Source organism: Lysinibacillus sp. ZYM-1 (genome assembly GCF_001308875.1).
Classification (GTDB): domain Bacteria; phylum Bacillota; class Bacilli; order Bacillales_A; family Planococcaceae; genus Lysinibacillus.
This window is the reverse complement of record NZ_KQ465111.1, coordinates 115,344-203,333: the sequence shown is the minus strand read 5'-3', so window position 1 is coordinate 203,333 and position 87,990 is coordinate 115,344. Positions and strand designations below refer to the sequence as shown.

The following is an 87,990-nucleotide window of genomic DNA, read 5'->3' as shown; positions in this document are numbered from 1 at the left end:
GCTTTCAAAAACGACTCAACCATCTGACACCGATAGAATATCGACATCAGATGGCTGCTTAGTCTTTTTTAAACTGTCTACTTGACAGGGGTAAGTCCATACTCGGTTTCAATCGTTATTAATACATTTTTAAATATTGATCGCGTTCCCATTGATGTACAGTTGTACGGTACATATCGAACTCGATTTCTTTTGCTTCTTTAAAGTTAGCGTAGATATGCTCACCTAAAGCTTCTTGAGCTACTTTATCTTTAGCTAGTAATGTTAAAGCGTCATCCAATGCGGCTGGTAGGTTTGCAATACCATTTGCTTTGCGCTCTTCTTCAGTCATTACATAGATGTTACGGTTAATCGCAGCAGGTGGTGTTAAGCTTTGGCGAATACCTTCAAGACCTGCTTCTAGAATAACAGCCATCGCTAAATATGGGTTTGCAGAAGGGTCCACAGAACGTACTTCTACACGAGTTGAAAGTCCGCGTGCTGATGGGATACGAATCAATGGTGAACGGTTTTGTGCTGACCATGCTACATAACATGGTGCTTCATAACCAGGTACTAAACGTTTATAAGAGTTAACTGTTGGGTTTGTAACAGCAGTGAAACCTTGAACGTGTCCAAGGACACCTGCCATAAATTGCATAGCTGTATCTGAAAGACCTAATTCTGTAGATTCATCATAGAATGCATTTTCTTTGCCTTTAAATAATGACACGTTAAAGTGCATACCAGAACCTGCTTCACCAAATAGCGGCTTTGGCATAAATGTAGCGTGTAAACCATGTTTACGTGCAATTGTTTTGACAACTAATTTAAATGTTTGGATGTTGTCACAAGCAGTAACAGCGTCTGCATATTTAAAGTCGATTTCGTGTTGTCCTGGAGCAACCTCATGGTGAGAAGCTTCGATTTCAAAGCCCATTTCTTCTAGCTCTAATACGATATCACGACGGCAGTTTTCACCTAGATCTGTTGGAGCTAAGTCGAAGTAACCACCATGGTCATTTACTTCTAATGTTGGTTCGCCTTTTGCATCTAATTTGAATAAGAAGAATTCAGGCTCTGGCCCCAAATTGAAGCTTGAGAAGCCCATATCTTCCATTTTTTTAAGAATACGTTTTAGGTTGTTACGTGGGTCACCAGCAAACGGTTCGCCTTTCGCAGTGTATACATCACAGATAAGACGTGCTACTTTCCCTTTTTCAGAAGTCCAAGGGAATACTACGAAAGTATCAAGATCAGGATATAAATACATATCTGATTCTTCGATTCGAACGAAGCCTTCAATAGATGAGCCATCAAACATCATTTTATTTTCTAATGCTTTGTCTAATTGACTTACAGGAATCTCAACGTTTTTGATTGTGCCAAGAATATCTGTAAATTGTAAACGAATAAAGCTTACGTTTTTTTCTTCGATGAGACGTTTAATGTCCTCTTTTGTGTATTTACCCACAGTTTTCCACACTCCTATAATTTGTCTAGCTTTTATGTTTACCCTACCCTATTTTTAATAGAATCGAGATAAATCCCCTCGTCGGATGGATGATTTTTGCATGCGCTGTGCTTGACGCATTTCTTCTCGCATAATTTGGCGTAATTCAGAATCACTTAAATCTTGTTCTTCAGTTGTAGCAACAGGATCTTTCCTTTTAGCAAATATTTTTTTAATCTTCGCCATATTCATACCCTGTTCTAAGTAGTCTTTAACTTCAAGCAATGTGTCGACGTCATTTAGAGAAAACATTCGACGGTTGCCTTCTGTTCGGTGCGGCTCAATTAAATGGTGTTCTTCATAATAACGAATTTGTCGTGCCGAAAGCTCAGTTAATTGCATAACAATACTCATTGATAATAACGGCATAGTTCGTCTAATTTCACGACTCATTTAAGTCCTCCTCCAATACCCGCTTATCATATAACGAAATTTTTTCACTGTCAACCGGCCATGTAAGGTTTCCTAACATGGTTGCTATTATTTTTTTCAATCCGAGAAAAAATTGTAAAAAACTATTCAAATTTAAGGTTTGTCTCTTTCCATATTTCTATTTTTGAATCGCTTGAACAGCACTACAAATTGCAAATTTTACATGTTCATATGTTAGCCCGCCTTGTATAAACGCTGTAAATGGCGGACGTATCGGTCCATCTGCTGTAAGCTCTATGCTGGAGCCTTGAATAAATGTTCCTGCTGCCATAATGACATCATCTTCATAGCCCGGCATATATGCTGGTTCAGGTGCGTAATGAGCATTTATTGGCGAGTTAGCTTGTATTTCACGACAAAAGGCAATCATTTGCTTGGCTGTTTGGAAAGAAACCGATTGTATTAAATCTGTGCGATGGGCATGGTAACTTGGAGATGTATTCATCCCAATTTCCTCCAGCATAGCTGCCGTAAAAATCGCACCTTTTAATGCTTGTGATACGACGTGTGGCGCTAGGAAAAATCCTTGATAAAAATCACCTAATGTATTTAATGTCGCCCCTGCTTCTGCCCCAATTCCTGGTGATGTCATACGGTACGCACATTTCTCGACTAAATCTGCTCGACCTGCAATATAGCCTCCGATTTTTGCTAATCCTCCGCCTGGATTTTTAATGAGCGAACCCGCCATTAAATCAGCACCAATCTCTGTTGGTTCTTGCGCTTCTACGAATTCACCATAGCAATTATCAACAAAAATAACGGCTTGTGGAGCTAATTCCCGAACCTTCTCACACATATCAGTGATTTCTTCAATTGAAAAGGAAGGGCGTGTTGCGTAGCCTTTTGAACGTTGGATGGCAACCATTTTCGTTTGAGCTGTTATGGCTGCTTTCACACCTGCCCAATCGATTGTTTGATTATCTAGTAAATCAACATGTGAATAACCGATTTGATAATCTTTCAAAGAACCTGTATCTTTGTCACCACCATCGACAATGGATTGCAACGTATCATATGGCTGACCAGAAATATAGAGCAACTCATCACCAGGACGCAGCACACCGAATAGACTAAGCGTGATAGCATGTGTCCCTGAAATAATTTGTGGTCGAACAATAGCAGCTTCTGCTCCAAATACCTCAGCATAGACGCGCTCTAGATTGTCGCGCCCCTCATCGTCATAACCATAGCCATTTGATGGATGTAAATGATAATCACTAACTTGATGTTTGCGAAATGCTGCTAGCACTTTTTGCTGGTTATAAAACGCCATTTCTTCGACCTTTGCATGAAAAGGTCGAACTTTCTCTTCTATTGTTGACGCTAATGATAGCGTCGATGCCGATAAACTAGATGTAAACGTCATTTTTTTCTTCTCCATTTCACAATTGTCATGCATTTCATTCAGTAAGTTATATTCAATATTTAAATGGACCTAGATCATTTTAGAATTCCCTAATCAACTACTGGTATATCAACGCTTATGACAGATGTTTTTCTTTTTTTCATTAACATCTTATCAATTTGTATATGCCCCTGTAAAACTTGCCTATTGTTTCTAAGCAAAATTTACGCTAAGCTAATGTGCGGACTTATTTCAAGAAGAGTATTTAATGACGAATTTTGGCTATTAAATTCATAGATTCTGTTACTAAAAAGATCTTTTAACTTTATGAATGAGGTTCATTTATTTATAAAAGGGGTGAAAGGGATGGCTTGGGAGGTTTTTAGTATTATAGGAACAATTGCCTTTGCTATTTCTGGGGCAATTATTGCAATGGAAGAGGAATACGATTTATTCGGTGTTTATATACTCGGTATAGTCACTGCTTTTGGTGGAGGGGCTATTCGAAATTTACTCATTGGTTTACCTGTCACAACATTATGGGGGCAAGATATGATGTTTCAAATTGCGCTCGCTGCGATTACCATATTTTTCATTTTTCCTCATCACCTGATTCAACACTGGCATCGATGGGGCAATTTCACAGATGCCATTGGCTTATCAGCATTTGCTATTCAAGGTGCACTCTATGCTGTAAAGCTGGATATGCCTGTTAGTGCTGTGATTGTAGCTGCTGTGTTAACAGGTTCAGGTGGTGGCATTGTGCGTGATTTATTAGCTAGACGAAAACCACTAGTTCTCCGTGATGAAGTCTATGGTGTTTGGGCTGCTCTCGCAGGGCTTATTATTGGATTTGAAGTTTTTACAGGAGACATTTTCCTTTATATTTTATTCGCAGTGATTACAACGTTACGCATTCTTTCCTATATAATGAAATGGCGTTTGCCTTTGCGAAGGTTGAATCGGGATTTAAATAACAATTAATTTCTTATAGAGTATAGCAATGGTACGAAACTAATAAAGCCTTTTAAATACCAGCTAGCATTTAAATGAGATGTGACCTGAAGATCCTTCCTATCAAACAAAGGATACTAGTTCACATCTCAAAATAAACACCCACTGTCTTAGTATTCAGGGAAGGTAGTAGTCTTTCAAATAAAATATCTGAATAACGCTTCCTTCATTTTAAAAGCCAAAATAAGTTACCTTTAGAATTTTAATTCGCAGTATACGTTAATACAGCAACAAAAGAAATTAATTATTTAAAATGCTATCAACAGTACCAAATCAACTCATTAAACGTTAACTATACATACATAGTACGGGATAAGGATTTTTAAACACTACACTACAAAATGATTTATTCAGATAAACTTTAACTAACATATAGTTATAATTGTTCAGCTAATAGCTTCTGAAAAGATGTTGATTTTTTTATTTTCATCATATAAACAATTGCTACTAATGCAAAAAACAGCAAAGAAAAACCTGTAACTGTCAAAATATTTACTAATGATGTTTGCATTGGTAAAAAGAAATTAGCCGACTTGGACAGTTCGCCAAAAAGCAATTTACTTAAAAGAATAAAATATGGAATTGAAATTGCTATACCTATTAATAAAGGATACACATAACCAATAATTGAAACTTTATTAATTTCTGAATTTGTATACCCCATGGATTTAAGTAACAGGATATTTTTTTCTCCCGTCTTTATTGCTATATAGATTGAAATACTTAAAAGTATACCACCCAGTAACATACCTAGAAGCAGCATGGCACCAGATATAATTTTATAGTTTTCAAAATTTAATTTAATGGCTTCATATTGTTCTTTTTGAACGATAGTTTGACGAATTTCCCCTTTGTCCATAATAGGCATATCTTTACTATAAAACCCACTATAGAAATTTACCTTTTCTAAAAAGTTATCTTCGTAATATGTTTGAGATGTGTACAACTCGTTCCCTTGTAAATCTAAGTTAATTCCTGCAATAGTTACATCATTATTTTTTTGATTATCATAAACTGTTAGCTTATCGCCAACCTTAAGATTATGTTTATTAGCAAACCATTTATTGATGATTACACCATTTGACAGTTGATCAGTAATATTTTTATTTGTTTCGTAATCATAAAAATGTATATATTGATTTTTTTCATTACTATCAAGCGCAATCAAACTGATATCATCACTATTATTATTTTTTGAGTCAATCTTCAAATTTCTAACAAAATACCCTTGTGCATCTTTTACATTCGTAATATTAACTTTATCATTTAATATCGACTTATACTCATACTTATACTGCTTTTCAAAGGAATTAGCCATCTGATCTGGAAAGCCTGACATTCCCATACTCATTAAAATTTGTACACCTAAAGCAAAACCTGAAAAAATTACTAAACAAAAAACAAATAAGTTTCTAAAAATAAATTTGTTACGCAAATTACTTAAAAATTTCTTTCTTGCAAATAATTTTAATAATACTCTCTTGATTAGATTATTTTTAGCTTGACTAGTTTCCCTTATAAGGTTTATCGAGTTTTTTCGAAGGAAAAGGAAAATAATTAAAAATGAGAATGCTAAAACTCCTATAGTAAATATACTAACTACAGACACACTGAAAAACATATCCATACTTTTATTAGGATAAGGTGCCAATAAGTCATTATTCATTACCCCAAATATTGTATTGTTCATGAGGGATGATAATAAAATACCCAAAGAAACAGGTAATATTAGTAACAATGCTGTTGGAGAGAAACTAAAAATTAATTCATAATTTTTATATCCCATCCCCTTTAATACACCATAAGTTTTAAGGTTATCTTGAATCATTTTTATTAGAACCATCGCCAACATGATACCAACAATAGATAATAACAAAGTTACTGTAACACCAATAATCATTTTATTCATAGATATTTTTAAATCTAGTATGTTAATTTCCGTATTGTCATTCTTTTCTAATAAATATTCCACTTCTGCGCTAGGAATTTCTTGTGGTTTTTGACTTGTCCATACCCCAGCATAATAGATTTTTTCTTTCTCATTTAATGCATTGTATTGTTTGTCATTGAAAGACACTATAACGGATGTTGCCGGTTTATATATTTTTAAGCCTGTATCACTCATATTTGGATTAATTAAACCCGGGAAGCCTGCAATACCAGATACAATATACTCTTTCTCTTTAATTATAAAAGAGCTTCCAATATTTAGATCTTTCTTTTTAGCTGTATTGATATCAATAACTATTTCATTATCTTCAGCAGCCATTTCTCCTTTTACAAAAAAGAATTTGTTTATTTTTTCGTTATGTTTAACAACTCTAAAATTATTGCCGTTAACTTCGAAAAATTTAGACTGCTGTATTTCACTTATAAATCCGTAATTTTTTTGTAGTCCACTAATTTTATCTCCATAAATATCACGATAAGAAATTTGATGATCGAATAGGATTTGATTGAAATTTTTCTCTTCAATTTCTTCAAGGCTAATTTGGTGCTGCGAAGCAAAAATATTTATATCATTTTTACTAAGTTTAGGTAGAAATTGAAAGTCTTCTTGTTTCAATGCTTGGTTATTTTCATTAACCGTTTCTAAATTATTGTTAGTAATCAATAATGTAAAAGCCATAAAGCTTGTAATCAGAATCATGATATTAATAGAAAAAAATAGAAATTTATTGCTTTTGAACAAATATTTTAAACAATGTTTTATTAACATTTTTTGTCACCACACAATCTTTTCAAGACTAAGTGGATTTTCAACAACTTTAACAGAATCTATTTCGCCATCAACCACATAAACTACCTTATTGGATAAATTGGCTAATTCCGTATTGTGCGTAATCAAAATGACAGTAATATTGTTTTCTTTATTCATATTTAATAGTAAACTCATTATTATTTTTGCTGTAGAACTATCAAGCGCCCCTGTTGGTTCGTCGCAAAAAATAACTTTAGGATTTTTAATAATTGCACGTGCTATCGCAACACGTTGCTTCTGTCCTCCAGAAAGTTGGCTTGGATATTTATTCTTATGCTCCGCTAAACCTACTTTTTCTAAAATATCATCGATAGAACTTTTAGAAACACTTAAGTATTGTCCTACCTGTACGTTTTCATAGACCGTTAACGTAGGGAGTAAATGATATTCTTGAAAAATGAATGAAACATTATCTCGACGAAACTTAACCATTTGTTTTTCATTAAAAGTAGCTAGATCCTTATCAAAAAATTTCACTTTCCCTTGAAAGTCTGTATCTAGCCCCCCTAAAATATTTAAAAATGTGGACTTCCCTGAACCAGAAGGCCCTAGAATAGTTATAAACTCACCCGTCTCGATATTTAAATCAATTCCTTTTAACACTTGATTTATAATTTCACCATTTTTGTACGATTTACTTAAACCTTGTATTATGTACATAGTAACCGCCTTTCAAATCAAATAAAAATTTTGTATAAAGAGAAATTCACTCTTTAATTGTTGGTATTCCTTGTATTACAACAACCGCTCCTGCTGATAGTTGAGAATGCGTAATTGTAAGGAAAAATTCTACATTGTGATAAGCAGGAAAAATTAACTCTATAGGTTTTAAATACTTTACTTCTGGCTTGCCTAAAGGGTTTGATATTATTTCTATTTCCTGAAACCCTACATTTTTTGCAAAACCTGTTCCTATTGCTTTTACAAACGCCTCTTTAGCAGCTATTCTGCCGGCAACCCATTCAATTCTTCGTTTCATGTTCTTTATTTTTTCGAATTGTTCTCTTTCAAGATCAGTAAAAAATAGCTTCTCCAATCCCGAATTATTACGTTCTAACAATTGTGTTATTCTAGTTAAATCAATTAAATCAAACCCAAGTCCAATTATCATTTTCCACTTCCGATACTTTTCCTATCAATATTTTAATCTTTTTAATCCTAAACCAAGAAATACTACTGCAAACCCTACTAAAATAGCCATTTGTGAAGCTACTCCAAATAGATTAGAATTACCAACCATCAATTCTTGAAAACCACTTAACGCCCAAGATTGAGGCGTTACGTATGATATCTTTTTCAAAACATCACCAACAACATCTATTGGCCAATAAACCCCACCTAACATTGAAGTCGAAATGATTATTAAACTGCCAATAGCTTGTTGCTGCTTTACAGTTTTTACGAATCCACCTATCATTAACCCTAAACCAATAAACATTATAATCAACACAGAAGCAAATATAATAACTCCCCAAATATTTCCCCATGTAACGCCAAAAACAAAAGTGCTAATAGTCATTAATATGCCAAATTGGAACCAACCAATCATAAAAAATGCTAATAAATAGCCCATTAAAATAGTAATTTTAGAGGTTGGTGTGGTCATCAACCTACCCCAAGTTCCTTCAGCACGTTCTTCAAGTAAAACCGCTGACGAAGACATAAGAGTGAACATTAGAAACATAATTGCAAATCCTAATGAGTTACGATTAACTGCTTTTTGTTTTTCAACAATTAGCCCATCACCTATAATTTGTCTTTTAATAATCGTTTGATTGTTTGAACTGACATTTTCAATGACGCTCGATACGTTACTTACAGCATCATTTTGTTTGTCATTATAAACGATGTCATAGACAGCTTTTAACTGTTGATAAGATGAGGTAATTATTTTTTTTACGCTTTGTAATTCCATCGATTCCTGTTTCGAATTTAATATGATCTGCTCACTTTCATTACTTTGTATAATTCCTTCTTGAAAACCTCTAGGAATTATTAACACACCGATTGCTTCATTTTTATCATTTAGCTTTTTCGCTTCTGATTCATTTTTTTCAATCCAGGAAAAAGAATAATCATTTTTCAATAAGGTTTTGTAATCTTCTGATATCTGTGTTTTGTCTAAATCCACAACTACCATTTGTAAGGATGTTGTCTCCTTATTTCCAAAAGTCCCATTTAAAAATCCAAAAATTAAGGAAAAAACAAGGGGCATTACAAACATGAGAAATATAGAACCCCGTTTCCCTAAAATTAGTTTAAATTGTTGCTTTGCTATACTCCATATTTTACCCAAGGTTCCCCTCCTCCCCTTTAGAAAGTCTAATAAAACCTATACTAAATGTAAGAAGACCTATACAAAATAAAACTAATAATTCGACAGTTATACTACTAAAACCTCTACCTCCCATTAAATTCAAAAGCCCATTTTGTGCCCAATAATTAGGAGTGATATAAGCCGCATATTGTAACATTTCCGGAAAAGTGTGAATAGGTATCATACTGCCACCTAGTAATACCATAATTTGGACACCTACTCCGCGAATAATGTTAGCCATTGTTTCTGTCTGAATAAATATTGTTAAGAAAATAACAATCCCGCCAATGGCAAAAACATAAGCAAGCATTAATAAAAATAAAACTCCCAAATGATTTCCCCACGATATATTAAAAATAAGTGAAGTTCCTAATATTAAAATGAAAAATTGAAGTAAACAAGTAGCAGTTGTACTTAACCACTTTCCAATGATAAATGAAGGTAGGCTAGTATAAGTCATTCTTATTCTGCTATAGGTTCCTAATTTTTTTTCTTCAATTATTGAACTCAGACCCGACATACCTGTCAATAAAATAAACATGACACTTATTCCAGCAGCATAATATTGAAAAGAAGAAACAATTTTTCCATCATTCGCACTGCTATTTTCGATAAATAATGTTTCCGAAATATCCTCTGTTTCCATGTGATCTTCTTTTTGATACGGAACAGCATTCGTATTTCCAGTAGCTTTATATGCTTGTCCTAACAGTCTCGAACTTTGTATTATTTGATTGAATACTTGTTCAGTTATTTTGCCTTGAAGCTCTGCTTTTATATTATGCTGAATTACTATACTATCAGCCTTTTGCAAATCACCAGAAACTGTAACCATTACTGGTATTTCCCCACTTTTCACCTCTGTTTTAGCTTCTTCTTGATTCATTTCCTTTAAATGAATATATTGATTTGCATGCTGTTCTACTTGTTTTATTAAATTTTCGCTTTCATTATTAGGATGGTTAAGAACCACCGCAACAGTAAATTTTTCAATAATTTGCTTATCTTCAAAAACCCCAGCTAAGGCGTAACCTAGTATTAAAACCAATAATAATGGTGTGATAACTAAAATTAAGACAGCTTTCCAATCAAAAAAAGTTAATTTTATATCTTTTATAGCAAGCCATAATATCTTCATAAAGTTCCCTCCAATTAATCCCTAAGTGATTTTCCTGTTATTTGGAGGAAACTAGTTTCTAGACTTGGTGAAAGAATATCTATCGTTGCTATACTTTCCCCTGAATCTTTGATAACTTCTAGTATATTTAATAGTGTTTGATGAACATTAGCTGTATTAACTATTAGTTTATGATCCTCAACTTCTTGAATGTTTGGAATGTTATTCTTAATATAATTTATTGCGCTTTCATTATTGTTTTGAAGTGAAAATATAATTTTTGACTTGTCGCCAATTTGGAGAATAACATCTTCAATGGTTCCTTGAACGATTAACCTGCCATGATCAATTATGCCGATACGATCACATAAGTACTCAACTTCCTCCATATAATGAGAAGTATAAATAACTGACATTCCCTTACTATTCAATTGTTTGATCGTTTCTAAAATATGATTTCTAGATTGTGGATCAATACCAACTGTAGGTTCATCCATAATTAGTAACGCTGGTTCATGCAAAATAGCAGCCGCAATATTTATCCTTCTCTTCATACCGCCAGAAAAGGTACTTATTTTCTCATTTGCTCTATCATCTAAACCTACTAACTTTAAACACTCAGCTACTCTTTTTTTTAATTTTTCTCCATTTAAGTTGTACATACGCCCCCAAAATAACAAATTATCCTTTGCACTTAAAGCAGTGTAGAGCGCAATATCTTGTGGTACTACTCCCAACAATTTTTTAAATTTAAAATTATCTTTATAAATGTTTTGGCTGTCCATAGTAATTGAACCATTTGTAGGTTTTATTAATCCACAAATCATATTAATTAATGTAGTCTTTCCCGCTCCATTAGGTCCGATTAAGCCATAAACTTCTCCCTTTTTAATATTTAGAGAAAGTTCACTAACTACATTTTTATTAGTAAATGATTTAGTAAGATTCTTTATTTCCAGAATGTCAGGCACGCTATTTCACTCCTTCAAATTCATTCACTATTTTTTCTGATACTGTTTCTGCCTCTAAAAACCCTCCATAGACGCCAAAATTAGGACCCCATTGACCAGTAATAAATAATCCATTTACACCAATACTGGCTTTAAGTGCATTTGTGCGTAGGCTTTGAATAGGGGTGCGCTCCCAGCCAAATACAGATCCCTCATCATTTAAAGTATATTTTTTGAACGTATTTGGAGTGGCTAACTCTATATCTGTAATATATGAATTCATTCCAGGAGTAATGAATTCTGCAATTTCTAGCAACCTATTAATTTCCGTTCGATCATCGCTATAAAAACCTTCTCTAGTTAGAATTGTCATCAACATAATATGCCCATTATCAGGAGCCAAAGTAGAATCTACCTTCGTCGGAAAACATGTAAGTGTAATAGGTAGTGCTTTTCCCTGATGAAGTTGCGAACGATAACATAAATCATTGTCCCAATTTTCAGCATCCCAACTTGGGAAATAACTAATATCACTGACCTCCGGATTATAGTTTGAAGATAATGTGACATATAATCTTAAAGCTGAAGGACCAATGTCTAGTTGCTTTAACCGTTGTCCAAATCGACTATTTACATCATTTGGATTTAGCATATTATATGTTTGTTTAATAGAAATTGCAGAAACTACAGTTTTAGTTTTTATTGTGTCAAATTCATCATTTATATTCTTTACTTTCACGCCTACCACTTGTGAACCTTCTGTCATTATTTGTTCTACTTTTGTATTGTTTAATAGGCGTCCACCACGTTTTTCTATTTCTTCCATGAGTAGTTTTGACAATTTATAGGTGCCGCCTTTTACATAATAGGCACCTTCATTATAAGAGGCTAATAAACTTGCTAATGTAAAAGCAGAACCGTTTGCAGATATTCCACCATAACCTGGACCTAAAGCAGACAAGATCCCCAACACTTTTTTATTCGGAATTATCGAGAGTACATACTCTGCAAAGGTTTTTCCACTCCACATTCTAAAGAATGAAGCAATTCTATGTTGATCATTTTGCACCAATGCAGTACTAAACGATTTTAAATCATCCATTAATTTTTTGATGTTTACAGTGTATTTAGGAAAATTATCAATTAATACTTCTTGCAATTTGTTTAAAGAAAAAGGTATATTTATTCTTTCTTCTCCATATATCGCCTGTATCGGATCACTGTAAATAACTTCTATTTTTTCTCGCACATTTAATTTGTACAGTAATCGATCAATAACATCACCCGATTTAAATCCTCCGATATGATGCGCCCCAATGTCAAAATGGTAACCTTTACGTTCAAAACCACCTGCATACCCACCTACATTAGCACTCTGTTCTATAAGCCATACACATAATCCTTCACTAGCTAACTGTGCCCCCGTAGCCAAACCAGCAATTCCTGCTCCAATAATAACAATATCTGGTTCTTTCATATTCATGAGTTCAGCACTTTCATTGCTTTAATTTTATTTAAAAGACCTAAAACATATTTCAATTCCTTCATGAAATCGTCGCAGTTTTTTTTAGTAAATGTTAGTGCTGGAGCAAGCACTACAGCATTCGTACCTGCAGCGTGTACTAGAATCCCTCTTTTAGCTAATAAATTAGTAACTATCATCGAAATTGGCCATTGGTTTATTATTGGAGCCGCACTTAATTGATCGGATAAGCGGATTCCTAGCATAAGTCCTCTTCCTTGAATATCAATTATGCCTTCTTGATTCTTTAATTCATAAAAATTAGAAAGTAAAAATTCTCCAATTTCAGCCGCATTCTGTACTAGATTTTCTTCTTCAATAACTTGAATATTAGCAATTGCAGTAGCACATGCCACCGGGTGACCACTTGTAGTAAATCCATGCACAAACTCTTTACCAGAGTCAACTTCTCCTAAAAAACATTCAAATATTTCTGATTTAACTAGCACTGCCCCCAATGGAAAATACCCACTTGTAATGCCTTTAGCAAGTAACATCATGTCTGGCCATATACCTGAATGTTCAGCGGCAAACATTTTCCCTGTTCTTCCAAACCCAGTTGCAATTTCATCACTAATCCAAAGAATTTCATATTGATCACAAAGTTTACGAACTCCTTGCCAATATAAATCTGGAATTACTCCAATCCCTTCGGACGCTTGTATTGGTTCAGAAATAAAAGCAGCTATACTATCTGCTCCTTCATTCAATATCACTGTTTCTAAATCATCAATACAAGATAAAATCCATTCTTCCACGGTCATATGTACAGGTTTTTGAAACAAATCAGGAGATTTTGTTTGAATGCAACCTGGTATTAAGTCACCAAATGGTTTTTTATCATACTCTATCCCACAAACACTAATCGCTCCAAAAGTACTGCCATGATATGCATTTTGTAAGCTAATAAATTTACTCTTTGTCGATTTTCCTTTGTTATAAAAGTATTGTCTCGTCATTTTCATCGCGGTATCTGTCGATTCCGAACCACTATTTGTATAAAAAACATGGGGATATCTGTTACCGGTTAATTCTGATAGTTTTTTAGCTAATTCTATAGCTGGTCCATTTGTCGTTAAAAACAAAGATGAATGATCCAACTGTTTAAGTTGCTTATTTATGGCTTCTATTACTTTTGGATGTCCATGACCAATATTTACATTCCATAAGGAGGAGTTTGCGTCTAAATAAGTCTTACCATCTTGATCCGTAACCAAATTTCCTTCTGATTTTTCAATTAGGGTATACATTTGTTTCAAATATACATCCATTTGATTCCAACAATGCCATACTCGTGAAGCATCAATATGCGAATATTTCATTTAAATCCCCCTTTATCTGGCAGTATATCCACCATCCGCTACTAAGACTGAACCCGACATCGTATCGGCTGCAGAGGAAACTAGGAAAAGTGCTGATTTTGCTATTTCATCAGGTTCCAGTTCTCCATTAGGTAATCCTCTCATAAGATCAACCCACTCTCTGGAACTTCCAACTTGTTTTATGATGCCTTTAAACATATCTGACTTCATCATTCCTGGACATAAACAATTAGCTCGGATATTCTTTTTACCGTAATCTAATGCTATTGATTTAGTCAGTTGAATTACTGCGCCTTTGGAAGCGATGTACGCAGATAATCGAGGTGCACCCACAAGTCCAAAATGAGAAGAAACTGTTACTATCCTTCCATATTTTTGAGTTTCCATAATTGGTAGGACAGCCTTACAACTAAGATATACACCCAAAACATTTACATCAAAAACATGCTGCCAATCCGATTTTTCTGTTTCAGTGATTGTACCTGCACGTACGATTCCCGAACAACAGATCATATTTTCAATACTTCCGAATTGCGTAATCCCTAATGTAATAGCCTCTTGCAGATCTTTCTCATTAGTTACATCACCAACAAAAGCAATAACATTTGTACCTATTTCTTCTGCCAATTTAACAATATTTTCATTCTTATCGAATAACACTAAATTTGATCCTTGCTTAGCAAATAACTTGGCACATGCAGACCCTAATCCACCTGATGCTCCAGTAATAAAAGTTGTACTCTCCTTTAACAACATTTAATCCCGCCTTACATTTAACTAATATTTCTTCTTCCTTCTAACACAATAATCCCCCATCGACTACAATAGTTTGTCCCACAATATAACTAGCGTCATCTGATGCAAGGAAAGCAACAACATTCGCTACTTCCTCAGGTCTTCCAAATCGTTTTACTGGTATAGTCTCTGTATACTTTGTTCTTAAATTTTCTGGTACTTTATTCAGCATATCTGTTTCGATATAACCGGGTGCAACCGCATTTACTCGAATTTTTTTGGACGATATTTCTTTTGCTAATGAATGCGTTAAGCCAATAATACCTGCTTTTGCTGCAGAGTAATTTGTTTGACCAGCTACACCGATAATCCCGCCTACAGACGTAATATTAATGACAGATCCATTTTTTTGTCTAATCATCGATGGGATAACTTGCTTAGTTATGTAAAATAATCCATTTAAATTTGTGTCAATTACTTCATTCCAAGAATCTTCACTCATCATCATTAGGTAACTGTCTTTTGTAACACCAGCATTGTTAACTAGAATATCAATTTTACCGAAATCAGCCGTTACACAATTTACAAAAGACTTTATCTGCGATAAATCTTTTAAATCTAACTGATAGGCTTTTATATCATTTCCGTATTTTGCAATGTCAACAACCACTTGCTCCGCAGATTTTTTGTCGAAGTTATAAGTAAAAGCAATATCAGCACCTTCTTGAGCTAACTTTTCTACAATTGCTCTTCCAATCCCCCTCGATCCACCTGTAATGATTGCGACCTTTCCTTTTAATTTCATGTCCTACCTCATTTCAAAAGTTATTGTGATATTTTAGTTAAAACAATACTTGATAGATTACCACCAACATCAAAGCTGTTTATTAAAATATTTTTAATCGGCATTTTCTTAGTGTCAGTTACAACATTTAAGTGAATTTCACTATCTGGTTTAGTACAACCTACAGTCTTAGGAATGATTTGATAATACAAACTAAGTGCACCTATGATAAATCCTATAGAAGCGGATGCCCCTATCGTTTCTCCTATCAGTCCTTTTCCAGACGTAACAGGAATATTCTTTGCATATGTACCAAAAACATTATGAAAAGCTAAAGCTTCTGCTAAATCACCATAACGTGAGCCACTTGCAGAAAGAATAGCTACATCAATATTTTCTGGCTCTAATCCTGCATCTAATAACGCAGATTTCATAGAATTTTCAAAGGGTTTACTTTCTATTGGAGACAAAGCTCTTTCTGGACTTACTTCAGAAAAGGCACCACCATATCCTAATACTTCACATAAAATTGGAGCATGACGTTGTTCAGCATGTTCGAGTGCCTCTATTACAGCCACACCAGCACCTTCTCTTAGAGCAATACCATCACGCTCCGTATCGAACGGTCTACTAATTATCTCTTGATTGTTATCTACTGTAGTTATATAGTTAAGTTCTTTATATGAATTTGCTACGTCAGCGTGATATTCTTCTACTCCACCAGCTACAATTGCATTTGCTTTCCCTGTACAAATTAAGTCATATGCATAACCGATACTATTGCTTCCCATTAACATAGTACTTACTCCTTTAAGTCCAGTACTAATGCATGTTTGACCAATGCAAGCATTTGCTACAGTCCTTGTAAAAATAGTAGGGCTAGTATAATTTGAGCCACTAGTTATTAACTTTCTAGCAAATGCTTCATTACTTTGTAGAGATCCATACACTGTACTAAAAATAGTTCCAATTTTCTCAACATTCAATTGAGCTAAATCCATTTTGCTATTTTCTATAGCCATTAAAGTTGCTAGTAAAGTTAAATGAGAAAATCGATCCATTTTTTTTACTGTTCTTAAATCAGACAAAGAAGATAAATCAAGAGTTATATTTTTATCCTCACTACATTTTCCTTGTACTACATTATCCCAAAATTGCTCAATTCCTACACCAGCACGTGATAAAATGCCAGCTCCAGTAACTACTACACGTTCCATACATAACCTCCACATAAGTTATCTAAATAGGGTCAAAAAAATGTGTTGTTTCTATAGACAATATTTTCTTTTCTTTGTATTCATAGATGATTTTACTTTTTTTAAAATTTCCAAAAGAGCTTAAAATTTGTGCTCTTATTTTTACATCTGCTTTCGGTAATAAGTTCAAAGAATCAATTTCAACCTTATCAATCATTGCAAGATATGCCTTACCTTTTAAACCGTTAAGTCTCCATAAAATCTCTGCAGCTTGACCCATTGCTTCCAACACAATACTGATTAACGAAACTTTATTGTCGCTCGTCCAAATATCATCATAACTTGGAACAGCAATAAGTACGTTTAAATCCAACTTTTGAATGGACTCTAACATCAACATCGGTTCTCTTTGCATTAAGAGCGATTTTAAACTATTTCTATTTAAATACATAAGATATTACCGATTTTGCAACTAACTTTTCATCAACTTTAGCCTCACATTTGACTTGTGCATGTTGATTGTACTTTGCTGTTACAGTTGCCTCGATCATTAATTTATCTCCTGGATAAACAGGATGAACAAATTTAATTTTATCCATCCCAGATATATAACCTCTTAGCTGGCCGTCTGTTGAATTAGGTGACCAGAAAGCAAATCCTCCGATTTGAGCCATGGTCTCTAATATTAAAACTCCAGGAAAAATCGGTTCATCAGGGAAATGCCCTGAAACCCATGGTTCATTTAATGAAACATTTTTATAACCAACAACTCGTTGATTTTGTTCAATTTCTACAATTTTATCTACCATTAAAAATGGGTAGCGATGTGGCAATGCTTTTCTTATGTCCTGCACATTTAACATGTCATTACCTCCTTTATTGAAATGATAGCTTCTAAATTTTCTAGTGCTTTATATTCTAAATCGACCATTTTTTCTAAAAATATTTCGATTTCTGGATCATCAGCGAAAATACCGGTATTTGGATCTATAGCACCAAGTTCAAAAAGTTTAGCTAATTGCCGCCAACATCTGAATAACTCCATATAATTTTTATAACTATTAAGATACTGTTGGTTTCCAGTTAAAGTAGCGCACTCTTTAAGATAACGAGCATACATTCTTCTAAAGTTGCCTCCACCTGTTCCTACCTTTTCAAACAGCATGGATGCCATATAAGCATGCGTTTGCCTTTCTTTTTCAGGCAATAGTTTATTCCACATTCTTATTTCTCGCGCAAAAAGTTTGATACCTGGAAGCCCCATTTTAAAGGCAAACGGCCTTTTCATTCTAAATATATTTGTTCTGATTGCTTCATTAATAATTAGATTTATATCCCTTTGTCCTTTTGGCAATACGATAGCTTTTAATCCGTTATCTGGTTTAATTGGTGAGGTTTTAGAATTACGAGCATTTTCCAAATCCTTCAAACTAACTTCTATAACATCATTCCATAAATAGTCCAATAGGAAAGCTACACTTTTTTCTTCATCATAGCCAACTAAAATAGCATTATGTAAACCAAAATGAAATGATTGCTCTATTTGTAATTTATCTTTCATATAAGGTAAGTACATCATATCTAAATCTAAAATGACGGGAACACCTAAATCAATCCACTGCTTAGCCCATTGCCAACCTACTATTGGATCATCTGTTCGCTTTGTCTCAATATACCCACCTAGAATACCTACTGCATTTTCTTCGAGGCTATCATTCCGTCCAGTAAAAAAGTAATAATCGACTGACTGATATTTTTGATATGTAAATCCTAGACCACTGCCCAAACCAAAACATAGATCTTCACTAAACGCATAGCCATATCCTAAAAATATGGTACGCATTGCTGTTGAGGCACAATGTGAACCAATATGATGCACATCAATCCATTGAGATAAAACTTTCATTTCCCATCCTCCAAGTTTCTGCCAGACTTAATAAACACTCAGCAATTCGCCGTTCTTCGGCAGCGATTTTATTAATAGAAACTTTCAAATCGGTTGAATTTAAGATTGATTCTGGGAAATCTGCCCCTTTAGCTAACTGCTTATTCAGTTCTCTCCACATATTGCTTAACTTGTAGTAATCTTTAGATATTTCTTCTAATCTATCTTCACCAAGTAGGTGCGCAGCCTCACGAAGAAATCCTGCATATAACCGCCTATAAAATCCTCCACCACTCGCCTTTTCTGATATATAAAACATCATCCCCATTGTTATACTTACTTGTTCTCGCGGCATAAGCTCTAACCAATTGGGCATTTGTTTCGCTAAACGTTCAATTGCATTTATTCCATTATATTTTCTACTTGTGTATAAAAATGAATGCATATTTGCGTATATTGCATTTTTGGTTGCTTCCTTGATATTCGGAAATTTTGTTGGTAAATAATACACACCGTAACGATTTTGAGGATGATTTGTCACTGTCATAGGTGGATTACATGCATATTTCAAAACGTCAAGTGGAACTGTTTGAATACGCGATAAGTTATTTTCGACAATATAGGCTTGATTTTCTATTTCATCTATACCAATAAGCATCGTGACATGAGTACCCGCTGGTGTCTGTAATTGAGAAAACATGCGATCCCAAGTAGAAACAAAATCGTTTGATGCAGTATGTGGCGTCTCACTTGATCCTGGTAAACCAGGTTTATCTAAATATTTTAAATACAAGGATAAAACTACATCTAAGAAAACCGGTTTTCCCTCTTGTAATAACTCTTTTATATGCTCCCAAACCAGCTCACTATCTGTTGGTATACAAGATGCATAATGCATTCGAAGTGATGAAGCTAATTCTTCAAATTGGTTATGTGTAACACCAGATATCATTGCAAAATCAACTGTTTCCTTAGTCTCTTCAGGTAAGAGATACGCAAAAGACAAGCCATTACTTAATCCAAATAACATAGTTTCCGTAAACTTATACCCTTCATACTCCATCAAATCTCGAATGTTACCGGCCCTACACGTTACACTTAATCGATGAGGAAAATCGACTATTTTCATAATGTGTCTCCTCCTATTTGACAAATATTAATCATTTTCTTTTCCCAATTTTATGTGAGCTTCTAACTTTCTAGCTAAATCATATTCACGAATAACCAGTATGTTCAACAACTCTAGTAGTTCAGGATTACGAGTTGTTTTTTCAGGTTGTAATGCTCCGTTCATACATAAATTTGTTACTTGTCTCCACATGGTTGCAATTTCCCGATACTCTGTCGAACATTCAAGTAATACCGTATCTCCAAGAATTTTTGCTGCCTCAAAAAGAAAACGGCTATATAATTTCCGGTAAAACCCTCCGCCCCCAGTAGTTTCAGACAAGTAATGCATCATGAATAGCGAATTTTGCAACTTGTCATTTGACATTAACTCAGGCCAATGTGGAAAATCGTCTTTTAAATTCTTAATTGCTTTCCAACCACTGCTAGGATAACTAGAATACAAAAATGAATGAACCATGCGATAAATAGCTGTATTAATAGCAAAATTTAAAGAAGGCATTTTTTTAGGTGGATAAAAAATCATCATTTCATTATTTGGAGATTTAATGCATTCTATTTTAGGATTACGAGATTCAGTCAAAACTGATAGCGGAATTGTTTGAACTATAGATATATTATTTTCTAAAATATAAGCTTCGTTTTTGTCTTCATCATAACCGATCAGTTGAGTAATATGATTTCCTACAGGAGTCCGTAGTCTAGAAAATATTTGTTGTGATTGTTCAATAAATCTTTGCTGATTTTCGCTTTTTGGTGTTGATATTGATGAAGGTACTTGGGACGTTTTTAAATAAGGCAGGTATATAGGTAAACTAGTACTTAATAAAACAGGTTGTTTATCTTTTATAGCTTGTCGTGCTATTTCCCAAGCATCACTATCATTTCTTGGAAAATAATTAGAATAGTGTAATCTTAATAAAGAGCTAACTTCATGGTAATCGAAATGAATCGAACCATTTATTAAAACAAATTCCGTATTCATCGATGTTGAGCTTGGTCGAACATAAGCGAATGATAAAGCACTGGCTAACCCGAATATCATTGCTTCACTAAAGGGAAAACCATGATATTCGAGAACATCTCTTAAAGACCCAGATCGGCATGAAATACTTAAGCGGTGAGGATATTGGCTTAATATCATTTTTATATACACCTCATCTAACTTCAGTGGAGTTAATAAAAAATTCTGCTATTTTCTTTTCTGTAATATATATATCATTAAGTTTTTCAATTGCTTGTTTTGATATAGTAGAATAATCATCTTTACGACTGCTAATAATTTCTGTCCATATCTTCCAATTGTCTGCTAGTGTTTTAACATCTTGTAAAATATGTTCAATCGAAAAAAAGGAATTAACTTCTTGCAATGCATCGGCTAGTAAGGTTCTGCCCCAAGTAACTCCAAACTCTACATTTGTATTACTCATTAAATGCTGAAGGTAATGTTCCTGTACAGATTCATTTGATGCTGTACCTATAAAATACAAGTCGTTTATACATTTCTTAAAAGCTTGTTCTCCTCTTAGTAAAGTCATTCCTAATAAATTCGATTCATTTACTTTACGAAATGAAGATAATTGTAGAGATTGTTTTAATCCTAATTCTAAAGGTGGAAACACTGGTTTTGAGAATGAAGGACTATTTATCATTAACCAACGAATGCCACCTTCTGCTTCACAAATTGAAGCGAGAGAAGAATATGCAATACGCAAATATTCCCTTTTCATAGGATGTACAACAATGAGTTCGGATTCATCTTCAGATAGGCCTGCTACAAGCATTAATATCCTTGGATATATTTCCAAATTTGCACTATTCAACATGCAACCTGGAATTTCTATCATCGGAGGGGCGACTCTCAATAGCAGGTTTCTTTTTATATCTTGTTGTAAACGTCTGATATCAATAGTTCTGAAATCTTCCAAGTACAAACCCAATGGCAAACATAAATCTCTTAAAAAGTGAGGATTAACTGCGGATGCATAACTTTCATTTTTTCCTTCATCAATATGACTGCGATAAAAAAAGTCTATTCCTCCACCGAGTAATAAAAGTAATGCAGGACTAACACGAAGTCCATCCGCAGCTAATTTTGTTCTGACGGCACTGATTAATACATTATTTGACTCCTCGTGAAAAGTTAAGAGTTTTGGAAAATATATTTTTTCCTTTGTTTGAATCATCGTTTCAACTTCCCTTTTTACTGTAATCAAATTGATATTCTTGCTTTTCTAATGCTAATCTTAACTTTGAAATAAACCATTCTGGATAGGTTAAACATAATTTCCCGTCTTGCTCTACAAAAACATGGGAAGTCTTCGCATCCGCATGAATTTGATTAGTTGTATCATTATAAATTTTATAAAAGAAATTTAATTTAGCAGCTTTCTCTATACTAAATTTTATTTCTATTCTTAAATTATCCTCATAAAATATGGGGATTTTATAATTACATTCACTTTTTATCACAGGAAATTGATAGCCTAATTCATCGAAATTTTTCATACTTAAATCCAGTACGCTTTTTGCAAAATTAATTCTTGCTTCTTCTAAAATTTTATAATAGTTACTATGATGTACAATGCCATAAGCGTCAGTATCGCTAAATCGCGGAGTTGTTTTAAATACAAATATTTGTGTCACATTTCTCTCCCCATCCCATATACTTACTTCTTCACGGCATTTTTTTCAAATTTTAAAGTAATTTGATTTGCTACAATATAAGCTACAGAAAACCATGCAAATCCCCATTCATGAGTACTATAATATGAAGGTACTACCTCCATCTGCATTGGATTTTTAAAGACCTGCTTAACTGAAAATGCCCATCTTGTTCCTGATCCACCACTCAAATTAGACCACTGTTCATGCATCTCTGGCGTAAATATTTGTTGATTGATAATTTTGCCTTTAAGATTGGTAATTCTATCTTCTAATTTTCGTAAAACCCGATGAACTATTTCATTATATTTATCTTTATTTCCAAGGGCTGGTAATGGTATATCTATACGCAATTCATTCTCTACTTTTCCTGCTCTTGCATTTGGGTTCCAAAGAGTAAAAGCAATATCAGTTGGTATCGTCCCATTTTCCATTTTCTTATAATAAGAATGCACATCATAATCAGGGTATTCATACCAAATTTCAGTACTTGGTATACCTTGGATATTCTCTTCTACTTCAAGCAATATACTAAGAAAAGATAATTTAGAAACTGGAAACAACTGTTTTTTATAAATTTGTAAGTCTCCTCTTGTATCTAGTACGCATTTGGCATAGCACTCAGTATGATGATGAGACTGCACTTTATAACGGGTATCCTCATTTATAATAGTGATTGGTAAATTAGTATTATGGAGATGTACATTTTCTTCATTCAAAATCATTTCCATTTGATGCTTAACTTCATGAATTCCACCATTAATTACACATCCATCATAAACCTGTCCGTATAGGTAACCCGCCATAACAGTTAAAGCAACGTCACTACATGGAAGGGCAATGCAAAAAATACTAATAAGTTTTTGATTGCCCTTAAACAATTTTTCAATGAAATTTACATAAGAAAGGTTACTGTATTTTATTGTATAGGGGAATTTATTTGGATTTGAAATTATATTCCCTTCCAATAAGGCAAACCATTCCTTTCCAAGTCCCTCTATTACCTCAAAATAGACATTTATCGCTTCAATATCATCAGGAAATAATTTCACTAGAGAGTTATTTTGTTCAACGAGAGAGCGGGTTCTCTTCCATTCAAAATCAGGAAAAAAAGAATTATCTATATGGTAAATAGGCTTTGTTGGGATTGATATTCCTACTTCTCTTAAGATTAAACCAAGAATTCCTTGATCCGCGTCCTGATGATAAAGTGGAAAACAAGGCTGTTTATCATATTCGCGATATTGCCCTATTCGTTGAACCTTAAGCCCTCTTTTCATTAGTAACAATGAGGCAGTAATTGCAATCAAGTTATCACCTAATACAACAACATCAAAACATTTATTCTCCATATATTTTTCCTTTTAATACCTTTCTGAAATTATTTGAGGAATAGGATCATGACCAGCGTATACGCATACAGGTTTATTCCGATTTTCAATCATATTATGCAGTCGATTTATAGATGCAATCTCTAATTCTTTTTTAAAAGGATATTTTGAATGGCCACGGTGGATAAATTGATGTACTGAATAAGAGGCATCACACAGCAATAAAATATCTGAATCATCTGAATTTTCAATCCATACAGATTGGTGACCAGCAGAATGTCCAGGTGTCTCGATAAGATGGATTTCTCCATTACCTAGTAAATCTAAATTACCTTTAATTTTTTTGAAATTTTTAGCATAATCAATATCTTTTTTATTATATTCAAAGTGAAAATGAGCATTATGAGCTGATTCAAATTCTTTAAGCTGTACCATTTCAGTTGTTTTCCCCTCAAAAAGGACAGCTCCTCCACAATGATCAAAGTGTAAATGGGAATATATCACTTTATCTATATTAGAAACTTCTAGATTATGTTGTTTAATTTGGTGATCAATTAGGTTTTCTTTTGTTACTTCTATCTCTACTACCGAGGATAGCATTCCTAAATATCCTTTTGTATTTGTTATAATATCAGGATGAAACCCAGCATCTACTACAATATTTACCTCAGATGTTTGAATTAAAAAAGCTTGTACGGGCATCCAATTGGAATCCCCTTTAAAACGGATTCTTCCGCAATCTAGAATATTCACAGTAGTTGGTCGTTTCAAAATAGACCTCCAATTATAATTGAATTAACCTTTTAAACTTTTGACATTTGTTCAAAAAAGTATTGATTTTGAAAATCATAGAAATCTGTACGCTTGTCTTCCATTAGCATTAAATCTGCGCCCCTTAATGCTTCCATCATTACCTTGATAAATCCTCCTCCCATAGAACTCCAGTTACTACTAAGATACAAGCCTTGTAACAAACCTTTTGATTCTGGTCTCATCCTATCCTGTAAATAAGAAGGATTAAATGCAAAACCTAAGTAAGCTCCTCCGGTGTTAAGTGAATATCTCTCGAAAGTATGTGGGGATGCAATAGTGGTTACAATAATATGATTTTTCAAGCCTGGTAAAATATGTTCCACGGAATCAATTAGTTGTTCTGCAAGTCGCTTTTTTGTCTTACGATACTCTGTACCTCTTCTCCCGTTTTCAATTCCCCAATTATTCTCAAATTGGTATGAAATAGGTATTCCTAAAGAAACTTGAGAATATCCATTTGGCGATGATGTAGGATCAAGATTTGCAGAAGTACCTATCCAACAGTAAGTGTCACTTGGAAGTTTACCACCGGGAGTTAATAGATCTTTTTTCATCTCGAATAATCGATCATATTTTTGGTAATAACTCATATTTTGCCCATTCCAACCTAAATTCTGTATTGGACAATCTAAACCTAACCAAACTGAAAAGCAGGATGAACTAGATTGCCAAACTTTTTGTAATTTATGAAGAAATCGAGGTGAAATATGCTCTTGACCGATTAACTTCTCATATGTAGTATAGATATCTGCATTAGAGACTACAAATCTACTAAAGATTTGTTTTCCATCTACCTCTACTCCAACCACTCGTCCTTCCTCAACTAAAATACGGTTTACTCGAGAATTTAATAGTAAATTCCCTCCGGCTCTTTCGACAACTTTTAGCATAATATTCAGTATACTTTCAGCTCCCCCAACTGGTAGAACTGAATTCCCAATAAGCAAATTTAAAAATACAACTAATACGATTGCACTTTGTCCTGGCGTACCATCGCAAAGAGCATATAAAATACCGCGTAAATGTTCATCCTGAAAATACTTATGTAACAATTGCTCTATCGTTATAACTTGATATTGCATCAGTAATTTCATAGCTGCCGAATTAAATGCTGTAATGTTATTTCTGTTTTTTTCAAGATAGATTAATTCTTTAAACGCTAATTGAATATCGAAAAAAAAGGTATCTAACTGAGTAGATTCATGAGGAAAATGTTTTTTCAAATCTTCCTTCATTGCTTTCGACCCAGCATTAACTTTAATATTTCCGACCTGAACGTATTCCTCGAACTCAGTCCACTCAAGTTGATTACTCTCACCCATTAAACTTAGAAATTGTTCCGTTAAATAACGAGGAAAGGGACCGCCAATTTTATGAATGGATGAGTTAAAACGAAATCCCTTTCTTTCAAACGATTGGCAGTAACCGCCAATTCTTCCTCCGGCCTCACAAACTAAAACCTTATATCCTTTATTTGCCATAGCGCTCGCTGAGGAAAGACCACCTATACCTGAACCAATAACAATAACATCGTAATCAGTATTAACCAAGCTGCACCTCATTTCTAACATTCCATTAATCGATTGTTTTTAAAACGACACATGCTGTATTTCCTCCAAAGGCAAAAGAATTAGACATAGCAACTTTTATCGGCTCTTTTTTGCCCTTGGTTTTAATTAAACGGAATTCTTTAAAGTCTTCTTCTGTTTTTTCTAATGTTGCAGTAGGTGGAATGAACTCCCCTTCTAATGCTAAAATACATGCTGCTAATTCAATACTTCCCGCAGCACCGAGACAATGTCCAGTCATTGATTTGGTTGAAGATATAGCAATTTTATAAGCATGCTCATGGAATACTTGACTAATGGCATTTAGCTCCATCTTATCGTTTACAATTGTTGAAGTACCATGGGCATTGATATAATCTACATCCTCTGGCTTCAAACCCGCATCTAGTAATGCCATTTCCATAGCTCGTATAGCACCACCACCATTTGGATCAGGTGAAGTAACATGATAAGCATCATTACTTAACCCATAGCCCATTATTTCTGCATAAATATGAGCTCCCCGTTGTAAAGCATGCTCATAATTTTCTAAAATAATTATTGATGCACCTTCTCCAATTACTAAACCATCACGATTTTCATCAAACGGTTTACTTGCAGTAGGACTTAAAGACCTTAAAGAATGGAAGCCCGCGATGGAAAATTCAGTTAATGGATCCGAACCTCCAATTATCATTACATCTGCACGCCCTAATCTAATCTGATCAAATCCAATACCTGCCGCAGCCGTTCCTGCTGCACAAGCAGATGTAGTGGAACTTATATTTCCTTTAACTCCAGCATATTTAGCAATGTAATTAGAAAATAAATTTAAATCTGCTAACCATTCTGGCTGGGTTTTTCTTTCATCTATTTCTTCTTTCAAATATTCCATCATTCTAGAATTACCACCTAAAGAAGTAGCAAAACTCATCCCAGCACGTGGGCCTAAACTACTTAAATATGTAGAATCCATTCCACAATCATTTAATGCTTCGTTTAATGCAAGACAAGCCAATGATATCGTCCGGTCATAGTTGTGCTCTTTGGCCATTTCCGGAAAAGTAATTTTCACTTCACCCGCTAACTGAGTACGGAAATCAGACATGTCGATTCGTTCAACACTGCCAATTCCAGTTTTCCCACTTAACAATGCTTGATAAAACGTTTCTTTATCGTATCCGTTTGGGGCAACAATACCAAGTCCTGTTACTACAACTCGATTAGAGCTCTTAGCCATTCCGTTTTATTCCCCTTTTTTCTCACGAATAAAATCTGCAATACTAGAAACATTACGGAAAATAGCCATATCTTCATCAGTTACTTGTATGTCGAATACTTCATTTAACCCTACAACCAGTTCCAATGCATCAACAGAATCAAGTCCTAAACCTGTGCCTTCTGCATCAAAAGAAAGAAAAATTGGTGCATCATTATCAATGCTTTCTACTTCAACATCTAATAATCCTAATCGATCAACTATCATTTGCTTAACTTCATTCTCAATATTTTTAGTTAAATTATTCATAATTTAATTCTCCTATTATTTTAGTTTTTTAGTTTTCATTATCTTCCCGCTACAATACCACAGTAAAAATCTAAATTTTCCCAGATATCTCTTTGTGGCCAAATTTCAGTTTCAGAATATCCTGAATTAATTAATGCACTTTCAAATAATTCCGGCGTCATAATACCGAATTCAGGTCGGAATTTTTCATTTAGTACAACATCATGGTATTCTTCAAAAAAACTACCATGTAACTCAATATGGAAAGGAACATTTAGCGTATCTCTAAAATATCCAGCTGATAAAAACCATCCTTCATCTTTCAAAATACTACGCATCTCTTGGAACTGCATTGACCAATCTTTAATATAATGCAAACAATTAACGCCTAAAATATAATCTACTGACGCTTTCTCTATTCCCTGTTTGGCAGGGGAGCTATTAAGATCAAACAATTTATATTCAAAGATGTCATGGGAACCATATTTATTCTTTATTTCCCTTTCGCAATTTTCAAGAAATTCTTCTGAGAAATCGCTTATTATAAACTTTTCGACTAAATTCAATTGACCTTTGGAAAGTAATAATTCATATAATGCTCGTGTTCCATTTGCGGAACCAGCTCCTACTTCCATTATTCTTATTGGATCAGTTCGATTTTTTATCTTATTGTAAATAAACTGCGCAGCTATCTCAGAAGGAATATACATACCAGGATGGCTAAAATAAGATTGCCAAAGTGGTACAGAATGGTGAGCATATAACTTTTCATTTGTAGTTTGACCCATCAAAATTTCATTTGCATATTTAAGAGGTAATTGTAATAACTGTGTTGCTCCTGGCATCGTCCTTCCTACTACGCTTTTTTCAAGCTGTAGTAAATCAGGTGACGGCATAGTCTTGGTAATGGCGTATCTAACTTTTTGATCTTCACCCACTACCTTTTTCAAAATATCCTTTGAACATAACCAAGTACACATTAATTCTAGCGGCCTTTTTGAGGATGCCTCACTATAACCCTTTTTTTGAATGATTTCTTCTACTGTCAATGCCTCAAAACTCCGAAAAATAGCCTCTTCATAGAATATTTTGCAAATCACACTTATTGCATATTGATTTAAAAAATTTAATCCTACTTTTATATGTAGCTCTTTTTCTTTATTTTTAACCCATTCCTGAATATTTTCATTTCCCAATTTCTTTTCCTCCTCTCCTTATAATTTCTGTAAGTATAAATATAAAATAAGGTATCTTATTTTACAAAAAATACCATAAATTACATAAACTAATATATTATGTACTTTTTTATTTGTCAATAAATTATTTAGGTAATAATATAATTCAAAGAAATTATTAGATGTAATTATCGCTAAAACTTTAACTTCATTTTCAATGCTCAAAAATTCATTACTATTTTGTTTGGTTAAAATAGTTTTAATCATTCTTTATTCGCAGTTTAAATTTACCAAAATTTCCTTAAAAAAAAATCCGTATTTCACGCAATTTTTGTGTTTTTTTAAATAATTACATAAAATTGTAACTTTTTTTATGAAATATTTTTTATCCATAATATAGAATATTAAGTATACGAATGGTAATATAGGGTATATTTAATCAAGATAGGAGTGTTTTTAGTTGATTACGCTTACACCTAAAGAACAAGAAGTACTACAACGGATAGCAGAGGATAAAACAAATAATGATATTAGTGAAGAATTAGGCATTAGCAAAAGAACAGTGGAGCATCATATCTCGTCTATTATCAGAAAACTAAATGTTGATTCCCGTGTCGGTGCTGTTGTAATAGCCATTAAAATTGGCTTACTGCACATTTAATAGGATCATGTCGTTTTTTAATCACTAAACTGATATCAAGACAAATTAACTAATCTTTATAGGATAAAATTTTTGACTTTCTTTTATTTATTTCTCGAGAAAATACATAATTTCATATCTAGAAATAATACAAGTAAGTTAAGAAGTAAATTGTGCCTTAACATAATAGGTTTCAAGATAATTTGCAAGAACGGTATTTTTAAAGTTTTATATTTTTCTTTTCAAAATTAAATAATATTCTAATCCAATTCAATCACCAAAGAGTTTTCATATTGTATAAATCCCTTCATTCAAAATTTTAATAATTACCATTCACACAATTTGTTATAAATAAAAATACTCCCTAAAATAGAACAGAATTTTTAAATTATATTCTGTCTACTATAGGGAGTATAAGGGTTTATTAAATTGTAATTATTTTATTCCGTACTCTTTAATTCTTTACAAAAAAGGTCAGTAATTTAAAGACATCTATCCCTTTGTGCATAAATGTTTATTTAAATTCTAATTCTCCGTCATAAGCCAACATGCCGCCTTCAAGGTTCGTCACATCAAATCCTTGTGCCTCTAAATAAGAACAAGCATTAGCAGAACGGCCACCAGCCTTACAAACGATAATATATGGCTTCGTTCCATCTAACTCCTCTATACGTTCAGGGATTGTCCCAAGAGCGATATGCTGAGCACCTGGAATCATGCCATGTGCTACTTCATCCTCTTCACGTACATCAATAATATATAGGTCTTCATTTGCATCTAATAGTTCTAATAATTGTGTTGTTTCCATTGATTTCATAAAACTCGTCCTCCAAATATCAATTTCCTTTATTATTATAGCCTGAAGCAAAAAAAACAGCCAGTGTGGAGAACACTAACTGTTTAACAATCTTTTTTATGCTTCTGTTTCTAAAAACTCTATTTGTTTAGCTGGAACGAATGTAGAAATGGCGTGCTTGTAAATCAGGTGCTGCTTGTTCTCAGCATCCAATAATAAAACTGTAAAATTATCATAAGATTTCACAGTCCCTTTTAACTGAAATCCGTTTAATAGAAATACAGTTACAAAAACACTGTTTTTACGTAGTTGGTTCAAGAATGTATCTTGCAAGTTGATTGATTTCATCAAATGGCCTCCCTACTAACTTTCTACCTCTTCATTCCTATAGTAGCATGTTCTACCAATTTATCAATTAGTAATTTTTAGAAATATTTCTTTTTTTAGCAAAATATTCATACAAGATTATAGTTGTTCATCTGGCTCTATAAAATAAACATCCATTTTATTGCGGAAATAGGTAAGTTGCCTTTTTGCATAGCGGCGGGAATTTTGTTTTAAGCTGTCGATTGCTTCTTCTAGCGAGCATTTGCCATCGAAATAATCATATAATTCTTTATAGCCAATTGCTTGAATCGACTGCACACCACGAATTTCTTGCTGCCATAAGCCTCTTACCTCTTCCAAAAGCCCATTTGCCATCATAAGATCGACACGACGGTTAATGCGGTCATACAGTACTTCGCGTGACATATTTTGACCTAACCCTAAAATCACATGCTTATAAAGTGGCACTTCACCTCTATTTTGTGCTTCAGCTGCTTTAGATACACCACTCAATTCAAGCATCTCTAATGCACGAATGACACGGCGTGTATTATTTGGATGAATGGCTTCTGCTGTTTGAGGATCTAGTCGCTTTAACTTGTCGTGCATTGCCTCAGGGCCTAGCTTCGCTAATTCATCATAATAGGCTTTACGTGCTACCTCATCTACTTTTTCATCAGTAAATTGGAAATCAAACAAGACAGCTTGTACATATAAGCCTGAGCCACCGACTATAATGGGTAGCTTATGGCGTGATTGTATGTCAGCAATTTTCATTCGTACTAATTTTTGATAATCGGCCACTGAAAAGGATTCTATCGGCTCCAAAAAACTTAGTAAATGATGGGGAACACTCTCCATCTCTTCCTCCGTAATTTTCGCCGTACCTATATCTAGCCCTTTATATACTTGCATGGAGTCACCGTTAATGATTTCCCCATTATATTTTTTGGCAAGTTCAATACTTAACGCTGTTTTTCCAGAAGCAGTTGGTCCTACAATTGCTATGACCTCTGCCTGTTGTAATTTATTTTCTATCATATTTTTCTAACCACCGTAATAAAACTTGAAAGACCGCTTCTTGATTGTCTTCATTTAAAATTTCATGTCGCTTATCCTCAAACAAATAAACAGTCACATCCTCTACACCCGCAGTTGCTAATTGTTCAGCAACTGCATAGACTCCTAGTCCCTGTTCGCCGACTGGATCTTTACTACCACTTATCAAAAGAATTGGAAGATCCTTTCTTATTTTCGCAATCTCTTTTTTACGATTAAGTGTTGAAAAGCCCGTTGTTAAATCTACAAAAAATTGATTGGTTGGGATAAAGCCACAATATGGATCATCTATATACTTTTGAACCTCTTTTTGTACCGAACATAACCAGTCATAGGCAGTCTTTGGGTTTGGGAACTGTTTATTAAAGCTACCAAAACTCAATTGATTGAGGAGCTTGCTTTCGGTCTCTTTACCGAGACCTTTTGCTAATACCTTGGACACGACATTTCCAATAGCATGTAAAGCTGTTACATTTCCAGTACCACAGAGAACAACATTATCTACCTGCTCTCCATACAGTTGAATATAGCGTCTAGTAATGAATGAGCCCATACTATGACCAAAAATAATGAACGGTACATCGGCAAACGGTGCATGTAATTGTGTCATCACTTCATGAGCATCTTCTACAACACGTTCAAAGCCGTTCTTTTCAGCAAAAAAACCTAAAGTCCCATTATAAGCGGCTGTTTCACCGTGTCCACGATGATCGTGCATTGTCACTACATAGCCGGCTGTATGAAGCGTTTGAGCAAGTTTTAAATAACGAGCACTATGCTCTGCCATGCCGTGTAAAATATGGATATGACCAATACATGGCGTTTTAGGTTCTAATGTGCGAGTGAATACAAAATGTCCATCCGACATTTGAATATAACGTTCCATCGCTTACTCCCCTTCTTTCGCAAAATTAGTTGCATCGATGATGGCTTGATCTAATTCAGCCATATAAGCACTCCGTTGTACCTCCGTATAATTCAGGTGTTGTTGCATCACTTGAAGCACTTGTTGCTTATAAAGTTTGACTGCTTCAATATCAAAATACAACATGCCTGTTCGACGAATAAAGAAGTCACTTGGAGTATAGACCATCTCTGCTTCTAAGCCATATAATAACATCGCATGTAGGGCAAGTGGCATTGTACTACCATGCTCATGTAGATATTTCACACGATCAAATAACGCATCAACATTCGTTCCATATTTTTGCACAAGTTGCTTGGCTTCATCATAATTCAAGCCATATTGAACACCCTCTCGAGCTTTATAGGCTATATAATCAGGGAAATTGATGGCGTTAATACCTTTGGCACCTGACAGTGATAACTCTCGTGTTACGCTTGAGCTTGCATGCTTATAACGTCGCGTTTTTACAATTTTATCTACGATCGACTCTGCCATTTGTCGGTAGCCTGTTAGTTTGCCACCAGCTATCGTCATTAGACCACTAGGTGCCGTCCAAATTTCATCTTTCCTTGAAATTTCAGAAGGGTCCTTTCCTTTTTCATAAATCAAAGGACGAACGCCTGCCCAGGATGATTCAATCGTTTCTCTTGTAATACTGGCTGTTGGAAAGACTTTCTTTGTGGCCTCGATTAAATAATCCACATCTTGCTGTGTCGCAACTGGATGTACTGGATTGCCCTCAAAGACAGTATCTGTTGTTCCTACATATGTTTTGCCATCACGCGGAATAGCAAAGGCCATACGCCCATCAGCAATATCGAAATAGACAGCTTGCTTTAATGGAAAATCCTTTTGATTCAGGACAATATGAACACCCTTCGTCAACCGTAATTGCTTATTATCCGCAACTTTATCCCTTTGTCGTACATCATCCACCCATGGGCCTGAGGCATTGACAATTTGTGCAGCATGTACATCCAGAATACGTCCTGTTAAATGATCTTCTACTTTAATTCCAACAAGCTTTTTCTTGTCGTAGATAAACTCCTTCATCTCAGCATAATTAAGACAAAGTGCCCCATATTCGGTAGCCTTTTTTAATACTTCAATCGTAAGACGTGCATCATCCGTACGATATTCTACATAATAACCTCCACCGACAAGACCATCTTGATTGAGTAAAGGTTCTAACGCTAAGGTTTCCTGGGCATTTAGCATCGTTCTACGTTCCTGTTTTTTGACACCTGCCAAACGGTCATAAACTTTTAAAGCCAGAGAAGTTGTCATAGGACTAAGGGAACCCTTTTTATATAAAGGCAGTAGCATCTTTTCAGGTGTCGTCACATGAACAGCATTGTCATAGACGATTTCACGCTCACGTCCCACCTCCGCTACGACCCCTACATCAAATTGTTTTAAATAACGCAATCCACCGTGGATGAGTTTGGTAGATCGACTTGACGTTCCTGCAGAAAAATCTTGCATGTCGATACAAGCGACAGACAGTCCCCTTGATGCGGCATCAAGTGCAATACCAGCACCCGTAATTCCCCCACCAATAACTAAAACGTCAAAACTATAGTGCTCTAAATAATATAAAATTTTAGGACGATGTTCATATGAAAACATACCTTTCTCCCCCAATAGCTTATGATTTAAAAATTCTTGTTGCCTCCACAGCCTTTTGCCAGCCTGCATAAAGAGCTGTTGCTTGGTCTTCTTCCATTTTTGGTTTGTAGGTTTGACCATTTACCCACAGTGCAGATAAGGTCTCTTGATTTGGCCAAAAACTTGTGGCAAGTCCTGCTAAATAGGCTGCACCAAGTGCTGTTGATTCATTGAGTTTTGCAAGCTCTACATGTAACTGTAATACATCACTTTGGAACTGCATTAATAATTGATTTTTTACAGCGCCACCATCTACACGGAGTACCTCAATAGGTGCACTGGCCGCTTCCTCCATTGCATCGAGTACATCCTTCGTTTGATACGCTAAAGATTCTAGTGTTGCACGGATAAAATGTTCTTTAGATGTGCCGCGTGTTAAACCAAAAATGGCACCACGAGCATCTGTATCCCAATATGGTGTTCCCAGTCCAACGAATGCAGGAACAACATAGACGCCATCTGTATTGGCTACTTTTTCAGCATAGGTTTCTGAATCCTCAGCAGTCCGAATCATACGTAGCCCATCACGTAGCCATTGGATAGCTGAGCCTGCTACAAAAACGCTACCCTCTAATGCATAGGTCACTTTACCATCTATTCCCCAAGCAATTGTAGTCAATAAGCCATTTTCCGATTTCACTGCCTGTTGTCCTGTATTTAATAACATAAAACAGCCAGTACCATAAGTATTTTTAGCCATTCCTTTTGTAAAACAAGTTTGACCAAAAAGTGCTGCCTGTTGATCACCGGCAATACCTGCAATCGGAATTTTTTCACCAAAGAAAATACTTGGTGCCGTCTCAGTGTAAATTTCTGATGAATTTTTCACTTCAGGAAGCATTGACAACGGGATATCTAATAGCTCACAAAGTTCCGCATCCCATTGTAATTCATGGATATTGTAAAGCAATGTTCGAGCTGCATTTGAATAATCGGTAATATGGGCCTTCCCCTTTGATAATCGCCAAACAATCCAAGAATCAATCGTTCCAAATAATAAATCTCCATTGTCAGCCATTGCATGTGCGCCTTCTACATTGTCTAAAATCCATTTAATTTTTGTAGCTGAAAAATAAGCATCTAGACGTAATCCTGTTTTTTGTTGAAAAAGTGCCTCATGTCCTTGTTCTTTTAATGCATTCACAATCTCCTGCGTTTGGCGTGACTGCCAGACAATAGCGTTGTAAATAGGCTGACCTGTATGTTTATCCCACACAACGGTTGTTTCTCGCTGATTGGTAATCCCAATTGCATGTACCTCACTGGCTTCATGTCCGCTCTCTGTTAAGACTGTTGCAATTACTGCGAGGACAGAACCCCAAATTTCATTCGCATTATGTTCTACCCAACCAGCCTTCGGAAAAATTTGCTGAAACTCCTTTTGTGCCACATGAACAATTTCACCTTTTTTATTAAATAAAATGGCTCTTGAGCTTGTTGTTCCTTGATCAATCGCTAAAATAAATTCGCCCATTATTTTCCCCCTTTTCACTACATGACCCGTTTGAACATCTTTTCTACTTCATACGATGTAAAATGAATCAGCACTGGACGTCCATGTGGACATGTAAATGGATTATCTGCCTTGCGTAAATCTCGTAGTAAGATCTCCATTTGTTCTTTTGTTAAATAATGATTGGCCTTAATAGATTTTTTACAGCTCATCATAATCGCCGCGGCTTCACGTAATTTTTTAACATCTGCCTTTTTGGTCGTCAGTACCTGTTCAATTAAATCTTCTATGATTTCTTGTTCTTCACCTTTAGGAAACCAACTAGGGTGCTCACGTACAACAAAAGACGACTGTCCAAATTCCTCTAAAAACACGCCTACTGCTTCGAGTTCATGTTTGTGCTCTCGTAATAAAAGTGCCTCGTCCGCTGCATAGTGAAATGTTAGTGGAAGCAATAATGCCTGACGTTCATATGGATTGACTTGACCGACCTTTTCTCGGAAAAATTCATATTTAATGCGCTCTTGTGCAGCATGCTGATCAATTAAATAAAAACCATCCTCCATTTGGGCAACAATGTAAGTGCCATGAATTTGCCCTACTACTTCAAGCTCAGGGAATGGTTCCTTAACAGGTTCATCCACTAATTCCTCATATTGCTCAACGATGGTTACTTCTTTAACCTCTTCAGCCTCTAATTGCGGTGTTGACTGCCAGTTATCCTCCACAATAGTAGAGACAGGCTCTGGCTTTACAGTAGCTTCTCGGTTGTTTTCTTGAACGGTTTGCACATCATATAATTTCTCTACAATCGCATTCATTTTCTCCACATCTATCTTTGGTGCAGGCTTCCAAATATTTAATTGCTCAGTAGCTGGTTTGACAATTTTTTCTTTTTTCTCCATTTGTGGTACGCGAATAACACTTCGTATTCTCTCACGAATAGTTTCTTCTATTAATTTTAAAAGCTCTGGCTCTTTACTTAAACGAATTTGGTGTTTCGCAGGATGCACATTGACATCAGTCAAATATGGATCTCCCTCTATATAGAGGACTACAATGGGAAAGCGTTCGATTGGTAAATACGTATGGTAGGCATCAACAATGGTTTTTTGTACTAAATAATGCTTAACCCAGCGGCCGTTGACGAATAGAGACATATAATTTTTCGATGCACGTGTCACCTCTGGTAGGGACACATAACCAGAAATTCGATAATCGTGTGACTCTCCTTGAAAAGACACCATTTTCTTGGCATTATGTACTCCATAAATGGCAGCTAGCACTTGTTGCACATCACCTCGTCCATTTGTTTGGAGCAATTGTTGACCATTATGCAGCAATCTAAAAGCAATTTGTGGATTGCCAAGGGCAAGACGATTCATCAAATCTATTGTATGCCCAAGTTCAGTTTGAATGGTTTTCATATATTTTAAGCGAGCCGGCGTGTTAAAGAATAACTGTGATATCGTTAAATCTGTTCCTTTACGTAAAGGGCCTGGCTTATGCGTTATGATATGTCCACCCTCCAGCTCTAAATGTGTACCAGATTCACCATTTGACGAAATAAGGGTCATTTTAGAAACAGAAGCAATAGACGCCAATGCTTCACCACGGAAGCCCAGTGTACGTATGCGAAATAAATCATGTTCTTGATGAATTTTACTCGTTGCATGGCGAGAGAATGACATTAATGCATCCTCTTCATCCATACCGCTACCATTATCGATTACTTGTATGGAAGTGAGACCTGCTTCTAGTAAAAAAACATCAATGGACGTACTCCCAGCATCAATAGCATTTTCAACTAGCTCTTTGACAACTGAAGCTGGCCTTTCAACTACTTCTCCTGCTGCGATTTTATTGGAGAGCCATTCGTCCATAATTTGTATGTTTCCCACTAACGTATCACTCCTTTATTTTTTCACGTTTAATAACTCTTGCTGTAATTCATATAAAATATTCATTGCTTGCATCGGTGAGGTTCCTAAAATATTAACTTTCTCTAATTTTTTTAGCACCTCTATCTCTGCTGGGCAAATTGGCTCTTCCTCTGCAAATAAGGACATTTGCAATGGTTGTTCTGCTATTTTCTGTGTTTCAGCCACTACTTCGTTCCCTGCTTCAAAGTTTTCCAATAATACACGTGCTCTAGTTAGTATTTCTTCGGGGAGTTGCGCTAGCTGTGCCACATGAATACCGTACGATTTATCAGCAGCACCCTTTTTCACCTTATGCAAGAACACAACTGTGCCATTTTTTTCAGTGGCTGCTACATGTACATTTTGTAATCGTAGCAAATCCTTTTCAAGTGCAGTTAATTCATGATAATGCGTAGAAAACAACGTATTTGCGCCGATTTTGTCATGAATATATTCCATCATTGATTGGGCCAGACTCATACCATCATAAGTAGAAGTTCCTCGACCTATTTCATCAAATAACATTAAACTATTTTTTGTGGCATGCGTAATGGCATGTTGAGATTCCAGCATTTCCACCATAAATGTTGATTGTCCTGCTGCTAAATCATCAGCTGCTCCGATTCGAGTAAAAATTTGGTCGGTAATAGGCAGCTTAGCCTTTTCAGCAGGTACATAGCAGCCCATTTGTGCCATGACAACAATTAATGCTACCTGACGCATATAGGTACTTTTACCAGACATATTCGGTCCCGTAATCAGCATCATATTGTTCTGTTCTTCTAATACACAATCGTTTGGCACATACATTTGCTTATTTAACATTTTTTCCACAACAGGATGGCGACCCTCAATGATTTCAAGTGCTCGTCCGCTATGGAATTCTGGCTTTGTAAAACGATATTTTTCTGAGATACTAGCAAAACTTAGTAATACATCCAACTCACTTATGCTCGCTGCCAGTGCTTGTACACGTGGAATAAATACCTTTAATGCATCTCGAATCTCTACAAACAGGTTATATTCTAATGTTAAGCTTTCTTCTTCAGCATTTAAAATTAATGCTTCTTTTTCTTTTAGTTCCTGTGTAATGTAGCGCTCTGCATTGGCAAGCGTTTGTTTGCGTTCATAACGAGTTAAATCCGCTAAATGAATATTAGATTTAGTAATTTCAATATAATAACCAAAGATGCGATTATAGCCTATTTTTAAGTTTTTAATGCCCGTTTTCAAACGCTCTTCTTGCTCGAGCTGGGCAATCCAATCTTTACCATTACGAGCAGCATAGCGAAGTTCGTCTAATCGCTCATTATAGCCGTCTCGAATCACATCTCCTTCTTTAATCGTAATTGGTGGATTATCAGTAATGGCTTTTGCTAGAAGCACCTCGACATCTGTACATGTATCGAGCACTGCACCTAGTTGATGAAGTGTATCCTTATCCGCACCCATTAATTGCTGCTGAATAGCTGGCACTTGGCGTAACGAATCACGTAATTGTGCTAAATCGCGTCCACCCACATTACCAAAAGCAACACGACCAGCTAGTCGCTCTAAATCATATACTTGTTTTAAGGCCGCTTGTAACTCTGTTCTTACAAAATATTCTTCCAATAAATCAGTCACAATCGCTAGTCTATCCTCAATAGCTGAGCGTGTAGCAAGCGGCTGATGTATCCATTGTTTTAATTTACGTCCTCCCATTGCTGTCACGGTATCGTCTAGCAACCATAAAAGTGTCCCCTTTTGATCGCCACCACGAATCGATTGAATAAGCTCTAAATTTCGCTTAGAGCTAGAATCTATACGTAAATAATTTTTGATTTCATTAAACGTGAATGCCTGAATATGTGATAAGGAACGCATTTGTGTTTTATCAATATACGCTAATAATCGAAGACATGGAATTTGCAATGATTGAGGTACAGCTTCTAAATAGCTAGCTGCTTTATCCATCGTCATTTCATCGGCTTCCACAGAAAGTATAATGGCGGCATTAGCTGCATGTTCTGCTAGCAATAGCTGCAAACTATCCGCCACAATAAGCTCTCGAATACCATAGGCCTGCATTTGCAATAATAACGCTTTACCATCGCCTTCAATCGAAGATGCCACTGCTTCACCAGTTGATAAATCTAAATAAGCATAGACGAATGTTGTGTCATCCAATTGCTCTGCTGCTCCAATAAAATGGTTGGACTTACCATCAAGCGCCTTACCTTCCATAATTGTACCTGGTGTGATGAGTTGCACCACTTCACGTTTGACCACGCCTTTTGCTTGCTTTGGATCTTCCGTTTGTTCACAAATTGCCACTTTATAACCTTTTTGCACAAGTGTTTCAATATAATTTTTAGCCGAATGATGCGGCACACCGCACATTGGAATTCGCTCTTTTGCACCTGCATCTCGGCTCGTTAATGTAATCTCTAAAATTTGTGAGGCATTGATAGCATCCTCAAAAAACATTTCATAAAAGTCACCTAATCTAAAAAATAAAAAGGCATCCTTGTATTCTTCCTTTACCTGTAGATACTGTTGCATCATTGGTGTATATGTCGTCATATAATATTTACCTCGCTCTTGCCTATAGATAGTTTTATTATAACAAAAGATACATGCGAAACGCTTCATTCACCTTTTTTAAAGATGCTGGCGTTTCGCATGTATCAAAAAATGATGGTTTTTAAATTTATCTTGGTCGTTCATCAGGAAACGATGATGACTCTAACACATACCTACCTTCGCCATCAGAACTTGAGGATGAGCTTGAACTAGAACTAGATGAGGATGAAGATGAAGAACTCTCATCATTAAAGTTCCAATCTTCTTCATAATCTAGTGGATGGACACTAATACAAATTGTTGTTTCACCCATTACTTCCACAACCACTTCACGTTCTACTACAATTTCAAATTTCGTACCACATGGAGAGATTACTGCTTCAATACAATTTGGTTCTTGTATTACCCGTACACGAACATCATCACCAACACTAATATCACCATCTCGATAGTGAAGCTTCACTTTGTCTTTATAGTGAATCGTTTCCGAAAACACAGCTGTCTTCGAATGACTACTATAGGCATACCACACATTAACATCAAATTTCCCTGTTACTTCTACAAATTTCCCGACTCTTTTAGCAGAGCAAGTGTGGTTGATTACCCAGCATCCCAAAATACTTGTCGGTTTATTTGTTGGTGATAATGTTACACGTTCTTCCGTTCTCTTCTTCCCTTTGGCAACTACTGCTTTCGTCACGATTTGTCGTAAACGTTTCAGCGCAATTCCTCCTTCGACTCTTTTCACTCCATCATATGCAGGTAGCGCCTATTGGGTGAACATATATTTTTAGAGAATGAAATGATTCATCCATAACTCTTTTCGAAAGATAACAGCTATCGCGTAGGAATTCTTCTATAGAAATGAACATAAAAAAGCTCGAATGCTGTCATTCGAGCTTTAATTTCTATGATTTTTTAAGAGCAGCTACCTGGTTGAGAATTGTCTACATATGAACCCGTTTCACCACGTAGAACATCGCCACCTGTTGAACGGATAATTTCATTCGTTACATTATTAGCGATTGTATTTGATACTAATTGCAATAAATCATTTACATCGCCTTGTGATTCTTTAAATTGTTGAACAACTGGGATGTCATTAATTTCTTCTTCGATTTTAGCGATTTTATCTTCAATCATTTTCAACGCTTTTTCTTTCCCTAAGTGTTGGAAATTAACAGCTTGTTTTTGTAAGCTTTTTAGACTAGCAATTCGTTCACGTACTTGTTGATTTTCATTAATTTGAGCTTCTGCCTTTTTGAAAAATTCAACCTCTGGCGTATTCGCAATCATATGTGCAATTTCATGTGATTTTTTAATTAAATCTTCTTTTGTATATAAGACTTGTGTCATTTACGCTTCCACCTTTTCATTTTTTACGACTTCCAAAAATTCACCAGTAAGTGAATACGATGTAGTCTCTATGATTTTAACTTTTACTAATTGACCAATTACTTCTGCTGGTGCTTTAAAGTTGACCAGACGATTTTTCCGCGTATAGCCCGCCAGCACATCGTCGCGTCGTTTACTTGTACCTTCAACTAATACTTCGACAACCTCACCATTTAAACGTTCTAATGCTTTCCGTGAGTACTCACCCACCACTTCATTTAAACGTTGAAGACGCTCTTTTTTCACCTCTTCAGGTATATTGTCGACCATTTTCGCAGCTGGTGTTCCTTCACGAGGAGAATAAATATACGTAAACGCTGCCTCAAAACCGACTTCACGGTATAAGGACAATGTTTCCTCAAATTGCTCCTCTGTTTCATTCGGATAGCCCACAATAATGTCTGTTGTTAAGGTTACTTCTGGTATTGCAGCTTTAATTCGGTCTACTAATCCTAGGAAATGCTCACGTGTATATTTACGTGCCATAATTTTTAGGATGTCATTAGAGCCAGATTGTACTGGCAGATGAATATGTTCAACTAAATTGCCACGTTTTGCAAGTACTTCGATTAAATGATCATCGAAATCTCGAGGATGACTCGTTGTAAAACGAATACGTGGAATATCAATTTTTCTTAATTCATCCATTAAATCGCCAAGACGATATTCGATATCTTCAAAGTCTTTCCCGTACGCGTTGACATTTTGACCGAGCAACATAATCTCTTGATAGCCAGCTGCCGCAAGCTCACGAACCTCAGAAATGATTTCATCTGGACGTCGACTACGTTCTTTCCCACGTGTATACGGTACGATACAATACGTACAAAATTTATCGCAACCATACATAATATTAACCCACGCTTTAATGGAACCAAGGCGTTTCTTCGGCAGATGTTCTATAACATCGCCTTCTTTAGACCAAACCTCTACAACCATTTCTTTCGACATGTAAGCTTCTGTAAGAATGTTTGGTAGACGGTGAATATTGTGCGTTCCAAATACCATATCGACATGTGGGTAACTTCTTAAAATTTTATTGACAACAGATTCCTCTTGCGACATACAGCCACAAACCCCGATTAGCATCTCTGGGTTTTTTCGTTTATATTTCAACAGGAAACCAAGTTCTCCAAATACTTTATTTTCTGCATTTTCTCGAATGGCACATGTATTTAGCAAGACGACGTCAGCCTCTTCAATGACATCAGTTGGTGTGTAACCAAGCTGCATAAAAATTCCGGCCATTACCTCTGTGTCATGCTCATTCATTTGGCAGCCATACGTACGAATGTAGAAGGTACGATCTTTACCCATCCCCGCAAATTCTTCGGCAATGCTAAAGTCCTTATGGTACTTCACATCTTCTTTGCCACGTTTTTTAGCATCCTTTAAGGAAGGTGCCGTAAAGACCTTCTCAAAATATTTACTATAATCCTTTTCAGGCTTGTCTTCTTTTTTTGGTTGATTGACCTGTTGATTAGCTAAGCGTTGTTCCTCATTCATCGCAATCAGGTAACTCCTTTCAAACGAAATCCATGCACTTGAATTTCCATTTTACTATTATACTGAATAGTTGATACTTCCTACAAGGTTTGCGCTTCAAATGTCGTGGATTCGACTTAATTACAGGCAGATGAGAGGATTTATCCCTTAGTTTCCGTTATATTCGGAGCACTACTACCCGTCACGATCGATAAAATACTTCCTATGCTTTACATGTAAGTACCCATTGTATAATTTCAGCTTGATCCAACGCTTGATACTCATATCCTCTTTATAAAATAAAGCATTTGTATATCGGCCTTGTTTAACTAATCGTTTTGCTTCTATTTTTAATTTTTCATTCTCCATACATTTATATAAAGTTTTGGGAGGCAGTAGTGACCACAAATGTTTAGTTTGGACATACGTTCTTTCAAGTTGGATATGGAATAGATGATCATCCACCACATATTGCATTAAGTTATGACCACTCGCTGTCACATAGTAGCTTGAAGAGCCAGCTCGTAGATTCATCTCAAATAGCTTGTATTCCCCATCACGTGGATCATACTTCATATCAAAATTGGCAAAACCCGAGTAGCCAATATCCTCCAACAAATGCCGTATCATATCCATTAATCGTTCATCGTAGTCAGTCATGACCGCTAAAGAAATACCTTTATTTTGCGGAGAGGGGTCCTCAAAAAGCTTGGTACTTAAACACATCAATTTCACTGTTTTATCCCGCCCTACATAAACATCTAGTACGCGAATTAAAGAGTCATCACCAGGAATAAACTCTTGTAAAATTAAGGTATCTTGATAGCTCGAGCGATAAATGCAACGAACGATTTGTCGCATCTCTTTGTCATTTTGGACTAGAAAGATTTTTTTCTTCTCAGGAAAAGAGCAGCTAGTATACGCCACAGAATTAGAAGGTTTGATAATGATAGGGTAATGGAATGGTATTACGCAATTTGCGTGTTGTTCTTTTGTTATGGTCACTGTTTTGGGGTATTTTAACTTATACATGTCGCAAAGTTGATAAAACTTTTCCTTCGTTTGAACTTTCTTTAGTAAAATCTGATCGATATAGGGTAAAATAAAATACTTTTCTAGTACCTCTTTATTTTCAATGATCAGCTCTGCGTAAAAGCAGTCACAAACTAATAAAATCAATCGTTGATGCTGAAACTGCTTCGACAGCATAATCAGCGCTTGTACAAAACGGCTAGGATCATCTAAATGCTCTACATATTGAAAGTCAAGAATTCCACTATTTTGAGTGGCGATCCCCCTTGAACCACTGAAGATAAGTGATCGGAAATTTCCTGCTTTTCTAGCTGGCTCAATGACAAGGCTCTTGATATGATACGCCTCATAAAAAGAGCGAGCTACCCCGTAGGCATGCTGGCCCGATTGGATAACAATAGGCAAAAATGGTTGTTGATGTAGGTATGACAATTTGACTCGCCTCACATGTAAAAATGAATTTATTCATTTGTATGCGAACTAGATCCTACATATGTAGCACGAATAAAAGACACTAATATACAACTTTAGTGCCTTCTCTAGTGTCTATATTTCTATGAATGTTTTAATCCGTTGTTCAAACGAGACGATAGATTGAACCCCATGGCTCTTTAGCAAATCTATATTTGCAAATGTATACTTTCCTAAATCATCAGGGAAATGGGCATCTGAAGATACTGTAAAAATGACGCCATAGTCAAGTAAGGTTTGTAAAAAACGAGGGCCAGGGCACATTTCTTTTACAGGATAGCGATAATACAACCCGGCATTGATCTCAGTAGCAGTTTGAGTCGACGTTAAAGCTTGTGCGATACGCTCATACCAAACTTTAAGAAAAGCCTGATCCTCTACCTGATAATTAAATACTTTAAAGTTGTCAAGATGGGCAACAAAATCAAATATTTTGGACTGAATCATATTCTCAACAGTGATAAAAAATCGCTCATAATTTTGTTGTAATGCTTGCGGATTCATTTGCTCAAAAAGATGTTGTGTTTGAGGATTATCAAAGCCCCATCCATCCACAAAATGGACAGAACCGATAACATAATCCCATGGATAGTCCCCTAATAATGTAGCTAATTCCTTCTCTCCACTTATAAAATAATCTGCTTCTATACCTAGTTTCAAGGCAATTCCCTGTCGGCGCCATTTTTCCTTCGCTTGCTGGATGGTGGACACAAAAGCTTCGATATTTTCTGTCATGACACGATCCAGCCAATATCGCTGTAATTGACCAATCTCACCATCGTCCAATTTCATATAGCGCTCGAAATAGGCGCGCGTCTCCTTAAAACGATATAAATGATCAACAATGCCTACCTCACGTAAACCAAGCTGCTTTGCTTGGTGGAGATATAAATCCAACCATTCCTCACTATAACAGCCATTTTGAACCCGCTTTGATAACCTCTGTAATTGATTGGTCATCTGCTCCTTTGAACCTCTTGCTGTAGCATCCACATTTTGAAAAAATTCTAGTGCCTGTGATGTACGCTCTAGCCAGCGAGATGAATAGGGTCCCTCTTCTAAATGTACATGATAATCAATTGTCATCAGCTTTTCCCTCCATTGCATACCGTCCATTTTTCTTCATAAGCCTGCCACTCTAGTGGACAAGTACTTTCACAAAAAATTTCTGTACATTCTTCAAGATGACAGATTTGGAAAAATGATTTCCCATTAATTTTCGAGGCATCAGCTAATAAATAATTTACCTTACTATGCTTTTGCATTTTTTTTGAAATTAGAGATTCATCTAAATCATAATCGTAAACGACACCCTCACTCATACCACCACACGAGATAAACGCTTTATCAAAATTCATATTCTCTAACATTTCCAAAGTCATGGCGCCTGCAACAGAGGATTGTCTTGGATTCGCAGTACCACCTAGCAATATGACCTTTCCTGTCATGCGTCTTTCTTCTATCGCTAGATTGAACTGGACAGCTGCAGCAATCGAGTTCGTAACAACTGTTATATCGTCCACAGCTAGTAAAAAATCAGCAATATGGACCGTTGTCGTTCCCGTATCAACTGCAATCGTATCACCATCGCCAATGCGTTTTGCTGCCATACGTGCAATTTGACGCTTAGCCTCTTTTTGCATCTGTAGCTTGCGCAAAAAAGCCGGTTCATTACGAACGTTCGTATATTTAATAGCTCCACCATGAACTCTTGTTAATAAATGCTGTTGCTCTAATTCATCAAAGTCTCTGCGTATTGTTTCGGGGGCTACTTGAAGAGCATCAGCAATATTCGTAACAATAATTTTCCCTTCCAGATCTAATTGTTTTAAAATAAGTTCAAATCTTTCTAGTTTTGCATAAGTCATGATAGTGCAATCACATCTTCTTTTGCGACATAACACTTATAGGTTTTTCCCATTTCAATCGTATACCCCTGTTGATGCAGCTGCTCCATAGTAAATAAGGTTTCTCCCTCAAACGTTGTTCGAATAATATTGCCACTCATTAACGATTGTTTCGCTTTTCCCGTTAAACACATATCATTGTTTTTTTTATCGAAATGTAGAGCTTCAGGCCGAATCGCAAATTTACTGTACTGCTCCGATAAAGGCTCCCCGAGCATTTGCTCTAAATCCTGTCGCGTAAACACATTATAATGCCCGATAAAATTAGCAATAAATTCATTTTCAGGTCGTGTATAAATCTCGGTTGGTGTCCCACTTTGCGCAATACTGCCATTATTCATAACGAATATTCTGTCTGAAACGGCCATGGCCTCTTCCTGATCATGTGTTACTAAAATCATTGTCATACTTAGCTTTCGTTGAATGGCACGCAAATCTGTTTGAAGCTTCTTACGAATTTGAGCATCTAACGCACTAAGTGGCTCATCTAATAGCAACACTTTAGGACGGACAATTAAAGCACGCGCAAGCGCAACACGTTGCTGTTGACCACCTGATAATTCTTTCGGATAAGCGTGTGCTTTTTCACTTAAATGTACAAGCGCCAGCATTTCTTGAACGCGCTGTTCTAAGTCAACAGAATGCACCTTTTGCATACGCAAACCAAAGGCAACATTTTCTTGTACGGTCATATTTGGAAAGAGTGCATAGGATTGAAAGACCATACCAACTTGACGATCTTTCGGTTGCACGCCATACATATCTTTTCCTTCAATGGCAATCTTACCTGCCGATGCATCGGTTAAACCTGCGACAATGCGGAGAATGGTACTCTTTCCACAGCCACTCGGACCTAATAGAGTAATAAATTCACCCTTTTCAATTTCCATATTAATATTCGATAAAACGGTTGATTGTCCATATTTTTTATGAAGCCCTTCAATAACAAGATAACTCATAGATTTGTAGCACCTTTCGATCGTTTCGTTACTATTGCAATGACAAATGTTAATAGACCCATCAGCACGATATAAATGAAAACAACTGCACTAGCAATATGTCCACTTGTACTAAGCTTTTTCATTAAATAAATTTGAACTGTTTCAAAGCGAGAACCAACAACTAGATTTATTAAAACAAACTCCCCAAATAATACAGAAAAAGATAACAATGCACCTGCAAATAAGCCTGGATAAACAGTGGGAAGTAAAATTTTTGTGAATGCTTGCCTTTTAGAAGCACCAAGTAATTGAGCCGCATCCAGAAGCTGCCTTGCATCTATATTTCGTAAACTATTTCGTGTCCCTTGATAGATATAAGGAAGAATTCCAACAACATAGGCTCCTAAAACAACGAAAATCATCGGTATCCCTATTTGACTATAAACGCGGATAAGCCCTACTGCTAAAATGATTCCTGGGAAAGAATAGACCATGACAACTGCCATCTGTATCCATTTCTCGTATTTAGGAAAGTACAAGACAATAACGAAGATGGCTGGCACAATGACGAGGAGTGCGATACTAACAGCACCACCGGCTAAAAAAACTGAACGTCCAAATGCCTGAATAAATTCAGTATCTTGAAACAATGTGGAAAGCCATTTTAATGTAAGTCCTTCTGGCAATATGGTTTTATTCCATTTTGATGCAAAGGCATAGAGCATCGTTGCCAGTACGGGCAATATTAAATACCCCACTAACAGGAGGAAAAATAAATCGGCCAAGCCTCGCTTTTTCATTTAAGTTTCCTCCTTGTTTTTGAGATGCTCCACTCACTAATTAGCATTGCAGTTACCATTGTGACTGCTAAAATGACCGCAATCGCGCTTGCTAGCTCTGGCTGAGCAAAGATATCACCCTTAATTAATGAGCCAATACGGATTGCCACTAGGTTATAATTACTGCTCGTTAGTGCATAGGCAGAAGCATACGCACCCATAGCATTTGCGAACAATACACTAAATGTTCCGACAATCCCTGGTAGCATAACTGGTAGGCCAATCTTCATCCAAAACTGCCAGCTGGACGCCCCTAAAAGTGCTGCTGCTTCCTTCCACTGTTGTTGTATGCCATCATAAATGGGGTATAACAGCATAAGCGATAACGGAAGCTGAAAATATATATAAATTAGTAATAAACCACCCCAACTATAAAGAGAAAACGAAGACAATACATCGATATCCCATTTTTCAAATAACAGTGTAAATAAACCACTGTTGCCGAGTAACACGATAAAAGCAAAAGCTAACGGAATACCAGAGAAATTCGATGTTAAATTTGTTAGTATTAAAATTTTTTCCCTTACTGGCTCAGAAAACTTCATCATGGCATAAACCGAGAATAATGTGACAATTAACGCGATGATAGCTGAAATGACGGATAAAGTAATACTATTTTTAAAACCTTGTAAAATATAGTCGTTCGTAAAGACCGCCTTGTATTGTGTCAGCGTAAAGCCATCACTATTTTGAAAGCTAGTTATGAGCATATACAATAATGGAACAAGGAAAAATAATAATAGTAATACAAGAAAAGGAGAAAGCCAGACAATGGATTGCCGCTTCGATATCAACACAATCACTTCTTTCTATAATTACTTGCGGCTCAAGGGTATAATAGTCGCTCCGCCTAAAAGGAGCGACTACATTATTTAAACCTCTTTTGCTGCGTACACACCTTCTAGCAAAAGTGGCACCATATCATCTGCAGGCTCAATATTTAATAAATGACAGCATAGTGGTGCAATTTGTAATTGCGAAACAACACCTTCTTTAATGCCTGCCTTGACAGAATCCGCTATAACAAACAGTGGAACATGCCGATCCTCATCCGTTGTTCCTCCATGATTGCCATCACTCGTCATGCCATGATCAGCTGTAACAATTACCTCATAACCTTGTGCCATACATTTTGGAATGAATAGTGATAGTAATGCATCCATCGCTAAAACACGATTGCGATATTGTGCGGAATCCGCGGTGAATTTGTGGCCATCATCATCAACATTCATTGGATGAATATAAAGAAAATCTGGTTGCTTTTGATCCATTAACCATGCTGCATCTGCAAATACATGACTGTCTGGATAATGATCCTCGAAATAGAACAATCCATTTTCAATTGGTAAAGGTGTTTCAAGCTGAATTCTGTCAGTCATATAGTTAAATGGCGCTCTGTTATAAAGTTCACTCACCCAATAATAGGCTGAGGCTGCCGTAGACAAACCACGTTCCTTTGCGACATGAAAGACACTTTTTTGAGTCGATAAACGGACGGTCATATTGCTTGTTACGCCATGAACAATTGGTGGTGTCCCTGTTAAAATTGTTTCATACAAAGGTCTAGATAAAGATGGAACCTCCGAACAAATTTTATAGCGTGCTGCTACTTTCCGCTCTACTAAATGGTGTAAAAAACCCATATGAGTACAAGCAGTGTCAAAGCGTAGTGCATCAACGACAATAAGTACCACTTTGTTATTTTGCATGGATTAGTACCTGCTCCTGATATAATTGTGGAATTTGCTTCGTTGTTTCTTCCCATTTCTTTTGATCTTTTACTGGTTGTGCATTGTTATACATATTTGCTGGTAACAATAAATCCTTCACATCCTGTGGTAGGTCCACTTTGTCTCGAATTGGTCTTGCATAGCCTTTTGCTAGATTTTCTTGACCTGCATCCGATAAAATGTATTCTCGTGCTAGCATGGCCGCATGTGGGTTTTTCGCATACTTATTAATGATCGTTGCATAGCCTGAAGTAACAGATCCTTCTTTTGGTATCACTACATCGAAACGGTCCTCATCAATTTGATGACGATAGCCTAATGCATTAAAATCCCATAAGATAGCGACATCAATTTCTCCTTTTTCTAAGTTCGCGACAGAGGGATCTCCCTGTAATCTACCTTGCTTCGCTAACTCAGCAAAAAAATCAATACCTGGCTGAATATTCGACTCATCCCCACCAAATGCCATGGCAGCTGCTAAAATGGCAAATTGTGCTTGGTTAGCTGTTAATGCGTCCCCAATACTGACTGTATAATCGCCATTTTTCAAATCCTCCCACGATTTCGGGGCATCTTTCACGTTATTTTTATCTGTTAAGAATGAAATAGTTCCTGTATAGCCTACAATCCAATGTCCTTCATCATCTTTTGCCCAATCAGGTATCTCATCCCAATAAGAAGTTTTGTATGGTAATGTTAGGCCCTTGTCCTTGGCAATTGGTCCAAAAGCAATCCCTACATCACCGATATCTGCAGTAGCATCATCTTTCTCTGCTTCAAACTTCGCTAACTCCTCAGCACTCGACATATCTGTATCTTTGTGTTTAAGGCTATATTCGGTTCCTAGCTCCTCCCAAGTTTCCACCCAGTTCGCCCATGTATCTGGCATACCAACAGAATTAACAGTTCCCTCTTCCTTTGCTTTTGTTGTAATTTCTTCAAGCGTTAAATCTCCGTTTACCTCATTTGCACCTGATGAACTGTCAGAACAAGCTGCCAACATGGAAATGGCTAATGCACCAATTAAACCTTTTTTCCACAACTTTTGAATTGCCATGTGTTGGACCCTCCATTTGTTTTGGTTTATTTTTATTTGCTTACATCCGTAATGGTATAAAACAAACATTAAGCAAGTATGGAGGTCATTAAAATATTTAGTAAAAATTATTGAGAAATTATAAAAATTTATGAATGTAAATAATAATTGAAGTAGAATTGTAAAATTGAATGAAGAAAATAAGGAGAAATCTAGTTTTGTATGTGCACGTTTGTTTGATCAGACGTACACATACCTAAATTATTTGGAGAGACCTAAAAAATTTGCATATGTATGCGGTTCATTTTCCTTTAGAATTGTTAAAAATGTAAACGCAAGTTGAACAACAGACCACCATCTCATATTGTAAGACATCTCAAAACGAGCTGGCTCTAACGTAAAGACATCCTGAAATATAGTCATCGGCTCTATTTGCTCATCCTTTAATATAGACAGAAAGCCTAGAAATAACGTATGATCTTTGACTTCTATCAGTTTACCCTCTACTAGCGCGTCAATATTTTCAGGTTGTTGAAAATTACAGTGTGTCGCAACATAACGCTCTAAATCCTGAGCACGCTGCCTTTCTTCACGTTCCTTTTTCTTTGCAATAAAATCAATGACGTTATTCACGTGCATCGCCTCTTTTTTTCTTTTATTGTAGCATTTTTTAAAGGGCTAATGCCTCTACTAACCCCTCCTATTTTTCCTTGATATACTTACAAGACGTATAAACGGAAATCAAAAAAGACGTCTGATCATCCAGACGTCACAATAGTGATTGTCACTTTTCCTCCTCCAGTCAATGAATCATTATCTAGTGTCAATGTGCCACCATGTTTTTGAATGATGGATTGAGTAATATAGAGCCCCATACCATAATGATTCGCTGAATTTCTACTCGGATCACCTCGATAAAACTGTTTCGTTGCTTCCTTTAAATCTTGCGGTGAAAAACCTGTGCCACTATCCGTCACAGTAAAATGAACAACGTTATTCTCTCCTTGAACAGACAAAGTAACTTTACTGTTATTGGGTGTATGCTCTACAGCATTGACAATCAGGTTTATTAGTGCCCGATAAAAAAGCTCCTTCTCTACAACAATTGAATTTGGCAGTTCGTTTTTTTCTATCATTACTTCAAGGTTTTTTTCTAAAGAGAGAGCCCTCATTTGATGTTCAAGCTGCTGGATAAAAGAACACATATCTACAGTTGTTTTTTCACTAGCAGCGCTTTGCTCCATTTTGGATATATCCATTAGTTGTTTGATGAACTTTTCAATTTCAAGGGTATTTTTCAATATATAATCGTTATATTCTTTTTGTGTTTCATCCTGAACGGTGTCCAGTAAAAGGTCTGCATTCCCCCTTATAATGGTGAGAGGGGTTTTTATATCATGGGCAAGTGCAGAAATTTGTTCTCTACGTGATTTTTCTGCCGCCCATTGTTGTTTCAATGAGGAATTTAAGGCGTCCTTCATATGTTCAAAGGAAATTGCAATATCATCTATTTCTCGAATACCTGAAGGTTTTAAATAAAAATCTAAATTTTGATTTTGTATCTTCTCAATGGCGTCTTGTAAGCCCTTCATTTTTTGCTTGAGCCTTCTGCCAAAATGAATAGCCAGCACCGTAGCTTGTATGATAACCCCCAAAACAAATAATAGTAAGACAGATAATTGCGGATTAGGCATATACTTTCTCAAGATAGCAGAGCTATATTCTGGCACTAAACTATAGCGTAAAATACAAACTTCTTGGTCTCGCTCAATAAACGCATAAAATCGTGAATTAGCCTGTGTCTCTCCCTTTTGCTTCAAATGCCACGCATCATAAGCCTCTTTTTCTGTTAAATTACCTGATATGAATTCCCCCTTGTTAGAAATCATCGCATAGTCCACAAGCTCTGGGATCATTTCGGCGGTAACTGACTTGCTAGAAATAATCTGATTCTTAGCTAAAGCAATCTGCGTTTCTGCATAATTTGCTGGCAAAATAATATTTGCTGAAAAGGCAAACATAAATAGTCCAATAAGTATGGCTACTAATAAAATAATTCCCATGCACAAAAATAATAAATACCTAAGGAAAAATGTATGAAGGCGTGTTCCCTTCCCCGGTTTTATGGTTTCCATTTATAGCCGATCCCCCAAACCGTTTCAATAGCATCTATTTCACAAGCATGTAACTTCGAGCGAATATTTTTAATATGCTCTGTTATAGCTGTACTGTCACTTTTGCCATCAAATCCAAAAATTGTTTCGTATATTTGTTCTTTTGAAAAGACCTGCCCTCGATGTCGTGCTAAAAATTCAAATATCTCATACTCACTTTTTGTAAGCATGACTCGCTCATCACTCACAAAAAGCTCTTTCCCAGATAGATTAAAATGAACCTTATCGATATAAAGGATGCTCCGCTTCTCTCTTCGTTCACGTCGAATATGAGCGTTCACCCTTGCACGTAACTCCCCAATCCCAAAAGGTTTAATTAAATAATCATCTGCCCCTAATCCTAGACCATACATCACATCTTCCTCTAATGACTTAGCAGTGAGAAAGAGAATCGGGCAATCTACAGCATGACGAATTTGCCCACATAATGTGAATCCATCAATAACTGGCATCATAACATCCAACAATATTAAATCAAAGGAACCAAGATTCATCTTACATACTTCTGTAGATTCAGAAACAATGGTTACTAAATGGTCATCTTTACGCAGTGCATTTTTGACTAATATTAAAATATCCTCTTCATCATCAACGACTAATATGTTTGCCATAACTCACCCTCAACTATCTATTCCTACTATTCCGTTCTTCTACCTTCCCATTTCTCAAACCATAGACACGACAAAATAAAGGCAAATACGCTGCCTGCCAAACAACCAACGATTCCTATACGCATACTTGTTTCGAGTAGAGCTAGATTCGCTCCTGTCGACTTTATGATCCATAAAGAGACAAAGTGTCCGCTCCATCCATAAGGTAAATAGGGCCAAATATAATCCCCTAAACCTGTAAGCAATAGAGCAACCAAAAGAGCCTCCACTATACCTAACCCGATCGAAGCACCTTTTCCAAATTGTAAGCTCACATATAAATGTAAAATATATAAAAAAACATGACTTCCAAAGAGAATACACGCAGCCATACTATAAAATGAATAACTTAAATCTTCTTCATGTAATAGCTCGATAAATCCAATACTAAAGATGGCTATAGATAAGAAAATGGCCCCAAAGCTATACAGCAATAACAGTAATAGCTTACTAACATATGTCTTCGTTTTCCTATTTGTTGTTGCTAACATGATCTGAAATTGACCTGCGTTTGCCTCCTGTTCAGATGCCATTGCACACACTAATCCAATAATAATGGGTAAACCACATGCAACCCCCTGGAAATACGCCATTACTTTCCCTTTAAAATCCCATGGTGAATAAGAATAGTAGGCTAAAAAGAGAGCTGAAATAGCAATGGGTACAACTAAATGTGTGAGTAAAAAGGGTGTTCGTTTTGTTTTTAAACAGTCTACTCTCAATAATCGTAACATGTCCATCCGCTATTTGGCCTCCCTTTTTTGAAACCACTTGGCAGTAAGGAAACTAACTATTATAAACCAAGCTAATGCCATAATGATGCCCAGGAAAATAACATTCGTATTCAATAAAGGGCTTCCCTCTGGTACTGATAAACCATTCGGTAATATACCAATTGTGGAACATATTAAACGCGCTCCAATTGCAAACGGATAGATGTACCATAATTCCCCATCCGCAAACACAACAATCCCTACAATATTGGCAACTAAATTGAATAAAATGGCTAAATAGGTACCTAATTTGGCCGCTAGGAAAAGACATAAAGGAATTTGCCACAAAAACGTTATGAAAATGACTATAGTACTTACCAAACTGCTAGATAGCGATAAACTATGACCGAAAAGCCAGCCTCCTACCGTAATTCCAATAAAGAAAATGACAGAGATAAAAAGTAGCCACATACTGGATGAAAGTATCTTGCCCAGCCAGATTTTTTTTAGATCAAGGGGCAGTGCAAGTATACTTTGGTATTTCATTTTCTTATCTATTTCCACTACTAATGCGCAGCAAATCGTTAAAGCACCTGGGAGTAGCATCGTATACCACCAGTTATATGCACCTGTTTGAAAATACGAACCACCCATAAGTACGGCACTTAAAAGCCATGTTACTAAGGGAGTAAGCCAAAGTAATGTTGAAATAAAAGTCCTCTTCCACTTTAATTGTTCTGCTTTTAGAATGGATAGCATGTTAATGGCCTACCTTTCTATTAGCAGACACAACCTGCATAAATAATGATTCTAATTCCTGCCCCTGTGGTGCTGGACCCTGATAACCAAGTCTTCCATCAGCGATAATACCAATATCATCGACGACTTGTTCCACCTCAGACAAAATATGACTGGATAATATGACCGTAATGCCTTGCTCTGGAAAAGAACGAATAAGCTTACGAAGCTCCTGTATACCAATTGGATCTAGCCCATTTGTTGGCTCATCTAAAATTAATAGCTTTGGTTTGTTTAACAGTGCAATCGCTATCCCTAGCCTTTGTTTCATCCCTAAAGAAAACTGTCCTGCCCGTTTTTTACCTGTATTCGTTAAATCTACAACCTTTAAAACTTCTTCGATACGACTTTGTGGTAAACCTAAGGCTATTGTTCGGACTTGTAAATTTTCTTGAGCTGTCAAATTTTCATATAGTGGCGGTGTTTCGATTAAGACACCAATGTCTTGTAAATCATTTCGTGTCCAAGTATGCCCATTAAAAATGATTGCTCCAGTATTGGGTCGTAGCATACCTGTAATCATCTTTAATGTTGTTGATTTCCCTGCCCCGTTAGGTCCAAGCAAACCATAAACCGTATTACGTTGGATTTCTAGCGTTAGTTGATCTACAATTTTTTGCCCTTTCAATGTTTTAGTAAGACTTTCTGTTTTCAATATCAAATCTCTCATTATTAGTCATCATCCTTTCGATGACCTTAGTGTAAAAAATGATTATAAGGATTTTATAAGGTTTCAAATTGTTCTTCACATAGCTTATAGGTGTCATTGCTTACGCTTGCTATTTTAATATTAATCCATACAACAAAAAAGCATTTGGAATATCACTATTCCAAATGCTTTGATTCTATCATCTTACATAAATTCTTTTACTAACTCATTGAAATCATTTTCGCTCATTTTGATATCAATATCTGTTAATGGTAACTCGGAGTAACCAGGTACTTTTTCTTGATAAGACGTTGTTTCTGTATCATGATAAATAACGCCTGTTACTAAGCCCTCGTTCTCCATCACTGTACGCATTGCCATACCGCGATCAGTGTGATCATAGCCTTCGACATCCGCTAGCTTTGTTAAGTTCTCTTTAAACCAATCGTATGTGTTCACTTTGTTATATGTTACACAAGGTGAAAAGACATTGATGAATGAGAAGCCTTTATGGTTGATACCCGCTTCGATTAAAGCTGTTAACTCTTTAATGTCAGTCGAGAAGCCTTGTGCTACAAATGTTGCACCACTTGTTAATGCTACCTCTAATGGTTTCAATGATGGCTCAATTGCCCCACCTGGTGTGGATTTAGTAATAAATCCAGCAGCAGAACGTGGCGATGTTTGACCTTTTGTTAAACCATAAATTTGGTTATCCATGACAATATAAGTAATATCAATGTTACGGCGGATCGCATGAATTGTGTGCCCCATACCGATCGCAAATCCATCACCATCACCACCAGAAGCGATGACATGTAAATCACGATTAGCCATTTTTAACCCTTGTGCAATCGGAAGTGCACGACCATGAATACCATGGAATCCGTAAGAATTAATATATCCTGAAATACGACCCGAACAACCAATCCCTGAAATCACGGCAAGTTCATTTGGTTCAATTCCAACATTCGCAGCAGCACGTTGAATAGCTGCTTGTACGGAGAAGTCTCCACAACCTGGACACCAGTTTGGTTTCACTGTATTACGAAAATCCTTAAATGTTGCCATTAGCGAGTCAACTCCTTCACACGATTTTCTAATTCACCTGGCAAGAATGGTGTACCATTATATTTAGTGATTGTCGCGATTTTATCGTGACCACCTATATTCATCTTCATAATATTAGCTAATTGACCTGTATAGTTATTTTCTACAACGATCACTTTTTTCGCCTGTGATACAAGAGGTGCCATTTCCGCAGATGGGAATGGGTGAACTAAACGAATATGAGCATGATTCACTTTCATACCTTGCGCATTTAGTCGTTCTTGCACTTCTTCGATAGCTCCTCTTGTTGAGTTAAAGCCTACTAATAAAATCTCAGCTTCCTCATGTGGTGCATTTACATACACAGGGTTATCAAATTTCAAACTCTCTAATTTACGGAAACGTTTATCCATTTGTGTTTGACGATTACCTGTTGCTTCAGATGGCTTCCCTGTTTCATCATGTTCAACACCAGTAACGTGGTGAATACCATGTAATGTACCAGGTAATACTCGAGGTGAAACCCCATCTTCAGTATCTTCATAACGTTTGAAGTAGGCTTTATCAGCGGCTTCTTCAAGATCATTGATCACAATTTTACCACGACGAATTTCAATCTTACTGTAATCAAATGGTTCTACAGATTGTTTCCCTAGCGATAATTGTAAATCTGTCATTAAGATAACTGGTAATTGCAATTCCTCTGCAATATTAAATGCTTGGATTGTATCAAAGAATGCTTCCTCCATTGTAGAAGGTGCAATAACTACTTTAGGGATTTCTCCATGTGTTCCGTAAAGCATTGCCATTAAGTCCGATTGTTCTTGCTTTGTTGGTAGCCCAGTTGAAGGACCTCCACGTTGTGTATCAACGACCACTAATGGCTGCTCTGTCATACCTGAAAGACCAATTGCTTCCATCATCAGTGAAAGACCAGGTCCAGCTGATGCTGTAAAGGAACGAACACCACCAAAGTTAGCTCCAATTGCCATTGTTGCAGCAGCAATTTCATCTTCCGTTTGGATAACTGTCCCACCAAATTTCGGTAACTTTTTAATTAAGTATTCCATAATTTCTGAAGCAGGCGTAATTGGGTATGCTGCCATAAAGCGTGTCCCAGCAGCTAATGCACCAAGTGCCACTGCATCGTTACCAATCATAAACATACGACGTTTGCCATCTGCAGGAGAAATTTCCCATGCACCTACACGATCACCTAACAGCTCATTCATGATTTGACGACCACGAGTAATGGCTTCCATATTTTTTTGAACGACCTCTTCGCCCTTTTTCCCAAAAATATCATCGACAACATTTTGGAACACTGCATCTTCTAGATTTAGCAATGATGCTGTTGCTCCGATTGCTACCATGTTTTTCATCAAAGATGTGCCAAGCTCTGCTGCTATTTCCGTAAACGGTACAACAAATAATGGAGCCTTTGAATCTTCTGGTTTAACAGGATCAAATTTAGCATCCGCTAAAATAACACCATTTTCTGTAAGTTCTTTATAATTGACATCGATAGTTTCCTGATCGAACGCCACTAAAATATCTAAATCATCCGCAATTGCACGTACTTCTGTTGGACGAACTGTAATTTTATTATTCGTATGGCCACCTTTAATTCGAGAAGAGAAGTGACGATAACCGTATAGGAAATAGCCTAGACGATTCATTGCCATTGAGAAAATCTCACCTGTACTCTCAATCCCTTCACCTTGTTGCCCACCGACTTTCCATGAAAGCTGATGTAACATGTCAACAACTCCTTAAATCCAATGTGTACTATTATTTTTCCTTCATAAGTTTAACACGAAGAAACCTTCTGCACTATTGTTTCTCAACGATTTAGGCGAAAATCAGACCTTTGACTGAAAATCATGTTCATAAAGTTGTAATTTTCAAAACTAAGCAAAATAACGTACCTATTTCAAGTGACATGTATCATATGTAAACAGGAAAACGAAAAAATGCCTGGCCACTTTATTATGTGACTAGGCATTTTACTTATTACACTTTTTTATCGATTACGTTTTTCCACTAGCAGCTTCAAGGCTGTACGTTCTTCACCAGCAATTAAAATATCGGCAAACGCCGGCGCGCAAATTAAATCTGTGCCACTTGGCGCTACAAATCCGCGTGCGATGGCCACTGCTTTCACGGCTTGGTTAAGTGCCCCTGCCCCAACTGCTTGCATTTCTGCTTGCCCTTTTTCTCTGATTACCGCGACTAATGCACCTGCAACTGAATTTGGATTAGAGCGTGATGATACTTTTAATGAATCCACAATTATTCCTCCCCGTTTCGCGAATAGTGTTTACGCTCAACAACTCAAGTCCCCCTTTTTGGACCTCAAGTTATTGTCCGTAGCACATTTTATGCTCCGCAAAACGGAAATAGACTAGTTCCACAAAGAAACCTGTATCCTCGGTAAAAGTACCCTAAACCAACATACTTCGACTTATTTATCCTTGAAACGGATAATCCTCATTGATATAAATGCGCTCACAAGATTTAGCCTTCCCTGTTTGATCATCAATCTCTACAAAGAAACCACTTAATACCTCTCGCCCTTTTTTCGGTACTTCAAAACGAGAAGGCATATTTGTTTGGAATTTATAAATGACACTTTCCTTCGTCATACCTAAAATTTCATCATACGGACCTGTCATCCCTACATCTGTAATGTAAGCCGTGCCATTAGGATAAATTCGTGCATCTGCTGTTTGCACATGTGTATGTGTCCCAACAACTGCAGAAGCCTTCCCATCTAAATGCCAGCCAAGAGCAATCTTTTCACTTGTTGCTTCCGCATGAAAATCCACAAAAACAAGTGGTGATGTTTGACGAGCTTCTTCAATCAATTTTTCTGCCATGGCAAACGGATCCTCATGGGGAGGTAAAAATACACGACCATGTAAATTAATGACAGATAATGTCACGCCATTTTTAGAAATTTGCACCATACCTTTACCAGGTGCCTCATGTGAAAAATTGGCTGGGCGTATTAAATAATCAGCATCATCAATAAAATCAAATATATCTTTATTGTCCCATGTATGATTGCCCATTGTAATAACGTCTACACCCATTTGTAACAGGTCATTATAAATATTACTTGTAATCCCGCGTCCTGCCGCAGCATTTTCACCATTGGCAATGACAACATCAACATTATATTTCCTTTTTAAGCGTGGTAAATATTTCTCCAACGCATCTCGACCAATTGAACCAACAATATCGCCTATAAATAAAACTTTCATTTTTTCAACCACTCTTTCTTTCCATTACGCCTCTTAATTATTATGCTTTTAGAGGACTTTACGTACCTTGAATACCATCATTAATTGTAACGCTAGGAGGATAATTAAGCAAAATAAAATATATATCTGACAGTTATATCACTTTGGGCTTTTTTACATTCATGTAGATCAAGGTGGAGGATAAAGTAAGCCAATTCATTTTAATTAGTTTTAAGAAGATGAACTGTTTTAGTTTACGGTTGATCAGCTTAACCTTCAGTACATCTGGATAAACTTGTAAAAAGGATTGAATCGCATTTTTAATTGCCTGTGGTTTAGCATCGCATTGATGTAGGATAACAAGTAGCCCTTCAAATTGATAATTTAAAAAGCTATTTTTGACTTCCTCATAAACATCTCCACCTCGTAATTCCTTCAAGAGCTTTTTATATAACAAATCATAATTATTTCTTAAATTGCCCATAGCCCTGCTTGTGAGGGAATTTTGATTGCTAACATTATAGTAATAAAGCTGTTTTGGAACATAACAGATGGATTGATTTTTTATTACAGCTCTCGTTAGAAAAACCGTATCTTCTGCAAAGTTCATTGTTTCATCAAACCGTAACCTATGCGAATCTAAAAAGAATTTTTTATAAAGTTTACAGCATGAAAAACCAAAATGCTTTTCACCTATTTCTGTAAATAACTTGTTTAAACAAACGGTTGCACTGTAAGTACAGTATGTTTTTGAGGGATAATATAATTGCCTACTTCCTTCCGCTTCATGCCAAAATAAATCACATTTGGCAATATTGCTCCCTGTCAGTCTACAAGCTTGATACAGTTCTTCGAGCATCGTTAACTCTAGCCAATCATCCGCATCAACAAAAGTAACATATTGTCCTTTGGCTTGTTCCATTCCTAAATTTCTTGCTTTACTGACACCACCATTGTCGATATTTAAAACGGTTATACGTGCATCGTACTGTGAAAAATCTTGTAAAATGGACAATGATTGATCCTCGCTGCCATCATTAATTGTAATAATTTCAATGTCCTTTAAACTTTGATGACAAATACTCATTAGACATTTGTTCAAATATTTCTCAGCATTATAGACGGGGACAATCACACTCACTAAGACCAAAATTTTGTCCCTCCTTTACGCAATGACTCTAACCACTTTCTTCTTTGCTCTTTCGTCATACCAATACAGAAAAGGCTCACACCTGCCAGAACTGTATAATAAAGAATATATTCGATGATAGAGATCCAAGTAATTGACGGTTTCGTTATTTCCCATAGAAGCTGACTACAGCAAATGGCCAAGATAAATGCTAGAATTAGCCTCGTAATCGTCCGCCAAAAACCTAAGATATCCAAGCCAATTTTTTTATAGTAATAAATATTCATGATAACTACGTTTCCTATAAATAAAGAACTGGCTGTAATAATCGCTGTGCCAATTTTTCCATAAAAATAGATAGCTGGTATGGATACAAAAATATTAGCGACGGCCACTATCATTAACAAAATGGTTCTAAATTTAAAAAGATTTTTCGCTTTCAACACATTAAGACCCAAATTTTGTATGAGATCAATACTGAATGGCACCATAATAATAAGAACGATCGCATAGATGGCGATGAAGTCTTTCCCTAACCACAACAATAAAAATTCTTTTCCAAAAAGAAAAAAGCCACCTAGTATATATCCAACTACTAAAAATTGAGTGGCGCCAACTTTAATGAAGAGCTTGTTAATTTCTAATAACCCATCTTCTTGTGTTACAAGCATAGAGATACGAGGTAGAAATAGGCCACTTATGGCTAAAGCGAGTGACATAAATATCAATACTATTTGCATAGCTACTGCATAAATGGCAACATCCTCAGTACCTTTTAATATTCCTAACAACACTTGATCCGTTTGCCAATAGATTTTATCAACGATGACCGTGATAAAAATAAAAAATGAGTAAATGAAAATTTCCTTTATGAGTTTTGTGTTTTTTAAAGTAAATGTAAATTGAATGGACAGCACCTTCATACAATAAATGGCATCCAATACGAAAAAAAGTATATTATAAATGGCGATAATATAGATCAACGTCACCGCATCGGTTCCCCGTAACAGAAAAAACAACATTGTCAGAGGCTGTACAATCACCTGTAGTAATGTTGTCAATTTAATAAAAATAAATTTTTCATAAGCTTGTAAGATTGAAGTAAAGACACCTAGTGGAAATTGAACCGCTACACTAATAGTCATTATATAACCCATTACTTTCGCTTTGGCTAATTGATCCCCTGATAAGCTTTGTCCAAAAATAATATCCACCTGTGAAAATAAGAAGAAGCCTATCAGTAATGTAAGAAAGCCAATACCGATAAATAATTTTAAAAAGAATCCATTTAATGATGCCTCTAATGCCTTATCCGCTATTGCTCTATTTCTAGCAATATAGCGTACAATCGCATTGCCCAACCCTAAATCTAAAATGGAAAGATAGCCAACAAGTACAATCATTAAAGAATATAAACCGAATTCTTTTTGACCTAGAAGCGAAATCATAAAGGGTGTAAAAAGAAGAGAGGAGATCATCGTACAGCCGATTGTTAGATAAGAAAGAATGGCTCCAATCTTAATTTCTTTCATGAGCACACCTTTCTATTAGTGAGGATTGGCTTTCATGTTTTTACTATCGATGATAGCTGGATATAGAGATTGATATTGCTCCACAACATGCTTAATTTGAAAGTTTGCCAAAACATGTGCGCGACCTAGGTTGGCTCTTTTTTCATATTGCTTTGAATCGTAATTTAATGCCTTATTGATCGCCATCGATAAAGCTGCAGCATCCTTGGCTGGAACAACTTCTCCATAATCCCCTACCAGATATTCACAATCTCCTACATTTGTAGTCACACAGCATGTGCCACTGGCAAGTGCCTCCACCAATACATTCGGTAGCCCCTCTCCCGAAGAGGATAAAATAAATAAATCTGCTGCTGCCATTAATTGCGGAATATCTTCTCTACTACCTAATAAGAATGTGATGTGCTCTAACTGGACATTCTCTATCATTTGCCTCAATTCCCGATTGGAGCCATCTATTTCATAGCCAACTAAAAAGACATAAAAATCTTGTCGCTTCTGTGTTAATAATTTTATGCTTTCCAGTAAATTCCCATAATCCTTTAGTGGGTCCCATCTACCAACATGCAATAAAATAGGTTGATTCAGGATGTTGAATCGTTCCGTATAATATTGTCGCTTCTTACTAGGTTTATAGAAATCAGTATTCACACCATTCACAATCATTCGGTGCTGCTTATTCTTGTAACCAATGGCTTCATGAATTTCTTTGACCTTTGGACCACAAGAAATAATGGCATCCACATGTTTTGACAATTTAGCACAAAGCTTTGCAATAAAAATTGTCCTTCTTTTATTGTCATGTTTATTTAAATTACTATGATGAATACCCCAGATTAACTTCTTTTTTAATAATTTAGAAAGAATGTACCCGAGAAAATTAGCATGGTACATCCAAGTTTGAATAATGTCGCTCTTTCGACATAGCTGGTAACACTGTACAAAGGCACTTCCCATATTACTACGCATATCACATATAGTTACTTTGATGTTTAATTGTTGTTCGATAAACTCACCATAAGTCCCCATCTCTGTCAGACAAATAACCTCTACCTCATACATATCCCGATCCATGTTCTGTAAAAGACGATAAAGCATTGCTTCTGCCCCACCAAGGCCTATGGTGGTGATGATATGAGTAATTTTAATTTTCTTTTGGATAGTCTCATCCTTTGATTTAGTTTGCTAGCTAGGTGTACAGAGCACACAATCTAGTTGCTATTTCTTCTGCATCAAGACCTTTATTTTTAAGACTCTTACTAATAATTTGCGGATCTAGTTTTACATCATTGTTTAAAATCGCTTGAAGCCAGCTTTCGATATCCCCCTCTAGATCCAAATACTGAAGTAACCCAACATCAAGGTCCACTTCTCTTGGCAGTGTGGAAGATACAATGGCTGGTGTACCACAAATTTGTGCTTCTAATAATACAATTCCAAAGCCCTCAAAATGGGACGGTAAAATAAACTTATCCATCAGTTGAAGGAGTTTAATGATATCTGCTCGCTGTCCTAAAAATCGAACATAATCTTCTACATTATGTTCCTTGACGAGGAGGCGGATTTCCTGCTCTAACGGCCCATCCCCTATCAATAACAATTTAAAAGGAATCTCTTGCAGTTTTAATTTAATAGCAAGCTCAATTAAAAAGGGATGATTTTTCACAGGGACAAAACGACCAATATGACCAACTACTAAATCTCCATCCTGTATTCCTAGACTTTCTCCCAAACTCTTTTTCTCTTCAGGCAACAATCGCTCTATTTTCTGCATATCAATTGGATTAGCAACAATATCATAGGCTCTCTTATCAAAGCAAAATTCCCCAGCTTTTTGACTACAAGCCACTAATTTCGTTGCATTTAAAACACTCAACCTTTTCAACAATGTTAACATGATTTTATTGTTCCATTCTTCAGCAACATTTGTATGGCTATGTAATACACGGCACGATACACCAGCCAAACGAGCTGCTAGCATTGTAAAAACTGCTCTGTAGCCTGTATGATCATGAATGGCATCATATCCATATTGCTTTATGATCCGATAAATGTTCCACATATAAGAGATTGGACCTTGCTGCGTAATATATTTTTCGTAAAATATATTCGAACCTTGTTGTAAGAGAATATCATGGTAGGGACCTTTATTAAATGACACAAAATCAAAATGGTACAATGATTTATTAACATTCAACCAAATGTCGGCAATCATCGTCGTTATACCACCAAAATCAGTAGTAGGAATAATATGCAGGATCTTTTTCAATGCCATATTCCACCTTTATTCTTTTCCATAATACTGCTCGTACGTACTACCATTTATCTTAAAATTATTCAAGATAACCCCTAAAATATTGGCTTTGGAAATCGTTAAGATTGATTTTGATTTTACAACGGCTGCTTTCCCTACTGTTCCCGTATTAACAATTAAAAGAGTACCATCACATTTGTTGGATAAGATTTGTGCATCGGATAAAAAAAGTAATGGTGGCGCATCAATAATTATCATATCGTATCGTACTTTCACTTCCACCAACAAGGCTGTCAATGTTTCAGAAGCTAATAACTCTGTGGGATTAGGCGGGATAGGACCACTCGAAATTATATCCACACCTTCTACAAAAGTTTCTTGAATAACATCCTCTATGGTGGATTGGCGTGATAACACTGATGATAGGCCGAAAATATTGTCGAGATAAAATGTATGATGAAGTGTAGGCTTACGCATATCAGCATCAATAATGAGTACACGCTTGCCCTCTTGGGAAAATACTACACCGATATTTGCCGCATTTGTCGATTTTCCTTCACCGGCGATCGAGGAGGTTACTAGAATAGTTTTCACATCTTGATTGGGTTGTGAAAATTTAATATTTGCGCGAATGGTGCGATACTGCTCTGAAGGAATTGACATCATATCAGAAACAGTAATCAGCTTGCGAGCCATTGGTGATTTTTTCGTTTTTCTTTTGAAAAGCATTAAGAAGACCCCCTGGCTCTTGATTTTTTTCTATTGAGTAATTCGATATTACTAACAACTCCAATCACTGGTAAGGATAAAATCTCCTCGATATCTTGCTCTGTTTTAATAGTCTTATCAATCGTTTCTAAAAAATATGCGAGGACTAGTGCCAAACTGAAACCGCTGATGGCTGCTATCATGAGATTCAGTAATTTATTTGGTTTCACAGGTACAGGATGTTCACTAGATTGAGCGACAAAGAGAATATTAATATTATCCACATGCATTAGTACAGGGATTTCCTCTTTAAAAATCTCCGCAATCGTATTGGCAATTTTAACAGCCTTTGCTTCATTCTCATCCTGTACACGAATATTAACCACTTGTGAATTATTGGCGCTGGAAACTTCTATTTGTTTCATTAAAGCTTCTGGAGTTGTGTCGAGTGCCAACACATCAATTACCTTTGTTAAAATAACGGGACTCTTGATAATAACATTGTACGTATTAATTAAACGTAGGTCCGTATCAACATTCTGCGCCCCTATTAGTTGCTGATTCTCATAGCTTTTTTGATTGACCAATAATTGAGTTTCCGCTTCATAAATGGGTGTTTGAATAAAATAGCTAATAAAAATGGCAATGCCTATCGACAGTATCATCAGCATTAGGATTAAGAACCAACGTTTTTGTATTACTTTTATTAGGCTTTGTATTGTCATTTCTTCATTCACAAGATGGATCCCCTCCTAATAGGCAGATAGCGGCAATGCTAATAAAGTATATTAAACAAGCCTACTGGTTATTCGATCAATGTCGTTTTTTTATCCTTATCTCTCAAGCTTCCACTTACAACAAACACAAGGATATGGAGTACATTAAAATATAGAATTTCAAATGTGGAAACCCCTAACATCGCGACTATAACCAGGACTGTCAAAACGGCAAGCTGTTCGTTCATTTGACGATAGCCTTTGGGGATTGCTAACAGAAAACAACAATAGCTAATCAATGCCAGTAAGCCAGCTTCCTGTAAAATATTGATAAATGTGTTATGAGCATGAGAAACACCTATGGACCATAAGGATTCCACTCCGTGTCCCCAAAATTGAACATGCTCAAAAACATATTGCCAAATTTCAAGGCGTCCATCTGTAATATTCGTAGACTTTTTTTCCATTTTCATTAATATACTTTGTACGGCATCTTGCATCATATTCATTTTCAGGAAAGCTATTATCACTATTAATACTGTGCCCGTTAAGAGCGCACTGAATTTTAGTAATGGTAGGAAGGTTTTGTTCAAGCTTTTGAGATTAGAAACGATTACTACAATCGTCACTAATGCAGCCGTTAACAAAGAAGTACGTGCATTTGAAAGCAGTATAATATATAAACTAACTAAATAAATGGCCGTATAGAAACCAAATGCTAGCATTAATTTCAGCTGTTGCTGTCCATGTAACAATTTTACTGTTATCTGATACAGTCTCATAAGCACCACAACCATTAACCCAATCATAGAAAACCCCATTGTATTGGGATTTTCAAATACACCAGCAAACCCTCCAAATAAATAATGAGCTTGTTGAAAACATACAAATAAAAATGGAATGTAGGCTATGAGAACACTATTTACTACAACCTCCATCACATGCTCTTTCACAAGATCATTAAAGAAAATAGAAACTGCTAAAAACATACAAAATAATTGCAGACTATTTTTCAAGAGGTCCATATCCTGGTTCACCCCTGCTGAAATGACACAAAAAAACGTATAAATACTAAAAAAAATACTAGCTTGTACATTTTGAATAATAATTTTTTTATGCCAAAGTAAAGAGATTATGATCATTAATAGGCTGATAACTAAGGATAATTTATGGTAAATTCCATCTACTGGCTGCAGAAGGCTCATCAAAATAAGAGCGCTAAACACCAATGTGTAGAATAGTTTCATGTTAGTCTCACACTCAATTCTACATAGGAGATTAAAATAGAAGCCATCGCTTCCTCACAGCAATATCTTCTAATTCAAGTGGCATGATGGGCTTGTTAGCTAAAACGCTAGCATTGTTCATGAGGAGCCGATCAACCACCTCTACTTCGTTCTTTTTCGCTAGATATTGGAGTGCTGCTTGGTAGCAAAATTTTCTTGTGCTTACATTATGGGCGTCCGATCCAATGGTATGAATGTAATTTGCCCTTACTAAAGCTAATGATAAACGTTGTACCTCCTTACCAAACAAACCTGTTAAACTACCTGTCGTTATTTGTGTGAATGCTCCTTCAAGAATAAGGTCATCCAGTCTCTTTGGATTTTCTCTAATGGCATGATTTCGTTCAGGGTGCGCCAATATGGGTGTATATCCAGCAGATTTTAAGCGTCTAATCATCTCTTTTGTATAGGCAGGGATAGTATTAGAAGGAAGTTCCAATAAAATATAGTGACTGTGGGCTAATGTATGAAGTTCCTTTTGCTGAAGTCGTGGCAGAAGCTCGTCATTTAAACGAACTTCGTGGCCTGTATGAAGTGTGATTGAAATTTGATGATCCTGCAGTAATTGTTGTAAAGCACTTACTTGCTCCTCTACCTTACTATACTGGACATGATATTGTGGATGCATCGCATGTGATGTACAGACAATATCAGTTATCCCTTCCATCGCAGCTTGCTTCAACATGTTCAAGGAATCCGATTCATTTTTGGGTCCATCATCCACATCAAATAATATATGCGTATGGATATCTATCAATTTGATCACATCTTTCTTCATTAATCCATCTTTAGAAAATCTAGCCTTTTTCTTTTTTATGATGGATGCTCCTTAAACATGACTCTGGCTAAATTAAAAAAGAGGCTCTCTAGATATTAATCTAGAGAAACCTCTAACTTTCAATATTATTTCGCATACTCCACAGCACGTGTTTCACGAATGACTGTTACTTTAATGTGACCTGGATAATCTAATTCTTCCTCTATACGCTTGCGAATATCGCGGGCAAGACGATGAGAAGCTAAATCATCAATTTTTTCAGGTTGTACGATAATTCGAATTTCTCGACCAGCTTGAATCGCATAAGATTTCTCAACGCCATCATAGCTTTCTGAAATTTCCTCTAATTTTTCAAGTCTGCGGATATAGTTTTCAAGTGTTTCACTTCGTGCACCTGGACGAGCTGCTGATAATGCGTCAGCTGCCGCGACTAATACCGCGATAACAGATGTTGCTTCAGTATCACCATGATGCGAAGCAATACTATTAATAACGACTGGATGTTCCTTGTACTTTGTTGCTAATTCCACGCCAATCTCAACATGGCTACCTTCCACTTCATGGTCAATGGCTTTACCAATATCATGTAATAAGCCTGCACGACGAGCTAACGCTACGTCTTCCCCTAATTCAGCTGCCAGTAAACCTGCCAAATGTGCGACTTCAATTGAATGTTTTAGGACGTTTTGTCCATAGCTTGTACGGTATTTCATGCGGCCTAAAATTTTCATTAAATCTGGATGTAAGTTATGAATGCCAATTTCAAATGTAGTTTGCTCACCCGTTTCGCGGATTTGTTCATCCACTTCACGACGAGATTTTTCCACCATTTCCTCAATACGAGCAGGGTGAATGCGACCATCCTGTACAAGTTTTTCAAGTGCAAGTCGAGCCGTTTCACGACGAATCGGGTCAAAGCCTGATAAAATAACCGCTTCTGGAGTATCATCAATAATTAAATCAATTCCTGTTAACGTTTCCAAAGTACGAATATTACGGCCTTCACGACCAATGATACGACCTTTCATTTCATCATTTGGCAAGTTTACAACAGATACTGTTGTTTCAGCTACATGATCTGCAGCAAAGCGTTGTAACGCCAATGATAAGATTTCACGTGCCTTTTTATCTGAGTCTTCTTTCGCACGTGTTTCAGCTTCCTTCGTCATCACAGCAATATCAGTTGCCAACTCTTTTTCTACTTCATTTAAGATAATCATTTTAGCTTCTTCTCTAGTTAAAGCAGAAATACGTTCTAGCTCTGTTTTTTGCAATGCAACGAGCTCGTCCACTTTGCTCTCCATCTGTTCAATATGCTGTTGTCTTTCAGCTAGAGCTTGTTCTTTACGCTCTAAGCCTGCTTCTCTCTTATTTAGAGCATCATCCTTGCGATCAAGATTCTCTTCTCTTTGCAATAAACGGTTCTCTTGTTTTTGAAGTTCTAAACGACGTTCACGAATGTCATTCTCGGCTTCAGTACGAAATTTGTGAGTTTCATCTTTGGCTTCAAGTAGTGCTTCTTTCTTTAATGCCTCCGCTTCTCGTTTTCCTTCTTCAACGATTGTTTCAGCGACATGTTTAGCACCAGTGATTTTTGAGTCATTCACTTTTTTCATGTAGATATAGCTAACAGCGGCACCAACGATGAGTCCAAGCAAAGCGGAGATGATAGTAATTCCATCCATATGAACACCTCCTCTTGCTATTTGGGTATTACAGTTTCAGTCGGCGCATACATCTATGTCGCCTTGGCGAAATTGCGCCAGATTTTGTTAGTCTTTGCTCAAAACCCGTTTTATTAGCCAAAGGCATTACCCTCATTCAGTAGGCGTTTTGACATCCTTCGAAAAGGATATTTAACTATAAAACATTTGCTAAATGAAGATAAAATGTACTGCCTATTTAAAGTCATAATTCAGAAATTATACATATTTAATTGTATAACTAGCCTCCAGCTCTGTCAAGGTTAGTCGGGCATCTGTTCGCCCTTTGGAAAGAAAAAAGTAAGTCCTATCCATTCGGTGTATTTTTTCCCTATTACTTTTACACTAGAAAAAAATTAATCATTTACACGTTTCAAGTCAACCCAGTACATAAGAAATAATTTCTGAGGCATATAGCTTCTATCTTATTATGTGTAAAAATTTTAGATTATAGACAAAAAAAGCATTGTTCCCTTAATAAATTGGGAACAATGCAATCGTTGATTATTCTTCATCTAGAAGTGACATTAATTCATCATCCATCTCATCTTCTCCATGTGCAGCAATTGTATAGGAAGTAGCAGCAATACCATAAGAAGATCGAATTTTGTTTGAGATATCTTCCAAAACAGCAGGGTTTTCTTTTAAATACTGTTTGGCATTTTCTCGTCCTTGACCTAAGCGCTCATCACCATATGCATACCAAGAACCACTTTTTTGCACGATGTCTAATTCTACACCTAAATCAACTGTTTCGCCTTCTTTGGAAATACCTTCTCCATACATAATGTCTACCTCAGCTGTACGGAAAGGCGGCGCAACTTTATTTTTCACAAGTTTAATTTTTGTGCGGTTACCAACAATATCATTACCTTGTTTAATTGCTTCTGCACGACGAACTTCTAAGCGTACAGAGCTGTAGAATTTAAGCGCACGTCCACCAGGTGTCGTTTCTGGATTTCCAAACATGACACCAATTTTTTCACGAATTTGGTTAATAAAAATAGCAATCGTTTTTGATTTGTTAATAGCACCTGAAAGTTTACGCAAAGCCTGTGACATTAAGCGGGCTTGTAAGCCGACATGTGAATCACCCATATCCCCTTCAATTTCAGCTTTTGGCACTAGGGCAGCAACGGAGTCAATAACAATAATATCAATAGCACCACTACGAACTAGTGCTTCTGCAATTTCAAGTGCTTGCTCCCCTGTATCTGGTTGTGATAATAATAACTCATCAATATTTACTCCTAATTTTTGAGCATAGATTGGGTCTAATGCATGCTCAGCATCGATAAATGCTGCTTGTCCACCTTTTGCTTGTACTTCAGCAATAGCGTGTAAAGCAACTGTTGTTTTACCTGATGATTCAGGACCATATACTTCGATAATACGTCCACGTGGATAACCGCCTACACCTAATGCTGCATCAAGTGCTAGTGATCCACTTGAAGATGTCGCAATTTCTAAATCGGTTTTTTCACCGAGTTTCATGATTGAACCTTTACCAAAATTCTTTTCAATTTGTTTCAAAGCCTGTTCTAGGGCCGCTTTACGATCACTCATTCATTTTCCTCCTTCGAAAACTGTTCACTGTTTTTATCTATCTCTACTATACTTGTTTTTGAGAAAACACGCAAGAAAAAAGCGAACATTTATTCGATTTTCTACAAAATAAAAATTTGGATAGTTTTCCTCTATCCAAATTTTTATTTTTCACTCTATTCTAATATCGTTTTGTATAACCGCGTTCTTCTAAAAGCTGCATTAAATAATGGCATGTAAATTTCACTGCGCGAAGTCGATTTGTATTACGCATACCAGATAAATGAAGTAAGTATGTAAGAGGCTCCTCATCATTGATGGCAATACCAATCCACACCGTTCCTACCGGCTGATGGTCATGCGCTGTAGGACCTGCTTCACCTGTTAGACCAATTCCAATATTGGTCCCAAATTGTTTCTGAACAGCACTTGCCATTGCTGCTGCACATTCACCGCTAACAACGCCGTGTGTATCAATTAATCCTTGTGAGATGCCAAGGTGTTTTATTTTAGCTTCTGCCGCATAGGTCACTATGCCTCCAATAAGCGCATTTCCTACCCCTGGAATTTCTGCAAGCTCTGATTGAAACAACCCAGCTGTTAAACTTTCCGCAGCAGCAATAGTGAGATTATTATCTAGCAACATTTCCACTGTTTTCGAGGCAAGCGAATCATCATCCATACCATATTGATGTTCACCAACAATGGCCTGTATTTCTGCTACCTTTGCAGCAATAAGCTGTTGGGCTTGCTGTTCTGTTTCCGCCTTAGCTGTTACACGCAATGTTACTTCACCATCAGAAGCAAGCGGAGCAACTGTTGGATTTGTTTGGGCATCTAGAATATCTTGCACCTGATCTTCAAGTTCGGCCTCACCAATCCCATAAAAACGCATGACGTGAGAGGCAATAATTCCTCCGTCATTAAGCATTGCAGCGAGCTTTGGTTTTGCCTCAAATTGAAACATAGGCTCAAGCTCTTTAGGTGGTCCAGGGAGTAAGATATAAGTGCGATTATTCTTATTAAAAATCATACCAGGTGCCATTCCATGATGGTTGGCTAGTACTTCACTTCCAGCTAGAATTAAAGCCTGCTTCCTGTTATTCTCCGTCATTGGACGTCCTCGTTTAGCAAAAAACTGCTCAATATGAGTTAATGCAACTTCATCAGACTCCAGTGAAACACCGAGATGGCGAGCAATCGTTTCTTTTGTTAAATCATCTTTCGTAGGTCCAAGCCCTCCCGAAAATATAATCAAATCCGCACGAGATTCTGCCACTTCAATAGCTTGTTCTAAACGTTTTGCATTATCACCAACTACTGTATGGTAAAAAACATTAATGCCTAGCTCGGATAATTGGTTCGAGATAAACCTTGCATTTGTATTCGTTATTTGACCTAATAATAGTTCTGAGCCAACCGCAAGAATTTCAGCATTCATGATTCACAAGACCTTTCTTATTTAGACTCAAGTAAAACACGTCTATTAAGGTAGAAGTAATCCCACCCAGACCATAGCGTAAAGAACAATGCTACATATAGCATAATCATATCAAAAGGTATACCAATGAGTGTAAAAATGGTGTTGTGTAAAAGAGCAGCAGCAATTGCTACAATCTGTGCCCAAGTTTTGATTTTGCCGAGCTGATTAGCCGCAACGACCTCTCCCCCACCTGCTAAAATAAGGCGTAAACCAGTAACAGCGAATTCACGGCTGATAATAATGATAATCACCCAGGCAGGCGCCATATCAAGCTCTACCATTAAAATGAAAGCTGCTGATACAAGTAATTTGTCAGCTAAGGGATCTAAAAATTTCCCAAATGTTGTCACAAGATTATACTTACGTGCATAATAACCATCTACCCAATCAGTTGTCGAAGCAAGGATAAAAATAAGTGCACCTATAAAATGGTGGATTGGCATCTCTGCCCCAAATAGCGTCAATGTTCCCCAGCCAAAATCAAACATCATAGCAATGACAAAAAATGGAATAAGTAAGATCCGTGAGATGGTAATTTTATTTGGTATGTTCATTTTTCTAACACCTTTCATGATGAAAGAAAGTAGTCATCACATGATGACTACTGTTCTTTATTGAAATTGATGACGATATTTTGCGTTACAATTTGCTGTGCATACGTGAGAAGCTCGTCATTAATATAGATTTTAGCTTGCGTTGAATTACCAAGACGAATACGAACATAGTTTTGTGTAGTCGCGTCGAATTCTATAACTTCGCCAGCATTATAAACACGAGTATCCGTTAATAATTCTTGTTGCTGTTGATTACGAATTCCAACAAATGTAGGACCAGAAACTTCGATTTTCAGTTTCATTGTATCTGTACCTGTTAACGTGTAAGAAGTTGTTGCCCCATCTGTTTCAACAGTACCTGCGGAAATTGTTTGCTTGATCTCTTCATTTTGATCAGTTTGATCTTCATCAGTTGGTGTTTCTTCTTTTGAGTCTGTATCTTTTTTGTCATTTTTCAGAGCATCTTTTTCTTCTTTTTCTTTCTTATCCTTGGCACTATCGATAGGATTGACATTTTTATCATATTGCAATTCAGGAGTCGGAGGGTTGTCTTCGCTTGTCCCTGGACTGTTTTTAGATTGCCATAGCACCCATATTGCCACAATGATTACAACAATAAATAACGCAACAATGATTTTCGGCATCGCCTCCATCATTTTATTGGAAGGGCCTTTTGTGACCTTTCTTCTGCTTGGGCTATTCGTTATGGATTGGCTTACTTGATCATTTGGAGTACTTGGCAGTTCATTCTTATAAGTCTCTAAAATTTCTTCCGCGTTTAAATCAACAGCGTCTGCATATTGTTTAATAAAAGCTCGTACATAAAACGAACCAGGCATAATGGAATAATTGCCTTCTTCAATTCCTACTAAATAACGCTTTTGAATTTTCGTTATTTCTTGTAAATCGTCTAAGCTGTAGCCTTTAGACAGTCTCGCCTCTTTCAGTCGAGTCCCTAATTCTGCCACTAATAACACCTACTTTAACATCAAATTAAAAATTAAATCCACCAAATGAATCGGATTCGGACATATGATTTTTTTCCATTATTTCATAAGTAATTTCTTCATCTGTGTGATGACGTAGTTCAATAATATAATCAAAATCCTCTATTTTATATTCGGAATGCTGAACAAACATATCTGGATGCTCTACAACTTTGATGCATGGCATATTCATCATTTCACGCACTAATTGTAGATGTCGCTCATCAGAAGAACGACGAGTCACAATACCATCTAAAATAAAAATATTATTACGACTAAATTCATCCCCCACAAGTTTATTACGAACTGTTTGTTTGATCATTGTGGACGATAGAAATATCCACTTTTTATTGGCACAAACACTTGCTGCTACTATGGACTCTGTTTTACCAACCCTTGGCATACCACGAATACCAATCAGCTTATGCCCCTCTTTTTTAAAGAGTTCAGCCATAAAATCGACTAAAATACCAAGTTCGTCTCGTACGAAGTGGAAAGTGTTTTTTTCGTCTGCATCTCGAGGAATATAACGACCATGTCTAATAGCTAAGCGGTCTCGAAGTTTTGGTTGTCGAAATTTGGTCACGTTAATATGTTCCATTGTCGAAACAATTGTACGAAAACGTTCAATTGCCTCATCGTTGTCTGTATGCACTAACATACCTCGGCGATCCTCATCGACACCATTTATTGAAATAATATTGACACGAAGCATCCCTAAAAGTGAAGCAATATCTCCTAATAATCCAGGGCGATTCACCTGAATCTCATATTCAAAGTACCAATCGCTCAACACACTCGTTCCCTTCCTATTAGTTAACGTAAAAAATCCTTTATAAGTTCCATCATAGCTGATTTTTTATGTAATGGAAAGTTAGAATACATGGAATTACGGCGTTATTTTTAAAAACTTACTAATTTTTTTGAATGCATGGAGATAAGGCTTACATACGTTCCCGTTTTCACTAACAAAACGGTTTTTTATATAAAAAAAAGAGGAGATAGACTCTCCTCTTTTTTTATTGCACATGCTTATTTTGGACAAGCTTAATGACACAATTCGCTAATGCATGTTTTTCATCTTCTGAGGCTACGCCCCATAAATCCGACAGCACTCGCTCTTGTTCGTTTTTAGGATCGACATTTGAAGCTAAATATTCACCAATTTGGACAGCAGCTGTTTGAATCATTTTCTTAGGCATACCACTTGATTCAGCTTGCATAACGTTTTGTCCTAAAAACGAAGTCCATTTTTGCCAGTTTTCTAAAATGGTCATATGTTCCTCCTCCTTTACACATGTAGTATGTGCAAAAAAGAATATTATATGTACCAACCACCATTTAATCGAATAATTTGTCCAGTCACATAATCAGCTTTACCAGATAAATAAAAGCGAACCATTTCAGCCACATCTATTGTTTGCCCAATTGAGCCTAAAGGAATATCTTCCAAAATATAATTAAGCTCTTCTTGATTTAAGTGACTGTTCATGGATGTATTAATGAACCCTGGAGCAATGGCATTTACTCGAATATGAGATAATGCCGCTTCTTTTGCATAGGATTTGACAAAAGCATGTTGTGCCCCTTTAACCGTTGCATAAAGCGCTTCACCTGCTGATCCAGCTTCGCCCCAAATAGAGCCAATAAATAGTACATAGCTTACATCATGTTTACGAAGCTTTTCAGATAGTAAAGCTGTCAGTCGCATCGGATTTTGAACATGGACTCGCCATAAAGCATCCATATCTTCCACAGTTGTATCCTCAAGCAGCGAATAATGTGCTTGCCCATTTGCGAAAATAATTGCCTGAACATTAAAGATCTGTGCGGAGACCATTTCTGCTCCAGTTAAAATTGAAAAATCCCCCTGTACAAGCATAAATTCTTGTGCAGGGAAAGATTTAGAAAGTGTATCGCATAAAGTTTCTGCAGCCTTTTTATTGTTTGAATAATGTAGATAGATGGACCAGCCTTCTTCAGCCAAGCTTTGACAAATAGCATGACCAATCTCACCTGAAGCACCTAAAACAAGGGCAAACTTTTTCACTATGCATCCTGCTTACTTGGTAAAATTTTAAACACTGTTTGTTGAGATTCACCTTGAATTGAAGTAAATGCTTTGTGCAAATCATCAATTGTTAATTCCTCAAGGACCGGTACTACATCAAACAAATTCATATCATTAAAGGAATAACGAGTAAATTGGTTTGCGATAAATTCAATAGAATTCAAAGCGCGTAAGAAGAAACCAATTTTTTTACGTTTAATTCGTTCTAAATCAGCACTTTCAAATTGTGACTGTCCATCAAATTTGGCTAATTCTTCTGTTATCGCTGATGTTAATTTATCAGGCTCTGAAGAATCAGAACCAATCATAGCAAATCCAAAACCTTTTTCTAACGTAAAATCAAAAGCATACGTCTCATCAATTAAGCCTTCCTCGTAGACACGTTCATAAAAATTAGATGTACGTCCAAAAATAAGTTCCAGAGCAATTTGAACAGATAGCTCATGCTTTAACATTTCTCGACCTGACAAATTTGTTTCTTTTGCTTTCAGTCCAATATAAACTTTGGGCTTTTGTACATCCATGTTTAATGTCCGATCTTTAATCGCTACCTCTGTTGGTTCTTCATCAAAGAAACGTTGAATTGGCGTAGGTTCTGGGAACTCTTTTTTACCCTGATTATCACGAATAAAAGCCATCATTTCCTCTGGGTCTACTGCACCAATCACAAATAATAACATATTAGATGGGTGATAAAATGTATTGTAGCACGTATATAAATGATCGGCCGTAATGCCATCAATCGATTCAATTGTACCAGCAATATCAATTTTTACAGGATGGTGATGATACATATTTTCAATCGTGCCAAAATATAAGCGCCAATCTGGTTGATCATCATACATCGTAATTTCTTGTCCAATAATTCCTTTTTCTTTGTTTACAGTAGCCTCTGTAAAGTATGGCTCTTGTACAAAATTCAATAAAGTATCTGTACTTTTGTAAATATTATCTGTAGAGGAGAATAAGTAGGCCGTACGCGTAAAGGATGTAAAGGCGTTAGCAGAAGCTCCATATTCACTGAACTTTTGGAAAACATCGCCATCTTCTTTTTCGAACATCTTATGCTCTAAGAAGTGAGCGATCCCATCTGGTACAGTTATACTTTCCGTTTGACCAATCGGCACAAAAGTGCGATCAATAGAACCATATTTCGTTGTAAATGTAACAAACGTTTTAGAAAAACCTTTTTTCGGTAATATATAAACATCTAAACCATTTTCTAGCTTTTCATAATAAAGTGTTTCATCTAATTGCTTAAATTCAATTGTTTTCATTGTGCGGCTTGCTCCCTTCCACATAAGAAATAGACCGCTTCAAGCTGCACTTGCTTTGCCATGTCAACAACATCTTCCTTCGTCACAGCTTTCCACTTATTTGCCCAAGTTTCTACTGAGAAATCCTCGGGTAAATCTTTATATTGGTCGAAAATTTCAATTTGTCCACGTGCAGAATCTAAGGACTCTTTTAACTGATTTGTGAGCATAGCCTTTGTTTGTTCCAACTCTAAATCTGTTATGTTACCAGCCTGCATGACGGCAAGTTGTTCTTTAATTAACGACAATGCTTTTTCTTCATTTTTGGCTTCAATACCAGAAACAACAAACAGCAGACCGTAATGCGATGCATAGGAGCTTGATGCATAATAAGCAAGACTCTCTTTCTCACGCACATTCATAAACAATTTTGCATGAGGATAGCCCCCAAAAATGCCATTAAAAATCTGCATTTTAGCAAAATCAGCATCTCCAAATCTAACAGGTGTGCTAAAACCAATATGGAGCTTGCCTTGCTTCATTTCATGCTGTTCTCGAACATAATCATTTTGAGGATGCTGTTGCGGAGGAACGGCTGGCACTTCTTCTGGAGTACGATCACTAAATGGTAGCGCTTTTTTTAATTTCGCTACGATTTCCTCTTCATTAATGTCTCCAGCAACATAAATATCTATTTTATCGTTAGCTAACATTGATTGATAAGCCTCAAATAAGGAGGTAGGTGTAAGTTTTTGAATTTCCTCGATACTACCATTCGCCGAAATAGATGCAGGTTCATTTGGTCTTAGGATTTGTTGTAAGCGGAATTGAGCAAAGCGAGATTTATCATCAAAAATAGATTCAATTCGCTGTATAACTGTTTTCTTTTCACGTTCAACAATGGATTCCTTAAACACTTCGTTTTCTAAATTAGGCTCAAAAATCGCCGTGTGCAATAAACCAAGAACGTCGTTTAACACACTTGTATTCGCTAAATAATGATCATTAACAGTCTCAACATTCATCAACACTGTATGTTCATTGCCTCGCTTAGACGTATCAAAATATAAAACAGTGCCATATAGATCATCTAAAAAGCTTCGAAAAGCTGCAGTTGTTTTATATTTAGCATTACTATGCTGCAGTACATTGGTTAATACAGTACGTTCCGATGCACTTTTAGCTGTTAATGCTCTTCTCCATTTAATTGAAAAATTTACGGTTTTAAATTGGGTCGTTTGTCGGATATGCAAATTGACACCTTTTGCAAAAGGTATAGTTTTGAACATATGAAACCCTCCTATCCTTCTTAATATAACGATGTACTACACATACTATACATGTCTACTGTCTATAATTGCAAAAAGAATCCAAAGTATGTATGGGAAAAATTAAAAATTATACGAATTCAATACGGAAAAAAGACTGAGCATAATTCACTCAGTCTTTGATCATGACTTTTTTTAGCGTTTACCTTTAATATATGGTTGTCCACTTGCTTTAGGAGCATTCGCTTTACCAATAAAGCCTGCTAAAGCAAAGATTGTTAAAACATATGGTAAAATTTGTAGATAGACAGCGGGAACTTCTTCGATGAAAGGAATTTGGTTCCCTGCAATACTTAACGTTTGGGCTAAACCGAAGAATAAGGCTGCACCAAGCGCACCAATTGGATGCCATTTCCCGAAAATCATTGCAGCAATGGCCATGAAGCCTTGACCAGCAATTGTTGCATGTGAGAAGTCGTGCGTAATAGTTTGTGCATAGACCGCACCACCAAGACCACCTAGCGCACCAGAAATCATAACAGCAATATAGCGCATTTTATTTACGTTAATTCCCATTGTATCTGCTGCCATTGGGTGTTCACCAACTGCGCGTAGACGTAAGCCAAATGGTGTTTTATAAATGATAAACCATGCACCAATCGCTACAGCAAAAGCTAAAATCGACGTACTGTAAACATCATGGAACAATAAACGACCAAAGAATGGAATATCCTCTAAATAAGGGATACCAAAACGACGAATCGGTTGGTCAATCATATCCGTTTGACCTTTATCATAAATCATTTTTACTAAGAATACAGTAGCTGCTAAGCCCAGTAAGTTGATGGCTACCCCCGATACCGTTTGATCGGCACGGAAGGAAATAGAAGCAACCGCATGGAAAAGTGAGAAAATCGCACCGATTACGAAAGCTGCTAGCATGGCCACCCAAACTGTTGCAGCACCTAATGATGAAGCGAATTCTAAATTGATAAATATACCAACAAAAGCACCAACAATCATTAAGCCTTCTAGCCCGATGTTGACAACACCAGAACGTTCAGAGAATACACCACCGATAGCAGTAAAAATCAAAGGTGTTGCATAAAGAATCGCTGAAGGGATGATGAAATATAACATTTCTAAAAAGCTCATGTTATTGTCCCTCCTTTTTCTTGCTCAACTTTTGTAAGCCTACTCGAATGATATAGCCAGATGCTACGAAGAAAATAATCAACGCAATGATAATCGATACGATTTCTTCTGGTATACCTGCAGCATTTGGCATATTTAATGCACCATATTTTAGTGAACCGAATAATGATGCCCCAAACACTACCCCTAGTGGTGTATTTGCACCAAGTAGCGCAACGGCGATACCGTCAAAACCGATTCCTGTAAAGCCAGGTTTAATGGATGCGTTTTGGAACGTACCTAAAGCTTCCATCGCACCACCAAGACCCGCAAACATACCTGAAATCGTCATAGCTAAAATAATATTTTTATTGACACTCATACCAGCATAATCAGCAGCATTTTTGTTGAAACCTACTGCTTTCAGCTCATACCCACGAGTTGTTTTTTCCAAAATGAACCACATAACTACAACCATTAACAGTGCCACAATGATCCCATAGTGAAGACTTGAGTTGTCTGTAAGCTCTCTTAAAAACGGAGAACGTAATGAAGCTGATTCATGGATACGTTCTGTTTTAAAGCTACCATCTGACAATTTTTTAATCGCTGCGTTCGCAATATACAACGCAGTATAGTTAAGCATAATTGTCGCAATAACTTCATGAACTTTAAATTTCGCTTTTAAGAAACCTGCAATAAAGGCCCAGAATGCACCTGCAGCTGCAGCAGCAAGCAATGCCAATGGCAAGTGAATGACTTTAGGTAGCTCAAATGCATAACCTACCCAAGCTGCTGCTAGCCAACCTAAAATAAGCTGACCTTCAACACCAATATTAAACAACCCTGTACGGAAGGCGAATGCTACTGCAAGACCTGCCAATACATATGGTGTAATTTGACGAATTGTGTTCCCAATTGAATATGAATCTCCAAAAATACCGTTCCAAAGAGCGATATAACCTTCTACTGGGTCATAGCCGCTGACTACCATGACAATAGCCCCTACAATTAAACCGATAATGATAGAGATGATAGGAACGAGTATATTAATGACACGATTTGACATTAGTCGTTCCCCTCCTTCGCATCATGCTTGTTATTTTTTTTACTTTGACCTGCCATTAATAATCCTAGCTCTTGTTCTGTTGTTTCTTTAGGATTTAATTCATCCACAATTTGACCATCATAAATAACGGCTATGCGATCCGAAACATTCATAACTTCATCTAATTCAAACGAAATTAACAGAACGGCTTTTCCTTTATCACGTTGTTCAATGAGACGCGAGTGAATGAATTCAATCGCCCCTACGTCAAGACCACGTGTTGGTAGAGCAGCGATTAATAAATCTGGATTACGGTCAATTTCACGACCAATAATTGCCTTTTGTTGGTTACCACCAGATAATGCACGAGCAGGTGTCATTTCACCATTACCTGTACGTACATCGTATTCTTTAATAATTTGACGGGCTTTCTCTGACACTTTTTTATAGTCCATCACAAAGCCTTTAGCAATAGGAGCTTGGTAATACGTTTGCAGCGCAATATTATGACCAATTGGGAAATCCAGGACTAAACCATGCTTATGACGATCTTGTGGAATATGTCCAACGCCTTCTTCTGTAATACTACGAGGCTTTAAATTGGTGATATTTTTACCATTTAGTTCAACAGTACCACTTTTAACTTTACGTAGACCTGTAATCGCCTCGATTAATTCTGACTGACCGTTTCCATCAATACCGGCTATACCGACGATTTCTCCCTTGCGAACCTTTAAGTTAAGGCCTTTTACTTTATCAATATTCCGGTAATCTGTTACTACTAAGTCATGAATGGCTAATACTTCATCAGTTGGATTCGCATCTGTTTTTTCTGTTTTAAATTCAACTTGTCGACCAACCATCATTTCAGCTAATTGATCAGGGTTTGTGTTAGCGGTTACAACTGTACCAATCCCCTCACCTTTACGGATAATCGTTACACGATCGGACACTTCCATAATTTCTTTTAGCTTGTGGGTAATCAAAATAATGGATTTCCCCTCCGCAATAAGACGACGCATAATTTGAATTAATTCTGTAATTTCTTGCGGTGTTAAAGAGGCTGTCGGTTCATCAAAGATTAAAATTTCGGCACCACGATACAATGTTTTTAATATTTCAACACGTTGTTGCATACCAACAGTGATGTCTTCTATTTTAGCATTTGGATCAACATCCAAGCCATATTTCTCAGAAAGGGCATGTACTTTTTTCGCCGCATCTTTTATATTGACGATCCCCATTTTAGTTGGCTCAGAACCTAATATAATATTTTCTGTTACTGTAAAATTTTCTACCAACATAAAGTGCTGATGCACCATACCAATCCCCAAATCATTGGCAACATTTGGGTTTGTAATTTTTACAGCTTTCCCACGAACGCGAATTTCGCCACCCTCTGGTTGATACAAACCAAAAAGGACGTTCATCAAAGTCGATTTACCTGCACCATTTTCACCAAGTAATGCATGGATTTCGCCTTGTTTCAGTTGGAGGGTGATGTTATTATTCGCCACGAAATTACCGAATTCTTTACGGATTCCTAGCATTTCAATCACATGTTCCAATATTGTCACTCCCTTAATAGGCACTTTTATTAAGTAATTTCGCCTTAGCGTATAGTATCTGCATCTACTATGACTTATGGTACAGATTGGCAATACGTCCGGTATATGAAATGTAGTAGATTAGATGACCGTTAGCGTTTTCATTTACAACTAATTCTATGATTGCTTTCAATACCAGAGGCTATCTTTTATTTACTAATATAATCCCACCTATAGAGGTAGGTGTTTTGCTAAATTAATACAGGAAAGGTCATCGTTAGAAACCTTTCTTCTATTAACTTGTTACCATCATTATGAAAATTATTAATCTACCTCTATAAGGTTCATATAAATCTAGCTAAATAGAGAATTGCGAATAATCTAAATATAACGATAGATTGAAAAATCATCATAAGGTCCTTCTTAAAAGTCCCTTATGATGATCAAGAGTTGAATTATTTTTCCACTTTTTCTGGAACTTTGATTTCACCCTTAGCAATTTTATCTTTATATTCATCGATTACTTTTTGTACATCTTCTGGAATCGCACCGCGAGAATCTGCAAGTTTAACACCATCTTCAGCTAAACCATACACAAGTGTTTCTCCACCTGGGAAGTCACCATTTTTCGCTCTGTTTGAAATATCTACTACTGCCGTATTAACACCTTTTAACATAGAAGTTAATGTTACGTTTGTTTTATCGTCTACTTTACCTTCTTCGTATTGGTCAGCATCTACACCGATTACCCATACATCTGCATTTGGATCTTTTGCTTTACGCTCTTTTGCTTCAGAGAATACACCATTACCAGTTGCACCAGCAGCGTGGAAGATTACATCTACACCTGAAGAGTACATGCTGTTAGCAGTGATTTTTCCTAGATCTGCTTTATCGAATGCAGCAGTGTATTTTACTTGGATGTCAATATCTGGGTCGGCTGCTTTAGCCCCTTCAACAAAACCAGCGTGGAAGCGGTTAATAACTGGGATATCAACGCCACCTACGAAGCCGATTTTACCTGTTTTAGACATTTTAGCTGCAGCAACACCTGCTAAGAAAGCACCTTCTTGCTCTTTGAACAGTACGTTCACTACGTTGTCCGCTTCAACTTCAGCATCAATTAAAGCAAAGTGATTATCTGGGTTTTCTGAAGCTACTGCATCGATTGCATCAGCCATCATGAAACCAATACCATATACTAAGTTAAAGTCACGACGAATTAAGTTGTTTAAGTTTGTTTCATAATCAGCATCTGAAGCTGATTGTAGGTAGTCAAAACCACCATCACCTTTTTTAAGATCGTGTTCTTTTCCGTAAGTTTGAACACCTTCCCATGCAGATTGGTTGAATGATTTGTCATCAACGCCACCTACGTCAGTAACCATTGCTACTGAGAATGCTTCTTCTGATTTTTCTCCGCCTGAAGCATTATCATTTTCTTTTGCAGGTTTTTCGTCTTTTGCACCACAAGCACCTAAAATTGCACTTGCCGCTAATACTGATGTTAATACTAAACCAAATTTACGTTTTTTCATTTAATTAACCCCCCAAAGGTATTGTAATTAGCAGGAAAAAAATTTAGAAATGTTCTACACCCGTTTACGAACTACATGGAAGCTGAATTTATCAGCTCGGAAATAATTTTTTGAATAGAGCACTACTTGATCATGGTCATCGTAATGCAACTGCTTTAACACTAGAAGAGCTGTTTCCCGTCCACAATTTAAAATCGGTGAGGCTTGTTCATGATACCCGACTGGATCAATATATGTTACAGCATAAGCTACATGAATTTTGCCAGATTGCTCTAGAGCAGAGAACAGTGAAACTTCTTTCTTTTCAACAAAGTCAGTAGGCAGGAAGCTTGCGGGTAGCCTGTCTATACAGTAAACTACTGGCTCACCATCCGCTGTTCTGACACGTTCAATCGTGAGTATTTTATCGTCGCCATCACATTGGAAGCGTTTTAAATCTTCCTCAGAAGGTACGTGCTCAGTTGCCTTTAAAAAACGGGAACCTGGCTCCATACCTGCTGCCTCGATCATAGAAGAAATGCTCGATAAATGCTCGATGCCTGATGTAAACAACGGCTTAGGGTTGACAAAAGTCCCAACCCCATGTCGGCGCACAATCACATTTTCCTCTTCCAACAGTCGAAGAGCTTCTCTAAGTGTTGCTCGACTGACTCCTAGTGATTTCGATAATTCAAATTCTGAAGGCAGCTTTTCATTTTCTTTAAAAATGCCGGCCTCAATGTCAGATTTTAAACGATCGATTACTTGAAGATAGAGATGACGATGATCTGCTTTAATAGTCACATATATCACCACCAAATCAGAGATCAGACATCTGATGTACAACATTCCTACTAATCGTTCATAAATATAACATTTTTGCAGAATGAAATAAACAGTTTTAAATAAAATCTGTTATAGAATTCATCCTTTGTTCAATTTCGTTGCAAATAAATGGACATAAATACAGAAAGGCCCATCCATTTTGTGTTTAATTGTCGTATTGATGAATAAGAACTTGACGAGGTTTACTGCCCTCAGGAGGCCCGACAATCCCGCGTTGTTCCATCTGATCAACAATACGTGCAGCCCTTGAATAGCCTATTCGGAAACGACGCTGAAGCATAGATACAGATGCTGTTTGCATACTGACAACTAATTGCACTGCTTCGTCATATAATTCATCTGTTTCCTCTAAAATGGTTTCTTCTTCGGTAGGAATCATCTCCTCCTGATACTGTGCCTTTTGCTGTTCTATAACAAAATTCACGACAGCCTCAACCTCTTGATCGGATAAAAAGGCACCTTGTACCCTTTTAGGTTTGGAAGCACCCGCAGGTAAAAATAACATATCTCCACGTCCGAGTAATCGTTCTGCTCCACCCATATCTAAAATCGTCCTCGAATCAATGGCTGAAGAAACTGCAAAAGCAATTCTAGACGGAATATTAGCTTTAATGACACCTGTTAAAACATCTACACTTGGTCTTTGCGTTGCAATAATCAAATGGATTCCAGCCGCACGTGCCATTTGGGCTAGACGTGTAATCGAATCCTCCACATCACTAGATGCGACCATCATCAAATCTGCTAACTCATCCACAATGACTACAATATAAGGTAGCTTAGGATGCTTTTCGTCTGTTTGCTCATTAACTTTTTGTACATGCGTATTATAGCCCTCAATATTTCGCGTTCCAGTATGGGAAAACAGGTCATAACGACGTTCCATTTCTGAAACAACTTTTTTCAAGGCTTGCGAAGCCTTTCGTGCATCTGTCACAACTGGTGCCAATAAATGGGGAATACCGTTATAAACGTTTAACTCCACCATTTTCGGGTCAATCATCATTAGCTTTACTTCATGCGGTTTTGTACGCATTAGTATGGATACAACAATGCCATTTATACAAACACTTTTCCCACTGCCCGTTGAACCCGCTACTAATAGATGGGGCATTTTATTGAGCTCTGCTAGCACAGCCTGTCCCGTAATATCTCGTCCAAATGCTACCTGCAACAATGCTTCCGGCTTAGCACCATCTTTCGATTCTAATACCTCACGTAAAGTGACAATGGCTACCTCACTGTTTGGTACTTCAATGCCAATGGCAGATTTGCCAGGGATTGGCGCCTCCATGCGAATATCTTTGGCAGCCAGTGCTAGCGCCAGATCATCCTGCAGATTCACTATTTTACTTACCTTGACTCCGATATCAGGTAAAATTTCATATTTTGTAACAGCTGGTCCTAAATGAACTTGTGTGACCTTTGCCTTTACACCAAAGCTTTGCAATGTTTGTTCAAGCTTTTTAGCATTTGCCTGGATTACTGAATATTCTCCACTTTGGTCATGTTGTGGTGGTAATTGTAATAGATTATAAGATGGAAGCTGGTAGTCAGCGTTTTCTACAGCATCTGTGCCCTGTATGTGAACCTCATCCACTGCTTCATCCTGTTCAGTTTCCACCATGTCTGTATGATCAAATATGGCTCTTTCCTGAGACACATTTTGCGTAAATGCAGAGATAATTGGTTCATGAGGTATTTCTTCTTCTTGCTCAGACATATCAGTAGTTTGATTGACCGCTGCAATCTCATCCACACTTTCTGCCCTTGAACGACGATTACTTGGTTTTTTAGGTGCATTTTTTTTCTTGTCTCGATGTTTCTTTTTCCATTTACCAAATAGATCTGGCGTTCTTTCAGCTAAATAAGGCACTAATGCTTTACCAGTGACCAGAATCAGTCCTATAAAGAAAATAACCCAAGCAACGACCCTTGCACCTGATGCTTCAAATAATACGTGTAGGCCACTAAATAATAGGGCACCAAGCATTCCACCGCCTAGTGCATTACTGCGATGAATAATACCCTCTGTATTAATTAAAATTCGCCATGATTCACGTAGAACAGAATCAGATAAAAGGCCACCTGATTTCGATAATTGTTCAAATAATATGCCATGACTAAAAATCGTTAA

81 protein-coding genes and 1 pseudogene (1 of these 82 cut by a window edge) are annotated in these 87,990 nt (G+C 36.5%); 2 read left to right on the top strand and 80 right to left on the bottom strand.

Features of this window, described 5'->3' with window-relative positions:
• Nucleotides 1–118: 118 nt before the first annotated feature.
• From glnA to AO843_RS07225, 3 genes are all read right to left on the bottom strand, one after another.
• Nucleotides 119–1,453, bottom strand: a complete 1,335-nt coding sequence (glnA, locus tag AO843_RS07235) for a type I glutamate--ammonia ligase (protein WP_054610441.1) — start codon at nucleotides 1,451–1,453, stop codon at nucleotides 119–121.
• Nucleotides 1,454–1,507: 54 nt separating this feature from the next.
• Nucleotides 1,508–1,885: a MerR family transcriptional regulator gene (locus tag AO843_RS07230; protein ID WP_054610440.1), complete on the bottom strand. Its 378-nt coding sequence runs from the start codon at nucleotides 1,883–1,885 to the stop codon at nucleotides 1,508–1,510.
• Between the two features lie 157 nt (nucleotides 1,886–2,042).
• Nucleotides 2,043–3,293, bottom strand: a complete 1,251-nt coding sequence (locus tag AO843_RS07225) for a methionine gamma-lyase family protein (protein ID WP_054610439.1) — start codon at nucleotides 3,291–3,293, stop codon at nucleotides 2,043–2,045.
• A 345-nt stretch (nucleotides 3,294–3,638) separates the two neighbouring features.
• Here AO843_RS07225 and AO843_RS07220 point away from each other — a divergent pair, with 345 nt between their 5' ends.
• Nucleotides 3,639–4,256 carry a trimeric intracellular cation channel family protein gene (locus AO843_RS07220; protein ID WP_054610438.1) on the top strand — a complete coding sequence of 206 codons (618 nt, stop codon included), beginning with the start codon at nucleotides 3,639–3,641 and terminating at the stop codon, nucleotides 4,254–4,256.
• A gap of 406 nt (nucleotides 4,257–4,662) precedes the next feature.
• Here the strand turns inward: AO843_RS07220 and AO843_RS07215 are convergent, their stop codons facing one another.
• The 24 genes from AO843_RS07215 to AO843_RS07100 form a co-directional block, all read right to left on the bottom strand.
• On the bottom strand, nucleotides 4,663–7,005 hold the full coding sequence (locus AO843_RS07215; RefSeq protein WP_054610437.1) for an FtsX-like permease family protein: 2,343 nt from the start codon (nucleotides 7,003–7,005) through the stop codon (nucleotides 4,663–4,665).
• A 6-nt stretch (nucleotides 7,006–7,011) separates the two neighbouring features.
• A complete protein-coding gene (locus AO843_RS07210) occupies nucleotides 7,012–7,707 on the bottom strand; it encodes an ABC transporter ATP-binding protein (RefSeq protein WP_054610436.1) in 696 nt (231 codons plus the stop codon).
• Between the two features lie 46 nt (nucleotides 7,708–7,753).
• Nucleotides 7,754–8,158 carry a holo-ACP synthase gene (gene acpS / locus AO843_RS07205; protein ID WP_054610435.1) on the bottom strand — a complete coding sequence of 135 codons (405 nt, stop codon included), beginning with the start codon at nucleotides 8,156–8,158 and terminating at the stop codon, nucleotides 7,754–7,756.
• A gap of 24 nt (nucleotides 8,159–8,182) precedes the next feature.
• The gene (locus tag AO843_RS07200) at nucleotides 8,183–9,343 is read right to left on the bottom strand and encodes an ABC transporter permease (RefSeq protein ID WP_054610434.1); all 1,161 of its coding nucleotides are present in this window, start codon (nucleotides 9,341–9,343) and stop codon (nucleotides 8,183–8,185) included.
• Nucleotides 9,336–10,502 (bottom strand): ABC transporter permease, encoded by a 1,167-nt coding sequence (locus AO843_RS07195; RefSeq protein ID WP_054610433.1) that lies wholly within the window; start codon nucleotides 10,500–10,502, stop codon nucleotides 9,336–9,338. The genes AO843_RS07200 and AO843_RS07195 overlap by 8 nt, the downstream gene beginning before the upstream one ends.
• A gap of 14 nt (nucleotides 10,503–10,516) precedes the next feature.
• Entirely contained in the window at nucleotides 10,517–11,443 is a 927-nt protein-coding gene (locus tag AO843_RS07190) for an ABC transporter ATP-binding protein (RefSeq protein WP_054610453.1), read from the bottom strand.
• A 10-nt stretch (nucleotides 11,444–11,453) separates the two neighbouring features.
• Nucleotides 11,454–12,914: a phytoene desaturase family protein gene (locus tag AO843_RS07185; RefSeq protein ID WP_054610432.1), complete on the bottom strand. Its 1,461-nt coding sequence runs from the start codon at nucleotides 12,912–12,914 to the stop codon at nucleotides 11,454–11,456.
• Nucleotides 12,911–14,275 (bottom strand): aminotransferase family protein, encoded by a 1,365-nt coding sequence (locus AO843_RS07180; protein WP_054610431.1) that lies wholly within the window; start codon nucleotides 14,273–14,275, stop codon nucleotides 12,911–12,913. The genes AO843_RS07185 and AO843_RS07180 overlap by 4 nt, the downstream gene beginning before the upstream one ends.
• Before the next feature lie 12 nt (nucleotides 14,276–14,287).
• A complete protein-coding gene (locus AO843_RS07175) occupies nucleotides 14,288–15,028 on the bottom strand; it encodes an SDR family NAD(P)-dependent oxidoreductase (RefSeq protein ID WP_197278887.1) in 741 nt (246 codons plus the stop codon).
• A 43-nt stretch (nucleotides 15,029–15,071) separates the two neighbouring features.
• Entirely contained in the window at nucleotides 15,072–15,815 is a 744-nt protein-coding gene (gene fabG, locus AO843_RS07170; RefSeq protein WP_054610429.1) for a 3-oxoacyl-[acyl-carrier-protein] reductase, read from the bottom strand.
• A gap of 20 nt (nucleotides 15,816–15,835) precedes the next feature.
• A complete protein-coding gene (locus AO843_RS07165) occupies nucleotides 15,836–17,011 on the bottom strand; it encodes a beta-ketoacyl-[acyl-carrier-protein] synthase family protein (RefSeq protein WP_054610428.1) in 1,176 nt (391 codons plus the stop codon).
• A 22-nt stretch (nucleotides 17,012–17,033) separates the two neighbouring features.
• The gene (locus AO843_RS07160; protein ID WP_156313942.1) at nucleotides 17,034–17,390 is read right to left on the bottom strand and encodes a hypothetical protein; all 357 of its coding nucleotides are present in this window, start codon (nucleotides 17,388–17,390) and stop codon (nucleotides 17,034–17,036) included.
• Between the two features lie 37 nt (nucleotides 17,391–17,427).
• A complete protein-coding gene (fabZ, locus tag AO843_RS07155; RefSeq protein WP_054610426.1) occupies nucleotides 17,428–17,853 on the bottom strand; it encodes a 3-hydroxyacyl-ACP dehydratase FabZ in 426 nt (141 codons plus the stop codon).
• Nucleotides 17,847–18,896 (bottom strand): BtrH N-terminal domain-containing protein, encoded by a 1,050-nt coding sequence (locus AO843_RS07150; RefSeq protein WP_054610425.1) that lies wholly within the window; start codon nucleotides 18,894–18,896, stop codon nucleotides 17,847–17,849. Before AO843_RS07150 ends, fabZ begins: the two co-directional genes overlap by 7 nt.
• Nucleotides 18,871–20,004, bottom strand: a complete 1,134-nt coding sequence (locus AO843_RS07145) for a BtrH N-terminal domain-containing protein (RefSeq protein ID WP_054610424.1) — start codon at nucleotides 20,002–20,004, stop codon at nucleotides 18,871–18,873. The genes AO843_RS07150 and AO843_RS07145 overlap by 26 nt, the downstream gene beginning before the upstream one ends.
• 27 nt (nucleotides 20,005–20,031) lie before the next feature.
• Complete coding sequence (locus tag AO843_RS07140; RefSeq protein WP_054610423.1) at nucleotides 20,032–21,147, bottom strand: BtrH N-terminal domain-containing protein; 1,116 nt, start codon at nucleotides 21,145–21,147, stop codon at nucleotides 20,032–20,034.
• 13 nt (nucleotides 21,148–21,160) lie between these two features.
• Entirely contained in the window at nucleotides 21,161–22,189 is a 1,029-nt protein-coding gene (locus tag AO843_RS07135) for a hypothetical protein (RefSeq protein WP_054610422.1), read from the bottom strand.
• 4 nt (nucleotides 22,190–22,193) lie between these two features.
• Nucleotides 22,194–22,649, bottom strand: a complete 456-nt coding sequence (locus tag AO843_RS07130) for an acyl-CoA thioesterase (protein WP_054610421.1) — start codon at nucleotides 22,647–22,649, stop codon at nucleotides 22,194–22,196.
• A 23-nt stretch (nucleotides 22,650–22,672) separates the two neighbouring features.
• Nucleotides 22,673–24,019, bottom strand: coding sequence for a hypothetical protein (locus tag AO843_RS07125; protein ID WP_054610420.1), 1,347 nt, complete (start codon nucleotides 24,017–24,019; stop codon nucleotides 22,673–22,675).
• A 12-nt stretch (nucleotides 24,020–24,031) separates the two neighbouring features.
• On the bottom strand, nucleotides 24,032–24,700 hold the full coding sequence (locus tag AO843_RS07120; RefSeq protein WP_156313941.1) for an MBL fold metallo-hydrolase: 669 nt from the start codon (nucleotides 24,698–24,700) through the stop codon (nucleotides 24,032–24,034).
• Between the two features lie 101 nt (nucleotides 24,701–24,801).
• Nucleotides 24,802–26,361: a phytoene desaturase family protein gene (locus AO843_RS07115; protein ID WP_054610418.1), complete on the bottom strand. Its 1,560-nt coding sequence runs from the start codon at nucleotides 26,359–26,361 to the stop codon at nucleotides 24,802–24,804.
• A gap of 25 nt (nucleotides 26,362–26,386) precedes the next feature.
• Nucleotides 26,387–27,598, bottom strand: a complete 1,212-nt coding sequence (locus tag AO843_RS07110) for a beta-ketoacyl-[acyl-carrier-protein] synthase family protein (RefSeq protein WP_054610417.1) — start codon at nucleotides 27,596–27,598, stop codon at nucleotides 26,387–26,389.
• Nucleotides 27,599–27,604: 6 nt separating this feature from the next.
• Entirely contained in the window at nucleotides 27,605–27,886 is a 282-nt protein-coding gene (locus tag AO843_RS07105; protein ID WP_054610416.1) for an acyl carrier protein, read from the bottom strand.
• 38 nt (nucleotides 27,887–27,924) lie between these two features.
• The gene (locus AO843_RS07100) at nucleotides 27,925–29,061 is read right to left on the bottom strand and encodes a class I SAM-dependent methyltransferase (RefSeq protein ID WP_054610415.1); all 1,137 of its coding nucleotides are present in this window, start codon (nucleotides 29,059–29,061) and stop codon (nucleotides 27,925–27,927) included.
• Between the two features lie 448 nt (nucleotides 29,062–29,509).
• Between AO843_RS07100 and AO843_RS07095 the strand changes: the two are divergent.
• A pseudogene (locus AO843_RS07095) lies at nucleotides 29,510–29,701 on the top strand (response regulator transcription factor); the annotation flags it as partial.
• Between the two features lie 493 nt (nucleotides 29,702–30,194).
• On the opposite strand, the gene AO843_RS07090 reads toward AO843_RS07095, so the two are convergent.
• From AO843_RS07090 to AO843_RS06830, 53 genes are all read right to left on the bottom strand, one after another.
• Entirely contained in the window at nucleotides 30,195–30,497 is a 303-nt protein-coding gene (locus AO843_RS07090) for a rhodanese-like domain-containing protein (RefSeq protein ID WP_054610413.1), read from the bottom strand.
• Nucleotides 30,498–30,593: 96 nt separating this feature from the next.
• The gene (hfq, locus tag AO843_RS07085; protein WP_025114023.1) at nucleotides 30,594–30,824 is read right to left on the bottom strand and encodes an RNA chaperone Hfq; all 231 of its coding nucleotides are present in this window, start codon (nucleotides 30,822–30,824) and stop codon (nucleotides 30,594–30,596) included.
• A gap of 117 nt (nucleotides 30,825–30,941) precedes the next feature.
• Complete coding sequence (gene miaA, locus AO843_RS07080; RefSeq protein WP_054610412.1) at nucleotides 30,942–31,844, bottom strand: tRNA (adenosine(37)-N6)-dimethylallyltransferase MiaA; 903 nt, start codon at nucleotides 31,842–31,844, stop codon at nucleotides 30,942–30,944.
• Entirely contained in the window at nucleotides 31,831–32,748 is a 918-nt protein-coding gene (locus AO843_RS07075) for an alpha/beta hydrolase (protein ID WP_054610411.1), read from the bottom strand. Before AO843_RS07075 ends, miaA begins: the two co-directional genes overlap by 14 nt.
• 3 nt (nucleotides 32,749–32,751) lie before the next feature.
• Entirely contained in the window at nucleotides 32,752–34,398 is a 1,647-nt protein-coding gene (locus AO843_RS07070; RefSeq protein ID WP_054610410.1) for a glycerol-3-phosphate dehydrogenase/oxidase, read from the bottom strand.
• 19 nt (nucleotides 34,399–34,417) lie between these two features.
• Nucleotides 34,418–35,911, bottom strand: a complete 1,494-nt coding sequence (glpK, locus tag AO843_RS07065) for a glycerol kinase GlpK (RefSeq protein ID WP_054610409.1) — start codon at nucleotides 35,909–35,911, stop codon at nucleotides 34,418–34,420.
• Between the two features lie 17 nt (nucleotides 35,912–35,928).
• Nucleotides 35,929–37,791, bottom strand: coding sequence for a DNA mismatch repair endonuclease MutL (mutL, locus tag AO843_RS07060; RefSeq protein WP_054610408.1), 1,863 nt, complete (start codon nucleotides 37,789–37,791; stop codon nucleotides 35,929–35,931).
• 15 nt (nucleotides 37,792–37,806) lie between these two features.
• On the bottom strand, nucleotides 37,807–40,377 hold the full coding sequence (mutS, locus tag AO843_RS07055) for a DNA mismatch repair protein MutS (protein WP_054610407.1): 2,571 nt from the start codon (nucleotides 40,375–40,377) through the stop codon (nucleotides 37,807–37,809).
• A 127-nt stretch (nucleotides 40,378–40,504) separates the two neighbouring features.
• The gene (cotE, locus tag AO843_RS07050; RefSeq protein ID WP_231630093.1) at nucleotides 40,505–41,125 is read right to left on the bottom strand and encodes an outer spore coat protein CotE; all 621 of its coding nucleotides are present in this window, start codon (nucleotides 41,123–41,125) and stop codon (nucleotides 40,505–40,507) included.
• Between the two features lie 170 nt (nucleotides 41,126–41,295).
• On the bottom strand, nucleotides 41,296–41,733 hold the full coding sequence (locus AO843_RS07045; protein WP_054610406.1) for a YlbF/YmcA family competence regulator: 438 nt from the start codon (nucleotides 41,731–41,733) through the stop codon (nucleotides 41,296–41,298).
• A complete protein-coding gene (miaB, locus tag AO843_RS07040) occupies nucleotides 41,734–43,278 on the bottom strand; it encodes a tRNA (N6-isopentenyl adenosine(37)-C2)-methylthiotransferase MiaB (RefSeq protein WP_054610405.1) in 1,545 nt (514 codons plus the stop codon).
• A 174-nt stretch (nucleotides 43,279–43,452) separates the two neighbouring features.
• Nucleotides 43,453–44,721 (bottom strand): carboxylate--amine ligase, encoded by a 1,269-nt coding sequence (locus AO843_RS07035; RefSeq protein WP_054610404.1) that lies wholly within the window; start codon nucleotides 44,719–44,721, stop codon nucleotides 43,453–43,455.
• A gap of 114 nt (nucleotides 44,722–44,835) precedes the next feature.
• Entirely contained in the window at nucleotides 44,836–45,846 is a 1,011-nt protein-coding gene (locus AO843_RS07030; RefSeq protein WP_054610403.1) for a histidinol phosphate phosphatase domain-containing protein, read from the bottom strand.
• A complete protein-coding gene (locus AO843_RS07025; RefSeq protein WP_054610402.1) occupies nucleotides 45,846–46,628 on the bottom strand; it encodes a DeoR/GlpR family DNA-binding transcription regulator in 783 nt (260 codons plus the stop codon). The genes AO843_RS07030 and AO843_RS07025 overlap by 1 nt, the downstream gene beginning before the upstream one ends.
• A complete protein-coding gene (locus AO843_RS07020; RefSeq protein WP_054610401.1) occupies nucleotides 46,625–47,626 on the bottom strand; it encodes an ABC transporter ATP-binding protein in 1,002 nt (333 codons plus the stop codon). The genes AO843_RS07025 and AO843_RS07020 overlap by 4 nt, the downstream gene beginning before the upstream one ends.
• On the bottom strand, nucleotides 47,623–48,408 hold the full coding sequence (locus AO843_RS07015; RefSeq protein ID WP_054610400.1) for an ABC transporter permease: 786 nt from the start codon (nucleotides 48,406–48,408) through the stop codon (nucleotides 47,623–47,625). The genes AO843_RS07020 and AO843_RS07015 overlap by 4 nt, the downstream gene beginning before the upstream one ends.
• Entirely contained in the window at nucleotides 48,405–49,250 is an 846-nt protein-coding gene (locus AO843_RS07010) for an ABC transporter permease (protein WP_197278886.1), read from the bottom strand. The genes AO843_RS07015 and AO843_RS07010 overlap by 4 nt, the downstream gene beginning before the upstream one ends.
• 69 nt (nucleotides 49,251–49,319) lie before the next feature.
• Nucleotides 49,320–50,156, bottom strand: a complete 837-nt coding sequence (locus AO843_RS07005; protein ID WP_054610399.1) for an alkaline phosphatase family protein — start codon at nucleotides 50,154–50,156, stop codon at nucleotides 49,320–49,322.
• Nucleotides 50,146–51,234, bottom strand: a complete 1,089-nt coding sequence (locus AO843_RS07000; RefSeq protein WP_054610398.1) for an ABC transporter substrate-binding protein — start codon at nucleotides 51,232–51,234, stop codon at nucleotides 50,146–50,148. Before AO843_RS07000 ends, AO843_RS07005 begins: the two co-directional genes overlap by 11 nt.
• Nucleotides 51,235–51,474: 240 nt before the next feature.
• Nucleotides 51,475–51,852 (bottom strand): 2-oxoglutarate ferredoxin oxidoreductase subunit beta, encoded by a 378-nt coding sequence (locus tag AO843_RS06995; protein ID WP_231630092.1) that lies wholly within the window; start codon nucleotides 51,850–51,852, stop codon nucleotides 51,475–51,477.
• A 119-nt stretch (nucleotides 51,853–51,971) separates the two neighbouring features.
• Nucleotides 51,972–53,348, bottom strand: a complete 1,377-nt coding sequence (locus tag AO843_RS06990) for a HAMP domain-containing sensor histidine kinase (protein WP_054610396.1) — start codon at nucleotides 53,346–53,348, stop codon at nucleotides 51,972–51,974.
• Nucleotides 53,336–53,998, bottom strand: a complete 663-nt coding sequence (locus tag AO843_RS06985; protein WP_054610395.1) for a response regulator transcription factor — start codon at nucleotides 53,996–53,998, stop codon at nucleotides 53,336–53,338. Before AO843_RS06985 ends, AO843_RS06990 begins: the two co-directional genes overlap by 13 nt.
• 26 nt (nucleotides 53,999–54,024) lie before the next feature.
• Entirely contained in the window at nucleotides 54,025–54,777 is a 753-nt protein-coding gene (locus AO843_RS06980; protein WP_054610394.1) for a lantibiotic immunity ABC transporter MutG family permease subunit, read from the bottom strand.
• A 3-nt stretch (nucleotides 54,778–54,780) separates the two neighbouring features.
• Nucleotides 54,781–55,509, bottom strand: coding sequence for a lantibiotic immunity ABC transporter MutE/EpiE family permease subunit (locus tag AO843_RS06975; protein WP_054610393.1), 729 nt, complete (start codon nucleotides 55,507–55,509; stop codon nucleotides 54,781–54,783).
• A 1-nt stretch (nucleotide 55,510) separates the two neighbouring features.
• Nucleotides 55,511–56,218 (bottom strand): lantibiotic protection ABC transporter ATP-binding protein, encoded by a 708-nt coding sequence (locus AO843_RS06970; protein WP_054610392.1) that lies wholly within the window; start codon nucleotides 56,216–56,218, stop codon nucleotides 55,511–55,513.
• 183 nt (nucleotides 56,219–56,401) lie between these two features.
• Entirely contained in the window at nucleotides 56,402–57,268 is an 867-nt protein-coding gene (locus tag AO843_RS06965) for a 2-oxoacid:ferredoxin oxidoreductase subunit beta (RefSeq protein ID WP_054610391.1), read from the bottom strand.
• Entirely contained in the window at nucleotides 57,268–59,007 is a 1,740-nt protein-coding gene (locus AO843_RS06960) for a 2-oxoacid:acceptor oxidoreductase subunit alpha (RefSeq protein WP_054610390.1), read from the bottom strand. Before AO843_RS06960 ends, AO843_RS06965 begins: the two co-directional genes overlap by 1 nt.
• A gap of 263 nt (nucleotides 59,008–59,270) precedes the next feature.
• Complete coding sequence (locus AO843_RS06955; protein WP_008178903.1) at nucleotides 59,271–59,537, bottom strand: stage V sporulation protein S; 267 nt, start codon at nucleotides 59,535–59,537, stop codon at nucleotides 59,271–59,273.
• 178 nt (nucleotides 59,538–59,715) lie between these two features.
• A complete protein-coding gene (locus tag AO843_RS06950) occupies nucleotides 59,716–60,513 on the bottom strand; it encodes a TIGR00282 family metallophosphoesterase (protein WP_054610389.1) in 798 nt (265 codons plus the stop codon).
• A 133-nt stretch (nucleotides 60,514–60,646) separates the two neighbouring features.
• Nucleotides 60,647–61,633: a glycosyltransferase family 2 protein gene (locus AO843_RS06945; RefSeq protein ID WP_054610450.1), complete on the bottom strand. Its 987-nt coding sequence runs from the start codon at nucleotides 61,631–61,633 to the stop codon at nucleotides 60,647–60,649.
• Nucleotides 61,633–63,153, bottom strand: a complete 1,521-nt coding sequence (locus AO843_RS06940; RefSeq protein WP_054610388.1) for an oligosaccharide flippase family protein — start codon at nucleotides 63,151–63,153, stop codon at nucleotides 61,633–61,635. Before AO843_RS06940 ends, AO843_RS06945 begins: the two co-directional genes overlap by 1 nt.
• A gap of 15 nt (nucleotides 63,154–63,168) precedes the next feature.
• On the bottom strand, nucleotides 63,169–64,275 hold the full coding sequence (locus AO843_RS06935) for a glycosyltransferase (RefSeq protein WP_255350367.1): 1,107 nt from the start codon (nucleotides 64,273–64,275) through the stop codon (nucleotides 63,169–63,171).
• A gap of 67 nt (nucleotides 64,276–64,342) precedes the next feature.
• Nucleotides 64,343–65,428 (bottom strand): glycosyltransferase, encoded by a 1,086-nt coding sequence (locus AO843_RS06930; RefSeq protein WP_054610387.1) that lies wholly within the window; start codon nucleotides 65,426–65,428, stop codon nucleotides 64,343–64,345.
• A gap of 9 nt (nucleotides 65,429–65,437) precedes the next feature.
• The gene (locus AO843_RS06925) at nucleotides 65,438–66,136 is read right to left on the bottom strand and encodes a CpsD/CapB family tyrosine-protein kinase (protein ID WP_054610386.1); all 699 of its coding nucleotides are present in this window, start codon (nucleotides 66,134–66,136) and stop codon (nucleotides 65,438–65,440) included.
• Nucleotides 66,136–66,852 carry a YveK family protein gene (locus AO843_RS06920; protein ID WP_054610385.1) on the bottom strand — a complete coding sequence of 239 codons (717 nt, stop codon included), beginning with the start codon at nucleotides 66,850–66,852 and terminating at the stop codon, nucleotides 66,136–66,138. The genes AO843_RS06925 and AO843_RS06920 overlap by 1 nt, the downstream gene beginning before the upstream one ends.
• Before the next feature lie 68 nt (nucleotides 66,853–66,920).
• Complete coding sequence (locus AO843_RS06915; RefSeq protein ID WP_082389403.1) at nucleotides 66,921–68,078, bottom strand: O-antigen ligase family protein; 1,158 nt, start codon at nucleotides 68,076–68,078, stop codon at nucleotides 66,921–66,923.
• Nucleotides 68,079–68,109: 31 nt separating this feature from the next.
• Nucleotides 68,110–68,895, bottom strand: coding sequence for a tyrosine-protein phosphatase (locus AO843_RS06910; RefSeq protein WP_231630091.1), 786 nt, complete (start codon nucleotides 68,893–68,895; stop codon nucleotides 68,110–68,112).
• Nucleotides 68,896–69,020: 125 nt separating this feature from the next.
• Nucleotides 69,021–70,580 carry a ribonuclease Y gene (gene rny / locus AO843_RS06905; RefSeq protein WP_054610384.1) on the bottom strand — a complete coding sequence of 520 codons (1,560 nt, stop codon included), beginning with the start codon at nucleotides 70,578–70,580 and terminating at the stop codon, nucleotides 69,021–69,023.
• 522 nt (nucleotides 70,581–71,102) lie between these two features.
• Nucleotides 71,103–72,164, bottom strand: coding sequence for a recombinase RecA (gene recA / locus AO843_RS06900; protein ID WP_054610383.1), 1,062 nt, complete (start codon nucleotides 72,162–72,164; stop codon nucleotides 71,103–71,105).
• A gap of 160 nt (nucleotides 72,165–72,324) precedes the next feature.
• A complete protein-coding gene (locus tag AO843_RS06895; RefSeq protein ID WP_054610382.1) occupies nucleotides 72,325–73,584 on the bottom strand; it encodes a competence/damage-inducible protein A in 1,260 nt (419 codons plus the stop codon).
• Nucleotides 73,585–73,601: 17 nt separating this feature from the next.
• A complete protein-coding gene (gene pgsA, locus AO843_RS06890) occupies nucleotides 73,602–74,180 on the bottom strand; it encodes a CDP-diacylglycerol--glycerol-3-phosphate 3-phosphatidyltransferase (protein WP_054610381.1) in 579 nt (192 codons plus the stop codon).
• A 47-nt stretch (nucleotides 74,181–74,227) separates the two neighbouring features.
• Nucleotides 74,228–75,157, bottom strand: coding sequence for a helix-turn-helix domain-containing protein (locus tag AO843_RS06885; RefSeq protein ID WP_197278885.1), 930 nt, complete (start codon nucleotides 75,155–75,157; stop codon nucleotides 74,228–74,230).
• A 16-nt stretch (nucleotides 75,158–75,173) separates the two neighbouring features.
• Nucleotides 75,174–75,959, bottom strand: a complete 786-nt coding sequence (locus AO843_RS06880) for a DUF3388 domain-containing protein (protein WP_008178931.1) — start codon at nucleotides 75,957–75,959, stop codon at nucleotides 75,174–75,176.
• Between the two features lie 226 nt (nucleotides 75,960–76,185).
• A complete protein-coding gene (locus tag AO843_RS06875; protein WP_054610379.1) occupies nucleotides 76,186–76,443 on the bottom strand; it encodes a DUF3243 domain-containing protein in 258 nt (85 codons plus the stop codon).
• Between the two features lie 44 nt (nucleotides 76,444–76,487).
• Nucleotides 76,488–77,216: an elongation factor P 5-aminopentanone reductase gene (ymfI, locus tag AO843_RS06870; RefSeq protein ID WP_054610378.1), complete on the bottom strand. Its 729-nt coding sequence runs from the start codon at nucleotides 77,214–77,216 to the stop codon at nucleotides 76,488–76,490.
• The gene (gene yfmH, locus AO843_RS06865) at nucleotides 77,216–78,514 is read right to left on the bottom strand and encodes an EF-P 5-aminopentanol modification-associated protein YfmH (protein ID WP_054610377.1); all 1,299 of its coding nucleotides are present in this window, start codon (nucleotides 78,512–78,514) and stop codon (nucleotides 77,216–77,218) included. Before yfmH ends, ymfI begins: the two co-directional genes overlap by 1 nt.
• Nucleotides 78,511–79,782, bottom strand: a complete 1,272-nt coding sequence (gene yfmF / locus AO843_RS06860) for an EF-P 5-aminopentanol modification-associated protein YfmF (protein ID WP_054610376.1) — start codon at nucleotides 79,780–79,782, stop codon at nucleotides 78,511–78,513. The genes yfmH and yfmF overlap by 4 nt, the downstream gene beginning before the upstream one ends.
• A 174-nt stretch (nucleotides 79,783–79,956) precedes the next feature.
• Nucleotides 79,957–80,916, bottom strand: a complete 960-nt coding sequence (locus AO843_RS06855; protein ID WP_054610375.1) for an ABC transporter permease — start codon at nucleotides 80,914–80,916, stop codon at nucleotides 79,957–79,959.
• Between the two features lies 1 nt (nucleotide 80,917).
• On the bottom strand, nucleotides 80,918–81,964 hold the full coding sequence (locus AO843_RS06850; RefSeq protein ID WP_054610374.1) for an ABC transporter permease: 1,047 nt from the start codon (nucleotides 81,962–81,964) through the stop codon (nucleotides 80,918–80,920).
• The gene (locus AO843_RS06845; RefSeq protein ID WP_054610373.1) at nucleotides 81,964–83,511 is read right to left on the bottom strand and encodes an ABC transporter ATP-binding protein; all 1,548 of its coding nucleotides are present in this window, start codon (nucleotides 83,509–83,511) and stop codon (nucleotides 81,964–81,966) included. The genes AO843_RS06850 and AO843_RS06845 overlap by 1 nt, the downstream gene beginning before the upstream one ends.
• Before the next feature lie 434 nt (nucleotides 83,512–83,945).
• Nucleotides 83,946–85,028 (bottom strand): BMP family lipoprotein, encoded by a 1,083-nt coding sequence (locus AO843_RS06840; RefSeq protein ID WP_054610372.1) that lies wholly within the window; start codon nucleotides 85,026–85,028, stop codon nucleotides 83,946–83,948.
• A gap of 54 nt (nucleotides 85,029–85,082) precedes the next feature.
• On the bottom strand, nucleotides 85,083–85,811 hold the full coding sequence (locus AO843_RS06835) for a GntR family transcriptional regulator (RefSeq protein ID WP_054610371.1): 729 nt from the start codon (nucleotides 85,809–85,811) through the stop codon (nucleotides 85,083–85,085).
• Nucleotides 85,812–85,998: 187 nt separating this feature from the next.
• On the bottom strand, nucleotides 85,999–87,990 hold the 3' portion of the coding sequence (locus AO843_RS06830) for an FtsK/SpoIIIE family DNA translocase (protein WP_054610370.1). Its footprint extends 300 nt past the window's final position; the window shows 1,992 of its 2,292 coding nt (coding positions 301–2,292); its start codon lies beyond the right edge, outside the window; its stop codon occupies nucleotides 85,999–86,001.

What these genes read in the sequence shown, in the direction of transcription:
- AO843_RS06910 (WP_231630091.1), bottom strand. Translation starts at nt 68,895, where the DNA reads ATGAAGAAAGATGTGATCAAATTGATAGATATCCATACGCATATATTA.
- AO843_RS07090 (WP_054610413.1), bottom strand. Translation starts at nt 30,497, where the DNA reads ATGAAATCAATGGAAACAACACAATTATTAGAACTATTAGATGCAAAT.
- AO843_RS07225 (WP_054610439.1), bottom strand. Translation starts at nt 3,293, where the DNA reads ATGACGTTTACATCTAGTTTATCGGCATCGACGCTATCATTAGCGTCA.
- AO843_RS06875 (WP_054610379.1), bottom strand. Translation starts at nt 76,443, where the DNA reads ATGACCATTTTAGAAAACTGGCAAAAATGGACTTCGTTTTTAGGACAA.
- AO843_RS07185 (WP_054610432.1), bottom strand. Translation starts at nt 12,914, where the DNA reads ATGAATATGAAAGAACCAGATATTGTTATTATTGGAGCAGGAATTGCT.
- AO843_RS07180 (WP_054610431.1), bottom strand. Translation starts at nt 14,275, where the DNA reads ATGAAATATTCGCATATTGATGCTTCACGAGTATGGCATTGTTGGAAT.
- AO843_RS07105 (WP_054610416.1), bottom strand. Translation starts at nt 27,886, where the DNA reads ATGAATAATTTAACTAAAAATATTGAGAATGAAGTTAAGCAAATGATA.
- AO843_RS06855 (WP_054610375.1), bottom strand. Translation starts at nt 80,916, where the DNA reads ATGAGCTTTTTAGAAATGTTATATTTCATCATCCCTTCAGCGATTCTT.
- glpK (WP_054610409.1), bottom strand. Translation starts at nt 35,911, where the DNA reads ATGGGCGAATTTATTTTAGCGATTGATCAAGGAACAACAAGCTCAAGA.
- AO843_RS07120 (WP_156313941.1), bottom strand. Translation starts at nt 24,700, where the DNA reads ATGCCCGTACAAGCTTTTTTAATTCAAACATCTGAGGTAAATATTGTA.
- yfmF (WP_054610376.1), bottom strand. Translation starts at nt 79,782, where the DNA reads ATGTTCAAAACTATACCTTTTGCAAAAGGTGTCAATTTGCATATCCGA.
- pgsA (WP_054610381.1), bottom strand. Translation starts at nt 74,180, where the DNA reads ATGAACATACCAAATAAAATTACCATCTCACGGATCTTACTTATTCCA.
- AO843_RS06990 (WP_054610396.1), bottom strand. Translation starts at nt 53,348, where the DNA reads ATGGAAACCATAAAACCGGGGAAGGGAACACGCCTTCATACATTTTTC.
- fabZ (WP_054610426.1), bottom strand. Translation starts at nt 17,853, where the DNA reads ATGTTAAATGTGCAGGACATAAGAAAAGCATTGCCACATCGCTACCCA.
- AO843_RS06895 (WP_054610382.1), bottom strand. Translation starts at nt 73,584, where the DNA reads ATGAATGCTGAAATTCTTGCGGTTGGCTCAGAACTATTATTAGGTCAA.
- AO843_RS07220 (WP_054610438.1), top strand. Translation starts at nt 3,639, where the DNA reads ATGGCTTGGGAGGTTTTTAGTATTATAGGAACAATTGCCTTTGCTATT.
- rny (WP_054610384.1), bottom strand. Translation starts at nt 70,580, where the DNA reads ATGGATGGAATTACTATCATCTCCGCTTTGCTTGGACTCATCGTTGGT.
- AO843_RS07210 (WP_054610436.1), bottom strand. Translation starts at nt 7,707, where the DNA reads ATGTACATAATACAAGGTTTAAGTAAATCGTACAAAAATGGTGAAATT.
- AO843_RS07020 (WP_054610401.1), bottom strand. Translation starts at nt 47,626, where the DNA reads ATGAGTTATCTTGTTATTGAAGGGCTTCATAAAAAATATGGACAATCA.
- AO843_RS07005 (WP_054610399.1), bottom strand. Translation starts at nt 50,156, where the DNA reads ATGCAAAATAACAAAGTGGTACTTATTGTCGTTGATGCACTACGCTTT.
- AO843_RS07150 (WP_054610425.1), bottom strand. Translation starts at nt 18,896, where the DNA reads ATGAAAGTTTTATCTCAATGGATTGATGTGCATCATATTGGTTCACAT.
- AO843_RS07070 (WP_054610410.1), bottom strand. Translation starts at nt 34,398, where the DNA reads ATGTTTTCATATGAACATCGTCCTAAAATTTTATATTATTTAGAGCAC.
- AO843_RS06850 (WP_054610374.1), bottom strand. Translation starts at nt 81,964, where the DNA reads ATGTCAAATCGTGTCATTAATATACTCGTTCCTATCATCTCTATCATT.
- AO843_RS06965 (WP_054610391.1), bottom strand. Translation starts at nt 57,268, where the DNA reads ATGGCAACATTTAAGGATTTTCGTAATACAGTGAAACCAAACTGGTGT.
- fabG (WP_054610429.1), bottom strand. Translation starts at nt 15,815, where the DNA reads ATGAAATTAAAAGGAAAGGTCGCAATCATTACAGGTGGATCGAGGGGG.
- AO843_RS07195 (WP_054610433.1), bottom strand. Translation starts at nt 10,502, where the DNA reads ATGAAGATATTATGGCTTGCTATAAAAGATATAAAATTAACTTTTTTT.
- AO843_RS06950 (WP_054610389.1), bottom strand. Translation starts at nt 60,513, where the DNA reads ATGAAAGTTTTATTTATAGGCGATATTGTTGGTTCAATTGGTCGAGAT.
- AO843_RS07030 (WP_054610403.1), bottom strand. Translation starts at nt 45,846, where the DNA reads ATGACAATTGATTATCATGTACATTTAGAAGAGGGACCCTATTCATCT.
- AO843_RS06970 (WP_054610392.1), bottom strand. Translation starts at nt 56,218, where the DNA reads ATGAGAGATTTGATATTGAAAACAGAAAGTCTTACTAAAACATTGAAA.
- AO843_RS06980 (WP_054610394.1), bottom strand. Translation starts at nt 54,777, where the DNA reads ATGGACATGTTACGATTATTGAGAGTAGACTGTTTAAAAACAAAACGA.
- AO843_RS06925 (WP_054610386.1), bottom strand. Translation starts at nt 66,136, where the DNA reads ATGCTTTTCAAAAGAAAAACGAAAAAATCACCAATGGCTCGCAAGCTG.
- AO843_RS07125 (WP_054610420.1), bottom strand. Translation starts at nt 24,019, where the DNA reads ATGGAGAATAAATGTTTTGATGTTGTTGTATTAGGTGATAACTTGATT.
- AO843_RS06930 (WP_054610387.1), bottom strand. Translation starts at nt 65,428, where the DNA reads ATGGCATTGAAAAAGATCCTGCATATTATTCCTACTACTGATTTTGGT.
- AO843_RS07000 (WP_054610398.1), bottom strand. Translation starts at nt 51,234, where the DNA reads ATGGCAATTCAAAAGTTGTGGAAAAAAGGTTTAATTGGTGCATTAGCC.
- AO843_RS07015 (WP_054610400.1), bottom strand. Translation starts at nt 48,408, where the DNA reads ATGAAAAAGCGAGGCTTGGCCGATTTATTTTTCCTCCTGTTAGTGGGG.
- hfq (WP_025114023.1), bottom strand. Translation starts at nt 30,824, where the DNA reads ATGAAATCAATCAACTTGCAAGATACATTCTTGAACCAACTACGTAAA.
- AO843_RS07045 (WP_054610406.1), bottom strand. Translation starts at nt 41,733, where the DNA reads ATGACACAAGTCTTATATACAAAAGAAGATTTAATTAAAAAATCACAT.
- AO843_RS06840 (WP_054610372.1), bottom strand. Translation starts at nt 85,028, where the DNA reads ATGAAAAAACGTAAATTTGGTTTAGTATTAACATCAGTATTAGCGGCA.
- AO843_RS06940 (WP_054610388.1), bottom strand. Translation starts at nt 63,153, where the DNA reads ATGAAAGAAATTAAGATTGGAGCCATTCTTTCTTATCTAACAATCGGC.
- recA (WP_054610383.1), bottom strand. Translation starts at nt 72,164, where the DNA reads ATGAGTGATCGTAAAGCGGCCCTAGAACAGGCTTTGAAACAAATTGAA.
- AO843_RS07215 (WP_054610437.1), bottom strand. Translation starts at nt 7,005, where the DNA reads ATGTTAATAAAACATTGTTTAAAATATTTGTTCAAAAGCAATAAATTT.
- AO843_RS07140 (WP_054610423.1), bottom strand. Translation starts at nt 21,147, where the DNA reads ATGATATTAAGCCAATATCCTCACCGCTTAAGTATTTCATGCCGATCT.
- AO843_RS06975 (WP_054610393.1), bottom strand. Translation starts at nt 55,509, where the DNA reads ATGCTATCCATTCTAAAAGCAGAACAATTAAAGTGGAAGAGGACTTTT.
- AO843_RS06995 (WP_231630092.1), bottom strand. Translation starts at nt 51,852, where the DNA reads ATGCACGTGAATAACGTCATTGATTTTATTGCAAAGAAAAAGGAACGT.
- AO843_RS07145 (WP_054610424.1), bottom strand. Translation starts at nt 20,004, where the DNA reads ATGAAAATAGTCGATTTTCCTCATCGATTAAGTGTAACGTGTAGGGCC.
- AO843_RS07075 (WP_054610411.1), bottom strand. Translation starts at nt 32,748, where the DNA reads ATGGAACGTTATATTCAAATGTCGGATGGACATTTTGTATTCACTCGC.
- AO843_RS07165 (WP_054610428.1), bottom strand. Translation starts at nt 17,011, where the DNA reads ATGGAACGTGTAGTAGTTACTGGAGCTGGCATTTTATCACGTGCTGGT.
- AO843_RS07025 (WP_054610402.1), bottom strand. Translation starts at nt 46,628, where the DNA reads ATGACTTATGCAAAACTAGAAAGATTTGAACTTATTTTAAAACAATTA.
- AO843_RS06985 (WP_054610395.1), bottom strand. Translation starts at nt 53,998, where the DNA reads ATGGCAAACATATTAGTCGTTGATGATGAAGAGGATATTTTAATATTA.
- mutS (WP_054610407.1), bottom strand. Translation starts at nt 40,377, where the DNA reads ATGACGACATATACACCAATGATGCAACAGTATCTACAGGTAAAGGAA.
- acpS (WP_054610435.1), bottom strand. Translation starts at nt 8,158, where the DNA reads ATGATAATTGGACTTGGGTTTGATTTAATTGATTTAACTAGAATAACA.
- yfmH (WP_054610377.1), bottom strand. Translation starts at nt 78,514, where the DNA reads ATGAAAACAATTGAATTTAAGCAATTAGATGAAACACTTTATTATGAA.
- miaB (WP_054610405.1), bottom strand. Translation starts at nt 43,278, where the DNA reads ATGAATGAGGAACAACGCTTAGCTAATCAACAGGTCAATCAACCAAAA.
- miaA (WP_054610412.1), bottom strand. Translation starts at nt 31,844, where the DNA reads ATGATAGAAAATAAATTACAACAGGCAGAGGTCATAGCAATTGTAGGA.
- AO843_RS07135 (WP_054610422.1), bottom strand. Translation starts at nt 22,189, where the DNA reads ATGATTCAAACAAAGGAAAAAATATATTTTCCAAAACTCTTAACTTTT.
- AO843_RS07230 (WP_054610440.1), bottom strand. Translation starts at nt 1,885, where the DNA reads ATGAGTCGTGAAATTAGACGAACTATGCCGTTATTATCAATGAGTATT.
- AO843_RS07110 (WP_054610417.1), bottom strand. Translation starts at nt 27,598, where the DNA reads ATGGCTAAGAGCTCTAATCGAGTTGTAGTAACAGGACTTGGTATTGTT.
- AO843_RS07160 (WP_156313942.1), bottom strand. Translation starts at nt 17,390, where the DNA reads ATGTTGATGTTAGAGTCCATTCAAAAGTTGGATTTAAACGTACTTATT.
- AO843_RS06960 (WP_054610390.1), bottom strand. Translation starts at nt 59,007, where the DNA reads ATGTTACATCAGCTTTCATGGAAAGTCGGTGGGCAACAAGGTGAAGGG.
- AO843_RS06915 (WP_082389403.1), bottom strand. Translation starts at nt 68,078, where the DNA reads ATGAAACTATTCTACACATTGGTGTTTAGCGCTCTTATTTTGATGAGC.